Origin of the sequence: Serinicoccus shuyuelongi (assembly GCF_045032955.1) — a bacterium.
Lineage (GTDB): Bacteria > Actinomycetota > Actinomycetes > Actinomycetales > Dermatophilaceae > Ornithinicoccus.
The window spans coordinates 339,407-450,217 of sequence record NZ_JBJFZU010000002.1 but is presented as its reverse complement, the minus strand read 5'-3'; the positions used below and the strand labels follow the sequence as shown (position 1 = coordinate 450,217).

The 110,811-nt window shown below is 71.9% G+C and carries 117 protein-coding genes (2 of these 117 only partly in view); 39 read left to right on the top strand and 78 right to left on the bottom strand.

Features of this window, described 5'->3' with window-relative positions; all coding sequences use genetic code 11:
* Window positions 1–69: the 5' end (the start) of a glucose 1-dehydrogenase gene (locus tag ACI3EY_RS02350; protein WP_405039276.1), read on the bottom strand. 711 nt of this gene lie to the left of the window's left edge; only the first 69 of its 780 coding nucleotides appear in the window; it begins with the start codon at window positions 67–69; its stop codon lies beyond the left edge, outside the window.
* Between the two features lie 141 nt (window positions 70–210).
* Between ACI3EY_RS02350 and ACI3EY_RS02345 the strand changes: the two genes are divergently transcribed.
* Both ACI3EY_RS02345 and ACI3EY_RS02340 read left to right on the top strand, forming a co-directional pair.
* Window positions 211–864 carry a TetR/AcrR family transcriptional regulator gene (locus tag ACI3EY_RS02345; protein WP_405038681.1) on the top strand — a complete coding sequence of 218 codons (654 nt, stop codon included), beginning with the start codon at window positions 211–213 and terminating at the stop codon, window positions 862–864.
* A gap of 441 nt (window positions 865–1,305) precedes the next feature.
* Entirely contained in the window at window positions 1,306–1,854 is a 549-nt protein-coding gene (locus ACI3EY_RS02340) for a GNAT family N-acetyltransferase (RefSeq protein WP_405039275.1), read from the top strand.
* A gap of 1,017 nt (window positions 1,855–2,871) precedes the next feature.
* Here the strand turns inward: ACI3EY_RS02340 and ACI3EY_RS02335 are convergent.
* Window positions 2,872–3,648, bottom strand: coding sequence for an SDR family oxidoreductase (locus tag ACI3EY_RS02335; protein ID WP_405039274.1), 777 nt, complete (start codon window positions 3,646–3,648; stop codon window positions 2,872–2,874).
* A gap of 547 nt (window positions 3,649–4,195) precedes the next feature.
* Here ACI3EY_RS02335 and ACI3EY_RS02330 point away from each other — a divergent pair.
* On the top strand, window positions 4,196–5,263 hold the full coding sequence (locus tag ACI3EY_RS02330; RefSeq protein WP_405039273.1) for an MFS transporter: 1,068 nt from the start codon (window positions 4,196–4,198) through the stop codon (window positions 5,261–5,263).
* Between the two features lie 72 nt (window positions 5,264–5,335).
* Here the strand turns inward: ACI3EY_RS02330 and cysM are convergent, their stop codons facing one another.
* Window positions 5,336–6,250, bottom strand: coding sequence for a cysteine synthase CysM (gene cysM / locus ACI3EY_RS02325; RefSeq protein WP_434056915.1), 915 nt, complete (start codon window positions 6,248–6,250; stop codon window positions 5,336–5,338).
* 65 nt (window positions 6,251–6,315) lie between these two features.
* Entirely contained in the window at window positions 6,316–6,615 is a 300-nt protein-coding gene (locus ACI3EY_RS02320) for a YrhK family protein (protein WP_405039272.1), read from the bottom strand.
* Between the two features lie 318 nt (window positions 6,616–6,933).
* Here ACI3EY_RS02320 and ACI3EY_RS02315 point away from each other — a divergent pair, with 318 nt between their 5' ends.
* On the top strand, window positions 6,934–7,275 hold the full coding sequence (locus tag ACI3EY_RS02315; protein WP_405038675.1) for a DUF6221 family protein: 342 nt from the start codon (window positions 6,934–6,936) through the stop codon (window positions 7,273–7,275).
* Window positions 7,276–7,395: 120 nt separating this feature from the next.
* Window positions 7,396–8,337 carry a cold-shock protein gene (locus tag ACI3EY_RS02310; protein WP_405039271.1) on the top strand — a complete coding sequence of 314 codons (942 nt, stop codon included), beginning with the start codon at window positions 7,396–7,398 and terminating at the stop codon, window positions 8,335–8,337.
* Window positions 8,338–8,367: 30 nt separating this feature from the next.
* Here ACI3EY_RS02310 and ACI3EY_RS02305 read toward each other — a convergent pair whose 3' ends face one another.
* From ACI3EY_RS02305 to ACI3EY_RS02295, 3 genes are all read right to left on the bottom strand, one after another.
* Window positions 8,368–8,880 (bottom strand): metallophosphoesterase family protein, encoded by a 513-nt coding sequence (locus tag ACI3EY_RS02305; protein WP_405039270.1) that lies wholly within the window; start codon window positions 8,878–8,880, stop codon window positions 8,368–8,370.
* Window positions 8,877–9,113 (bottom strand): hypothetical protein, encoded by a 237-nt coding sequence (locus ACI3EY_RS02300; protein ID WP_405038671.1) that lies wholly within the window; start codon window positions 9,111–9,113, stop codon window positions 8,877–8,879. The genes ACI3EY_RS02305 and ACI3EY_RS02300 overlap by 4 nt, the downstream gene beginning before the upstream one ends.
* Before the next feature lie 81 nt (window positions 9,114–9,194).
* Window positions 9,195–9,572, bottom strand: a complete 378-nt coding sequence (locus tag ACI3EY_RS02295) for a hypothetical protein (RefSeq protein WP_405039269.1) — start codon at window positions 9,570–9,572, stop codon at window positions 9,195–9,197.
* 264 nt (window positions 9,573–9,836) lie between these two features.
* On the opposite strand from ACI3EY_RS02295, the gene ACI3EY_RS02290 reads away from it, so the two are divergent.
* Window positions 9,837–10,346, top strand: coding sequence for a putative immunity protein (locus ACI3EY_RS02290; RefSeq protein WP_405039268.1), 510 nt, complete (start codon window positions 9,837–9,839; stop codon window positions 10,344–10,346).
* 25 nt (window positions 10,347–10,371) lie between these two features.
* Here ACI3EY_RS02290 and ACI3EY_RS02285 read toward each other — a convergent pair whose 3' ends face one another.
* The 6 genes from ACI3EY_RS02285 to ACI3EY_RS02260 all read right to left on the bottom strand — a co-directional run bounded on the left by ACI3EY_RS02285 (window position 10,372) and on the right by ACI3EY_RS02260 (window position 15,017).
* The gene (locus tag ACI3EY_RS02285) at window positions 10,372–11,004 is read right to left on the bottom strand and encodes an alpha/beta hydrolase (RefSeq protein WP_405039267.1); all 633 of its coding nucleotides are present in this window, start codon (window positions 11,002–11,004) and stop codon (window positions 10,372–10,374) included.
* A 41-nt stretch (window positions 11,005–11,045) separates the two neighbouring features.
* Complete coding sequence (bla, locus tag ACI3EY_RS02280) at window positions 11,046–11,831, bottom strand: class A beta-lactamase (RefSeq protein WP_405039266.1); 786 nt, start codon at window positions 11,829–11,831, stop codon at window positions 11,046–11,048.
* 401 nt (window positions 11,832–12,232) lie between these two features.
* Entirely contained in the window at window positions 12,233–12,796 is a 564-nt protein-coding gene (locus tag ACI3EY_RS02275; protein ID WP_405039265.1) for a dihydrofolate reductase family protein, read from the bottom strand.
* A 4-nt stretch (window positions 12,797–12,800) separates the two neighbouring features.
* Entirely contained in the window at window positions 12,801–13,157 is a 357-nt protein-coding gene (locus ACI3EY_RS02270) for an iron chaperone (protein WP_405039264.1), read from the bottom strand.
* A 64-nt stretch (window positions 13,158–13,221) separates the two neighbouring features.
* On the bottom strand, window positions 13,222–13,797 hold the full coding sequence (locus ACI3EY_RS02265) for a class I SAM-dependent methyltransferase (RefSeq protein ID WP_405039263.1): 576 nt from the start codon (window positions 13,795–13,797) through the stop codon (window positions 13,222–13,224).
* Between the two features lie 17 nt (window positions 13,798–13,814).
* Window positions 13,815–15,017, bottom strand: coding sequence for a DUF418 domain-containing protein (locus ACI3EY_RS02260; RefSeq protein ID WP_405039262.1), 1,203 nt, complete (start codon window positions 15,015–15,017; stop codon window positions 13,815–13,817).
* Between the two features lie 107 nt (window positions 15,018–15,124).
* Here ACI3EY_RS02260 and ACI3EY_RS02255 point away from each other — a divergent pair, with 107 nt between their 5' ends.
* A complete protein-coding gene (locus ACI3EY_RS02255) occupies window positions 15,125–16,165 on the top strand; it encodes a BUD32 family EKC/KEOPS complex subunit (RefSeq protein ID WP_405039261.1) in 1,041 nt (346 codons plus the stop codon).
* A 25-nt stretch (window positions 16,166–16,190) separates the two neighbouring features.
* On the opposite strand, the gene ACI3EY_RS02250 is transcribed toward ACI3EY_RS02255, so the two are convergent.
* Window positions 16,191–16,709, bottom strand: a complete 519-nt coding sequence (locus tag ACI3EY_RS02250; protein ID WP_405039260.1) for a GNAT family N-acetyltransferase — start codon at window positions 16,707–16,709, stop codon at window positions 16,191–16,193.
* A 115-nt stretch (window positions 16,710–16,824) separates the two neighbouring features.
* On the opposite strand from ACI3EY_RS02250, the gene ACI3EY_RS02245 reads away from it, so the two are divergent.
* The 3 genes from ACI3EY_RS02245 (at window position 16,825) to ACI3EY_RS02235 (ending at window position 18,876) form a co-directional block, all read left to right on the top strand.
* Window positions 16,825–17,556, top strand: a complete 732-nt coding sequence (locus ACI3EY_RS02245; protein WP_405039259.1) for a class I SAM-dependent methyltransferase — start codon at window positions 16,825–16,827, stop codon at window positions 17,554–17,556.
* 115 nt (window positions 17,557–17,671) lie between these two features.
* Window positions 17,672–18,256, top strand: a complete 585-nt coding sequence (locus ACI3EY_RS02240) for a dihydrofolate reductase family protein (RefSeq protein ID WP_405039258.1) — start codon at window positions 17,672–17,674, stop codon at window positions 18,254–18,256.
* Between the two features lie 47 nt (window positions 18,257–18,303).
* A complete protein-coding gene (locus tag ACI3EY_RS02235) occupies window positions 18,304–18,876 on the top strand; it encodes a P-loop nucleotide/nucleoside kinase family protein (RefSeq protein ID WP_405039257.1) in 573 nt (190 codons plus the stop codon).
* Between the two features lie 17 nt (window positions 18,877–18,893).
* Here the strand turns inward: ACI3EY_RS02235 and ACI3EY_RS02230 are convergent, their stop codons facing one another.
* Entirely contained in the window at window positions 18,894–19,328 is a 435-nt protein-coding gene (locus ACI3EY_RS02230; protein ID WP_405039256.1) for a DUF6653 family protein, read from the bottom strand.
* 32 nt (window positions 19,329–19,360) lie between these two features.
* Complete coding sequence (locus ACI3EY_RS02225) at window positions 19,361–19,939, bottom strand: DUF1349 domain-containing protein (RefSeq protein ID WP_405039255.1); 579 nt, start codon at window positions 19,937–19,939, stop codon at window positions 19,361–19,363.
* Between the two features lie 92 nt (window positions 19,940–20,031).
* Here ACI3EY_RS02225 and ACI3EY_RS02220 point away from each other — a divergent pair, with 92 nt between their 5' ends.
* The gene (locus tag ACI3EY_RS02220) at window positions 20,032–20,436 is read left to right on the top strand and encodes a GNAT family N-acetyltransferase (protein WP_405039254.1); all 405 of its coding nucleotides are present in this window, start codon (window positions 20,032–20,034) and stop codon (window positions 20,434–20,436) included.
* Window positions 20,437–20,568: 132 nt separating this feature from the next.
* On the opposite strand, the gene ACI3EY_RS02215 is transcribed toward ACI3EY_RS02220, so the two are convergent.
* The 6 genes from ACI3EY_RS02215 to ACI3EY_RS02190 all read right to left on the bottom strand — a co-directional run bounded on the left by ACI3EY_RS02215 (window position 20,569) and on the right by ACI3EY_RS02190 (window position 23,094).
* A complete protein-coding gene (locus ACI3EY_RS02215) occupies window positions 20,569–20,886 on the bottom strand; it encodes a hypothetical protein (protein ID WP_405039253.1) in 318 nt (105 codons plus the stop codon).
* A gap of 144 nt (window positions 20,887–21,030) precedes the next feature.
* The gene (locus tag ACI3EY_RS02210; RefSeq protein WP_405039252.1) at window positions 21,031–21,555 is read right to left on the bottom strand and encodes a hypothetical protein; all 525 of its coding nucleotides are present in this window, start codon (window positions 21,553–21,555) and stop codon (window positions 21,031–21,033) included.
* 46 nt (window positions 21,556–21,601) lie between these two features.
* Window positions 21,602–21,805 carry a helix-turn-helix transcriptional regulator gene (locus tag ACI3EY_RS02205; RefSeq protein WP_405039251.1) on the bottom strand — a complete coding sequence of 68 codons (204 nt, stop codon included), beginning with the start codon at window positions 21,803–21,805 and terminating at the stop codon, window positions 21,602–21,604.
* On the bottom strand, window positions 21,798–22,199 hold the full coding sequence (locus tag ACI3EY_RS02200; protein WP_405039250.1) for a hypothetical protein: 402 nt from the start codon (window positions 22,197–22,199) through the stop codon (window positions 21,798–21,800). The genes ACI3EY_RS02205 and ACI3EY_RS02200 overlap by 8 nt, the downstream gene beginning before the upstream one ends.
* A gap of 60 nt (window positions 22,200–22,259) precedes the next feature.
* On the bottom strand, window positions 22,260–22,481 hold the full coding sequence (locus ACI3EY_RS02195; RefSeq protein ID WP_405038649.1) for a helix-turn-helix domain-containing protein: 222 nt from the start codon (window positions 22,479–22,481) through the stop codon (window positions 22,260–22,262).
* The gene (locus ACI3EY_RS02190; RefSeq protein ID WP_405039249.1) at window positions 22,468–23,094 is read right to left on the bottom strand and encodes a DUF2975 domain-containing protein; all 627 of its coding nucleotides are present in this window, start codon (window positions 23,092–23,094) and stop codon (window positions 22,468–22,470) included. The genes ACI3EY_RS02195 and ACI3EY_RS02190 overlap by 14 nt, the downstream gene beginning before the upstream one ends.
* Before the next feature lie 114 nt (window positions 23,095–23,208).
* Between ACI3EY_RS02190 and ACI3EY_RS02185 the strand changes: the two genes are divergently transcribed.
* From ACI3EY_RS02185 to ACI3EY_RS02160, 6 genes are all read left to right on the top strand, one after another.
* A complete protein-coding gene (locus ACI3EY_RS02185; protein ID WP_405039248.1) occupies window positions 23,209–24,108 on the top strand; it encodes a macrolide 2'-phosphotransferase in 900 nt (299 codons plus the stop codon).
* Between the two features lie 211 nt (window positions 24,109–24,319).
* A complete protein-coding gene (locus ACI3EY_RS02180) occupies window positions 24,320–25,339 on the top strand; it encodes a cell wall-binding repeat-containing protein (RefSeq protein WP_405039247.1) in 1,020 nt (339 codons plus the stop codon).
* Between the two features lie 198 nt (window positions 25,340–25,537).
* Window positions 25,538–25,945, top strand: coding sequence for a hypothetical protein (locus ACI3EY_RS02175; RefSeq protein WP_405039246.1), 408 nt, complete (start codon window positions 25,538–25,540; stop codon window positions 25,943–25,945).
* A 71-nt stretch (window positions 25,946–26,016) separates the two neighbouring features.
* On the top strand, window positions 26,017–26,298 hold the full coding sequence (locus tag ACI3EY_RS02170; RefSeq protein WP_405038687.1) for a metal-sensitive transcriptional regulator: 282 nt from the start codon (window positions 26,017–26,019) through the stop codon (window positions 26,296–26,298).
* 41 nt (window positions 26,299–26,339) lie between these two features.
* Entirely contained in the window at window positions 26,340–26,558 is a 219-nt protein-coding gene (locus ACI3EY_RS02165) for a heavy-metal-associated domain-containing protein (protein ID WP_405038643.1), read from the top strand.
* Between the two features lie 32 nt (window positions 26,559–26,590).
* On the top strand, window positions 26,591–28,783 hold the full coding sequence (locus tag ACI3EY_RS02160; protein WP_405039245.1) for a heavy metal translocating P-type ATPase: 2,193 nt from the start codon (window positions 26,591–26,593) through the stop codon (window positions 28,781–28,783).
* A gap of 69 nt (window positions 28,784–28,852) precedes the next feature.
* Here the strand turns inward: ACI3EY_RS02160 and ACI3EY_RS02155 are convergent, their stop codons facing one another.
* From ACI3EY_RS02155 to serS, 8 genes are all read right to left on the bottom strand, one after another.
* Entirely contained in the window at window positions 28,853–29,509 is a 657-nt protein-coding gene (locus tag ACI3EY_RS02155; RefSeq protein ID WP_405039244.1) for a VOC family protein, read from the bottom strand.
* A 26-nt stretch (window positions 29,510–29,535) separates the two neighbouring features.
* A complete protein-coding gene (locus ACI3EY_RS02150) occupies window positions 29,536–30,357 on the bottom strand; it encodes a TrmH family RNA methyltransferase (RefSeq protein WP_405039243.1) in 822 nt (273 codons plus the stop codon).
* A 23-nt stretch (window positions 30,358–30,380) separates the two neighbouring features.
* Window positions 30,381–31,220, bottom strand: a complete 840-nt coding sequence (locus tag ACI3EY_RS02145) for an HAD family hydrolase (protein WP_405039242.1) — start codon at window positions 31,218–31,220, stop codon at window positions 30,381–30,383.
* A 49-nt stretch (window positions 31,221–31,269) separates the two neighbouring features.
* Window positions 31,270–32,481, bottom strand: a complete 1,212-nt coding sequence (locus tag ACI3EY_RS02140; RefSeq protein ID WP_405039241.1) for an ABC transporter permease — start codon at window positions 32,479–32,481, stop codon at window positions 31,270–31,272.
* The gene (locus ACI3EY_RS02135; protein WP_405039544.1) at window positions 32,478–33,362 is read right to left on the bottom strand and encodes an ABC transporter ATP-binding protein; all 885 of its coding nucleotides are present in this window, start codon (window positions 33,360–33,362) and stop codon (window positions 32,478–32,480) included. The genes ACI3EY_RS02140 and ACI3EY_RS02135 overlap by 4 nt, the downstream gene beginning before the upstream one ends.
* Before the next feature lie 109 nt (window positions 33,363–33,471).
* Entirely contained in the window at window positions 33,472–34,173 is a 702-nt protein-coding gene (locus ACI3EY_RS02130) for a response regulator (RefSeq protein ID WP_405039240.1), read from the bottom strand.
* Window positions 34,170–35,582, bottom strand: coding sequence for a sensor histidine kinase (locus tag ACI3EY_RS02125; RefSeq protein ID WP_405039239.1), 1,413 nt, complete (start codon window positions 35,580–35,582; stop codon window positions 34,170–34,172). The genes ACI3EY_RS02130 and ACI3EY_RS02125 overlap by 4 nt, the downstream gene beginning before the upstream one ends.
* Window positions 35,579–36,859 (bottom strand): serine--tRNA ligase, encoded by a 1,281-nt coding sequence (gene serS / locus ACI3EY_RS02120; protein WP_405039238.1) that lies wholly within the window; start codon window positions 36,857–36,859, stop codon window positions 35,579–35,581. The genes ACI3EY_RS02125 and serS overlap by 4 nt, the downstream gene beginning before the upstream one ends.
* Window positions 36,860–36,899: 40 nt before the next feature.
* On the opposite strand from serS, the gene ACI3EY_RS02115 reads away from it, so the two are divergent.
* The gene (locus ACI3EY_RS02115) at window positions 36,900–37,913 is read left to right on the top strand and encodes a diacylglycerol/lipid kinase family protein (protein ID WP_405039237.1); all 1,014 of its coding nucleotides are present in this window, start codon (window positions 36,900–36,902) and stop codon (window positions 37,911–37,913) included.
* A 43-nt stretch (window positions 37,914–37,956) separates the two neighbouring features.
* Here ACI3EY_RS02115 and ACI3EY_RS02110 read toward each other — a convergent pair whose 3' ends face one another.
* Window positions 37,957–38,403 (bottom strand): DUF4446 family protein, encoded by a 447-nt coding sequence (locus ACI3EY_RS02110; protein ID WP_405038633.1) that lies wholly within the window; start codon window positions 38,401–38,403, stop codon window positions 37,957–37,959.
* 77 nt (window positions 38,404–38,480) lie between these two features.
* Between ACI3EY_RS02110 and ACI3EY_RS02105 the strand changes: the two genes are divergently transcribed.
* Window positions 38,481–40,664, top strand: coding sequence for a hypothetical protein (locus tag ACI3EY_RS02105; RefSeq protein WP_405039236.1), 2,184 nt, complete (start codon window positions 38,481–38,483; stop codon window positions 40,662–40,664).
* Here ACI3EY_RS02105 and ACI3EY_RS02100 read toward each other — a convergent pair.
* Both ACI3EY_RS02100 and ACI3EY_RS02095 read right to left on the bottom strand, forming a co-directional pair.
* Complete coding sequence (locus ACI3EY_RS02100; RefSeq protein WP_405039235.1) at window positions 40,546–41,499, bottom strand: glycosyltransferase family 2 protein; 954 nt, start codon at window positions 41,497–41,499, stop codon at window positions 40,546–40,548. The genes ACI3EY_RS02105 and ACI3EY_RS02100 overlap by 119 nt on opposite strands.
* A 17-nt stretch (window positions 41,500–41,516) precedes the next feature.
* Window positions 41,517–42,425 (bottom strand): DUF5926 family protein, encoded by a 909-nt coding sequence (locus tag ACI3EY_RS02095; protein ID WP_405038631.1) that lies wholly within the window; start codon window positions 42,423–42,425, stop codon window positions 41,517–41,519.
* Window positions 42,426–42,462: 37 nt separating this feature from the next.
* Between ACI3EY_RS02095 and ACI3EY_RS02090 the strand changes: the two genes are divergently transcribed.
* Window positions 42,463–43,629 carry an enoyl-CoA hydratase/isomerase family protein gene (locus ACI3EY_RS02090; protein WP_405039234.1) on the top strand — a complete coding sequence of 389 codons (1,167 nt, stop codon included), beginning with the start codon at window positions 42,463–42,465 and terminating at the stop codon, window positions 43,627–43,629.
* Between the two features lie 35 nt (window positions 43,630–43,664).
* Window positions 43,665–44,660, top strand: a complete 996-nt coding sequence (gene lgt, locus ACI3EY_RS02085; RefSeq protein ID WP_405039233.1) for a prolipoprotein diacylglyceryl transferase — start codon at window positions 43,665–43,667, stop codon at window positions 44,658–44,660.
* Between the two features lie 83 nt (window positions 44,661–44,743).
* Here lgt and ACI3EY_RS02080 read toward each other — a convergent pair whose 3' ends face one another.
* From ACI3EY_RS02080 to ACI3EY_RS02055, 6 genes are all read right to left on the bottom strand, one after another.
* Window positions 44,744–46,249, bottom strand: a complete 1,506-nt coding sequence (locus ACI3EY_RS02080; protein WP_405039232.1) for a UDP-N-acetylmuramoyl-L-alanyl-D-glutamate--2,6-diaminopimelate ligase — start codon at window positions 46,247–46,249, stop codon at window positions 44,744–44,746.
* 27 nt (window positions 46,250–46,276) lie between these two features.
* Window positions 46,277–48,268, bottom strand: a complete 1,992-nt coding sequence (locus tag ACI3EY_RS02075; protein ID WP_405039231.1) for an alpha-amylase family protein — start codon at window positions 48,266–48,268, stop codon at window positions 46,277–46,279.
* Window positions 48,269–48,394: 126 nt separating this feature from the next.
* Window positions 48,395–49,258, bottom strand: a complete 864-nt coding sequence (locus tag ACI3EY_RS02070) for a carbohydrate ABC transporter permease (protein ID WP_405038626.1) — start codon at window positions 49,256–49,258, stop codon at window positions 48,395–48,397.
* A complete protein-coding gene (locus tag ACI3EY_RS02065; RefSeq protein ID WP_405038625.1) occupies window positions 49,255–50,460 on the bottom strand; it encodes a carbohydrate ABC transporter permease in 1,206 nt (401 codons plus the stop codon). The genes ACI3EY_RS02070 and ACI3EY_RS02065 overlap by 4 nt, the downstream gene beginning before the upstream one ends.
* Complete coding sequence (locus ACI3EY_RS02060) at window positions 50,457–51,839, bottom strand: ABC transporter substrate-binding protein (RefSeq protein WP_405039230.1); 1,383 nt, start codon at window positions 51,837–51,839, stop codon at window positions 50,457–50,459. The genes ACI3EY_RS02065 and ACI3EY_RS02060 overlap by 4 nt, the downstream gene beginning before the upstream one ends.
* 175 nt (window positions 51,840–52,014) lie before the next feature.
* Window positions 52,015–52,530 carry a SprT-like domain-containing protein gene (locus tag ACI3EY_RS02055; RefSeq protein ID WP_405038623.1) on the bottom strand — a complete coding sequence of 172 codons (516 nt, stop codon included), beginning with the start codon at window positions 52,528–52,530 and terminating at the stop codon, window positions 52,015–52,017.
* 54 nt (window positions 52,531–52,584) lie between these two features.
* Between ACI3EY_RS02055 and ACI3EY_RS02050 the strand changes: the two genes are divergently transcribed.
* On the top strand, window positions 52,585–52,971 hold the full coding sequence (locus tag ACI3EY_RS02050; protein ID WP_405038622.1) for a DUF6394 family protein: 387 nt from the start codon (window positions 52,585–52,587) through the stop codon (window positions 52,969–52,971).
* Window positions 52,972–52,984: 13 nt separating this feature from the next.
* Window positions 52,985–54,751: an NAD-binding protein gene (locus ACI3EY_RS02045; RefSeq protein WP_405038621.1), complete on the top strand. Its 1,767-nt coding sequence runs from the start codon at window positions 52,985–52,987 to the stop codon at window positions 54,749–54,751.
* 45 nt (window positions 54,752–54,796) lie between these two features.
* Here the strand turns inward: ACI3EY_RS02045 and ACI3EY_RS02040 are convergent, their stop codons facing one another.
* A complete protein-coding gene (locus tag ACI3EY_RS02040) occupies window positions 54,797–55,309 on the bottom strand; it encodes a hypothetical protein (protein ID WP_405038620.1) in 513 nt (170 codons plus the stop codon).
* Between the two features lie 47 nt (window positions 55,310–55,356).
* Between ACI3EY_RS02040 and ACI3EY_RS02035 the strand changes: the two genes are divergently transcribed.
* A complete protein-coding gene (locus ACI3EY_RS02035; protein WP_405039229.1) occupies window positions 55,357–55,503 on the top strand; it encodes a hypothetical protein in 147 nt (48 codons plus the stop codon).
* Window positions 55,504–55,546: 43 nt separating this feature from the next.
* Window positions 55,547–56,047 (top strand): DUF427 domain-containing protein, encoded by a 501-nt coding sequence (locus tag ACI3EY_RS02030; protein ID WP_405038619.1) that lies wholly within the window; start codon window positions 55,547–55,549, stop codon window positions 56,045–56,047.
* Window positions 56,048–56,060: 13 nt separating this feature from the next.
* On the opposite strand, the gene ACI3EY_RS02025 is transcribed toward ACI3EY_RS02030, so the two are convergent.
* On the bottom strand, window positions 56,061–56,993 hold the full coding sequence (locus ACI3EY_RS02025) for a LysR family transcriptional regulator (RefSeq protein WP_405038618.1): 933 nt from the start codon (window positions 56,991–56,993) through the stop codon (window positions 56,061–56,063).
* A gap of 72 nt (window positions 56,994–57,065) precedes the next feature.
* On the opposite strand from ACI3EY_RS02025, the gene ACI3EY_RS02020 reads away from it, so the two are divergent.
* From ACI3EY_RS02020 to ACI3EY_RS02000, 5 genes are all read left to right on the top strand, one after another.
* On the top strand, window positions 57,066–59,108 hold the full coding sequence (locus tag ACI3EY_RS02020; RefSeq protein WP_405039228.1) for an oxidoreductase: 2,043 nt from the start codon (window positions 57,066–57,068) through the stop codon (window positions 59,106–59,108).
* 34 nt (window positions 59,109–59,142) lie between these two features.
* Complete coding sequence (locus tag ACI3EY_RS02015) at window positions 59,143–60,396, top strand: aromatic ring-hydroxylating oxygenase subunit alpha (protein WP_405039227.1); 1,254 nt, start codon at window positions 59,143–59,145, stop codon at window positions 60,394–60,396.
* On the top strand, window positions 60,393–61,478 hold the full coding sequence (locus tag ACI3EY_RS02010) for an FAD-binding oxidoreductase (RefSeq protein ID WP_405039226.1): 1,086 nt from the start codon (window positions 60,393–60,395) through the stop codon (window positions 61,476–61,478). Before ACI3EY_RS02015 ends, ACI3EY_RS02010 begins: the two co-directional genes overlap by 4 nt.
* Before the next feature lie 187 nt (window positions 61,479–61,665).
* On the top strand, window positions 61,666–62,211 hold the full coding sequence (locus ACI3EY_RS02005) for a hypothetical protein (protein ID WP_405038614.1): 546 nt from the start codon (window positions 61,666–61,668) through the stop codon (window positions 62,209–62,211).
* 224 nt (window positions 62,212–62,435) lie between these two features.
* Window positions 62,436–62,639 carry a cold-shock protein gene (locus ACI3EY_RS02000; RefSeq protein WP_405038613.1) on the top strand — a complete coding sequence of 68 codons (204 nt, stop codon included), beginning with the start codon at window positions 62,436–62,438 and terminating at the stop codon, window positions 62,637–62,639.
* A 181-nt stretch (window positions 62,640–62,820) separates the two neighbouring features.
* Here ACI3EY_RS02000 and ACI3EY_RS01995 read toward each other — a convergent pair whose 3' ends face one another.
* Window positions 62,821–63,192 carry a GntR family transcriptional regulator gene (locus ACI3EY_RS01995; RefSeq protein WP_405038612.1) on the bottom strand — a complete coding sequence of 124 codons (372 nt, stop codon included), beginning with the start codon at window positions 63,190–63,192 and terminating at the stop codon, window positions 62,821–62,823.
* Entirely contained in the window at window positions 63,192–64,124 is a 933-nt protein-coding gene (locus ACI3EY_RS01990; protein ID WP_405039225.1) for a hypothetical protein, read from the bottom strand. Before ACI3EY_RS01990 ends, ACI3EY_RS01995 begins: the two co-directional genes overlap by 1 nt.
* Window positions 64,125–64,235: 111 nt before the next feature.
* Between ACI3EY_RS01990 and ACI3EY_RS01985 the strand changes: the two genes are divergently transcribed.
* Both ACI3EY_RS01985 and ACI3EY_RS01980 read left to right on the top strand, forming a co-directional pair.
* A complete protein-coding gene (locus ACI3EY_RS01985; protein WP_405039224.1) occupies window positions 64,236–64,787 on the top strand; it encodes a GNAT family N-acetyltransferase in 552 nt (183 codons plus the stop codon).
* Window positions 64,788–64,996: 209 nt separating this feature from the next.
* Window positions 64,997–65,455, top strand: a complete 459-nt coding sequence (locus tag ACI3EY_RS01980) for a GNAT family N-acetyltransferase (protein ID WP_405038608.1) — start codon at window positions 64,997–64,999, stop codon at window positions 65,453–65,455.
* Window positions 65,456–65,464: 9 nt separating this feature from the next.
* Here ACI3EY_RS01980 and ACI3EY_RS01975 read toward each other — a convergent pair whose 3' ends face one another.
* The 16 genes from ACI3EY_RS01975 to ACI3EY_RS01900 form a co-directional block, all read right to left on the bottom strand.
* Window positions 65,465–66,952 (bottom strand): potassium/proton antiporter, encoded by a 1,488-nt coding sequence (locus tag ACI3EY_RS01975; RefSeq protein WP_405038607.1) that lies wholly within the window; start codon window positions 66,950–66,952, stop codon window positions 65,465–65,467.
* A gap of 119 nt (window positions 66,953–67,071) precedes the next feature.
* Entirely contained in the window at window positions 67,072–68,280 is a 1,209-nt protein-coding gene (locus tag ACI3EY_RS01970; protein ID WP_405039223.1) for an AAA family ATPase, read from the bottom strand.
* Between the two features lie 114 nt (window positions 68,281–68,394).
* A complete protein-coding gene (locus tag ACI3EY_RS01965) occupies window positions 68,395–68,670 on the bottom strand; it encodes a WXG100 family type VII secretion target (RefSeq protein WP_405038605.1) in 276 nt (91 codons plus the stop codon).
* Between the two features lie 168 nt (window positions 68,671–68,838).
* On the bottom strand, window positions 68,839–73,551 hold the full coding sequence (locus ACI3EY_RS01960; protein WP_405039222.1) for an FtsK/SpoIIIE domain-containing protein: 4,713 nt from the start codon (window positions 73,549–73,551) through the stop codon (window positions 68,839–68,841).
* 4 nt (window positions 73,552–73,555) lie between these two features.
* The gene (locus ACI3EY_RS01955; RefSeq protein ID WP_405039221.1) at window positions 73,556–76,486 is read right to left on the bottom strand and encodes a LysM peptidoglycan-binding domain-containing protein; all 2,931 of its coding nucleotides are present in this window, start codon (window positions 76,484–76,486) and stop codon (window positions 73,556–73,558) included.
* A 32-nt stretch (window positions 76,487–76,518) separates the two neighbouring features.
* The gene (locus ACI3EY_RS01950; protein WP_405038602.1) at window positions 76,519–77,487 is read right to left on the bottom strand and encodes a hypothetical protein; all 969 of its coding nucleotides are present in this window, start codon (window positions 77,485–77,487) and stop codon (window positions 76,519–76,521) included.
* Entirely contained in the window at window positions 77,481–78,281 is an 801-nt protein-coding gene (locus tag ACI3EY_RS01945) for a prolipoprotein diacylglyceryl transferase (RefSeq protein WP_405039220.1), read from the bottom strand. Before ACI3EY_RS01945 ends, ACI3EY_RS01950 begins: the two co-directional genes overlap by 7 nt.
* Entirely contained in the window at window positions 78,247–78,729 is a 483-nt protein-coding gene (locus tag ACI3EY_RS01940; protein ID WP_405038600.1) for a pilus assembly protein TadG-related protein, read from the bottom strand. The genes ACI3EY_RS01945 and ACI3EY_RS01940 overlap by 35 nt, the downstream gene beginning before the upstream one ends.
* On the bottom strand, window positions 78,726–79,151 hold the full coding sequence (locus ACI3EY_RS01935) for a TadE/TadG family type IV pilus assembly protein (RefSeq protein ID WP_405039219.1): 426 nt from the start codon (window positions 79,149–79,151) through the stop codon (window positions 78,726–78,728). The genes ACI3EY_RS01940 and ACI3EY_RS01935 overlap by 4 nt, the downstream gene beginning before the upstream one ends.
* Window positions 79,152–79,261: 110 nt before the next feature.
* On the bottom strand, window positions 79,262–79,687 hold the full coding sequence (locus ACI3EY_RS01930) for a TadE/TadG family type IV pilus assembly protein (protein WP_405038598.1): 426 nt from the start codon (window positions 79,685–79,687) through the stop codon (window positions 79,262–79,264).
* A 38-nt stretch (window positions 79,688–79,725) separates the two neighbouring features.
* Window positions 79,726–79,935 carry a hypothetical protein gene (locus ACI3EY_RS01925; protein WP_405038597.1) on the bottom strand — a complete coding sequence of 70 codons (210 nt, stop codon included), beginning with the start codon at window positions 79,933–79,935 and terminating at the stop codon, window positions 79,726–79,728.
* A gap of 123 nt (window positions 79,936–80,058) precedes the next feature.
* Window positions 80,059–81,003, bottom strand: a complete 945-nt coding sequence (locus tag ACI3EY_RS01920; protein ID WP_405038596.1) for a type II secretion system F family protein — start codon at window positions 81,001–81,003, stop codon at window positions 80,059–80,061.
* Window positions 81,000–81,938 (bottom strand): type II secretion system F family protein, encoded by a 939-nt coding sequence (locus tag ACI3EY_RS01915; RefSeq protein WP_405038685.1) that lies wholly within the window; start codon window positions 81,936–81,938, stop codon window positions 81,000–81,002. The genes ACI3EY_RS01920 and ACI3EY_RS01915 overlap by 4 nt, the downstream gene beginning before the upstream one ends.
* The gene (locus tag ACI3EY_RS01910; protein WP_405038595.1) at window positions 81,938–83,296 is read right to left on the bottom strand and encodes a CpaF family protein; all 1,359 of its coding nucleotides are present in this window, start codon (window positions 83,294–83,296) and stop codon (window positions 81,938–81,940) included. Before ACI3EY_RS01910 ends, ACI3EY_RS01915 begins: the two co-directional genes overlap by 1 nt.
* A complete protein-coding gene (locus tag ACI3EY_RS01905; RefSeq protein ID WP_405039218.1) occupies window positions 83,293–84,210 on the bottom strand; it encodes a hypothetical protein in 918 nt (305 codons plus the stop codon). The genes ACI3EY_RS01910 and ACI3EY_RS01905 overlap by 4 nt, the downstream gene beginning before the upstream one ends.
* Window positions 84,211–84,217: 7 nt before the next feature.
* On the bottom strand, window positions 84,218–84,901 hold the full coding sequence (locus tag ACI3EY_RS01900) for an SAF domain-containing protein (protein ID WP_405038593.1): 684 nt from the start codon (window positions 84,899–84,901) through the stop codon (window positions 84,218–84,220).
* Window positions 84,902–85,043: 142 nt separating this feature from the next.
* On the opposite strand from ACI3EY_RS01900, the gene ACI3EY_RS01895 reads away from it, so the two are divergent.
* The gene (locus tag ACI3EY_RS01895) at window positions 85,044–85,376 is read left to right on the top strand and encodes a rhodanese-like domain-containing protein (RefSeq protein WP_405038592.1); all 333 of its coding nucleotides are present in this window, start codon (window positions 85,044–85,046) and stop codon (window positions 85,374–85,376) included.
* A 101-nt stretch (window positions 85,377–85,477) separates the two neighbouring features.
* Window positions 85,478–86,311, top strand: a complete 834-nt coding sequence (locus tag ACI3EY_RS01890) for an HAD family hydrolase (RefSeq protein WP_405039217.1) — start codon at window positions 85,478–85,480, stop codon at window positions 86,309–86,311.
* A 131-nt stretch (window positions 86,312–86,442) separates the two neighbouring features.
* Here ACI3EY_RS01890 and ACI3EY_RS01885 read toward each other — a convergent pair whose 3' ends face one another.
* Genes ACI3EY_RS01885 through ACI3EY_RS01875 form a run of 3 tightly spaced genes read right to left on the bottom strand, consistent with a single transcriptional unit; the run spans window position 86,443 to window position 90,228 of the window.
* Window positions 86,443–87,303, bottom strand: coding sequence for an Fpg/Nei family DNA glycosylase (locus tag ACI3EY_RS01885; protein ID WP_405038590.1), 861 nt, complete (start codon window positions 87,301–87,303; stop codon window positions 86,443–86,445).
* Complete coding sequence (locus ACI3EY_RS01880; protein WP_405039216.1) at window positions 87,296–88,360, bottom strand: App1 family protein; 1,065 nt, start codon at window positions 88,358–88,360, stop codon at window positions 87,296–87,298. Before ACI3EY_RS01880 ends, ACI3EY_RS01885 begins: the two co-directional genes overlap by 8 nt.
* A gap of 32 nt (window positions 88,361–88,392) precedes the next feature.
* A complete protein-coding gene (locus ACI3EY_RS01875) occupies window positions 88,393–90,228 on the bottom strand; it encodes a peptidoglycan-binding domain-containing protein (RefSeq protein WP_405039215.1) in 1,836 nt (611 codons plus the stop codon).
* A 419-nt stretch (window positions 90,229–90,647) separates the two neighbouring features.
* On the opposite strand from ACI3EY_RS01875, the gene ACI3EY_RS01870 reads away from it, so the two are divergent.
* Both ACI3EY_RS01870 and ACI3EY_RS01865 read left to right on the top strand, forming a co-directional pair.
* Entirely contained in the window at window positions 90,648–93,338 is a 2,691-nt protein-coding gene (locus ACI3EY_RS01870; RefSeq protein WP_405039214.1) for a cell wall-binding repeat-containing protein, read from the top strand.
* A 235-nt stretch (window positions 93,339–93,573) separates the two neighbouring features.
* A complete protein-coding gene (locus ACI3EY_RS01865) occupies window positions 93,574–94,482 on the top strand; it encodes a MerR family transcriptional regulator (RefSeq protein WP_405039213.1) in 909 nt (302 codons plus the stop codon).
* A 44-nt stretch (window positions 94,483–94,526) separates the two neighbouring features.
* On the opposite strand, the gene ACI3EY_RS01860 is transcribed toward ACI3EY_RS01865, so the two are convergent.
* The 13 genes from ACI3EY_RS01860 to ACI3EY_RS01800 all read right to left on the bottom strand — a co-directional run bounded on the left by ACI3EY_RS01860 (window position 94,527) and on the right by ACI3EY_RS01800 (window position 105,657).
* Complete coding sequence (locus tag ACI3EY_RS01860) at window positions 94,527–95,450, bottom strand: ABC transporter substrate-binding protein (RefSeq protein WP_405039212.1); 924 nt, start codon at window positions 95,448–95,450, stop codon at window positions 94,527–94,529.
* A 38-nt stretch (window positions 95,451–95,488) separates the two neighbouring features.
* Complete coding sequence (locus ACI3EY_RS01855) at window positions 95,489–96,178, bottom strand: ABC transporter permease (RefSeq protein ID WP_405039211.1); 690 nt, start codon at window positions 96,176–96,178, stop codon at window positions 95,489–95,491.
* The gene (locus tag ACI3EY_RS01850) at window positions 96,175–96,816 is read right to left on the bottom strand and encodes an ABC transporter permease (protein ID WP_405038584.1); all 642 of its coding nucleotides are present in this window, start codon (window positions 96,814–96,816) and stop codon (window positions 96,175–96,177) included. Before ACI3EY_RS01850 ends, ACI3EY_RS01855 begins: the two co-directional genes overlap by 4 nt.
* A complete protein-coding gene (locus ACI3EY_RS01845) occupies window positions 96,813–97,874 on the bottom strand; it encodes an ABC transporter ATP-binding protein (protein WP_405039543.1) in 1,062 nt (353 codons plus the stop codon). The genes ACI3EY_RS01850 and ACI3EY_RS01845 overlap by 4 nt, the downstream gene beginning before the upstream one ends.
* Before the next feature lie 17 nt (window positions 97,875–97,891).
* Window positions 97,892–98,800, bottom strand: a complete 909-nt coding sequence (locus ACI3EY_RS01840) for an NAD(P)H-binding protein (RefSeq protein WP_405039210.1) — start codon at window positions 98,798–98,800, stop codon at window positions 97,892–97,894.
* Window position 98,801: 1 nt separating this feature from the next.
* Entirely contained in the window at window positions 98,802–99,524 is a 723-nt protein-coding gene (locus tag ACI3EY_RS01835; protein ID WP_405039209.1) for a CPBP family intramembrane glutamic endopeptidase, read from the bottom strand.
* Window positions 99,525–99,587: 63 nt separating this feature from the next.
* The gene (locus ACI3EY_RS01830; RefSeq protein ID WP_405038581.1) at window positions 99,588–100,868 is read right to left on the bottom strand and encodes a class I SAM-dependent methyltransferase; all 1,281 of its coding nucleotides are present in this window, start codon (window positions 100,866–100,868) and stop codon (window positions 99,588–99,590) included.
* On the bottom strand, window positions 100,865–101,620 hold the full coding sequence (locus ACI3EY_RS01825; RefSeq protein WP_405038580.1) for a DUF1365 domain-containing protein: 756 nt from the start codon (window positions 101,618–101,620) through the stop codon (window positions 100,865–100,867). The genes ACI3EY_RS01830 and ACI3EY_RS01825 overlap by 4 nt, the downstream gene beginning before the upstream one ends.
* Window positions 101,617–102,927: an NAD(P)/FAD-dependent oxidoreductase gene (locus ACI3EY_RS01820; RefSeq protein WP_405038579.1), complete on the bottom strand. Its 1,311-nt coding sequence runs from the start codon at window positions 102,925–102,927 to the stop codon at window positions 101,617–101,619. Before ACI3EY_RS01820 ends, ACI3EY_RS01825 begins: the two co-directional genes overlap by 4 nt.
* 94 nt (window positions 102,928–103,021) lie before the next feature.
* A complete protein-coding gene (locus tag ACI3EY_RS01815; RefSeq protein ID WP_405038578.1) occupies window positions 103,022–103,813 on the bottom strand; it encodes a tryptophan-rich sensory protein in 792 nt (263 codons plus the stop codon).
* Window positions 103,810–104,349: a pyridoxamine 5'-phosphate oxidase family protein gene (locus ACI3EY_RS01810; RefSeq protein WP_405038577.1), complete on the bottom strand. Its 540-nt coding sequence runs from the start codon at window positions 104,347–104,349 to the stop codon at window positions 103,810–103,812. Before ACI3EY_RS01810 ends, ACI3EY_RS01815 begins: the two co-directional genes overlap by 4 nt.
* 70 nt (window positions 104,350–104,419) lie before the next feature.
* The gene (locus tag ACI3EY_RS01805) at window positions 104,420–105,118 is read right to left on the bottom strand and encodes an anti-sigma factor (RefSeq protein WP_405038576.1); all 699 of its coding nucleotides are present in this window, start codon (window positions 105,116–105,118) and stop codon (window positions 104,420–104,422) included.
* A complete protein-coding gene (locus ACI3EY_RS01800) occupies window positions 105,115–105,657 on the bottom strand; it encodes an RNA polymerase sigma factor (protein WP_405038575.1) in 543 nt (180 codons plus the stop codon). The genes ACI3EY_RS01805 and ACI3EY_RS01800 overlap by 4 nt, the downstream gene beginning before the upstream one ends.
* Window positions 105,658–105,749: 92 nt before the next feature.
* Between ACI3EY_RS01800 and ACI3EY_RS01795 the strand changes: the two genes are divergently transcribed.
* Window positions 105,750–107,021, top strand: coding sequence for a class I SAM-dependent methyltransferase (locus ACI3EY_RS01795; protein WP_405039208.1), 1,272 nt, complete (start codon window positions 105,750–105,752; stop codon window positions 107,019–107,021).
* Window positions 107,022–107,121: 100 nt separating this feature from the next.
* Here the strand turns inward: ACI3EY_RS01795 and ACI3EY_RS01790 are convergent, their stop codons facing one another.
* Both ACI3EY_RS01790 and ACI3EY_RS01785 read right to left on the bottom strand, forming a co-directional pair.
* Window positions 107,122–107,901 (bottom strand): class F sortase, encoded by a 780-nt coding sequence (locus ACI3EY_RS01790; protein ID WP_405039207.1) that lies wholly within the window; start codon window positions 107,899–107,901, stop codon window positions 107,122–107,124.
* Between the two features lie 26 nt (window positions 107,902–107,927).
* Window positions 107,928–108,743 (bottom strand): DUF4397 domain-containing protein, encoded by an 816-nt coding sequence (locus tag ACI3EY_RS01785; RefSeq protein ID WP_405038572.1) that lies wholly within the window; start codon window positions 108,741–108,743, stop codon window positions 107,928–107,930.
* A gap of 226 nt (window positions 108,744–108,969) precedes the next feature.
* Here ACI3EY_RS01785 and ACI3EY_RS01780 point away from each other — a divergent pair, with 226 nt between their 5' ends.
* Window positions 108,970–109,206 (top strand): hypothetical protein, encoded by a 237-nt coding sequence (locus tag ACI3EY_RS01780; RefSeq protein WP_405038571.1) that lies wholly within the window; start codon window positions 108,970–108,972, stop codon window positions 109,204–109,206.
* Between the two features lie 9 nt (window positions 109,207–109,215).
* The gene (locus ACI3EY_RS01775) at window positions 109,216–110,094 is read left to right on the top strand and encodes an FHA domain-containing protein (protein WP_405038570.1); all 879 of its coding nucleotides are present in this window, start codon (window positions 109,216–109,218) and stop codon (window positions 110,092–110,094) included.
* 232 nt (window positions 110,095–110,326) lie between these two features.
* Here the strand turns inward: ACI3EY_RS01775 and ACI3EY_RS01770 are convergent, their stop codons facing one another.
* Window positions 110,327–110,811, bottom strand: the 3' portion of a protein-coding gene (locus ACI3EY_RS01770; protein WP_405039206.1) for a FadR/GntR family transcriptional regulator. 223 nt of this gene lie beyond the right edge of the window; the window shows 485 of its 708 coding nt (coding positions 224–708); its start codon lies beyond the right edge, outside the window; it ends in the stop codon at window positions 110,327–110,329.

The window sequence follows — 110,811 nt, the reverse complement described above, 5'->3', positions numbered from 1 at the left end:
TACATGGCTCGATCCCTGTCCACCGGTCCCACCAGTCACGAGCACGGTCTGGTTGTCGAAGCGGTTCATCAGATGTTCCTTCGGTAGGGGGTGCCTGACCGCGACCATCGACGATGGTCAGGCCGGTGGTGAGTCGCACGACTCACCACCGGCCTGACACTAGAGCCGCAATAGGAGTGAGTCAAGCCACTCACCTCGTATGCTTGGCGGATGAAGAGCGCCGTACCGACGTACCACCAGCGCGTCGCCCAACAGAAGCGCGCACTGATCGTGACGGCCGCGACCTCGCTGTTTCTCGAGTTGGGCTACGACCGGACGTCGCTGGCGCGGATCGCGGAGCGCTCGGGGGTCTCGCGGGCCACCTTGTTCAAGCAGTTTCCGAGCAAGGCAGCTCTGTTCGACGCCATCGTCACCGAGTCCTGGTCAGCAGCCGGCGAGGAGGATCCTCCGCCGGCAGGCAACGTCGTTGACGGGCTCAGTGCTATCGGTCGCCGCTACGCCGAGCTGTTGAGCCGGCCCCAGATGACCGACCTGTTTCGGATCGTCATCGCCGAGCTGCCGCGGTTCCCGGAGCTGGCCCATGCGCAGTTCTCGCAGGGGAAGATGCCGTACTTCGAGTCTGTACGGAGCTACCTTCTGGCCGAGCACGAGGCGGGAACGGTGCGGGTGGAGGACGTGGACCTCGCGGCCACCCAGTTCCTGGGAATGATCTCCAACTACATCTTTTGGCCGACACTCCTTGTACCGGACTGGGAGGTGAACTCCGAGCGCGTCGCGCAGGTAGTCGAGGAAGCCGTGCGCACCATCACCGCCCGCTACGCCGTGACTGGGAAAGGTCGTCCACCCACGACTGACTCGGCCTGAGCAAGAGAGCTGATGCCTCAGCGAATCCAGTTCGTCGCCACCAGGGGCGTTCGCGGGGCATCCGGGGACCAGACACCCGATCGGCCAGTTGTTGTCAGTGCTCATCACGGTCCCCTCGGTAGGTGGCGGCGAGCCCCTGAGACGCCCTCGGCGAGCATCAGCCGACGGGCCGGCGCTCGGCCGAATACAACAGCGGAATCCACTGCTCCACGCGTCCATCACGCCATCCAGCCCGAAATGCGGATGCTTGACCAGGTCAGCGGCTTGCCAGTCGATCTCGACAAGCTCCGTGTCATCTAGCGCATCGACGCCGAACGGTTCCCTCACGGGACGGGTGTATGACGAACAACTACACACTGTCAGCCGCGCATGGCGACCTGCTGAGCAAGCCTGGCAGCTCGGTGACGCACGGGTCTGCCTGACCTCGTGTTGGATGAACCCATGCACATTCGTCCCTGCACGCAGCACGACCTAGAGGCGTTGCGCTCTCGCTGGCCGACACCCGGGAAGGTGCACGAGGCGCACTACGCTCAACAGGCAGACGGCCGTGTGACGTACCTGGTCGCGTGGCGGGGTGATGATCCGCTGGGATCGGGAGTTGTGCAGTGGGGTGGCTGCACAGGACCAAACGCACAAGAGACATTCCCCGAGGCCGTAGAAATCAATCATCTGCAGGTCCGCAGTGATTATCGCGGGCAGGGAGTCGGCAGTCGCTTGATCAACGCAGCCGAGGAACTCGTAAGACAGGCCGGCAGGCACCAGGTTGGGGTGGGCGTCGCCGAGGACAACCCCGATGCGGAGCGGCTGTACGTCCGCCTCGGCTATTGCAAGACCGGCGTCTTCGATGTCACCGAATACGACTGGGTCACTGGCGAGGGACGGCGGCAGCACGAGGTCGAACGCGACCAACTGCTTCTGAAGGTGGTCGGCGAGCTACGGACACCTGAACAAAATCCGCTCATGCCGCGCCCCATCGAGCCCTGGCAGTGACAAGTCCTTCATCAACCAGGACGGTATCTATCACCACCAGCCACGGAGGCGTCACAGCCGCGACGATAGCTTGGGTTCCGAGTCACCCATGTCGCGCCTACCGATGGCTTGGTCGATCCTCATCCCGTCCCGGGGGAACCATCATCGTGACGTTCCCGCAGTCTTCGCAGCGGTATCCACGCCGGATCTGCAGGTCCATTTCCCCCCGACGTGATCGAAGATGGCCTCATCCCCTTCCAGCACCTGTAGATCCTGTCCTCCGCAGGAACTACACCCATGCCCGCCCCCTTGGCGACCAACACCCGTGACGAACCTCAGCGGTCCCCGGCGCCGATTGTCGTCAAAATGCCCGCGCCGGATCATGGCCAGGTAGGCCACGCTGAACAGCGCACTGCCTCCAATGAGTACCCACCCATAAGTGAACAGGCTCTCACCGCTAGAACTTTTCAGCACCATGCCGACACCGAGCGAGAGCGCAAGCAGATGCGGAATGACGTAACGTAAGCGGGAATCGCCTCGCACGTCTTTGGCTCCTCACACTCACGGCTGCAGATGACGTCAGCGTCATCCTCCCATCTATTCGTCATCCTGCACGGATTAACGACATGGGGTCAGGGATCCGCATGGGCCTCGCGGACACGCGGCGGGTGTCGTCCTCGGGCATCCCGTACTTGGCACCCGAAGTGCAAGTCTTCTACAAGTCTTGATCACCTCGCCCCAAGGACGAACACGACCTCCAGGCTGTTGTCCCGCACCTAGGTCCCGCTCAAGGCACCTGGCTGCACGACGCCATGGCCCGGACATCTCCGTCACACCTCTGGCTGGGACGGTTGGCGTCCTGATCTGCGCTTCCGGGTCGCCTGACTGACGCCTCGTAGATGAGCCTCGGAAACTAGGTGTCACCCTCGTGCGCAGAACACTCCACGGTGAAGGGTTCCACGGTGGGTGCCGCTCCTGTTCGAGTCCAGGCGCATGGTCGGGCCAACAGAATCGATCCGGGAGCCCAGGTGCCGCCGCTCACCCTTGCAGCAGCGACTGCGCCCCGTCGACCCACACCTCGGTGCCGCTGATGTGACCGGCCGCGTCGGAGGCGAGGAAGGACACCAGTTCGGCCACCTGCTGCGCCGATCCTGGGGTCCCCTGGGTGAGCGGGATCTCCCCTTGCGGGAACTCGACCGGGATCTTCACGTCTGCGTTGGCAGACCGAGTGTTGTCGTCGATCTCGGTCTCGATCGCCCCAGGGCAGACGACGTTGAGGCGGATCTTGCGCGGCCCGAGCTCGACGGCCAGCATCTTGGTCAGGGCGACCTGGCCCGCCTTGCTCGCGGCGTATGCCGTGGCGCCTGAGTTGGAGAAGACGCGCGTGCCGTTGACCGACGAGACCACGACCACCGCGCCGCCGCCCTCGGCCAGGTGCGGCACCGCATGCTTGATGGTGAGGAACGTCCCGGTGAGGTTGATGTCGAGCGTGGACCGGAAATCCGCGACCTCGAGGTCCTCGATGCCTGCCCACGTGCCGTTGACCCCGGCGTTGGCGACGACGATGTCGAGCCCGCCGAATCGCTCGACGGTCGCCGAGACCATCCTGCGGGCATCGTCCTCGTCGCTGACGTCACCGGTCACCACCAGGGCCTGGGCGCCGGCGGCCTCGAGGTCGGCCGCGACCTCCTCCAGCTCCTCCCGGGTGCGACTGACCAGGGTGACGTGCGCACCCTGGGCAGCAAGCGTCCGTGCGCTCGCCTCACCGATCCCGGACCCTGCACCTGTCACCAACGCGACCTTGCCCTGCAGCATGGCGTGCTCCTTTCCTACTCCTACTCGATCAACGGCTCGACCCAACCTACGAGGTAGGCCCGCCATCGGCAGGTCGCGTAGCCAGTCCCGAGGCTGATCGCACGAACACCCTGAGTTCCCGCGCCAAAGGCCGACCCGCCGGGCTACCGCGGTCGTCTGCTGAATCGCCGTGGCACAGCGCCGGTCGGTATGTCCGGAGCCGAGATGCGCGTCATCCTTCGCCCCGGGTGCCTTGTGAGCCTTCACGTGATCACCTGCCGTCGTCGCAAGATCGGTGCACGGCTCTGCCGCTGAGCGCCACGTAACTCGCAGACTCGGTATTCGGGTCCCACTTCTTGTGCGGCGGCCCCCACCAGCTGTCGACTGGCACACTGGCCGGGTGGGCACCTCATCCGACGGTGTGGGACCGGTCAGGGACCCAGGATCGTCCGCAACGTCAGGTAACGCCCTTCGGCGCCCTGTGGTCTCGAGATGGCTGTTGTCGAACCTCGCGTCATCCGTGCCCCAGGCAATGGCGCCCATCGCGTTCGGGCTGGCGACGGTGGGTGTGAGCGATCGGATCGACGTCGGCGCTGCGATGATGACAACGATGGTCGGCGCTCAGGTAGTCGCTGCCGTCCCCATAGCCCGGTTCGCCCGCCGCGTCGAGATGTCTCACGGTCGACTGCTGCGGCTTCTGGTGCTGTTCCGCGGTCTGATGCTGGCCGGCCTGATGCTCGCCGTCCTCGCCGACGCGGGTATCCCCTTGCTGCTCGGCATGGCAGCGCTCTCAGGCCTGACCTACGGCACCGTCGCCGGACTGCTCCGCGCCGTCGTCAACGGCATGGTCGAGGCCCGCAGCCTGCCCCGCATGCTCGCCATCCTGGCCACCCTCAACGAACTCATGTTCGTCGCCGGGCCAGTCTTGGCCGCCACCTTGGGTGAGGTCTCGATCGGCACGGCGCTGGGCATCATGGCGCTGGCCGCTGCACTACCGGCCGTGCTGCTGCCACCCATCAGCACCTCGGCTCACGTGGAGCACGCTGTTTCCGGCCGAGGACTCCTACCATCCGCCAAACCCGGCTTCATGCTCTGGCTCGTCGCCGCCGGCGTCGGCACCGCCGCCATCGTCGGGATCGAGATCGGTTCCGTTGCCTTGGCTGTCTCCTACGACTTACCACCAGCCCGTGCCCTGGTCATCGTCATCCCGCTGTGCCTGGCCTCTATCACCGGTGGCCTCATCATCAGCGTCCGAGGACGGCAGCCCCGCATCCGCTCGGTGGTGGCCATGCTCACGCTCACCACCGCCGGGCTAGTGCTGATCGCTCTCGCCCCCTCGCTCACGGTAGCGATCGCCGGGACCGTGCTGGTCGGTCTGTGCGTGGCGCCCCTGGCCACCTTCTACTCACTCATCCTCGACCAACTGCTCCCACCATCACGCCGCGTCGAGGGGTTCGCTCTGCTACGCACCTCCCAGGCACTCGGGATAGTGGCAGTCGGGGCACTCCTCACACTCACCTCACCCTCTATCGCCCTCGGCTCGGCTGCCGGCACGATCCTGCTCGTCATCCTCTGGGTAGCAGCCACCTACCTCCCACCCCAGAGACCGGGCTCCACCGACGTCATCACCACGTGACTGGTCGACCCCGACTGCTCGACGCCGCCCGCACTTGCAGTCATCCGACTGCAAGGCGTAGGCCCTGACGTCTCAGGCGGGGAACACGCCGCTGGAGAGGTAGCGGTCACCGCGGTCGCAGACCACGAAGACGATCGTCGCGCCTTCGACCTCCTCGGCCACCTGCAGGGCAGCCCAGCAGGCACCGGCCGCGGAAATACCGCCGAAGATGCCCTCCTCACGGGCCAGCTTGCGCGCTGTCTCCTCGGCGTCGCTCTGGGTGACCTCGACGGTCCGGTCGACCGCTGAGGGATCGAAGATCGTCGGCACGTACTCCGGTGGCCAGGCGCGGATCCCGGGAATCCTCGATCCCTGCGCCGGCTGCGCGCCGACGATCTCGACACCAGGTTTGTGCGACTTCAGGAACCGCGAGACCCCGGTGATCGTGCCGGTGGTCCCCATCGCGGACACGAAGTGCGTGATCCGCCCCTCGGTCTGGACCCACAGCTCCGGGCCAGTGCCGGTCTCGTGGGCACGGGGGTTGTCCGGGTTGCCGAACTGGTCCAGGACCCGGCCTCTGCCTTCGCGCTCCATCCGCGTCACGACGTCGCGGGCCTCTTCCATCCCGCCCCCTGCCGGGGTCAGAACCAGGTCGGCTCCGTATGCCTTCATCGTCTGGATCCGCTCGATGGAGGCGTCTTCGGGCATCACGATGACCAGTGGGTAGCCGCTGATCGCCGCCGCCATCGCCAACGCGATCCCGGTGTTGCCGGAGGTGGCTTCCAACAGGGTGTCGCCGGGAGAGATCTCACCTCGCTCCTCGGCACCCCGGATCATGCTGATCGCCGGCCGGTCCTTCACCGAGCCAGCCGGGTTGTTCCCCTCCAGCTTGGCGAGCAGCACGTTGCCGCGGCGTTCGTTCTCCGGCCCCGGAAGGCGCTGCAGACGCACCAGCGGAGTGCCACCGATGACGTCCTCCATCGTCGGGTACAGCCCAGGCTCGTCCACCCGCCGGAGTCTACGGCGGCCATCACCGACGAGTCGCAGCCGACTGAGCCCTGACCGGGTCCTGGTCAGAAGTCATACCCGGCGTCGGTGGGCCGGGACGGGGTGACCCGTTGCAGGTGCACCCGGCGCCCGAGCCTGATCGCCGGGCGGACCAGCATCTGCAGGCTGCCGAGCAGGAACAACCAGGTGCCTGCGGTCTCGGTTGAGCTGGAGAAGAAGAGGATGCTGCCGATGACGAACCACAGGCCGATGGCGATGTCGTTGACGATCGAGGCGACCTCGTAGCGCTGGCGGATGACGAGGTGTTCGTCGCCGACGTGCAGGTCCAGAGGTGGGTCGTCGGAGGACGCGTCGGTGCCGGGCATGACGCCAGTCTCGCAGGGCGGTCAGGACGCCGCGATGCCCTGTGAACGGTCCTAGGCTGAACACGTGACCCCATCGATCCGCTTCAGCTCAGTGACCATCGCATGCCCCGACCCGGCGGAGCTGGCGGCGTTCTACGCCCGCGGTTCGCGACGCAGCCCAATGCGGCCCACTGCCTCAGCCTGATCGACGAGGTCGGCTGACACGTCCACACGCAGATCCTGACGCCGGCCGGTTTTCGTCGAGTGCCTTGCATGCCTTCACGTCGAGGAGGCCTGGGCCTGCTGGCGCCGGCGGCAGACTGCTGAGAAGATCTGGGCATGAGCGAGCTGGTGTCGTTCCTGCGGGCACGTCTGGACGAGGACGAGCGGACAGGTCTTGACGCTGTCCGCATCCGCTCGGACGTCTACAAGGAACGGGCTGTCGACCCCGACCACGACGTGGCCGCCTGGGACGACCACCCAGCCGGAGTGGTCATCGTCGGCCCGGAACGGTGGCTGCGTGAGGTCGCGATCAAGAGGGCCATCCTGGCGGCCGCCGTCGAGGATGTCGATGCGCGCGGCGCCGAGAGGGAATGGGCGAACTACACCCTGTCGGAGTTGGCGTCGGTCTACGTCAACCACCCTGACTACCGGCCCGAATGGGCGCCCGACCTGCTGTAACTGGCGTGCTGGCCCACGCCTGCCACGTTGGTCCGGGGTCGGCCGCGCGCTGTGCCCTTGCCGCCCTCACGTCGGGGACAATGGGGATACACCGACCGCACGTTCGACAAGGAGTCAGCCGTGACCGAGGGAACCGTCCGCTGGTTCGATACCGACAGGGGCTTCGGCTTCATCGCCCTCGAGGGGGATGGAGAGGACCTGTTCGTCCATGCGTCCGAGATCATCAGCGATGACGCGATGAAGCTGCTCCGGGAGGGGCAGGTGGTCGAGTTCGAGATCGGCGAGGGGGACCGCGGCCCGCAGGCACGCCACGTCCGGGTCACGGCCGACCAGGCCGCCGATACACCGCTCGGCATGCTCGGCACCGTCTCCTGGTACGAGCCGGCCAAGGGGTACGGCTTCATCACCCCCGACGACGACGGTCCCGAGATCTTCCTGCACAGCTCGGCGATCGTGGGGGGCGGCGTGGTCTCGGACGGGCAGCGGGTGGCGTTCCTCGTCGTCGACGGGGAGAAGGGACCGCAGGCTGACCACCTGCTCCCGCTGGGGGCCGGAGCTGCCCAGCAGGGCGAGGAGTCGGACGGGGCGGACGGCACCGTGTCCTGGTTCGACGTGGACAAGGGCTTCGGGTTCATCACCGACGAGTCGGGAGGGCCGGATGTCTTCGTCCACGTCCGGGCGCTGGCCGATGGGCTCCCTGCGCTGGACGAGGGCGATCGGGTGACGTACGACGTCGTCGAGAGCGAGAGGGGTCCGCAGGCCCGTGACGTGCGCCTGGCTCGCGGCTCCGCACCGCGGGGCGCGCCGGCGGCGTCGACCCGGGCCCGGTCGGGGCAGCGGGAGGCGTCCGACGTCCCGGCGCGTGGCGGTGAGGGAGTGGTCGCGCGCTACGACGCGGACCGCGGGTTCGGCTTCATCACCCCCGACGTGGGCGGCGCGGACCTGTTCGTGCACGTCTCGGTGTTGAGGGACGAGGAGGTGCTGTACCCGGGTGATCGGGTCCGGTACCAGGTGCGTCAGAGCGATCGAGGACCGCAGGCCGACCGCGTCGAGCGTGTCTGAGCCGGTAGGAGTAACGGGCGGGGCCGGTCCTCAGGCGCGTCGCTGGATCGCGTGCAGAGTGACCTCGCTGAGCACGCCGTCGGCGACGGTGCAGGTCAGGTAGGTGCAGTTCGGCTGACGCCGCCGGTCGGTGGGTGAGCCGGGGTTGAGCAGCCGCAGGCCTTCGTGCTCGGTGTCCCAGGGGATGTGGCTGTGCCCGAAGACCAGCACATCCAGGTCGGGGTATGCCGCCCGCATCCGCTCCTCGCGCCGCGCCTTGGCGCCGGTCTCGTGCACGACGCCCCAGCGCATACCCCCGAGCTCCACCCGGGCCACCTCCGGCAGCCGACGGCGCAGCTCCGGCCCGTCGTTGTTACCCCACACCCCGACGAGCCGAGCGGAGCGCTCCTCCAGTGTGTCCAGCAGGTCCGGGGTGACCCAGTCCCCGGCGTGGACGACGACGTCGGCCGTTGCCACCTGCTCCCACACCTGCGCGGGCAGCTCCTTCGCCCGCTGGGGGACGTGCGTGTCGGCCAGGAGAAGCAGCCGCAGGCTCTGGCTCACTCCACCTCGGGGGTGTCGGTGCTGCCCTGGTCGTGGATCTCCGTGGCCATCTGGTCCAGGTCGTCTTCGGCGACCTCCACCTGCGCCTGAGCCATCCCGTCCTCCAGGTCCTTCCGGACCGTCTCGGGCTCGGCGCCTTCGTCCCAGCTCTCCACCCGCTCCACGACGTACTCCGCGGCCTCCTGCCGTGCCTCGGACTCCTCGGACGCTGCGCTGCTCTGCTGCTCGCTCATCACGTCACCGTAGTAACTGCCCGGCCGCGCCGCCTGCCGGACCGGTCGGCGGTCGGCGTGCCTCGCTCCGACCGGGGTGATTCACGAATCTGGAGTGGGGCTGAGCTCACGCGCTTCTGCCTCGCGCGGTTCGGCAACGGCGAGCAGGTCGACCTGCAGCTGCACGACAGAGGGTCCGGCCGGGAAGCCGTGTGGCCGAATGGCACCGTTGTGGGCGTACAGGTCGATGCTGTGCTCCGGTAGACGCCACCACCAGCGAGGTCCGTGGCTTTCGGCGTCGTCGGTGGCCTTCTGGGGTGTGCCATGGAGGTCCGTGAACGTCCGAGCGAGATCAGCGGCCGCTCGCCGCACGTCCTCCCAGTCGTGCTCGTCCCACAGGAACCAGGACACGTCCGCGAACTGGTCACGGTAGGTGCCCCACCCGGTCCGCGCCGTTCCCCATACCGGCATCGAGGCCATGTGCCAGGACCGTGCATCGCCCCGTGCCGGCGACTCGTCTGCCGTGTCTGTCGCGATGCCCATGGATCGCAACCACGGGAGTGCATCGTCGAGGCCTTGGGGCCAGGGCGATCGGACGATGCGGGTGAGCTGGGACGCGACTTCCTGCGGAGACGGCCTCATGACGAGAACCCTAGTGAGACGAGCAGGTGTCCGCATCGGCCGAACGCGCCGGTCTGCCGCGTCGGGCGCCGCGCCGGGCCGGGCCGGTGTCAGGGTGGGTCGGTGATCCTTCCCGAGGTACGTGACCCCCGGCTGATCACGGTCAGGCGCGGCGGCCTCCTCACCGAGGAGGACCACACGCTCTTGGCTCTCTGGGCCGCTGACTGCGCCAGCCATGTGCTGCACCTCTTCGAGCAGCAGGTCCCCGCCGATCACCGCCCCCGCGACGCGATCCTTGCTGCGCGTGCCTGGGCCGCAGGAGACCTCGGCATGATGCAGGCCCGAGCGGTCGGTGGTCATGCCATGGGTGCTGCCAGGGCGTTGAAGGGAACTGCCAGGTTCGCCGCGTATGCCGCTGGACAGGCAGCCTGTGTGGGGCACGTCCCCGAGCACGATCTGGGCGCCGCCGCCTACGCGATCAAGGCCGCGCAGGCTGCACGAACCCACGACCCCGGTGCTCGCCTCGCCGAGCGGGACTGGCAGCGGGCACGGGTCCCCGAGCACCTGTCTGCCCTGATGATCGAGGACCAGGCCCGGCGGAACGACATCTGCTGGTCCGTGTTCGACGACTGACCCAGGCGCACGCGTCGGCCGCCGGTCACGGGATGTTCGCGGGTCCCGACGCCGAGAGGGCCTCCAGCCAGCGGCGAGCGATGCGGCCATCCTCGGCGGTGATGGCGTGCCCGGTGGGAAGTTCGTGATGGGTCACCTGCGCACCGGACCGGCGCAGTTGATGCGCCAGGTGGCGGCCGTCACCCGGGGACCTGCGCTCGTCATGGAGACCGTCGAGGATCAGCACCGGAAGACCCGCGAGCCCTGACCCGGTGTGGTCGACGAACGGCATCAGGGGCCTCAGCAGGACCGCCGCCCGCAGCAGGTCGGGGTGCGTCATCGCCAGCGCCGCAGCCATGATCGCCCCGTTGGAGAAGCCGACCGCCAACGGCCGCTGCGCGAGGTGGTGCGCAGCGCATGTCTGGTGGATCTGCGCCGCGAGCGCCGGCAGGCGGCTCCGGAGGTCATCCTCATCGATCCGCCGGTCGGCGAACCTGCGGAAGAAGCCATACCCCCCGTCCATCACCACCGTGCCGCGCAGACCCATCCTGGTCGCCCCCGGCATGAGGTCGCCGGCAAGCGGCAGAAGGTCCGTCTCGTTGCCGTCCGAACCGTGCAGGAGGATCAGCGGGGGCGCGGCGGCGTCGGTGCCGCCGACGAAGGCGTGAGGCGGCCTCACGGCAGCCACCCCGTCGACGCAGGGCGGATCCCCTTCGTGGTTCATGACCCCAAGACGTCCAAGGCCACCCGGGTGGCCTCGGCGATGAGCGTCGCGTCTGAGTCGGCGTCCTCGTGGCCCTTGTCGCTGAGGACCGCGAGAACGATGGGGGGGCGACCGGGAGGGGTGATGACGGCGATGTCGTTGCGTGTGCCGTACCCGCCGCTGCCGGTCTTGTCCCCGACCGACCAACCCTCCGGCACGCCGGCGCGGATGAGCTCGTCACCGGTCGTGCTGCCCTGCAGCCAGCCGTTGAGCATCTGCCGGTCCGCTGCGTCGAGGGTGTCGTCGACGGCGAAGGCCTGCAGGCTGGCAGCCAGGGCCCGTGGCGTGCTGGTGTCCCGATCATCCCCAGGCACCGCTTCGTTGAGGGCGGTCTCGGTCCGGACCGGGAGGGTCACGTCGTCACCCACCGCTTCAAGGGCGTCGGCCAGGGCCGGGGGCCCACCGAGGTCCTCCAGCAGCAGGTTGGCAGCGGTGTTGTCGCTGAACCGGACGGCTGCGTCGGCGAGCTCCCGACGAGTCATGCCGTCTCCCACACGGTCCTCGGTGATCGGCGAGTACGTCACGAGATCGGACGAGGTGAAGCGGATGACCTCGTCGAGCTCGTCGTCCGTCGTGCTGGCCAGCACCGCACCGGCCAGCAGCGCCTTGACGGTCGAGGCGTAGGCGAACCGTTCGTCAGCGCGGTGCTCCACCCTGCGTCCTGATCCGGTGTCCACGGCGACAACACCCAGGCGGGCATCGAAGGAGGCCTCCAGGTCCGCGAAAGCCGCGGCGTCCGTCACAAGCTCACCCGGGGCCCCGGAGGTCGTCTCGGCACTGGGGCCACCATCCTGCTCGGTAACACTGTCGGAGGTACCAGACGGCTGTGCCGCCGTGGACGGCTCCGGTGCAGCGTCGCTGGTGGGCACGTCTGCTTCGCGCGTAGAGACGTCCGTGTCCCCGGGAGACGCACAGCCTGCACTTCCCAACATCAGGAGCGTGGCGGTGACAGCCGATCCGAGGGTTCTGGACCGTCGTGCGCAGGTGGTCATCGCTCGGACCTTAACAACGGCGAGTCGACAGAAGCCATGCGTGGCTCGGGACACCCTGGCGGAGCCATGACGGGACTGTCGTTCGCCACCCAGAGGCGTCCCGCTTACCCGGTATGCCTGCTGGGCCGTTCGCGCCGTTCCCGGACGAGCGCTCAGCGCCGGGTCTCGTACCTCGTCAGGACGATGCCGCCGGAGAAGGTCCTGGTCTCCACCAGGCTCAGGTCCACCCAGCTGTCCAGGACCGTGAAGAACGGTGTGCCGCCACCCACCAGGACCGGCGCGGTGGCCAGGACGTACTCGTCGATCAGTCCTGCCCGCATGGCAGCCGCGGCGAGCGTGGCGCCGCCGATGTCCATGGGGCCGCCGTCGCCGGCCTTCAGCCGGGCGATCTCGGTGACCGCGTCGCCGGTGACCAGGCGGGTGTTCCCGTCGACCGCGATGGCCGTCGAGGAGAACACCACCTTCGGCATGGCCCGCCACCGCCGGGCGTACTCGATCTGCGCCGGTGTGGCACCAGGCTGCTGGTCGGCCGTGGGCCAGTGGGAGCTCATCGTGTCCCACAGCTTCCGGCCGTACAACGCCAGGTCAGTCGCACTCACCCGGTCCGACCACCACTGGAACAGCTCGTCGCTGGGCACGCTCCAGCCGAGGTCACCCCCCGGCGCGGCGATGTAGCCGTCCAGGCTCACGTTCATGCCGAAGATCAGTCTCCGCACGGCGTCAGGCCCCGATGCCCCTGCGCGCCGTCCACGCCAGCCGTTCGACGAGGTCGTCCGGGATGGGTGTGCGCTCCGAGAAGGTGATGCCGGTCTTCGTCGCCTTCAGGCCGGCCGCAGCAATCTCGTCCGCGTGCTCGGAGAGGGCAGCCGGTAGGAGGTACAGCCCGCACTGCTTGCTGAACGCCGCGTAGCTGGCGACGACGGAGCCGCCGATCCTGAACCCCGGCATGCCGTAGGCCACGATCTCCTCCGCCTCCGGCAGTGCGCCCGCCAGGGTCGCGCGCAGGCGGGTCAACGCGGGCTGGAAGGACTCCGGCGCCGCGGCGATGTAGGCGTCGTGGTCGGCTGGCGTCGTCATGGTCGGCTCCCCTGCCGCTCGTCGGGCTGCTGCTTCATCCTGCCACTGCGGCGGGTGGGCGCGCTCAGACGCGGTATGCCTTCGCCAGGTAGCGCTCGTCGGTGATGTCCTTGCCCCAGTAGTCGGGCCGGCTCAGGGGGATGACCTGCACCTCCGTGGATACCGTGAGCAGGAGTTGCTCGGTCTGCGCCGCCGTCAGGCCGACGTCGGTGGACCAGCGTCCTTCGACCAGCACCGCCGCCCCGCCGGGTTTCAGCAGGTCGAACCAGCGGGCGAGCGCGGCCGCAGGATCCTCCATCGCCCACAGCACGTGACGGCACAGCACCGCGTAGTACTGGCCGGCGTCCAGCGGAGGCGTCACCGCGTCCGCGGTGACGAACCGTGCTTCCGGCACCTTGGTCCGGGCACGCGCGACCATCTCGGGCGAGAAGTCCACGCCGTCGACGGCATACCCCTCGTCCACCAGGAGCCGGGCGAGCGTGCCGGTGCCGCACCCGAGATCAGCCACCCGGGCGGGCGCCGTCGGCAGGACGGACAGCAGCAGGTCTCGCCAGGCCGACCGGACCTCGGGCGACGCCAGGCCGTGGTCGGGCTCGTCGTCGAAGGTCGCTGCCTCCTGGTCCCAGGCATCTCGGTTCATCCGCCCGAGGCTACTGCTCAACGCTCCGCGCGGTAGGTCAGTCTGCGCAGCGCCACCTCGGCCGGCCCCCGCAGCCCGCGCCGCTCCATCACCGCCGCGACGACGACGGTCCCAGCCCAGACGGCCACAGCGACCAGCAGGACCGACCAGCTCGAGAGCTGCGCGCCCAGGCCAAGACCCCACGCGGCCAGCACCGGTCCCCAGACCAGGGACTGGGCGAGGTAGCCGCTCAGGGAGCGTCGTCCGAGCGCCGAGACCCACCGCACGGGGCTCGACGCGGTCAGCGACCGGCCCGAGAGGCGATGAGCGAGGAGCCCGAACGCGGCGGCATACCCCACCCCGGTGAACGTCCCCGCGAAGAAGTGCAGCGACGTCAACGCGGACTCCGAGCCGATGTCGCTGACCCCGACGTGGCGCACCGCCAGCACCGCGCCACTGGCCCAACCGACGCCGATGCCCCAGATCGCCAAGCGGCGCAGCAGGACCAGGTGCCGGCCCGGTTCGTCCAGGATGCGGTGGCGCGCCGCGAGCAGCCCCATCAGGAAGGCCGCCGGAAGGGCGAGGCCGAAGAGTCCGCCCACGAGACCCGTGATCCACACGGGCATCCGTTCCGCCAAGGAGGCCAGGTAGTCCGGCTCCGCGATGCTGAGGCGCTGCTGGTCGGCCGGGACCACGGCGTCCTGGTCCGGCACGAGGCTGGAGAGCGCCACTGTCAGCACCGAGGAGGCGGCGGCCAGCGAGAGCAGGACCGCGGTCCACACCGTGAGGGTGCGGTCGGACCGGGTGAAGAAGAGCGGGACCATCAGCAGGCCGATCAGCCCGTAGACGCCGATGATGTCGCCCTGCCACAGGAGTGCGGCGTGGACCGCCCCGAAGGCGATCATCCACAGGTGGCGTCGCCGCAGCAGGCGCCGCACGGCACCGGGGTCGGCACCCTTGGCGACCTGACGGGCATACATCTGACCGATGCCGTAGGCGAACAGGAAGCCGAACATCGTGTAGACGCGAGCGTCGACGACGACGAGGGTGAAGGCCTGCGCGATCTTGTCGGCGACGTTCCCCTCCGTCGGGTGCACGCCGACGCGTCCGGCGGGGGCCGTGTAGAGGAAGTAGGGGACGTGCGCGATCGCGATGAGCAGCAGCATCATCCCCCGCGCCAGGTCGGGCGCGAGCGCGCGTTCGGTGACGGGGGTCGACCGGGGTGAGGTGCGGGTATGCACGATCCCCTCCTTCGCTTATCGAGCAGTACAGTGTGTCGGAACGTTAACACACTGTACTAGCACGGTGTGCTAAAGGATCGGCGGCGGTTCGAGGGAAGAATGGTCAGATGCTCAGCAGCCGAAGGGTCCGGCACGACGTGGTGTCCGCCTCCCTCGCGGCGCGGGACGACGAGCAGCTGGCTGCGCTCGTGGACGCGGCAGCCACTCGCGGCGTCGGTGCCGGCGTCGGGGTCGGGGGCGGCGCCTCGGTGCTGGACGTCGACGGTATGCCGGTGTTCGCGAAGCGCATCCCGATCACCGAGCGAGAGCTCGCCCACCCGCTCAGCACCGCCGACCTGTTCGACCTGCCGCTGTTCTGCCGGTACGGCCTGCACCGCGTCGCCGTTCCCGGTGTCAGCGCATGGCGCGAGCTGGCCGCGAACCAGATGGTCACCGAGGCAGTGCTGGAGGGAGAGTCGGAGTCGTTCGCGATGCTGCACCACTGGCGGGTGCTCCCGGGGCGATCACCCGTCGCGCCGGAGCACCAGGACATCGATGCGGTCGTCGCCCATCTCAGAGGTGACGTGTCGGTGCGGAACCGCCTGGAGGAGATGGCCAGGGCGACCAGCAGCCTCGTGCTCTTCCTCGAGCACGTCCCCGACCCCCTGCTCGACCGGCTGGACACCACCGAGGAGGGCATCGAAAGGGTGGAGCAGCAGCTCTTCGCGGTGGTGGACGCCCTCCGCCACCGGCAGCTGCTGCACCTGGACGGCCACTTCGCCAACCTGCGAGCCGACGACGACCGGATCTACCTCGTCGACTTCGGCCTGGCCACCTCGCCCCGGTTCGCCCTGTCCGAGGCCGAGTGTGACTTCGTGAAGCGCCACCTCGACCACGACGCCGACTACGCGGCGATGCGGCTGGTCAACTGGCTGGTCACCACCGCCTGCGGGATCCCGAGCCCGACCACCGGCGGCCCCACCGAGCGCAACGCCTACGTCCGTCGCTGCGCGGAGGGCCACATCCCGGCGGGCCTGTCACCGGCGACGGCGAGCATCCTTGCCCGGTACGCCCCCGCTGCGGCCCGGATGAACGACTTCCACTGGCGCCTGGTCGACGGGGACGTCCAGGCGCAGTACCCCGGGCGACCGCATCGTCCACCGGGGTAGGCATGCCGCACCTGCGACGGCCCGCTCAGTCCGTCGCGAGCACACCGAACACGAGTGAGTCACGGCGAGCGCCGCGGACCAGCTGATGCCCCCGCAGCAGGCCCTCGCGACGCAGCCCCGCCTTCTCCAGGACCCGGACGGAGCCGACGTTGTCGGGGCTGCAGGTGGCGGAGATGCGCTCCAGGCGCAGGTGGTCGACACCGAGGCGCAGCAGCCCCCGGGCCACCAGCGTCGCGTAGCCGCGCCCCCAGAACGGCCGGCCCAGGGCATACCCCATCTCGCCGCAACGGTCGGGCACGCTCGTCGTCCACACCGACGCGGTGCCGATCACCTGGCCCTCCCGCAGGACGGCCAGCAGCCACGCACCCTGCTGCGGCACGAGTGCGTCATGCAGGAACCGCCGGGTGTCGTCCATCGTGTTCGGCCCCCAGGTGGTGTGCCGGCATACCTCGGGGTCGGAGGCGAAGGCGTGGACGTCGTCGACGTCGGCCTCCAGGAACTGCCCCAGCTGCACCGGCCCCAGGTCCACGACGACGTCCCTCACCAGGCCAGCCTGCCATCGCCGAGGTCGGATCCGAGCCCGGGCAGCCTCCGACCGGCCCGGCGGGAAGCAGGAAAACCGGTTGGTGACGGCCGATGACGTGCCTAGGGTCGCCGCCATGCGCGTCAACGAGTTCGACCACCCGTTCATCGCCTCGTCCTATGACGAGGTCGAAGGGTCTCGCGAGGACCTGGACCTGTACGTATCCGTCGCCGGTGAGCTGGGAGCGCGCTCCGTCCTCGACATCGGCTGCGGGACAGGGGTCTTGGCGGTGCGCCTCGCCGGGGACGGGTATGCCGTGACCGGGGTCGACCCTGCGGGCGCGATGCTGGAGGTGGCCCGGGACAAGCCCGGCGCCGACACGGTGCGCTGGGTGCACGGCACGGCCCTCGACGTGCCGGTGGCCGCCGAGGACGATCGTGTCGACCTGGCGGTGATGACCGGCAACGTCGCGCAGGTCTTCCTCACCGACAGCGACTGGCTGGCCACCCTGCGTGCCGTGCACACCTGCCTCACTCCCGGCGGGCACCTCGTCTTCGAGACCCGCATCCCGGAGCGTCGCGCCTGGGAGGACTGGGCGCAGTGGGGTGAGTCGACCCGGCAGATCGCCGGCGTGGGCGAGGTGAGGGACTCCTTCGAGGTCGTCGACGTGGACCTGCCCTTCGTCAGCTTCCGGTCCGATAACCGGCTGCCGGACGGCAGCATCGTGACCGCCGAGTCGACCCTGGTCTTCCGGTCGTTGGACGCGATCACGCAGACGCTGGCGGCGGCAGGGTTCGAGTTGGTCGAGGCACGGGACGCGCCGGACCGCCCGGGTCGGGAGTGGGTCGTGATCGCCCGGCGTCTCTGACCAGACGCGTGTGATCGTCGGAGGCGGAGGACCGGTGTCCTGACCGATGAGTTCTTCCGTGACTGCCGGTCTGTCCTGGCGTGAACACGGAATCCCGCGTCCTGGCGAAGCCCCTGTGAGCGCCCTCTACACCTGGGACGTCTTCTCCACCCTCGACGGCTACGGCTCCTTCGTCCCGGGCGCGGACTGGGGCGGCTACTGGAGCAAGCAGGGGCCTGAGCTCCTGGAGCACCGCGCCCAGCAGTTCGCCGTCGACCAGCGGATGGTGTTCGGCGCCACCACGTTCCGGGAGAACGTGCAGATCCTGGGCCTCGGTGTGGATCACGAGGCCATCGACCCGTGGACGGTCGCCATGATGAACCATCCGGCGACGGTGGTGTCGTCCACCCTCGGGGACACTCTGGGCTGGCCGGACGCGACGATCGTGTCCGGGGACGCGGTGAGCATCGTCGCCTCTCTCAAGGAGAAGTCGCCGGTGCCGCTGCGTTCCCAGGCCAGCCTGACGTTGAACTGGGCGCTGATGGCCGCCGGCCTCGTCGACCGCCTGCAGGTGACGGTCTTCCCGGTCATCACCGGTCGGACGGGCACGAGCCCGATCTTCGCCGGACTGGGCGACGTGGACCTGGAGCTGCTCGAGAGCCGGACCTTCGATGGGCGCAGCCACGAGTTCGTGTACCGCCCGACCCCGCGCACGGGCTGAGGTCGTATGCCCGTGCTCGTCGGCGGCTGCCCTGGTTGGATGGAGCGATGCCCGAGGACGCGCGACCGCTCCCGTCACCGCATCGTCCGTGGCTGATGGTCCTGGCCGGTCGGCCGGGGACGGGCAAGACCACGCTGGCGAAAGCCGTCGCCGCCGCGACGGGCGCCTGCTACCTGCGGGTCGATGCCGTCGAGACTGCGCTGTCGCGGGTCCGTGACGACGTGACGGTCGAGGGCTACGTCGTGGTGCACGAGCTCGCCGCCTCCAATCTGATGCTCGGCTCCGACGTCGTCGTGGATGCCGTCAACCCGGTGCCCGAGGCCCGCTCCGGATGGGCTCCCACCGCTGACAGGGCGGACGCCCTTCTCGTGGTCATCGAGACGACCCTGACCGACGAGGAGGAGCACCGTCGCCGGGTCGAGAACCGGACCCCCGACATACCCGACCACCGGGTCCCGACCTGGCACGACGTCCAGCGGGACGGCTGGATCCCCTGGGACGTCGACCGGGACGGACCCCGGACGCTCGTCGATACGGCCCACGCCTCAGCGGCCTTCGACCAGGCCATGGCCCTGGTCCCCGACAGCTCATCGGACGCGCGGGCCGAGGAGAGTCGCTGACCCCGAAGGGATGATCGTCAGGTGGCTCTCCCCTGCGCTTCGCGCGTGAACCGGTCTGCCCACAGCTTCCACTCCCAGAGCGTGAGCGCCGTGAAGACCGCGGTAGCGGTGAGCGCCCCGCCCTTGCGGTGCTGATGGGCGGCGACCATGGCGCCCGCCAGCGACGCACTGGCTGCTGCGCTCAGGGCCAGGACCGTCGGCTCGGACAGGGGGTCTTGCGTCCAGGACTTCTCACCGAGGATGGCCCGGGTCGCGAACGATGACATGTCGCGGGCCGGTGGCGTCATCACCGGGTTGACCATGAACCAGGCCCCGATGGGCAGGTACCACCACCAGCGTCTGGTCCACAGGGGCACCAGCAGCAGCGGTGCGCTCAGGAGCCTTGACCATGCGCTGAGCGGGTGGGCGTGACGCTGGAACAGGCGGGCGTAGGCGTGATCCGCGGTGACCATGGGCTCAGCCTGGCACCCGGGTCGCCTGCGCGTCAGGAGTCGGTGTGCAGTGCGCTGTCGGCGTCTCCGACGCGCCACGAGGTGAAGTGCACCGTGAGGCCGGGCCGGGAAGGTGCGCAGCAGAACGGGCCCGCCTGAACGGTGGCGCCGGCGTCGAGCGGTGCGACCCGGACCAGTCGCCACGCTTCGTCGTCGGCCCGCGCACGCACCGTCAGCGCGTCGCCGCTCCGGCTGGCACGGATGGTGACGAGGCGTCCGGCCCAGTCGGGCACCGGAGCCAGCGACCAGTCGGAGACGTCCCGCGTGACGACGGCGCCGAGACTCTCCGTGCCGTCGCTGAGCTCGACACCGGCCTTGGTCCAGGTGGCGGCGTCGACACGGACGAAGACGCCGGCCTGGTCGAACTGATGGGTGAAGTCGAGACGGAACTGCACCTCCACCGCCGTGCCCTGCTCGAACGGGGCGAGGAGGGCGTGCTCGGTGTCATGGACGAACCCGTAGGACGTCGTGCGCCATGCGTCGCTTCCCTCCCTCGCGGTGACGTGTATGCCGTCGTCCGCCAACGCGACGTGGGCGGGTTCGGTCGTCCACGATCCGGTGGTCCAGTCCATGACGTTCACGGTGGTGCTCCTGTTCGGGATGTGCGGCCAGGTGGAGCGATGCTCGAGGCGGGGCATACCGAGTCGCGTGGTGTCATTCGATCATGGACGACATCGAGTACGGGCTGCGGACAGAGGTCGCGGACGAGGAGATCGATACTCTGCATGCCGCGGCGTTCGGACACGAGACCATCGCGGTTCCGTGGTCGAGGAGGATGCGCGACCACAGCTTGTTCTGGGTCACGGCCCGGCGGCACGGGAATCTGGTCGGCTTCGTGAACGTCATCGGTGACGGAGGTGCACATGCTGTCCTGCTGGACCTGTGTGTGGACCCCGTGTCGCAGGGCCGGGGAATCGGGCAGCGCCTGGTCCGCACGGCCGCCGACGAATCCGCAAGACGCGGCTGCCAGTGGCTGCACGCCGACTACGAATCTCCGCTGAGGACTTTCTACGAGGATCGCTGCGGGCTGCGGCCGTCACCGGCGGGACTGCTCCGCCTGTCGACGTGACGATGTGCGGTACGAGGGGGTGGCACGAACGGCCGGCCTTTCGGAAGACGGCTCAGGCAACCCACCCACAGGTTGGTGCAACTCGGCTCAGGACTGAACCACGCGCCCGGACGCCCGGCTCGGACGACCCCCTCAGCGCCGGTCGAACACCGCCACCGTGGTGGCGACGAAGGCCACGAGCCACAGGGGAAGGAGCAGGAGCACGATCAGGTCAGTTCCCGAGCCTGCCAATGTCGAGCCCGCCAGCTCCAGCTCGGACAACCGCGCGGACGTCGCATGGGTCGCCAGGGCCACGGTGCTGAACACCAGCAACGGTGCTCCCCAGCCGAAGCGCCCCGGGCGGGGCACCGCGCTCAGGGCGAGGGCCAAGGCACCGCCAAGGAAGAGTCCGGCAGCGACGGCCTTCGACCCCGACCACGAGTCCAGCGCGAACCAGACCAAGGCCAGCACGGTGACGACTGCATAGACGTGCCCAGAACGCACCGTTCATTCCTCCCGCCACACGGAAACCGCCACTGTCGGTTCATACCCGACTGCGGTGTACAGAAGCATGGTGTCATTCACCCGCAGCATTCGCGGCGCAGGGCGCGATCGTCAGGAGCGTTCCGGCAGCACGAACGCGAATCGCTGATCCGAGGGATAGACGTATGTGTCGTCGCAGCGATAACCGCGCAACCACACCACGCCGTCGACGACGCGGAGGTAGAAGCCCTTCGGATATTCGTCGTTCTCGCTGAGCGGCTCCGCCGCGACGTGCAGTGCCCCAGCCGGTGCGCGGCCCGCGGACAGGACGGAGTCGGGAGCGTTCGACTGCTCCGTCAGCGCCAGCCTCAGGTACGGCCCCGCCGTCACGGGGCAGAGCTCGAGGCCCTGGGTCCTGGCCGCCGAGAAGACCTGCTCCAGGGACCCGCCCGCCGACAGGCCGAGGTCCTCCACGCTGCGGTCGACGATCCGAAGCGTCGCGGGCACCACCTCGTCGAAGGCCGGGAGCTCGAGCAGCGTCTCGGCGTGCTCGTTGAGCTGGACGCCGTGTTCCCGGAGGGCGGCGACGAGGTCGGACCGCGACAGCCCGCCCACCTGCGCGACGACACCGCCGGTCCCTGCTGCTGCGCTGCTCATGACGGCCAGTGTCCCATCGGTCGTCCATTCCCCACCGCAGCCCGCATCACGCCTTGAGGTCGAAGACCTGCTCGACCTGCCGGTCGAAGAGCTGGGCGATACGCAGGGCGAGCGGCAGGCTCGGGTCGAACTTGCCGGTCTCGATGGCGTTCACGGTCTGTCGGGAGACCCCCAGCTCCTGCGCGAGCTGGCCCTGGCTCCAGCCGTGCTCCGCCCGCAGCTGGCGCACGGTGTTGACGGTCTCAGCCACGCATCCGCCTGAGTGCGACGGCATACCGGAGCCAGAACGCGGTAACGATCGCCGCCAGCAGCAGCACCGCCCAGAGCATCGGCAGCGCGCCGGGCGCGACGGTGAGCGCGAGCATCACCAGGGCGGACAGCAGCAACGCGTCGCCGAACGCGGCGCTGCGAGCGGACACCGCCGCCTGGAACTCGACGCTGTCGGGCGAGTCCTCGTGACGGTTCGCGCGGCGACGACGCGCGGTGATGTTTACCGCCAGCCCCAACGGCGCGATCACCAGCAACGCGCTCGACACCTCGCCGGCTATCCGCGCGGTCCCCTCGCTCACTCCGAGGACAACACTGAAGCTCACGCCGACGAGCATGCAGGTGATTGCGACCGCCCACACCATTCTGGTACTCATCTGTCAAGTGTGCTTGACATACCCAGGGGACGTCAACCACCTCGGAACGCTCAGTGGAGGTCACTGCTCCAGGTCGAGGAGGTCCCCGGGGCGACATCCCAGCGCCTCGCAGACGAGGGTGAGAGTACTGAACCGCACCGCCTTCGCCTTGCCGGTCTTGAGGATGGACAGGTTGGCCATGGTGATCCCGGTGACCCTGGAGAGCTCAGTCATGGTCATCGCACGGGCCGCCAGGAGCTCGCCGAGGCGGCACTCGATCCGATGACCCTCAGACGAGCCCATCCGTCTCCTGACGCAGGCGCGACCCGTGACCGAACGCCGACGCCAGGACCGCCGCGACCACGGCGCCGACCAGCAGTCCCGCGACCGTGTCGAAGGGGACACCGGAGGTATGCACGCCGACCTCACCCCAGGGGCTCGGCGCCGCACTGGCCCACCGGTTCACCTGGGCCGCCGTCGCGACCCACATGCCCGGCACCAGCACCGCAGCCGCTCCACACGCCCACGCCGCGACACGGAGAGCGGCCGCGACCCCGGGCACGAACGGCTCGCCGGCGGACACCTGTCGCGACACCCGCGCCGCTGCCCCCAGCACCGCGGACCATGCGAGGAAGATGGCGACCGTACCGATCCAGGCGGCGAGGCGGGCACCGAGAGGGAGATCTGCAAGGCGGACGGCGTCGGCGACGGACGGGTCGGAGCGCACCGCGTCGATCCCGGCCAAGGTGGACGGAGAGGCGTGGCCGAGCCCTGTCAGGATGACGACGCCGAGAAAGAAGCCCCACGCGAGCGCCATTCCCTGCAGGACGTTCAGGGCCCGGGCGCCGGCGAGAGTGATACCTGCCCCCGTCGTCGCGATCCGCCCGGGGGACGTCGAGGTGTTCTCCAGTGGCATGTGAGTGCGTCCCTTCCGCCGGACGTTATCGACATCGATAAGGATCGACCGACACTAGCAGCGCTGGGCGAAAAGTGCTGGCCGCTGCACGTCGCCTGGTGAGAGCGTGCCGGTATGAGCACCATCGACACCGTCCTGACCCTGGCGGCGGCCCACGGCCTCGAGCTGCGCGCCGAGGGCGCGACCCTGAGCGAGGCGGGGCTGGACTACCGCGTCGTGATGGCCGAGGCCGCTACCGGCGAACGCTGGGTACTGCGCGTCCCTCGTCGCACCGACGTGTCCGAGGGCATGGCGGCGGAGGCCCGGGTCCTGGACCTGGTCGGCCCGGCCCTGGCGTCCGACCGGGTCGCCGTCCCGGACTGGCGGGTGCGTGCACCGGACCTGATCGCCTACCCCGCCCTGCCCGGCGCACCCGGGCTGACGCTGACCCCGGACGGGGAACCCGTCTGGCACATGGACCCGGCCGACCCGGGGTATGCCGAGCGTCTCGGCCGCCTGCTGGCGCGTCTGCACTCCATCACCGCGGACCAGGCAGCGACCGCCGGAGTGGAGGTGCGCACGCCGACGCAGGTCCGCGACTCCTGGGCGTCGGACATCCGGCGCGTCCGTGAGGAGTTCACCGTCGCGACCGCCCTGTCCGAGTCCTGGCAGGCCTGGCTCGACGACGACTCCTGCTGGCCCGAGCGGACGGTGATGACCCACGGGGAGATCTACCCCGCACACGTCCTGCTCGACGAGGACGGCACGATCACCGGGGTCCTGGACTGGACCACCGCCCGGGTCGACGACCCCGCCCGCGACCTGGCCGCACAGTACGGGGCGGCCGGCGAGGACATGCTGCAGGCGAGCATCGATGCCTACGCGCAGGCCGGTGGGCACGTACACCCCGGGCTGGGCGCCCAGGCCCAGCACCTCTGGGACGCCTCACCGATCGGCTATGCGCTGTATGCGCTCACCACGCGGGCGGAGACGGATCTCACCGCGGCGGCCGCAATGGTGAATCCCGGAAACTGAGTCACTCCATCCGTGACCGGATTGATATCAGACAGTGACTCTCGGGGGGACACTGAACGGCCTCTCATTCGCTAATCTCCTCGGTGGGCCGACCGGCCGCATACCTGGATGAAGAATCCCGAGCTGACATCGCAGTCAGCGGGCGAGGAAAGGCCGACGCGTGCGCGTACTACTCCGAAGAGTTGTGTCCGCCCTGTCCATCATGACGGTGGTGACGTTCCCGACCGCGCTCTCCGCCGCGGGCGACGAGGACACGCCGGTCCACGTCGACCGGCTCTCCGGCACCAACCGCTACGAGACCGCAGCGCTCATCAGCGAGCAGTTCCCCGACGGCGTGGACACCGTCTACCTGGCCAACGGCGAGAACTGGGCGCAGGGGGCGGACGCCGTGGTCGCGGGGGCCGCCGCCGGCAGCGGGACGGTCCCCCCGCTCATCACCGACCCGTCGGGCAACCCGGCACCCATGCTGCTGACCCGGGCGACCGGCCTCCCGGGGCCCACGCTGAGAGCGCTCGCCGAGCTCCAGCCCACGAGCGTCATCATCCTGGGTGGCCCCGCGGTCGTCCTCCCTATCGTTGACGAGCAGCTCCTGGCTGCTGACATCGTCCCGATCAGGCTGTTCGGCAAGAACAGGTACGGCACCGCGGCCCTGCTCGCGACCACCTTCGCCCCAGGATTCGAGACGGTCTACATCGCCACCGGGCAGCCGACGATCCCCAAGTACCCACACCCGCCGATGATGCCGGATGCGCTGACCGCCTCAGCTCGTGCTGGCGCGGAAGGAGCTCCGGTGCTGCTGACCAGGCAAGGAAGCCTTCCCGGGGAGACCCGTGCAGCGCTGGAGCTCATGGACCCACCGAGCATCACGATCGTCGGCGGAATCGGATCCGTCTCCGACCAGGTGGCGCACGAACTCAGCCAGTTCGCGCCGGTGACCCGTATCAGCGGAAACACCCGCTACGCCACCGCCGCCGCCCTGTCCGGGTCCGCCCCGCCCGGAGGACCGAGGGCGTACCTGGCCTCCGGTGAGTACTTCGCCGACTCCCTGTCCGTCTCGGCGCTGGCCGCGTCGGAGGGCGCACCGCTCCTGCTATCCCGGTATGCCGATCTCCCCGGCCCCACCGCCCAGGCTCTGACTTCTCTCGACCCCCACGCGGTCCGGCTCATCGGTGGCACCTTCATGCTGGAGGACCAGCTCATCGGCAGGATCCGTGACCTCCTGACCCCGTGACCCCGAAGCTGCGCCGGTGCCTGTCGTCACGCTGGACGGCCCAGACCCGGAGCACCAGGAAGAAGACCCATCCAGCCAAGACAAACCGCCACAACACAATGATCTTGCCCGGCATGGGATTTTCGATGTGCCAGGACGCGCCTTCTCGAGCCATCCGCAGATCCTACTTTTCCCCTTGGCTCGCCTAATCTGAGTAACATGACGCGTTTCGCGATCGACGCCCCGGTGGCCTTGCGGCTCGCCCAGGACGGCGCCACCCTGGGCGCCGAGCACCAGCTGGTCGGGCCCGGCTCCCTGCGGTCGGACCTGCTGTCCCTGCTCTACGGGCAGGTGCGCAGCGGCGAGCTCGAGGAGAGGGCCGCGCTGGAGCTGCTCGACCGAAGCGCCTCCCTCACGATGCGCCTCCTCGCCGACCGGGTCTCTCGCCGGGTGGCCTGGCGCATCGCGACCGAGCTCGGCCTTCCCGACACCCACCTCGCCGAGTACGTCGCGGTTGCCACGCTGCAGGCGGACGTCCTCGTCACCGACGGCAGCGAACTCACCCGGGCCGCCGGGCCCTACGTGCGGGCGACCGGATGGACCGAGCTGGCCACCGTCCTGGCCTGAGGCCCACCCGCCGCGGACCCCGGGGCCTGGTCGGTCGGAATACCCTTGGGGGGTATGCTGTTGGCATGGCTGTGAACGGATACTCCGGATCCAAGGACGACTATCTCAAGCGCCTGCGGCGTGTCGAGGGCCAGGTGCGCGGCATCGCCCGGATGGTCGAGGACGACACCTACTGCATCGACGTGCTGACCCAGGTCAGCGCCGCCACCAAGGCCCTTCAGGCGGTCAGCCTGGGCCTGCTCGAGGACCACATCAGCCACTGCGTGGTCGAGGCCGCCGGCGAGTCCGAGGAGGCCAAGGACGTCAAGGTCCGCGAGGCCTCCCAGGCCATCGCCCGCCTCGTGCGCAGCTGAGCCACCGGCATACCCGCCCCGACCCAGAGGAGAACCCCCACATGCAGACCACCACCATCACCGTCAGCGGAATGACCTGCGGCCACTGCACCTCGGCCGTCACCGAGGAGCTGACCGCGCTGGACGGCGTCGGCCAGGTCCGGATCGACAACCTGGTGAAGGGTGGCGACACCGAGGTCGCCATCGACTCCACCCAGCCCCTCGACCCGGACGCCGTGCGCGCCGCCGTCGAGGAGGCCGGCTACTCGGCCACCCTCTGATCTTCCCGACCACTCGCACGCAAGGAGCGCCGATGAGCACCGGCACCACCGACCAGCACGTCGACCTGGCCATCAGCGGGATGACCTGCGCGTCGTGCTCGGCCAGGATCGAGCGCAAGCTCAACAAGCTGGACGGGGTCAGCGCCAGCGTCAACCTCGCCACCGAGAAGGCCAGCGTCAGCTTCCCCTCCGCCCTGTCCGTGAGCGACATCGTCGCCACCGTGGAGAAGACCGGCTACGGCGCGACCGAGCTGGGCGACCGGCACAGCGGCGGACCGGAGATGACGCACGACGTGGTCGCCGACGACTCGCTGCGCCGCCGGATGACCGTGGCCAGCGTGCTCGCCCTGCTGGTGGTGCTGATCCACATGGTGCCGCCGGTCCGGGACGCCCTGGGGATGGCCGGGCACTGGCTCCAGCTGGTGCTCACCGCGCCCGTCTACTTCTGGGCCGCCTGGCCCTTCCACCGGGCCGCCGCGGTGAACGCCCGGCACGGCGCGTCGACGATGGACACCCTGGTCTCGGTCGGCATCACCGCCGCCTTCGGCTGGTCGGTGGTGGCGCTGCTCACCGGCTTCACCCACGACCTCTACTTCGAGACCGCCGCCGTGGTGACCGCCTTCCTGCTCATCGGCCGCTTCATCGAGGCCCGCGCCAAGAACGAGGGCCGCTCCGCGCTCTCGTCCCTGATGCAGCTCGGCGCCAAGGACGTCGCGGTGCTGCGGCACGAGAGCGCCAGCGGCGCCTGGACCGAGCACCGCCTCCCGGTCAGCGACCTCGAGGTCGGCACCCGCTTCATCGTCCGCCCGGGCGAGAAGGTCGCCACCGACGGTGTCGTGCTCACCGGCCGGTCCACCATCGACGCCTCGATGGTCACCGGCGAGTCGGTGCCGGTCGAGGTCAGACCCCGCGACCAGGTCACCGGGGCCACCCTCAACGGCCACGGCCGCCTCGTGGTGCAGGCCACCCGGGTCGGCAGCGAGACCACCCTGGCCCGGATCACCGAGCTCGTCGAGCAGGCCCAGACCGGCAAGGCCCCCGTGCAGCGGCTGGCCGACCGGGTCTCCGCGGTCTTCGTGCCGACCGTGCTGGTGATCGCCGCGGTGACCATCCTGGCGTGGCTGGTGACCGGGCATACCTTCACCGAGGCGTTGGCGCCGGCGGTGGCGGTGCTCATCATCGCCTGCCCGTGCGCCCTGGGTCTGGCGACCCCGACCGCGCTGCTCACCGGCACCGGCCGCGGCGCCCAGCTCGGCATCCTCATCCGGGGACCGCAGGTGCTGGAGTCCACCCGCCGCGTCGACACCGTCGTGCTCGACAAGACCGGCACCCTGACCACCGGTCGCCCGGTGCTCACCGATGTCGTCACCGCCGGGTCGCTGCCCCCGCACGCCGCGCTCAAGGCGGCGGCCAGCGTCGAGTCGAACAGCGAGCACCCGGTGGGTGACGCGATCGTGGCCGGCGCCCGGGAGCGCGGGGTGGAGCTGGCCCGGACCACGGCCTTCACCAACCTGCCCGGCGAGGGCGTCCGTGCCCTGGTCAACGGCACCGAGGTCACCGTCGGTCGGCCGAACCTCTTCGAGGACGTCCCCGAGGAGCTGCACGAGGCCATGGACGCGAGCACCGGGACCACCGTGCTCGTCGGCTGGGGTGGCGCCGCGCAGGCGGCGATCACCGTCGCCGACACCCCCCGCGAGTCCAGCCGTCGGGCCGTCGCGCGGCTCGTCGAGCTCGGTCTGACCCCGCACCTGCTGACCGGGGACAACCCCCGGGTCGCCGCGGCCGTCGCCGAGCAGGTCGGCATCCACGGCGACCGGGTCCGTGCCGGGGTGCTCCCGCAGGACAAGTACGCGCACGTCCGTGACCTGCAGATGCAGGGCAAGGTCGTCGCGATGGTCGGTGACGGCGTCAACGACGCGGCCGCCCTGGCACAGGCCGACCTGGGTATGGCGATGGGCACCGGCACCGACGTGGCCGCGGAGTCCGCGGACATCGTGCTCATGCGCTCGGACGTGGAGGCCGTCGCCGACGCGATCGGGCTGTCCCGCAAGACCCTGCGGATCATCCAGGAGAACCTGGTGTGGGCGTTCAGCTACAACACGCTGGCGATCCCGCTGGCGGCCTTCGGGCTGCTCACGCCGCTGATCGCGGGCGGTGCGATGGCGGCCTCGTCGGTGCTGGTGGTGCTGAACAGCCTGCGGCTACGGGCATACCGGGCCGACTGAGCAGACACAGGCGACGCCCGGTCGGATTGAGGGCAACCACGGGCGACGCCCGGTCGGGTGGGGGGTCGGTCAGAGGGTGACGACGCCCTTGGACGTCTCGAAGGAGACCTCGCGCAGGCAGGCCTCGTCGTCGTCCTCGATGAAGCCGAACTCGATCGAGCTCTCGAACGAGCCACGGGGCGCGTCGGTGATCCCCAGCCACTCCCGCACCTTCGGGAAGTCGCCGCCGATGGTCAGGCCGGTCAGCCGGGTGCCGGTCTCCGCGAGGCGCGACGGGTGCTGCTCCATCGGGGACTCCCAGCGCAGGAAGAACGGCAGGTTGCCCTGGTCGATGATGTCCTTCACGCCGATCTGGCGCCACTGCAGCTGCACCCCCTCGGGGGTGTGCCGGTTGCCCTCCACGGAGGGTCGGCCGAGCCGCTCCTCGACCACGCTCAGGTCGTCGACGGCCACCACCCAGGCCATCCACCCGCCCCCGCGGGAGGACCGGGCCCGGACCGCCTGACCGAAGGGCGCCTTGTCGGAGGCGGGGTGGTCGAGCACCTCCACCACCTCGACGAACCGGTCGTCGGCCAGCGGGAGGATGACGTTGCGGGTCCCGAAGCGCGGGTGCACCCCGCCGTCGTGGGGGGTGATCTCCAGCTGGTCGGCCAGCCGCGCTGCGGTGGCCTGCAGTCCGTCCGGTCCTGCTGCATAACTCACATGGTCGATCCGCATGGCGCTCATCGTGGCACACCCACGTTTCTGGCCGGTCACTGACCTCCGCCGCGCTGGCGCACCGCCTCGTAGACGATGATCGCGGCCGAGGTGGACACGTTGAGGGAGTTCGCACGCCCGACCATCGGGATGCGCACCCGGTGCTCGGCGCGCTCCAGCACCTCGTCCGTGAGCCCGGTCTTCTCGGTGCCCACGGCGATCGCGACCGGTCCCCGGTAGTCCACCTCGGTGTGCGTCGTGGCGGTGTCGGGGGTCGCCGCCACCACGGGTATGCCGCGGGCCGCCAGTGCGTCCAGGGTGGTGCTCGTGCTGTCGTCGGCCACCGGCACCGAGAAGACCGTGCCCTTGGAGGCACGCACGGTGTTGGGGTTCCCCCAGTCGGTGACCGGGTCCGCGGCCAGCACCGCGTGCACCCCGGCGGCGTCGGCCGTGCGCAGCATGGCGCCGAGGTTGCCGGGCTTCTCCACCCCCTCGCAGAGCAGCACCAGGGCGCCCTCCGGCAGGGTCGGCAGCACGTCCGCGCAGCGCCGGTCCAGCGTCGGGACCACGGCCAGCACCCCGTCCGGCCCCTCCCGGTAGGCCGCCTTCTCGAAGGCCCCGCGCGAGGCCAGCACCACCTCGCTCGCCCGCTCCCGCGCCTGCCCCTGGAGCACGGCGACCAGCTGGTCGGCATCGGCGCCCATCAGCTCTGGGCAGAGCAGCAGCAGCTCGGGGACGACCCCGGAGTCCAGGGCCAGGGCGAGCTCCTCGCGGCCCTCGACGACGGTGCGCCGCTCCTGCTCGCGGGCCCGTCGCCGACGCAGCCCCGCGATCGCCTTGATGCGCGGGTTGGCCGGGGAGGTGATCTGGTCGGGCACGCCCACAGTCTGGCGCACCCCGGTCACACCATCGTGTCGAGCACCTCGCGCAACGCCTCGGCCAGGCCGTCCTCCTCGACCGTCCCGGTGGTGCGGTCCGCGGCCCGGAGCACCTCCGGTGGCGCCTGGCCCATGGCATACCCGACGGCGGCCCAGTGCAGCATCTCCAGGTCGTTGCGCTGGTCACCTACGGCGACCGTCCGGTGCGGCTGCACGCCCAGGGTGCGCCGCACCAGCTCCAGCGCGGAGGCCTTGCTGACCCCCTCGGGGGCCAGGTCCAGCCAGGCGCTGTAGCCCACCGCGTAGGAGACCCCGTGCAGGCCGATCCGCTCGATGAGGGCGGCGAAGTCCTCGGAGGTGAGGGTCGGCTCCCGGAAGGTGACCCGGGTGACCGGCTTGGCGGTGAGCTCCTCGACGGGCACCACGATCTCCTCCCCCCACAGCTCCCCCGCGGGGAACGGGGTGCTGACCTTGAAGCCCACCCCGATCTCCTCGACCGCGACCAGCGCTCCGGGCAGGTGGGTCCGGATCAGCGCCACCGCCGGGGCCGGGTCGAAGGTGACCACGTCGACGAGCTCGAAGCCCTGCCCCTGCCCCGGGGTGGCCGCCACCGTCACCGCACCGTTGGAGCACACCGTCGGCCGGCCCTCGGTGTTGAGCCCGAGCTGCTCCATCACCGGCAGCGTCGAGAGCACCGAGCGGCCGGTCGCGATGACGACGGTGACGTGCGGCAGCGCCTCGAGCGCCTGCACCACCTCCCGCACCGGCTCGGCCAGGTGCCCGTCGTGGTGCACGATCGTGCCGTCGACGTCGAGGGCGACGAGCAGGGGGGAGGCGGTCGGGTCGGCGTCGATGCTGCTCACACCGCGCAGCCTATCCGTGGCCCCGCGAACGGCGCCGACCCCTCGGCCCTCAGTTCTTCATCGTCATCGCCTTGCGCCAGGACAGGCTGCCCGAGGTGTGCAGCAGGGCCCGCTCGTAGAGCCGCGCACCCAGGCCGATGGTCAGCGCGCAGAAGGCCACCACGATCGCCAGCGCCAGCAGCGGCTCCCACACCGGGACCCCGCCCTCCACGAGCCGCATCGGCATGATGATGGTGGAGGCGACCGGCAGGAACGAGAAGACCCGCTGGTAGACGCCGTCCAGGTTGATCCCGGCGATGAACACGATGACCAGGACCATCGTCAGCGGCATGGTCGTGGTCTGCAGGTCCTCGGTGCGCGAGGCGAGCGCACCGGCGGCGGCCCAGACGCAGGCGAGGGCGATGAACCCCAGCAGGAAGAACGGCAGGTACCAGGCGATCGCCCCGGCCAGGCCGGGCAGTGCGACGTCCAGGTCCAGGAAGGTCAGCCCGACCAGGCTCACCGCGGCGATCAGCGCGATCTGCCCGAAGGCGAGCGCGGTGTTGCCGAGCACCTTGCCCAGCAGCAGCTGGCGGACCGGGATCTTGGCGGCCAGGATCTCCACGATCCGCGACTGCTTCTCCTCGACCACGCTGTTGGCGATCTGCATGCCGAACATGATCGCCGCCATGTAGAACAGCGCGGCGAAGGCCAGCCCGATGACGAAGGCGAAGATCGGGTCCCCCCCGCCCTGCGTCTCGGCCAGGTCGGTCACGGTCAGCAGGGTGCCCTGGGTGAGGTCCTCCACGGTGGTGCCGGCGGCCTCCGCGTTGGCCTGCATGCCCTGGGTGCGGACGGTCTCGGTGAGTGCCGCCTCCAGCTCCATCGGGGCGCCTTCGTCGGTGAGCATCTCCCACGACCCGGCCTCCCCGACCAGCGCGGCGTCGGCGTCGCCGTCGAGCACCGCGGTCTCAGCCGCGTCCCGGTCGGCGACGGTGAGCGGGGTGAGCACGGGGGCCTCGGCGCCGCCGGAGCCGCCGAGGCCGGGGACACCGGCCCCGCCCTCGGTCTGCGCCTGCTCCACCACGGTGGCGGCGGTGTCGTCGACCACGGCGACGTCATACTCGCCCGGGCCGTCGTCGCCGCCGAAGAGCGTCGGGAGGAGCATCGCCGCGAGGATGAGCAGCACCGTCAGCACGGTGCCGATGAGGAAGTTCTTGTCGGTCAGCTTCACCCGGATCTCGCGGGCGGCGACCAGGCTCCAGGGACGGGGGGTGCTCATGCGACGGCCACCTCTCGGTAGATCTCGGACAGGGTGGGACGGATGCGGGAGAACTCGCGCACCCCGCCCCGGCTGACGGCGTCGGCGAGCAGCCGTTCCGCCACGTGCTCGTCCTCGGGCTCCAGCAGCACGCTGGGGCCGTCGAGGTCGATGATGCCGATCCCCGGCACGCCCCGGACCCACCCGGTGTCACCCGTCATCGTGAGCCGGTAGCGCAGCGGGGCGTTGGCGCGAAGCTCCTCGGCGGTGCCCTGGGCGACGACCCGGCCCTGGTGCAGCACGACGATGGAGTCGCAGAGCCGGTCCACCAGGTCCAGCTGGTGGGAGCTGAAGAGGACGGGGACGCCGGTGGCGGTGTGCTCGCGCAGCAGGGCGCTCATCTGGTCCACGGCCGCGGGGTCGAGGCCGCTGAACGGCTCGTCGAGGACCAGCATCCGGGGCTCACCCAGCACCGAGGCGATGATCTGGGCGCGCTGCTGGTTGCCCAGCGACAGCGTCTCCACCTTGCTCTTGAGCCGTTCGCCGAGGCCGAAGCGGGTGAGCAGGTCCTGCGACCGGTCCCGCGCCTGCGCCTGGGTCATCCCGTGCAGCTGGCCCAGGTAGGTCAGCTGCGCGAGCACCGGCTGCTTGGGGTAGAGGCCGCGCTCCTCGGGCATGTAGCCGATCCGGACCCGGTCCGCCCGGGTGATCGGCGCACCGTCCCAGAGCACCTGGCCCGAGGTCGGGGCCAGCACCCCCATGACCATCCGCATCGTCGTCGTCTTGCCCGCACCGTTGCCGCCGACGAAGCCCACCATGCGCCCCTGGGGCACCGAGAAGCTCACGCTGTCGACGGCCAGGTGGTCGCCGTAGGCCCGGCTGAGCTCGTCCAGCTCCAGCACGTCGTCCTCCTTGGTCACCGCCGCGACCGGTGGCCGCGCGTCCTACGACGACGCTAGCCAGGAGCAGGGCACCGCGGCATCGGTCGTGCCGCCGATCCTGCCCTCCCCCTCAGGACGGAGGCTCGCCCTCGCAGCCCGGCCGGACCAGGCCGGAGTCGTAGGCCGCGACGACCGCCTGCACCCGGTCCCGGACCCCCAGCTTGGCGAGCACGTTGGACACGTGCGTCTTGACCGTCGCCTCGCTGACGAAGGCCTCGGCCGCGATCTCGGCGTTGGACAGGCCGCGCGACACCATCCGCAGCACCTCCCGCTCCCGGCTGGTGAGCTGGGGCAGCGCGTCGTCGTCCGGCGGCGACGAAGGGCCCGGCGTGCCGCCACCGGCACCGGGCGCCATCCGGGCGATGACCCGCATGGTCACCTCGGGAGCCAGCAGCGCGTGTCCCTCGGCGGCCGCCCGGATCGCGTCCACCAGGTCGTCGGCGTCGGCGTTCTTCAGCAGGAACCCGCTGGCCCCGGCCTCGAGGGCGTCGAAGAGGTAGTCGTCGCGGTCGAAGGTGGTGAGGATGACGACCCGGACATCGGGGTGCTCCGCGACGATCTGCCGGGTGGCCTCGATCCCGTCCAGCACCGGCATCTGGACGTCCATCAGGATGACGTCCGGGCGCAGCTCGCCGACGGCCGCCACCGCCTGCCGTCCGTCGGTGACCTGACCGACGACCTGCAGGTCGGCCTCGGTGGACAGGATCATCGCGAAGCCCTGCAGCAGCAGCGGCTGGTCGTCGACGAGCAGCAGCCGCAGCGGGGCGCTCACCCGGACACCGCCGTGCTCCGGGCGTCCGCCTGCGAGCGACCGGTGCGCCGGGGTCCGCGCCCGTCGATCGGCAGCCAGACCCGCACCCGCCATCCCGCGCCGGCCTGGCGGGGCCCGGCCTCGACGCCGCCACCCAGGTGCTGGGCGCGCTCGCGCATACCCATCAGGCCCAGACCGGTCCCGGAGGTGCCGACCCGGGGCGAGCCGTCGTCCACGATCTCCACCTCGAGCTGCTCAGCGGCCTCGTCCACCCGGACCGTCGCCCGGGCCTGGCGGGCGGTGCTGTGCCGACGCACGTTGGCCAGCCCCTCCTGCACGATCCGGTATGCCGTCAGCTGGACCGGCGGCGCCACCCGCCGCGCGGCGCCCGGGCTCGACTCCACCACGTCGAGGGACACCGCGCAGGTGGGGGTGGTGGCCTGCTCGACCAGGGCCGGCAGCGCGGCCAGCGTGGGTTGCGGCGCCCGGTCGGTGCCCGCACCGCCACGGTTACCGGAGGCGTCGTCGTCGCCCGGTTCGGACCCGGTGCGCAGGGTGCCGAGCAGGTCACGCATCTGACCGACCGCGTCCCGCGACGACTGCTCGATGGCCGTCACCGCGGTGCGAGCCGCCTCGGGGTCCCGGTCCAGCACCCGGCGGGCGGCCGCCGCCTGGACGCCCATCACGGAGACGTGGTGGGCGACCACGTCGTGCAGCTCGCGGGCGATCCGCAGCCGCTCGGCGACCACCGCCTGGTCGGTGAGCTGGGCGGTCTGCGCGTGGATGGTCTCGCTCTGGGCGAGCACCTGGGACTGGCGCAGCGCACCGTTCCAGGCGACCTGGCCCAGCACGATGGCGAAGCCGAAGAAGAGGGCGTTGCTGACCACCGTGAAGAGGATGACCGCGGGCACCGCCGGGACCAGTCCGGCGCCCTCCAGGTCCTCGGCGCCGAGGCTCTCGTAGATCTCCTGGATCCCGGAGCTGAGCGCGAAGCTCCAGGAGAAGAGCAGCACCAGCAGCACCAGGATGGCGGCGATCACGCCCATCAGCACGCGCCGGTTCCGGGCCCAGGCCATCCCCGAGAAGATGAGCAGGAAGTACAGCATCTGCATCGGCAGCTGGGCCATCGTCATCGGCATCACCACCGACAGCACCATCATGTGCACCCCCGCGACCAGGGCGGTGGCCTCCGGGTGGCGGCGCCGGACCGCTACCAGGGCAGCCACCGTGACGATCCCCAGGTACTGCCAGCCGACCCCCGGCCCCGGGTCGGAGAGCATCCCCATCGACCGCGCCAGCTCGTGGCTGACGGCGATGACCAGCAGCGCCAGCAACGCCCAGCGCACGTCCCGGCGCAGCTCCCGGGGGCCGGGCCGAGGACGCTCCCAGTGCTCCTCGACGCCGAACCAGCGCTCCAGGGTGGTCATCATGACGGTGGGCGCAGCACGTCCAGCCCGCCGAGGTAGGGCCGCAGCGCCTCGGGCACCCGTACCGAGCCGTCGGCCTGCTGGTGGTTCTCCAGCAGGGCCACGATCGGGCGGGTGCTGGTGGCGACCGTGCCGTTGAGGGTGGCGACGGCGCGGGTGCTGCTGCCGTGCGGGTCCCGCTCCCGGGTCCCCAGCCGCCGCGCCTGGAAGGTGGTGCAGTTCGACGTGGAGGTCAGCTCGCGGTACCTGCCCTGGGTGGGCACCCACGCCTCGCAGTCGTACTTGCGCGCCGCCGGCCCGCCGAGGTCGCCGGTGGCGACGTCGATCACCTGGTAGGGCAACTCGAGGGCGTCCAGCATCCGGCGCTCGATCCGCAGCAGGTTGGCGTGCTCGGCCTCGGCGTCCTCGACGCGGCAGTAGACGAACATCTCGGTCTTGGTGAACTGGTGCACCCGGAAGATGCCCTTGGTGTCCTTGCCGTAGGACCCGGCCTCGCGCCGATAGCAGGTGGAGGTCGCGGCATACCGCAGCGGGCCGTCGCCCAGGTCGAGGATCTCGTCGGCGTGCAGTCCGGCGAGCGCCACCTCGGAGGTGCCGATGAGGTAGAGGTCGTCGGCCTCCAGCCGGTAGACCTCGTCGGCGTGCTCGTCGAGGAAGCCGGCACCGGCCATCGTCTCGGGGCGGACCAGGTTGGGGACCACGACGGGGACGAAGCCCTCCTCCTGGGCGATCTGCTGGGCCAGGTTCATCAGCGCCATCTCCAGCCGGGCCCCCAGCCCGACCAGGTAGTAGAACCGGGCGCCGGAGACCTTGGCCCCGCGGGTCATGTCGATCGCCCCCAGGTGCTCACCGAGCCACAGGTGGTCCCGCGGCTCGAAGCCCTCCGCCGCGAAGTCCCGGGGGGTGCCGACCGTCTCCAGCACGGTGTAGTCGTCCTCGCCGCCGACCGGGACGCCCTCGGCGACGATGTTGCCGATCCGGCGCATCCCCTGCTCGCAGGCGCTCTCCGCCTCCGCGGCCCGGGCCTGCAGCGCCTTGACCTGCTCGGCCAGTCCCTTGACCTGGGCCAGCAGCGCCTGCTTCTCCTCGCCGGCGGCCTGCGCGACCTGCTTGCCGAAGGCCTTCTGCTCGGCGCGCGCGGTCTCGTACTGCGCCAGGCTCGAGCGGTGCGTCTCGTCGGCGGCCAGCACCTCGTCGACCACGGAGGGGTCCTCCCCCCGGGCCCGCTGGCTGACGCGGACGCGCTCGGGGTCGGCTCGCAGGTCACGGATGTCGATCATGGCGGTCAGCCTACTGTCCGGGCGCGGCTACGCTCGGGCCATGGTCAGCCACTCCCGCCGCGCGGCGGTCATCGTCAACCCCACGAAGTTCGAGGACGTCGAGGCGGTGCGGGAGCGGGTCGAGAAGGTCTGCGTCGAGCACGGCTGGGAGTCCCCGCTGTGGCTGGAGACGACCGCCGAGGACACCGGCGTCGGCCAGACCCGGGAGGCGCTGGCCGCCGGGGTGGACATGATCTGCCCGCTCGGCGGGGACGGCACCGTGCGCACCGTGGGCACCGAGCTGGTCGGCACCGGTATGCCGCTCGGCCTGCTGCCCGGCGGCACCGGCAACCTGCTGGCCCGCAACCTGGAGCTGCCGGTGGACTCCCTGGAGGCGGCGCTGACGGTGGCCCTCACCGGCACCGACACCCCGATCGACAGCTGCCGCCTCGAGCTGGTCCGGCCCACCAGCAGCCAGCTGGCCGAGCGGCTCACCGACGAGGACGACCCGGCCCGCAGCGTGGACTTCGACGACGCCGTCGACGACCGGGGCAGCGAGGACGTCCGCGAGGAGCACCGCTTCCTGGTGATGGCGGGCCTGGGCTTCGACGCCGAGGTGATGGCCTCCGCCCCGGAGAAGCTGAAGGCCCGGGTCGGCTGGCTCGCCTACCTGATGGCCGGGGTGCGCCACCTCAAGGGCCCGCAGTTCACCGTGGACGTCCGGGTCGACGGGAAGCAGCCGTTCCGGCGCCGGGCCCGGTCGGTGATGATCGGCAACGTCGGCAAGCTGCAGGGCGGGATGGAGCTGCTCCCGGATGCGCACGCGGACGACGGCGCCCTGGACGCGGTGCTGCTCTCCCCGGAGGGGATCGTGGGCTGGGCCGCCACCGTCGCCCAGCTGACCACCCGCCGGCGGATCGGCCACCCGCGGGTGGAGCATCTGCACGGCACGCAGGTCACGGTGCTCTCGGACAAGCCGGTCGAGCTCGAGATCGACGGCGACACCCTGGGCTCGGCGATCGCGATCCGGGTGGAGATCGAGCCCGGCGGGCTGATCGTCCGACTGCCCGCCTGAGGGCTCCGGACGGCAGGACCCCGGGCAGCGGGACCTGATCCGCTCAGTCGTCCCGTCCGGTGCGGGCCGCGTCCAGCGCCTGCCGCTCCTCCGGGGTGAGCACGATCTCGGAGTCCCCGCCGACGATGCCCTTGGCGTAGGTGCGGCTCTCACCCCGGGCGTGGATCGAGCTGATCACCATCCCGTCACCGGTGTCGTCGACGACCGCGGCCGAGAAGCTCATCCGACCGCCCATGTCACCGAAAGCGTCGTAGCGGACCACGGCCACGTGCCGGAGGGCCTGGGACAGCTCCCCGCGCAGCGAGGCCAGCGCCGACTCCAGCCCCTCGATCCGGGTCAGCTCCGGGGAGGTAGGGATCCCCGCCTCGACCAGCTGGGCCAGCCGGCGGTCGACCACCCGCAGCCGCCGCCAGGCGATCCCCGCCAGCAGCAGCGCCAGCAGTGCGAGCGCGCCGGTGATCCAGGCGAGCAGCTCGGGGTCGACGTCCACGGGGTCAGGGTATGCGCTCGGCCCAGCACTGCGTGCGACCATGCCTGCAGTGGCCGGACCGGTGGAGGAGGTGAGCCATGCGCGCAGGCTCGACGGCCCCCGGCTCCCCGCTGCCGGTCGCGGCGTGGGCCCTGGTGCTGGCCGTGCTCGGCAGCTGGCTGCTGGCGGCGGTGGCGAGCCTCACCGGTGTCGCACCGGCCTCCTCCCCCGACCCGACACCGCTGTCCGGCAGCGCGACCGCGCTCGCCGACGCCGGTGAGGACGGCGGCGGGACCGGCGCACCGGTGGTGCTGGTCGGCATACCGGGCCTGACCTGGGACCTCGTCGGGGAGGACACCCCCACCCTGCAGCGCCTGGCCGGGACCGGCGGCAGCGCCGCCCTGGTGGCCCGGGGCACCGCGGTGACCACCTGCGCCGACGGTGCCTGGAGCAGCGTGGCGGCCGGGGAACGTGCCGGCGCCATGACCGCGGACTGCCGGAGCAGCACCCCCGCCGGGTCCGGTGAGGACGGTGGAGCCGCGAGCGCCGCCGGGCCGGACCTGTCCCGGCTGAGCACGCTGGCCGAGGAGGGCGGCACCTGCGTGGCGACCTACGGGCTGCGTCCCGGGCTGGTCGGTGGGGCCGCCGAGGCCGTGGAAGAGGGACTGACCGAGTCACCGTCGCTGGACCCCGGCTGCCGGATCCACCTGGTCACCGCCCCCGCCGTGCTGCCCGGGGACCGCTCGGACACGCTGGGCCGGGTCGACGCCGCCCTGGGCGACCTGGCACTACCCCTGGGGAGCACCCTGGTGGTCAGCGGGATGGGGCAGACCAGCGACCTGGCCGCCGCCCAGCTGCTCGTCATCGCCCCCACGCGCAGCGTCGAGACGGCCCCCACGCTGCTCACCTCCTCCTCCACCCGGCAGGCCGGGCTGGTGCAGCTGGTCGACCTCACCCCCACCCTGCTCGACCTGGCCGGGGTGGACCCGCCCGGCACCGGGCTGCCCGGGGGCGCCGTCGCGCACGTCTCCGACCCTGCCGACACCGGACGCCCTCCGTCCGCCGCCTCCCCCGACGAGGCCGCGGCGGGACTGGCCACCGCCGTCACCCTGGCCATGAGCCTCACCCCGTGGGTGCTGGGGGCGCTGGCGGTGCTGCTGGTGCCGCTGCTGGCCACCGGCCTGGCCCTGCGCGGGCACCGGACGGGACGGCGGCTGCTCGCCGGGGTGGCCACCACGATCCTGGCCTTCCCGGTCGCCGGCTTCCTCGCCGGGCTGGTGCCGTGGTGGTCGACCGGGCAGCCGTGGCCGGTGCTGACCGGCCTGGTGCTCGGCACCGCGGTCATCATCGCCGTCGGGGCGCTGGGGCTCTGCCGGTCGTGGCCCTCGCCGTTGGCGGCCCCGGCCGTGGTGTCGGCGGTGACCGCGGTGGTCCTCGGCGTGGACGTCATCTGGTCCGCCCGTCTCGGGCTGGTGTCGGTGCTCGGTCTGCAGCCGGTGACGGCCGGCCGCTTCTACGGCCAGGGCAACGTAGGTTTCGGGATCCTGCTGGGCGCGATGCTGGTCCTGATGGCGGCCTGCGTCTCGTGGCTGGTGGAACGTCGTGCGGCGGCGCTCACCGTCGCCCTGCTCGGCGCCGGCGCCGTGCTGCTCGGGGCTGCCCCGCAGGCGGGCGCCGACTTCGGCAGCGTGCCCGCGCTGGTGGTGGGCACCGGGCTGGTCCTGCTGACCGTGCTGGAGCGACGGTGGACACCGCGCGCGCTGCTGCTGGTCGGCGGCGGGGCGCTGGTGCTGGGCGCCGGGGTGATGACCCTCGACTGGCTGCGCGGCGAGGGCTCACGCACCCACCTGGGCAGCTTCGTGCAGGCCGTCCTGGACGGTGAGGCGCTGGGCATCGTCACCCGCAAGCTGGAGCAGAGCCTCGGGATCCTGGTGAGCTACCCGCTGTCCTGGCTGGCGGTGCTGGCGCTGGTCGGGGTGCTGGTCCTGGTGCTGCGCCGACCCGGGCGGCTCGACGCGCTGTGGGCCGAGCCGGGGATCCCGGCGGTCGCCCCGGCGGCGGTCGTCGCGATGGTCCTCGCCTGGGTGCTCAACGACTCCGGCATCGCCGCGGTGGCGTCGTGCCTGACGATGCTGATCGCCGCCGCCGTGGTGGTGCTGGCGCTCAGTCCTGCGGGGGCTGCTGCGGGGGAGCGGGCGGCTGCTGCGGGCCCTGGCGGCGCTGCCACTCCTGCCGGGCGCGGTCCAGCAGCGGGCGACCGTGCTTCCGGTACTGGTCGTTGACCTGACCGGCGGCCCGTCGGGCCATCGGCACGCCCCGGTCGCGGGCGGTCTGCGCCAGCCGTGCGCCCTGCTCGCGGGCGATCCGCCCGCCCTCGATGCCACCCTCCCGGACCTTCTCCGGGACGCCTGAGCGCTCGGCCAGCGCGAGGGAGACGTCGGCCAGCTGCCGGGCCCGGTGCGCCTGGGCCTGCAGGTCGGTGCCGGTGACCCGGTGCTGCAGGTCGCACGGGACCTCGAGCACCCGCCCGCCTGAGCGCAGCACGTCGACGGTGAGCCCGACCTCGGCGCCCCACCCGCGCGCCAGCGGCATCGCGTCGACCAGGGCGTCGTGCGTGATGCAGCGCTGACCCGACAGCGGCTGGGTCGGCTCCCACCCGGTGAGCCGGCGGATGCCGGAGCCGGCGGTGCGCACCACGATCCCGAAGCCTCCGCCGGGCTGCGGGGGCAGCACGGCGATCGTCATGTCGGCGGTCCCGGCGAGCACCGGGCTGACGACCGGGCCGAGCCGCGCGGCGGAGTCCCCGAGGTCGGCGTCCACGAAGAGCACCGGGGCCCCGGGCATGAGCTCCTGGGCACGGGCGGCTCCGGAGGTCATCGCGGCGGCCTTGCCCCGGTTGCGTCCGTGCCGGACCACCTCGACGCCGCCGACCCACTCGGCCACCTGGGCCGTCTGGTCCTGCGAGCCGTCATCGACGACCACGATGGCGCGCACCGTCGGGACCTGCTGCAACGCGCTGAGCGTGGCCCCGATCCGCGACTCCTCGTCGTTGGCCGGCACCACGGCGACCACGCCCTGCTGCAGCATCCCCTCCACGGGGGGCTCGACCACGCTCATCGGCTCGTCCTCCCCGGTCAGCGGAGGGTGACCTGGCGGGCGACGAGGGCGCTGCGCGCCCGGCGCTGCGCCTCGGTGAGCGGCTCCTCCTGCGCCAGCGCGGCGTCATACCGCTCCTGCAGCGCGGCCAGGGCCTGGCCGTGGTCGGCGGCGGTGCTGTCGGCGGGCACCTCGATCACCGGGACCAGCAGACCGCAGGCGCGGAACGCCCCGATCAGCTCGGTGCCCTCACCCAGGTCCTCCTCGTCGGCGGCCGCCAACCGGGCCAGCGCCTGCAGCGCCGTGTCCTCGTCCTGCGCGAGGATCCAGCGGATGTAGGCGCGACCCGACATCAGGCACCAGAACGCGGAGTCCGAGCCCTCGACCCGGGCCATCGGCACGGCCGTGTCGTTCATCTCCTCCAGCGCGGCCTTCTGCTCCGCGGTGGCGTCCTCGCCCAGCCAGAAGCCGAAGTCGTCGTAGACCTCCACCTCCAGGCGCTGACCCTCGGCGAGCAGGTCCTGCAGCCGCGGGGTGTCCTCGGTCGCGGGGCGCACCGAGTTGACCGAGCTGCCGGCCTCGCTGGCCAGCGCCGTCAGGATGCTCTGCGCGACGTCCCGGGAGGCGTCCCCGCTGGAGGTGCGCGACTGCAGCGCGACCAGCACCTCGCCGCTGTCGCGGTGCACGGCGGGCATGGCCGCCGGCAGCACCGTGACCAGCCGCACCTGCTGCTCTCCCGCCGGGACGTCCAGGCCACCGGCCACGGTGCCCTCGGGCACCACCACCGTGACGTGGGCCGACGCGGCCGGCAGGATCTCGCGCATCCCCACCCACTCGGTCTCGTCGGCGAGGCCCTCGAAGGGGCGCGCGACGAAGGGCGCCCTGCGCGCGCTCGTCCCGGACCGGTCTGCCGCGCTCTGGCGCTTCTTGCGTGATGCCTTACCCATGCGGGCGAGTGTACGTGCGTGGGTAGGGTGGCCGGTCATGAGCGAGCACGCCGACAGCCTGTCCTGGGACGCCGCACCGGGCCACGGCCCCGAGGTGCTCTACGCCACCGACGGTCCGCTGGGCCGGGTCCGGCTGAACCGGCCGCGGGCGATCAACGCGCTGGACCGGGCCAGCATCGACTCTTTGCAGCACCAGCTGCAGGTGTTCGCCGAGGACGGGTCGGTGACCGCGGTCGTGATCGAGGGGGCCGGCGAGCGGGGCCTGTGCGCCGGCGGGGACGTCCGTGCGCTGCGGGAGTCCGTGGTCGGCGGTCGCGCCGAGGAGGCGCAGGACTACTGGGCCGCGGAGTATGCCGTGGACCGCCTGATCGCCGCCTACCCCAAGCCCTACGTCGCCTGGATGGACGGCATCGTCATGGGCGGCGGCGTCGGTGTCTCGGCGCACGGCTCGGTGCGGCTGGTCACCGAACGGACCCAGCTGGCCATGCCGGAGGTGATCATCGGCTTCTTCCCCGACGTGGGCGGACTGTGGTTCCTTTCCCGGGCGCCCGGTGAGGCCGGCACCCACGTCGCGCTGACCGGCGCACCGGTGGGCGGGGCGGACGCCGTGCTGCTGGGGATGGCCGACGCGCTGGTGCCCTCGGGGGCCTACCAGCGGGTGCTGGCGGCGCTGCGCGAGGACCCGGGGGCCGATGCCGCGGCGCTGGCCGCAGTCGCCACCGCTGGCGCCGGCGACGTCGACGGCGACGGCGACGGCGACGGCGACGGCGACGGCGAACCGGGCGACGACGATGTGACCTCGTCAGCGGCCTCGTCGCTGGAGCAGCACCGCCCCTGGATCGACGCCTGCTACGGCGGGGACGACGCCGCCGCCATCGTCGCCCGGCTTCGGCAGCGCCCGGAGCCGGAGGCGCAGGAGGCGGCCTCGACCATCGCCGGACGCTCCCCGCACTCGGTCGCGGTGACCCTGGAGGCCCTGCGCCGGGCGGGGTCGATGAGCGTCGAGCAGGTGCTCGCCCAGGACACGCTGCTGGGGCCCGCCTTCGCCCGGCACCCCGACTTCGCCGAGGGCGTGCGGGCGCAGCTCGTCGACAAGGACCGGCGGCCCCGCTGGCGGCACGGCGACCTCACCCAGGTGACCCGTGCGGAGGTGCTCGCCGCCTTCGGGGAGACTGGTGCTGCAGGGCATACCCCGCAGACCTGACCGCACGAGGTGAGCGACACCATGAACGAAGCGCCATGAACGACGACCGGCCGCTCTACTGGACCGACCTCGGACTCTCCCAGGGGATCGAGCTGGGGCCGTTGACGCTGCGCTACTACGCGCTCGCCTACGTGCTGGGCATCCTGCTCGGCTACTGGCACTTCAACCGGATGGCCAAGGCGCCGGGCAGCCCCATCTCCCCGCGCCAGGTCGACGACCTCATCATCGGCCTGACCTTCGGCATCATCATCGGCGGCCGCCTCGGGTACGCCACCTTCTACAACCCCTCGCTGTGGACCTCGTGGGAGGTCCTGATGCCGTGGCAGGGCGGGATGAGCTTCCACGGCGGGCTGATCGGCGTGCTGGTGGCGATGGCCTGGATCTCGTGGCGGCGCAAGCTCGACCCGCTGCGGGTGACCGACTACATCGCGGTGAACGTGCCGATCGGGATGATGCTCGGGCGGATCGCCAACTTCATCAACGGCGAGCTCTGGGGTCGGCCCAGCGACGTGCCGTGGGCGATGGTCTTCCCCGGGGCCGGCGACGAGCCGCGGCACCCGAGCCAGCTCTACGAGGCGGCGCTGGAGGGGGCGCTGCTCATCCTGGTGCTCTTCTGGCTGTTCTGGCGGACCCGGGCGCGCTGGCGGCCGGGCCTGCTGGCCGGTGTCTTCGCGATCGGCGTCGGCGGTGGCAGGTTCGTCGTGGAGTTCTTCCGGGAGCCGGACGCCCAGCTGACCGAGTTCGCGGAGGCGAGCGGGCTGAACATGGGTCAGTGGCTGACGATCCCGCTGATCCTGGCGGGGCTGGTGCTGGTGGTGCGCGCCCTGCGCCGCCCCGAGACCGACGCCCCGGCGGTCACCGACGACGAGGACGAGGACGAGGACGACGAGAAGGCCGCCGGCGGGAAGGCGTCCGGGAAGGACGGGCCGGGCACCACGACCACCGGTGCGAGCGGGACACCGGGCATCATCGGCACCCCCGGCATCACCGACCTGCGTCCGCCCCCGGGCCCGCCGTCGAGCACCGACTGACGGCACCCGTACGCAGATCCCGTCCTGATGCCCTACCGCAGCAGGACATCAGGACGACGTCTGCGTAGGAGTCGGGCCTCGCCTCAGACGTCCCCGCCGCGGCGGGCGGCCAGGGCCCGGCGCGCCTCCTCGATCTCCTCCCAGGGCACCAGCTCGGTCCCGCGCTCCATCGTCTCCTCGGGCCCCTTGCCGGCCAGCACCACGGTGTCCTGCGCGCCCGCCCTGCGGACGGCATACCGGATCGCCTCGGTGCGGTCCCCGATCGAGACGAAGTTGCTACGGCCCGCCTCCCGGGCGCCGCGTTCCATCTCGTGCAGGATCTCCTGCAGCGGCGTGGTGCGGTGGTCCTCCTCGGTGAGGACGACGTGGTCGGCGTGCCCGGTCGCGACCCTGCCCAACGGCGCCCGCTTGGAGGGGTCGCGAGGTCCGCCGGCCGAGCCGAGCACCACCCACAGCTCCCCCTCGGTGGTGACCCGCACCGTGTCCAGCGCCTTCTCCAGGCTGGGCGGGGTATGCGCGAAGTCGACGATGACCCGCGGCTCACCTTCGCGGCGCTCCACCATCTCCATCCGACCGGCGACCCCGCCGAAGGTCGCGAGCGCCGCCACCAGGTCCGCGAGCGGAACCCCGGTCGCGGCCACCCCGGCCATCGCCGCGAGCGCGTTCGCGACGTTGAAGCGGCCGATCATCGGCAGCCGGGCCGCAGCACTGCCCTCGGGGGTGTGCACGGTGAAGGTGATCTCCGCCGGTCCCTCCTGCACGTCGGTGGCCCGCCACTCGGCCTCGCCACCCTCGGCCGAGTAGGTGGTGCAACCGCGACCCCCCTCGGTGGCCAGAGGCCGCAACTGGTCGACCCACGGGGTGTCGTCGACGTTGAGCACGCTGTGCCGGGCGCGGCGCACCAGCTTGGCCTTGTCGGCGAAGTACTGCTCCATGCTGCCGTGGAAGTCGAGGTGCTCGCCGGTGAGGTTGGTCCAGACCGCGACGTCGTAGTCGACCCCGCGGACCCGGTCCATCGCCAGCGCGTGGCTGGAGGACTCGACGACCGAGTGGGTGGCCCCGGAGGTGAGGATGTCCCGCAGGATCTGCTGCACCTGCGGGGCCTCGGGGGTGGTGAAGTGCGAAGGCGGCTGCAGCAGCACGCCGTCGACCAGCTCGTAGCCGATCGTCGAGAGCAGGCCGGTGGGCCGGCCGCTCTCGCGCAGCAGGTGCAGCGCCAGGCAGGAGGTGGTGGTCTTGCCGTCGGTGCCGGTGACACCGAGCACCGTGAGCTGCTCGCTCGGGGCGCCCAGCACGGCCGCGGCCGCGTCGGCCAGGGCGGCCCGGGCGGCCGGCACCCGCAGGTAGGGCAGCGGCGCGGTGGCGCCCTCGGGCATACCCTCCCCGACGACCGCGACGGCGCCGCGGCGGACCGCCTCGTCGATGAAGCCGTGCCCGTCGAAGCGGGCGCCCCGGACCGCCACGTAGGCGTCCCCGGGGACCACCCAGCCGGCCTGGTGGCTGACCCCGGTCACCTCGACGCCGCGGGCGTCGGTGGGGGCGTGGGTCAGCTCGGCCCCGAGGGCGTCGGCGAGGTCCTGGAGGTGCATGGCGGACAGCCTAGGACGCCCCCGGTCTCAGGGACGCACCAACCAGACGGGCTGGTATGTCGACAGGTAGACGGAGCCGTCGGCGGTCAGGTTGGGCGGGTAGCCGTTGAGCGCGTCGATGGCCTGGTCCACCGCCAGGCCCTGCTCCCGGATCCACCAGGACGGCACCGTGCGCGGCGACTCAGTGACGTTGTACAGGCCCAGCATCGGGCCCACGGGGTGCCGGCGGAGCACCGCGAAGACCCCGGGGTCGGGGGCGGCGACCGGCTTGGCGGGGACGCTGGCGTGCAGGTGCGGCAGCGACGCCCGGACGGCGGACAGGTGGCGCATCCCGGCGAGCACCCGGCCGGTGGGAGTGGTCGGGTCCTCCTGGGCACCGTCCACCCGGGCCCAGTCGAGCCGGGGGCGGTGCGCCCACCGGTTGTCGTCGGCCTGCGCGGCCACCGCGGCCCAGCGCTCGTCGTTGAGGGTGGCCACCTCGTCGCCGGACCAGATGACCGGGATGCCGCCGAAGCCGAAGACGACGGCATAGCCCAGCAGCAGGCGGGCGATCGCATCGTCCACGGCCGCGGTCGCCTCGTCGAAGCCCTCCTGGTCGACCACCTGCTCCAGCAGGTCCAGCGCGCGGCCCAGGCCGGCCAGGCTCGCCGCCGAGCCGGAGATCCGGCGGTCGCCGGTGGCCGGGTTGTGCTGGAAGACCAGACCCTGCGCGGTGGACCCGGCGAAGTCACCCGAGTAGAAGGACGACAGGAAGGTCCGGTGCCCCGCGCCGTCGACCATCACCGAGCGTGCGTCGTCGTCGTCGATCGCCCAGCCGATGTCGTCGTGGCAGCGCAGGTAGGTGATCCAGGCGGTCGTCGACGGGACCGTCGGGAAGCGGCCAAGGGCGTGCGTGGCCAGCCGTGAGTCGCGGCTGGCCAGCATCGACCAGACCTGCACCATGAGGCTGTTGTGGTAGGCGAGGTCGGACACCTTGCCGTGGTGCTTGCCCACGCCCAGGTAGTGGACGACCTCGTTGGGCCCGACGATCGCCTCCGCCTTGAAGGTCAGCGCCGGCGCCGTGATCCGGGCCAGCGAGCGCAGCGCCTGGGTCAGGCGGTGCACCTCCGGCTCGTTCTGGGACTGGGTGCCCATCCGCTTCCAGATGAAGGCGATCGCGTCCAGCCGGAGCACCTCGACGCCCTGGTTCGCAAGGAACAGGATGACGTCGGCCAGCTCGCAGAAGACGTCGGGGTTGTCCCACGCGAGGTCCCACTGGTAGCTGTTGAAGGTCGTCCAGACCCAGCCCTCGAGGTCCTCGTCCCAGGTGAAGTTGCCGGGGGCGAAGTCCGGGAAGACCTCGAGCAGGGTGCGCTCGTAGGAGTCCGAAACGCTGCGGTCGGGGTAGACGTGGAAGTAGCGGCGGTAGCGCTCGTCCCCGTCCCGGGCGGCCTGCGCCCAGGGGTGCTCGCGGGCCACGTGGTTGAGCACCAGGTCCAGGCACAGGCTGATCCCCCGACGGCGCAGGTCCGTGGTGAGCCGGCGCAGGTCCTCCATCGTCCCCAGGTCGGCACGCACGGAGCGGTAGTCCGCGACGGCATACCCGCCGTCGCTGGGCTCGGGACGCGGCTGCAGCAGCGGCATCAGGTGCAGGTAGCGCACCCCCAGCTCGCGCAGGTGGTCTGCGGCGGTGCCGACCCCGGCGAGCGTGCCTTCGGGGGTGAGGCGCTCGGCGTAGGCGGCGTAGCCGATGACGTCGGGGCGCTGGAACCAGTCCGGCTCGAGCGAGCGCCGTTCGTCCAGCTCGTGCAGCTCCTCGTCGCGGTCCCGGTATGCCCTCGCCGCCAGCTCGAGCGCGCGCGCCGCGACCGCGGGCGGGTCGGCATACGGCATCAGGCCGGTGACGAGGTCGTCCCACCAGCGCGCCACCCGGAGCGCGAAGGTGGTGCGGCGGTGCGGTGGGCAGCCGTCCAGGACGGCCTCGACACGGGCCCGGGCGTCCGGTGGGAGCGCCGCGGGCCAGGGAAGTTCGCGGGTCACGGGATCAGCCAACCACAGACGACGCCCGGTGGGGTCGAGAGCAACCATTGGCGACACTCGGTCGGTAAAGGGTGAGACGCCGACGGCGACGCCGCGCAGAGCGCAGCGTCGCCGTCCGCCACGTCGTCAGCCCTTGACGGCGCCGCTCGTCATCCCGCGCACCAGGAAGTTCTGGAGGAGGAAGAAGACGATCATCGGCAGCACCATCGAGATGAAGGCACCGGCGGTCAGCAGCTCGGCGCCCTGACCCTGGGTGCCCAGCAGCTGCTGGAGCTTGACGATCACCGTGGTGTTGTCGTTGGACAGGAACAGCTTGGCCACCAGCAGGTCGTTCCACACCCACAGGAACTGCAGGGTGGCGAAGGCCGCCATCGCCGGCATGGCCATCGGGGCGATCAGCTTCCAGAAGATCTGGAAGTTGCTGCACCCGTCGATGCGCGCCGACTCGACCACGCTGAACGGCAGCGAGGACATGTAGTTGCGCAGCACGTAGATGCACAACGGCATACCGAACCCGGTGTGCAGCAGCCACACCGCCAGGTACTGCCCGGAGATCCCCAGCCCGTTCGGACCGAACAGGTTCAGCAGCGGCTGGAAGGCCACATGGATCGGCACCACCATCACCGCGACGATGATGATGAAGAGCGTCTCCTTGAACCTGAAGGTCATGAACGTGAAGGCGTACGCGGCGAAGGCCGCGAACATGATGGGGATGATCGTCGCGGGGACCGCGACCGCGATCCCGTTGATGAACGCGTTGCCCATGTCCGCCTGCTCGAACACCTGCCGGTAGTTGTCGATGGTCCATGAACTCTGGAAGGGGTTCAGGATCGCCGACCACCATCCGCTGCCGAGCGCGTCGTCGCGGCTGCGGAAGCTGGTGACCAGCAGCCCTACCGTCGGCAGGGTCCACAGCACCGCCAGCCCCAGCATGACCACCATGGAGAAGGGGCTGCGCTGGCGCCCGTCCTTGAGCCGTCCGGCGTTCATCGCATGAGCTCCTGCTTGCGGAAGTCCCTGACCTGGTAGATCAGGATCGGGATCACGGCCACCAGCAGCACCACGATGAGGGCGGTGGCTCGACCGGCGTTGTTGTTGGTGAACATCTCACGGAAGAACATGTTCGCGATGACGTCCGTGTTGTTCCGGCCGTTGGTGAGGACGTAGACGATGTCGAAGACCTTCATCACCAGGATCAGCACCGTGATGAAGACGGTGATGATCGTGCTCCAGATCTGCGGGATGACGACCTGCCAGAAGATCTGCACCTCGCTGGCCCCGTCGATCCTCGCGGCCTCGATGGTGTCCTCGGGGACGCCCTTGATGGCCGAGCTCAGCAGCACCATCGCGAAACCGGTCTGCAGCCAGATCAGGATGACCATGAGCAGGATGCTGTTCAGCCGGGCGGTGTCGATGTCCAGCCAGCTGACCGGGTCCTGACCGAACCAGTTCACCCACATCGCGTTCAGCGCGGCCGTCTGCGGCTGCCCGGGCGGGCTGTAGCCGTAGACGGTGGTCAGCCAGATCGCCGAGGCGGCGACGAAGCTGATGGCCATCGGCATGAAGATGAAGCTCTTGGACCACTTCTCGCTGCTGGCCGAGAGCTTGTCGGCCAGCACCGCGACCACGACGCCGAGGGCGACCGTGATCGCCGGCACGATGGCGATCCACAGCAGGTTGTTGATGATCGCCGACCAGAAGGCCCCGCTGGAGAACAGGGCCTGGAAGTTGGCCCACAGCGGCTCCATGTATGCCGTGCTGTCCCGGTTCGCGAAGCTGTAGTGGATCGTCTGCACGGTCGGGAACAGCAGCATCAGCCCGATCAGGCTGAAGCCCGGCACCAGGAAGGCGTACGGCATGATGCCGTGCTCGAGTTTGCGGGGCAGCGCCTCGATGGCCTGGTTCAGGAACCAGAAGAGGACCGCGGCACCACCCACGCCGGCCACCAGGCCCAGCGCGCCCATCAGGATCTTGCTGTCGAAGAACCAACCCGGGAACCACGCGAACGCCAGGAAGAGGTTGCCGATCAGCCAGACCGTGACGGCGATCCCGAGCACCCCGACGAGCAGCTTGACGGGCTGCAGGCCGGCATCGCTGGGACCTTCCGTCTGCTGGGCGGAGGGTGTCGTGTCGACGTCCGGGGCCGGGGGCACCTCCTCCCCGACCGGGGGTGTGGAGGACGAGGTGCTCACTGGTCCTGACCTTCCTCGTCCGCCGCGGCGTCGTCGGTGACCGGCCAGTTGCTCTCGATCGCCTCGGCCGTCTCCTGGGCGGTCTGGGAACCGTTCTGGAAGTTCACCATGCCGGTCCAGAAGGACCCGGAGCCCACCTCGCGCGGCATCACGTCGGAGCCGTCGTAGCGGAACACGTCGGCCTCGACCGCCATCTGGGCGATGCCCCGGGTGGTCTCGTCCGGGTAGCGCTCGGCGTCGAAGGTGGTGTGCGGGCTCAGCCAGCCGCCCGCCTCCGCCCAGGGGCCGCCGAACTCGGGCGAGGTGAGGAAGCGCATGACCTCGTTGGTGTCGGTGTCGTAGCTGAACGAGGCCGCGAGGTCACCGCCGCCCAGGATGGGCTGCCCGTCGTAGCCGTCCTCGGCCCGCGGGAAGATGAACGTGCCGATCTCCTCGTCCAGGTTCTCCTGGATCTCGGCCGGGAAGAAGCCGGTGGCGAAGTTGCCCTGACGCATCAGGTAGCAGCCGGGCTCGTCGTCGAAGGCCGGGGTCATCGCGTCCGCGAACGGGGTGTTCAGGATGCCGGTCGACCCGCCGAGGACGTTGCCGTCCTTGTTGGCCAGGTCGCCGTAGGCCTCGATCGCCGCGACCACCCGCTCGTCGTCGAACGGGATGCGGTGGAAGATCCAGTCGTCGTAGACGTCCGGGCCGTGCAGCCGGAGCATGTACTCCTCGACCCAGTCGGTGCCCACCCAGCCGGTGGCCTGGTCGGACTGCCAGCCGATGCACCACGGTGGGGTGCCGGTGTCGGCCTCGATCTGCTCGGCCAGGGCGTCCAGCTCCGCCAGGGTCTCCGGCTCGGCGTCCCAGCCGGCCTCCTCGAAGGCCTGCCTGGGGTACCAGACCACCGACTTCACGGCCATCCGCATCGGGGCCGCGTAGACGCGTCCCTCGAAACGAGCGGAGTCCAGGAAGCCCGGCACCAACGAGGAGTTGAGGGCGTCGTAGTCCAGGAATTCGTCGATCGGGATGACCTGACCGTCGGCGGCCATGTTGAAGACGCCGCCGGGCTGCGGGAAGAGCCCGATGTCCGGGGCGTCCCCGGCGTTGACCCGCACCTGGATCGTGTTCGTGAAGTCCTGGTCGGAGACATAGTTCACTGCGATGCCCGACTCCGCGGTGAACTCCTCCAGGGACGCGTTGAACTGGGCCTCCTCGTCACCGCCGAAGGCGCCCAGGATCGTGACCTGGCCGTCGCCCTCCTCGGGTTCACCCAGACCCGCCTGCCCCGCTGACCCACCACTCGCGTCGGGGTTCTGCAGACATCCGGTCAACGTCAGCGCCGCTGCTGCCGTGACCGCCGGTACCGCGACTCGTCGCCACCTCGAGCTAGCCACCATGGGCTCCCTTTCTCGCTGCAGCGCTCGGGGTGCCACCGCCGGGAGGAGGTGCACGCAACTCCGAGCGCAACTAGGTGGAACGTAGTACAGAGCGTGACCCCGGGACAGGTTCTGGCGGTCACGCTTTGGTCACGGAATGGGAGGGGGTGAGCCCCCCCGGGCGATCGGGCCCTCGCTACGCCCGGAGCCGGAGGTACTCCATCGCCGCACGCACCTGCGGGCCCAGCTGCTCGGTGGCCACCGGGGAGCCGTCGTGGCTCCAGCGCAGCACCCGGTCCAGCGTCGGCACCCCGCGGCACCGGGTGCACACCAGCAACCGGGTCGGCCGGCGGTGCCGGTGCACCAGGTGGCCGGCGGCGCACCGGCCCTGCCAGCGGCCGGGGACGACCGGTTGGTCGCCCTGGTAGCACCGGGCGCCGGTGGCGCCGAGCGCGAGCGCGCGGGCACGCCATACCGCGTCGTGGCCGTGCCGCGGCCCGACCAGCGCGTGCGCGATCTCGTGCAGCACGGTCTCGCGCACCTCGGTCTCGTCGTGCGCCAGGGTGATGTGACGGCTCAGCGTGATCCGGCGGTCCCCGTGGTGACAGGCACCGGCCCGGACCTTGGCGCGGTCCCACGCGAAGGTCCAGCCCCGAAGCCCGTGCTCGGCGAGCAGCCCGGTGGCCAGACGCTGCGCGACGACCAGATCCATGGCGCACAGCATAGGAAGCGGCGCCGACAGACCTGCGGCGTTATCGTCGTGGGTGTGAACCTTGAAAAAGTCGTCTTCGGCTTCTTCGTGCTCCTTGCCGCGACGCTCAACTTCGGCTACGTGCTCGGCGACATCTCGGACCCGATGCTGCACAACGTCTACGAGCTGTACGCCGCCGTGGTGGTGAACATCATCGCCACCATCCTGAAGTTCGGGGACCGTACCCAGATCGGAGCGGTGCACCTGGCGACGAGCCTGGTCGCCAGCATCCAGCTCATCGTGGCCACGCTGGTCTGGATCTGGGCGCGGCACGTGGACTCAGGAGGGCTGACCGGGCACCACATGAGCAGCGTGGTCTCGATCGCGGCCGGGGCGCTCTTGGCCAACATCGTCTCGATCGTCCTGCTCGTCGTGGAGACCGTCTCCTACCGCCGCCGCTGACCCCCGCGCCCCCATGGCCAACCTCCTCCAGCTCCTGGCCCGCGGCAAGCCCGCGCGGGCCCGCCCGGACTCGCTGCGCCGGTACCGGGTGGACGTCCCTGCCGACCTGCCGACCACGGACGCGGTCTTCCTGGTGCTGCGGCGGGTCCGGACGCCCTTGGTCGTCATCGTCACCGTCTTCGCGGTGATGACCTTCGGGCTGAGCATGATGCCCGGCACCGAGGAGAACCCGGACCGGCTCACCGTCTTCGACAGCTTCTACGTCATCAGCTACACCGGCCTGACGATCGGCTACGGCGAGGTGCCGCACCCCTTCAGCTATGCCCAGCGGATGTGGGTGACGCTCACCATCTACGCCTGCGTCCTCGCCTGGTCCTACAGCATCGGCGCCCTGCTCAGCCTCTCCCAGGAGACCACGTTCCGGCAGGCGCTCAAGCTGCAGCGGTTCAGCCGCAAGGTCCGCAGCATCCAGCAGCCGTTCGTCCTGGTGGTGGGCTACGGCCAGGCCGGGGAGGCGGTCTGCCGGGCGCTGGAGGACCAGGGCCGTGACTTCGTGATCCTGGACGAGAACCCGGAACGGGTGCAGCAGCTGGCCATGGACGGCTACACCAGCGACCACCCGGGCTTCGCCGCCAGCGGTCGGGACCCGCGGATGCTCGGCCTGGCCGGGCTGGCGCACGACCACTGCGAGGCGGTCCTGGCGCTCACCGACAACGACGAGACCAATCTGTCGGTGGTGATGACGGTCAACCTGCTGCGTCCGGAGCTGATGGTCATCGCCCGGTGCAGCGACCGTGAGCACGCCCAGCAGATGCACGACTTCGCCGCCGACGTGGTGATCAACCCCTTCGACCGGTACGGGGCATACCTGGTGATGGCGCTGCGCCGCCCCTCCGGCTTCCGTCTGGCGTCCTGGCTGATGAGCAAGCGCGGTTCGGTGCTGCCGCACCGGCTGCAGCACCTGACCGAGGGCCAGTGGGTGGTCTGCGCCGACGGCAACTTCGGCTTCGAGGTGACCCGGGACCTGGAGAGCGCCGGGTTGGACGTGATACTGGTCGACCCGGCCGACGGGCGCCCGGACGTCTCCGACGCGGTCGGCTTCATCGCCGGCGCGGAGTCGGACATCGTCAACATGGCCAATGCCGCGCACGCCCGGATCGAGAACGACCAGCTGTTCATCGCGGTCCGGCAGAACTCCGCGATCAACGCGGCGCCGCTGATGGCCTTCGACGCCGACTCGGTCTTCATCCCCACCGAGCTGCTGGCCCGGGAGGCGGTCGCCCGGATCACCTCGCCGAACTACTGGAGCTTCATCGACCACGTGCTGCACGAGGACGACGAGTGGGACAGCCGGGTGATGGACGAGATCGTCTCGGTCGTCGGTGACGAGACGCCGTTGTCCAACCGGCTCGACCTGGACCACAACCTGGCCCCGGCCGCGGTCCGCTGGATGCAGGAGCACGAGCTCACCCTGGGCGACCTGCTGCGCGACCCCGAGGACCGGGACGTCCGGCTCGCGGTCTACCCCGCGGTGCTGGTCCGCGCCGGCCGCCGCACCTTCACCCCGCCGATGGACACGGTGCTGAAGGAGGGGGACACGCTGCTCTTCCTGGGCCGTGAGCTGGACCTGGCGGTGGTGCGTTCCACCGTCTTCCAGGACGCCTCGGTGGAGTACGTCGTGACCGGTCGTGAGGTGGCCACGGCGTGGGTGTTCCGTCAGCTGCAGCGGCTGACGGGCCGCCCCAAGCACCCCGACCTGCCGCCCACCCCGGCACCCTGAGCACGCCCCTTCCCGCTCCCCACCGAGCGTCGCGGATGGTTGCTCTCAGCGGCGCCGGACCTCGACGATGTGACCGACCACCCGGGACACCCAGCCCCGCTCGCGGCGCATCCAGCGGACGGCGACCAGGTTGGTCGGCACGACCACGAACTCCCCGGACGCCACCGCCAGGTCGGTGCCGAAGACGTCGGTGACCACCGACCAGCGCAGGTCGGTATGCCGGTGCAGGTGCTCCCCGACCGCCATCGCGTAGCGCTCCACGATCGCGTCGTGGTCGGTGCCGTCGTCCGCCAGCCACCCGGCGAGCGCCCGGTCCAGCCCGGTGCTGACCGAGGCGAGGTCGTCGACGTCGACGCCGTCCTGCTGGACGGCGGACACGCCGGCGTCGATCCGCGCCTGCTCGGACTCGCCGATCCGGCGCACCTCGGGGGACAGCGGCAGCTCCCCCACCGGGGCGTCCCCGGGGTCGGGCAGGGCCCGGACCCGGCCCTTCTCGGCGGCGTCGTCCTGCACGGTATGCCCGGTCACCCGCTGGCGGAGTCGGTCGAGGAGGCCCATGGACCCTGAGCGTATCCACGTCCGGTCGCTCGCGGTGCTGCTGTGGCATGCGGGGGTCCCGGTCCTGCCCACCGGTGACCCGGGACGGCGTGCTCGCCCGGACCGACAGCAACCACCTCAGCCGCACCCGTGCCCTGCAGCTGGCGGGCCCGTTGGGCGAGCAGCTGGCGGCGGTCCTCCACGACCCGCGGTGACCTCCGGCTTGGGCCAACCGCCGCCTCCCCCTATGGTCGGGGTATGCGCCAGCCCGAGTCCGCCCAGGACTACCCGCGTCCCCCGGCGGTCGACACCGACGGCGGGGAGCGTGTGCTGGTGCGGGTCGGGGGTCGGACGATCGCGGAGACGGTCGCCGCGATCCGGGTCCTGGAGACCACCCACCCGCCGACGTACTACCTGCCGCTGGGGGCCTTCGTCACCGGCGCCCTGCAGCCGGCCCGGGACAACCGGCGCACCACCTGCGAGTTCAAGGGTTCGGCGACCTACTTCGACCTGGTGGTCGACGGCACCCGGCTGAGCCGCGCCGCCTGGACCTACCCCGATCCCACCCCCGCCTTCGAGGCCCTCGCCGACCACGCCGCGGTGATGCCGGCCGTGGTGGACGGCGCGATCCACCCCGACGACGGGTGCTACGTGGACGGCGAGCGGGTGCAGCCCCAGGACGGCGGCTTCTACGGCGGCTGGATCACCTCGCGGGTCACCGGCCCGTTCAAGGGGGCACCGGGCACCGAGGGCTGGTGACCCTCCGCCTCGGTCAGCCCTCCCCCTCGACGTCCCGGCCCGACCGGTCCACCGCGGCCAGCCCGGTCAGTTCCCGCAGCGCGGCGGCGACCAACCGGTGGTCGGCACTGCCCGCCCGGATGCCGGTCCGCACCTGTCGAGCCGGGCTCGGGTCACCCTCCAGGGGCACCCGGACGATGTCGTAGCCCGAGGGCAACCGCGCCAGCCGCGGCACCAGCGCCACCCCCAGCCCGGCGCCCACCAGGGCGGCACCCGAGCCCCACTCCACGATCTCGTGGGCCAGCCGCGGGTTGAAGCCGGCCGCCAGGCACGAGGTCAGCACCATGTCGTGGTTGGGCCTGCCCGGATGATCCATGATCCACGGCTCGTCTGCCGTCTCGGCCAGCGGCACGCTGGTGCGGGCCGCCAGCCGGTGCCCGGCGTGCACCAGCAGGTCCAGCTTGTCGGCCATCAGCGGTCGCTGCTCGAAACGGGGGTCGGCCTCGGCGGGCAGGTCCTGGGTGGTGACCACCACCGCCACGTCCGCACGGCCGGCCAGCAGCAGCTCGAAGCACTCGTAGGGATCGGCCTCGATGAGCCGCACGTCAACGCCCGGGTGGGCGGCCAGCACAGCCGTGGCCACCGAGGGCAGCAGGGAGGCGGCGGCCGTGGAGAAGCCGCACAGGCCGAGGGTCGCCGGCACCCGGTCCGAGGTGTGCAGCAGCTCGGCATACATCCGCTCCCAGTCCGCGCGCAGCTGCTCGGCCTGCTCGACGAGCAGCCGCCCGGCCGGGGTGAGCCGCAGGGTCCGGCCCTGGCGGTGCAGCAGCGTCACCCCCAGCTCCGCGGACAGCGACCGGAGCTGGGCGGAGACCGCGGAGGGGGTGTAGCTCAACGACGCGGCGGCCTGGGTCACGGTGCCGTGCCAGGCCACCATCTGCAGGCTGCGCAACCGAGGGTCGATCATGCACGATGATTGCACGGTCGCGTGCGATTCTCTGCGATTTTCTTCTGTGGTCCCCGGCTCCACACTGAGGACGTGAGCACGCTCGACCCCCTCCTGCAGCCCTTCGACCTCGGTCCGCTCACGCTGCGCAACCGGGTGGTGAGCACCTCCCACGAACCGGCATACACCCACGACGGCATGCCGAAGGACCGCTACCGGCGCTACCACCTGGAGAAGGCCAAGGGCGGGGTGGGCCTGAGCATGATCGGCGGCTCCGCGGTGGTCGCCCCCGACAGCCCTCCGGCGTTCGGCAACATCCTGCTCTACAAGGACGAGGTGGTGCCGTGGTTCCAGCGGCTCGCGGACGACCTGCACGAGCACGACACCGCGGTGATGTGCCAGGTCACCCATCTCGGGCGGCGCAGCAGCAACTTCACCGCGGACTGGCTCCCGCTTGTCTACGCCGGGCACCAGCGCGAGCCCGCGCACCGCTCCTTCCCCAAGCAGGCCGAGCGCTGGGACATCGAGCGGATCATCACCCAGTACGCCGAGGCCGCGCAGCGGTGCCGGGCCGGGGGCCTGGACGGCATCGAGCTGCAGTCCTACGGGCACCTGCTGGACGGCTTCACGTCCCCCGCCACGAACCAGCGGGACGACGAGTTCGGCGGTGACCTGCACGGCCGGATGACCTTCGGGCTGCGGGTCGTGCAGGCGGTCCGCGCCGCGGTCGGCCCCGACTTCGTGGTCGGCATCCGGATGAGCATGGACGAGCAGACCCGGCCCGGGCTCGACCAGGACGAGGCGCTGCTGGCGCTCAAGCACTACCAGGAGGCCGGGGTCGACTTCCTGTCCGTGATCCGGGGCACCATCGACCGGGACGCCACCCTGGCCGAGGTGATCCCCTCGATGGGCACCCCGGCCGCCCCGCAGCTGGAGTTCGCCGGGCAGGTGCGCCGCGCGGTCGACCTGCCGGTGATGCACGCCGGGCGGATCTCCGACGTCGCCACCGCCCGGTATGCCGTCCGCGAGGGCCTGGTGGACCTGGTCGGGCTGACCCGGGCGCAGATGGCCGACCCCTACCTGGTGGCGAAGGTTCGGGCCGGGACCGAGGACCGGATCCGGCCCTGCGTCGGGGCGAACTACTGCCTGGACGCCATCTACGAGTCCGGGGACGCCAAGTGCATCCACAACCCGGCCACCGGGCGGGAGGAAACGCTGCCGCAGGTCGTCGACCTCAGCCCGGACCCGGGCCTGCGGGTGGTGGTCGTCGGGGCCGGCCCGGCCGGGCTGGAGGCGGCGCGGGTGCTCGGGGAGCGCGGTCACCGGGTGACGGTGCTGGAGGCCGCGGACGAGCCCGGCGGCCAGATCCGGCTGGCCGCCTCGGCGCCACGCCGCCGTGACCTGGTCGGGATCGTGGACTGGCGGGTCGCCGAGGCGAGGGTGCTGGGGGTCGAGCTGCGCTACGGGGTCTACGCCGAGGCCGAGGACGTGCTGGCGCTGGACCCGGACGTCGTGGTCGTGGCCACCGGCGGCCTGCCGAACACGACCTTCCTGAGCCAGGGCGCACACCTGGTCAAGGACACCTGGGACGTGATGGACGGCACCGTCCGACCCCGGGGCAGCGTCCTCGTCTACGACGACAACGGCAACGAGAGCGCGATGGGTGCCGCCGAGCTGCTCGCCCCCGTCGTCGCCGGGCTCGAGCTGGTCACCCCGGAGCGCACGCTCGCCGCCGCGGTCGGGAGCATGAACAGCCCGGCATACCTGCGCGCGTTCGCCGAGCACGACGTGCGCACCACCCTGGCCACCCGCCTGGTCGGGGTGAGTGCCGCCCCGGACGGACGGCTGGTGGCCCACCTGGGCAGCGACTACACCCCCACCACCTGGGAGCGCCTGGTCGACACCGTCGTCGTCGAGCACGGGACGCTGCCCAACGACGAGCTCTACCACGCGCTGGTGCCCGGCTCCAGCAACCTGGGTGAGGTCGACCAGCAGGCGCTGCTGGACGGGCGGCCCCAGCAGATCCGTACGCACCCGGAGGGCCGCTACCAGCTCTTCCGGATCGGTGACGCCGTCGCCAGCCGCAACATCCACGCCGCCATCTACGACGCGCTGCGCCTGTGCATGGCGATCTGAGGCGCGCCGCTCCTCACCCCGCAGAGAGGCAGACATGAGCATCGACACCCGGCCCACGGAGGACCTCGGCTCGCTGCTGCGCGAGCGCGTCCCCGGTATGCCGCTGGCGGGCCCCTTCTACACCTCCCCGGAGATCTTCGAGGCGGACCTGGCGACGATCTTCGGGCAGCACTGGTTCTTCGCCGCGACCGAGGCCGAGATCCCCGAGCCCGGCGACTACGTGACCATCACCCTGGGCACCACCTCGGTGATCGTGCTGCGCGACGACGACGAGCAGGTGCGCGCCTTCCACAACGTGTGCCGGCACCGCGGTGCCCGGCTGCTGCCGGAACGTTCCGGCTCGGTGGGCAACCTGGTCTGCGGCTACCACTCCTGGACCTACGGCACCGACGGACGGCTGCTCTTCGCCCCGGGGCAGCCGGCCGGCCTGGATCCCTCCTGCTGGGGGCTGCGGACGGTCCCGCTGCGCAGCATCTCCGGCCTGGTCTTCCTGTGCCTGGCCGCCGAGCCACCGGCGGACCTCGAGGACGTGGCCGCCCGGCTCACGCCCTACCTGGAGAAGCACCGGCTGACCGACGCCAAGGTCGCCGCTCAGGTCGACCTGGTCGAGGACGGCAACTGGAAGCTGGTGATGGAGAACAACCGTGAGTGCTACCACTGCGACGGTCACCCCGAGCTGTCCGCGACCTTCTTCCTGACCTACGGGCTGGCCGAGGACGAGGTGCCGGAGCGGCTGCGCCCCGACCACGAGCGCTACCTCGCCGCGGAGCGGGACCTGCTGGCCACCTGCGCGCGGCTGGACCTGCCGCACACCCGGATCGAGGAGCTGTCCGCCCCGGCCACCGGCTTCCGGGTGCAGCGGGAGCCGCTCGACGGTCGGGGCGAGTCCTTCAGCACCGACGGGGCGGCCCTGTGCCGGCGGCTGCTCGGGCACGTCGACACCACCCGCCTGGGACGGCTGTCGATCCACACCCAGCCGAACGCGTGGTTCCACGTGATGTCCGACCACGCCGTGGTCTTCTCGGTGCTGCCGCTGGCGGCCGACCGGACGCTGGTCCGCACCACCTGGCTGGTGGACCAGGACGCGGTGGAGGGTGTCGACTACGACGTCGACGCGCTGACCCACGTGTGGCGCGAGACCAATGCCCAGGACGGCGCCTTCGTGGCCCGTGCCCAGGAGGGGGTGTCGAGTCCCGCCTACACACCGGGGCCGTACATGCCCAGCGAGTACCAGGTGGACGAGTTCGTCACCTGGTACGTCGCACGGATGTGTGAGGCGACGCCGTGACCGCCGTGCTGGAGCCGGTCACCCGGTCCACGCCCACGCCGCTGCCGGGCGGGGGCGCCGCCTTCGACCTCGAGGTCCGCGTGAAGGCGGTCGTCGCCGTCACCCATGACGTCTCCACCTTCGTGCTGGAACCGCCCGGGCCGCGCGCGTTCTCCTTCGCGCCGGGGCAGTACCTGGTGCTCAGCGTCACGGTCGACGGGCGACGGCTGCAGCGCTGCTACACGATCTCCTCCCCGCCGACCCGTCCGCACCTGCTCACGATCACCGTCAAGCGCACCCCGGGCGGGCCGGTCTCGACCTACCTGCACGACCAGGTCAGGGTCGGCTCCCGGCTGCAGGTCAGCGGACCGTACGGGGACTTCTCGCTGGCCGGCTACCCCAGCGACCGCTACCTGCTGCTGTCCGCGGGCAGCGGCATCACCCCGATGCTGTCGATGACCCGGACGCTGGCGGACCTGGCCGAGAGCGCCGACGTGGCCTTCGTGCACAGCGCCCGCACCCCGGCGGACCTCATCTGCCGGACCGAGCTGGAGGCGCTGGCCGCCGGTGGCCTGACGCTGCGGCTCAGCGCGATCTGCGAGGGCATCGACCCGGGTCAGGTATGGGTGGGGCCACGCGGGCGGCTCGGGGCACCGCTGCTGCAGGCCCTGGTGCCGGACGTGGCGCAGCGCGAGGTCTTCCTCTGCGGGCCCCCGCCCTACATGGCCGCGATGTCCGCCGCGCTGCGGGAGCTGGGGGTGCCGCCGCAACGGTGCCACCTGGAGAGCTTCACCCTCCCCGAGGTCGCCCCGGCCTCCCCGGTCGCGGCGACCGCGGTGGCCACGCGGTCCGTGGAGTTCCGTCGCAGCGGCCGCACGGTGCCCTGCCCCGAGGGGACCACCGTGCTGCAGGCCGCGGTCGCCGCGGGGGTGCCCTTACGCTCGGCCTGCGGCCAGGGCCTCTGCGGCACCTGCAAGTCGGACCTGCTCAGCGGGGACGTCGACATCCGGCACGCGGGGGGTATCCGTCCTCGGGAGATCGCCGCCGGGAAGTTCCTGCCCTGCTGCTCATACCCCTTGGGGGATGTCGTCGTCGACGCCTGAGGAGCATGAGACTCGTCACAGTCAGGGGCTGAGGGGGCGGACGAGGCTGCTGGGCGTCCAGGGGCGTGCCAAACTAGGCAGTTGCCCTGCCGCGGCCACCGCCGTCACCTGGTGATGTGCGTGCCGACGACCGCGCGGGCGACATTTCTGCCCCGAACGGGGCTATCCGTGAGATAGAGGAGCACATATGCGACGCGCACTGACGATCCTGACCGCACTGACCGCCGTGACGGTCCTGGGGGCCTGCAGCGACGACGAGAGCACCGACGACACCGGCAGCAACGTCTCCGAGGAGACCGGCGCCGAGGAGGACATGGAGTCCGACGACGCGATGGAGTCCGAGGACATGGGCGACGCGGCGACCGAGTCCGAGGGCGCCATGGGCGGGGAGTCCATGGGCGACCCGGTCTGCGACGAGTTCTTCGCCGGCCAGGGCACCCCGCTGGCCGAGCGCGCCGACACCCAGCGCGACCTGCTGGGCACCGGTGACGACCTGGACCCCGTGTCCTTCTCCGAGGTGACGCTGCTCTCCGGTCGCATCTCCGACCTGGTGGACTCCGCCGAGGGCGACCAGTCCGCCCTCCTGGAGCGGATCAACGCCCCGTTCCAGGAGGTCAACGACGCGGTCATCGAGGACGACACCCGGCTGGAGGAGTCCATCGAGATCCCGTCGGTCGACGTCGAGGACTCGGCCGCCGCGCAGGACGAGTTCATGGCGGCCTGCGAGGGCTGACCGACCCCGTTCGGGGTGACGAGGGGACCGGCTCCGCCGGTCCCCTCCGCCATGGCTGGGCCGCAAGGGCGAACCCGTGCTAGCGTGGCATTGACTAGCCGTACCAGTGTCCTTCGAGATTGCGCACCCCGGTAGCCCGGAAGCGTCATCCTGAGCACATCTTCGGTAGTCCGGAGGCACCGCAGACGTGGGTCCCGACAGCGATAAAGATTGAGGCAACACCAGTGGCTACTGGCACCGTGAAGTGGTTCAACGCCGAAAAGGGTTTCGGTTTCATCGAGCAGGACGGCGGCGGCGCTGACGTCTTCGTTCACTACTCTGCCATCGAGAGCTCGGGTTACCGTGAGCTCGCGGAGGCGCAGAAGGTGGAGTTCGACGTGACGCAGGGCCCCAAGGGCCCGCAGGCGGAGAAGGTCCGGCCCCTCTGAGCTGACCCACACACCTACAAGAAGCCCCACGCCTTCGGGCGTGGGGCTTCTTGCATGCCCGGGCTGGGAGACGGCTCCCCCTCTCTTCACCGACCGGGCGAGCGTTGTGCAACCACCGGGCGAGCGTTATGCCCCCACCGGGACACCGCCTCCCCCTCCGTCACCCCTCGCCGGTATGCCCTCAGGCCCGCAGCGCCTGCCGCACCAGCATCAGCGCTTCGTGCGGCGGCAGCCCCAGCTCCCGCACGGTCCGGGCATACGTGGCGGCAGCACTCTGTGCGGCAGCCCTACCGGTCGTCGGTGCGGCCCCGACCCTGGCCGCATCGGCGACGTAGGTGCCCGCCCGGCCCCGACCGACGAGCACCCCGGCCGCCTCCAGCTCACGGTAGGCGCGCGCGACCGTGTTGGGGGCGATGCCGAGGTCACCGGCCAGTCGACGGACCGTGGGCAGCCGCTCACCCGGGGCCAGCGACCCCTCGGCGACCTGAGCGGTGACCTGGTCGCGGAGCTGGGCGAAGGGCGGCTCGTCCGCGGACGGATCGACCCGGAGCATCAGGCGCGCCCCGCGCGGGCGGCGGTCCCGACCATCCGTCCGCCCCAGAGCCGGGACCGGGTGTGCTGCATCTCGTTGCCACCCCAGCGCAGCGTCGCTGCCAGGGCACCGAACGCCAGCAGGGGCGGCACGACATACCCGGCGATGAGCAGCCACAGACTCCAGCCGGGCCCGACCTGCCCCTGAGCCTGGGCGGCGACCGAGGCGGCGTCGTCGAGCACGGACCCGCACACGATCAGCGCGAAGACGGCGACCAGCGCGGGCGGGAAGACCACCGACGACAGGGTGCTGGCCCGCACCAGGTCCTGCCAGAAGAGGTCGACCTCGCCCCGGGCCGGTTGCGGTGCCGCCAGCACGGCACGGACCGCCAGCACCGACAGCAGCGACAGGACCGGGATCGCGGCAGCCAGGAGCGGAAGGGGGCTGCGCCAGATGGTGTCGGCGTCGAACCACGGCGACCAGGACAGGGCGAGCGCGGTGAGCAGCACCACCAGGCCGAGCGCGATGAAGAGCGGGACGAGGACGCGCACGAGCGGCGGCAGGTAGTCCGCCAAACTCGGGGAGGTCGCCCTCGCCGTCCGCGGCCCGTCGACCGGCGGCCCGGGACGCAAGATCTCGACCACGGCAAGACCGCCTGCGCCGAAGACGAACATCGCCGACAGCACGAGGTAGCTGCCGGTGGAGTCCTCGCCGCGCCCGGGACCCAGCAGTGCCCACCCGAGCAGGAGCAGCCCGGCCAGGGCGACACCCCCACCGACGCCCCACGCACGGCGCGCCATCCGTGCCTCCAGGGCATCGACCTGGTCGGCGGGGACCGTGGTCCCGGCCTGCCGGGCGAGCCGACGGGTGAGGTGGGAGCGGTATGCCGCACTGAACGGCAGCAGAGCGGCGACCGCCCCGACCAGGGTGAGAACGATGGCGTCGAGCAACATGGTGGGCCTCCTTTGTGTTGCCACAAAGATAGGCCGACCCGCACTTTGTGTCAACACAATCTACGGAGGGGTTCCGGCGCGTCCGGTCTGGCCCGATGACACGATGAGCCGGTGACCGTCCCGACCCTGACCGGCGACCGGGTGACCCTGCGCCCCGTCCGCCCCACCGACCGTGACGAACGCCGGCGCCACGGCTTCCACGCCGAGATCGAACGCGGCTTCGCCTCGCTGCGCGGGTCCGGTCCGATGAGCGGGGCGGAGGCGGACACCTGGTATGCCGCCGCGGTCGCCGCGGGCTCGGACCCCTCCCGGGTCGAGTGGATGATCGAGGCGGACGGGAGACTCGTCGGGGTGGTCCGCCTGCACTCGTTCCGGGAGGTCGACGTCAAGGCGTCCTTCTCCATCGGGCTGCTGCACCCGCGGCTGCTGGGACGAGGACTGGGCAGCGAGGCCACCCGGCTGGCGCTGCGGTATGCCTTCGGCACCCTCGGGCTGCACCGCGTCCAGCTACGGGTGCTCGCGTTCAACGAGGAGGCGATGACGATGTACCGGCGGTGCGGGTTCGTCGAGGAGGGCCGCGAGCGGGACAGCTGCCGGATGGGCGACACGTGGTTCGACGACGTCATCATGGGCATCCTCGAGCACGAGTTCCTCCGCGGCTGAGCCCCTGCGCATACCGGCGCCGGAACCGGGACCGCGAGCCTGGTCGGCTCAGAACCGCCACCGGGCGGCGATGCCGTCCGACCGCTCTCTTCTCGGCCCTGTCCCGGTATGCCTGGAACGACACGACGTCCACCTCGCGTCTGCACCTCGTGCTGCGGGGACAGACCCTCCCGGCCCCTCGCAGTCATCGATGATGGCAGGATCGGCGGATGGCCGTCTTCCGGGCAGTACGGGCTCACGCGGGCATGGTCGCGACCATGCTCGAGGCGTTCAACACCGAGTTCGATACGTGGACGCCTCCCCTGGACGTGCTGGAACGCCGCCTGGCGGCGATGCTCGACCGCGAGGACGTCGTCGTCCTGGTCTCCGGCGACCCGGACTCGCCCCTGGGCTTCGCGCTGATCACGCTGCGTCCCACCGCCTACCACGACGGCCCGTCGGCCGTCCTCGACGAGCTCTACGTCGCGCCTGCCGTGCGGGACCGCGGGCACGGCACCGAGCTGGTCCGGGCGATGTTCGACGCGCTCGGCGTCCGAGGCTGCGGCGAGATCCACATCAACGTGGACGAGGACGACCTCGACGCACGCCGGTTCTACGAGTCGCACGGGTTCCGGAACCATGAGCCCGGCACCGATGAACGCATGCTCTGCTACATCCAGGAGCTCTGAGCCCGGCGGTCAGCCCGGCCCGTCCAGGGTGACCAGCTCCCCCTCGGCAAGTCCCCCCGCCAGGTCCTGCAGGCAGCGCTCGACCGCCCGGTGCTGGGCCGAGGGAGCGAGCACGACCAGACGGTCCCCAGGCTCGAGCACGCTGTGCTGGGAGGGCGTGAAGGTGGTCCCGTCGCGCACCACCATGGAGACCGAGGCCGCGGGGGGCAACCCGAGCTCGAAGATGGTGGCACGGGCGACCAGCTCCTGCGGCAGCCGGTAGCGCAGGAAGCCGGCCTCCGACTCGCCGCTGCCGAGATCCCCGTCCGCGGACGCGCTGTGCTCCACCCTCAGACGGCGCGCGAGCCAAGGCAGCGCAGGCGCCTGCACCAGGGTGAAGACGACGACCAGCACGAACACGATGTCGAAGATCTCGGTGGCCGACTCCAGCCCCGCGCTGATCGGGAGGGTGGCCAGGACGATCGGGACGGCGCCCCGGAGCCCGGCCCAGGAGAGGAAGGCCTGGGACCGCCAGGGCATCCGGAACGGGCTCATCGTCACCAGCACCGAGAGGGGGCGCGCCACCAGCAGCAGGCCGCTACCGACGATGAGCGCCGGCAGCACGGCCTCGAGCAGCCGCCCCGGGCTGGCCAGCAGTCCCAGCAGGACGAACAGCCCGATCTGGGCGAGCCAGGCGAGTGCCTCCGCGAAGCCCCTGGTGTCGTCGGCGTGCGGCAGTCGAGCGTTGCCCAGCCGCACCGCCGCCACATAGACCGCCATGAAGGAGGAGGCGCCGAGCAGCCCGGCAGTGCCGTAGGCCAGCAGCGTCATGGCGATCGTGGCGATCGGGTAGAGGCCCACCGCCGGCAGCACGACCCGGCGCAGCGCCTGGCTGGCGACCCACGCGACCAGCAGACCCACGGCCACCCCGGCCACGAGCTGGAAGAGGATCTGCCCCCCGGTCACGACGACGTTGTTCTGGTCCCACCCGTCGGCCACGAGCAGCGCCACCAGGATCACCACCGGCGCGTCGTTGAAACCGGACTCGGCCTCCAGGGTGGCCCCCAGCCGCGGGGAGACCGGCAGCCGACGCAGCACGCTGAACACGGCGGCCGCGTCCGTCGAGGACACGATCGCCCCCAGCAGCAGTGCGGTCCGGAGGTCGACGTCCAGCAGCAGAAAGGTGATCCCCGAGGTCACCGCGACGCTGACCAGCACCCCGAGGGTGGCCAGCACCAGGGACTGCCCCAGCACCGGACGGATCACGGACCACCGGGTCGTCAACCCACCCTCGGCCAGGATGATGGCCAGCAGGAAGAGGCCGATGGCCTGGCTGAGCTCCGCGTCGTCGAACCGGAGCCCCAGACCAGCCTCGCCGAGCACCAGCCCCAGCCCCAGGTAGATCAGCAGCGTCGGCAGCCCGAGCCGGGTGGACAGGCGCACCGCGGCGACGGCCACCAGCAGGACCAGGCTGCCGACGACGATGGTGAGGTCCAGGTTGTCGACGATCAGGCTCACGGCTCGGCGGCTCCTTGTTCAGGGGTGGCGGCGCCGTCGACGGGCCAGGGGAATGTGGGCAACGTCGGTCGGCGGCACCGTATTCCCCGGGCACCGCACGCGTCACCCCGCGCACCGGGTCAGGTGTGCGCGCGCAGGTACCGTCCGAAGTGCGGGACGGTGAAGGCGATCCGACCCCGTTCGCCCGAGTAGATCAGGCCCTTCTTCAGCAGCGCGTCCCGCGCCGGGGACAGCGACTGAGCCTTACGGTCGAGGTGGGCGGCGATGTCGGCGGTGGCCACCGACTCGATCTCGTCGACGTCCTGACCGGACTCCACCTGGTCGGCGGCGATGTCCGCCATCGCCCGCAGGTACTCCCGCTCACCCGGGGTGGCCCGCTCGTAGCGCGACCCGAAGAACCCGACCGCCAGCTCGGCCTCGGCCTCCGGCCCGGCGACCCGGACGTCCTCGGCACCGATCGGCGAGCTCGGGGCCAGGTCCCAGACTTCCTTGCCGTAGGCCTGGATGAAGTAGGGGTAGCCGCCGGTCGCGGCATACATCACCTCCAGCGCCTCCGCGGACCAGGTGGCGTCCTCGTCCTCGGCCGGCAGCTGCAGCGCGCGGGCCGCTTCCTCCCGGGAGAGCCGATCGATCCGGCTGTAGCGGAAGAGCCGCTCGGAGTAGGACTTGCTCGCGGAGAGCACCGCCGGCAGGTGCGGCAGGCCCGCCCCGACGACGATCACCGGCAGCCCCGCCTGGGACAGCTCGTGGCAGGCCGCGCACAGCGCCGAGACGTCGTCGGGCTGCAGGTCCTGCATCTCGTCGATGAAGATCGCCACCCCCTTGCCCACGTCGGCGGCCAGCCCGCCCACGTCGGAGAGCAGCTCGACCAGGTCGATCTCGATGTCACCGGAGTCGGCCCGCCCGGACACGGCCGGGGCGTCGATACCCGGGTTCCAACGGTCCCGGAGCTTCGCTCCTGGCTGGTCCTTCTGGGCGAACGCCTTGACCACCCCGAGCACGTGGTCCAGGTCCTCACCCCGCGGGTGCCCCAGCTCCCGCACCGCCACGTGCAGCGCCGCCGCCATCGGACGGCGCATCCCCTGCTCCGGACGCGCCTCGTACTTGCCGGTCCCCCACCGGGAGCGGACCGCGGTCGAGCGCAGCGCGTTGAGCAGCACCGTCTTGCCGACCCCGCGCAGCCCGGTCAGCACCATGGACCGCTCGGGGCGACCCCGGGCGATGCGCTCCAGCACCACCCGGAACCTGTCCAGCTGCTCGTCACGGCCGGCGAGCTCGGGCGGGCGCTGGCCCGCGCCGGGGGCGTAGGGGTTACGGATCGGATCCACGATCGGACTGTATGCGGTGATCTAGTGGATCCGGCAGAGACACGCAGACGACAGCAGAGGGCCGGGCCGCGCAGGATGCGCGACCCGGCCCTCGGTGCAGACGGTCGGATGACCTCAGATGCGCTCGGACTCACCGGTCGCGGCAGCAAGGTTGTTGTGCTGCGTCCGGATGTCCTCCTTCGCCTCATTGAGGGCGTCCACCAGCTTCGGCGTCAGCGTGGGCTTGAAGGTGCCCCAGGCGTCCTTGAACTTCTCCGCGTTGGTACCGGTCCAGACGGTGTTGTTCAGCGACTTGTCGATGTCACCGGACACCCGCTCGATGTCCTGAGCGGAGGTGTCGAGCGTCTTGTGCAGGTCTCGCAGAGTTGCGAGTTCACCACCAACGGCCATGATGTTCCCCTTCCGAGGGTCGATTTCGTGGATGGGACCGCACCCCCCTGTACTCACCCTCGGTGGTGCGACCCCTCCTCACACTAGGCAGGCCACAGACACGCTGTCCACCCCACCCGCGGCCTCATGTGGCCAAAAGGGTCGTTTGGCACCATCCTGCCCACACCCTCAGTCGGGCAGGATGACCTGGACCCGCTCCGGCTGCCCGGCGAGCACCAGGTAGCCGCCGCCCGGGGGCATCGACTGCCCGAACACGGACCGGTTGATCCGGGCGCCGAACATGTCCGCGTCCGCGCTGCTCTGCGGGCTGAGCATCAGACCGCTGCCCGACTTCTTGAGCAGGGCCGCCGGACCCCGGTAGTGGCTCTGCATGTCGGCCGGGGTGCCGGCACCGACGAGCATCTTGGGCCGGTCGCGCATCCCCTCGATCGCCTTCACCAACGCCTCGGCCAGCCACCCGTCCGACCCCACCAGCTCGGTGTCGTCGACGAGCACCACCAACGGCTCGTCCCCCGCCACCAGGGCGCTCAGCTGCTCGGTCGTCTCGCTCTGGTCGCTGGTCAGGTCCCACGGCCCGTGCACGCCCGCACGCCCCGCCAACTCACGCAGCGGGCTCTTGCGGGGCGTCACCAGCGCGACCTGCCATCCACCGGCGAGCGCCTCCGTCGCGAGCTGGCGGAGCACCGTGGACCGTCCGCTGCGCCGGGGCCCGGTGACCAGGATGGCCGGGCCGTGGTCGAGCGCGTCCAGGTGACGCAGCCCCAGGGTGTCGCCACCGACCGCGACCGCGAGCGCCGTCTCGGGCACCTGCACGCCCTCGGCCTCGTCCCGGGCGCGCAGCTCGCCCGCCTGCTCGGAGCCGAAGCGCACCGGGAGAACGTCGACGTGGAACGGGCGCCTCGAGCGCGGCAGGTCGGTATGCCGCTGCGTGGCCAGCCGTCCCAGCTCCTGCAGGGCGCGGACCTGGGCGGTGCCGGCCGGGTCCGGGTCCAGCAGCGCGATCTGCGTCTCCCGCAGCCCGTCGGCCCGGAACCCGCGACCCTCGGTCATGTGCTCGGGGACCTTCTTGGCGTGCAGGCCGATGGTGGCGAAGTCGCTCTTGTCCGTCATCCGCAGCATCAGCTTGTCGTCGAGCATGGTGCCCATCCGGCCCATGGTCAGTGACCGGTCACCGGTGAGCACCATCCGCAGGCCGACCGCAGCACCCTCCTGCAGCATCTGCTGGAAGGCCGTCACCAGCCGCCCCCCGTCCAACCCGTCGTAGGCCTGGAAGAAACCCTCCCACCGGTCGAAGAGGACGAGCACGTAGGGCAGCCGTTCCCCCGGCGCCGCGTTGGCCCGTTGCTCGGCGACGTCCGCGAAGCCGGCCTCGGCGAGCAGCTGCTGCCGCTCGCTGATCAGGGTCCGCAGCCGGGACACGAGCCGGTCCATCCTGTCGGTCTGGTCCCGCGAGACCACCGCCCCCACGTGCGGCAGCGACACCAGGGGGAGCAGTGCGTTGTTGCCGCAGTCCACCCCGTAGATGTGCACGTCCTCGGGCGAGAGGTCCCGGGCGACGGCACCGGCCAGCGCCCGCAGCAGGGTGGAGCGCCCGGTGCGGGCCGCGCCCACCACGGCCAGGTGCGCGCCGGTGGCCAGGTCGTAGCTGGCGACGTCGCGGCGCTGCTGGGCCGGCAGGTCGACCACCCCGAGCGGCAGCACCAGCCGGTCCGCGTGCGGGGCGGCGTCGGGGAACTGCTCGAGCACCTGCTCCAGGGTCACCGCGTCGTCCAGCGCCGGCAGCCACGGGCTCGGCGGGGCGACCACACCGGAGGCACCGCTGGCCTGCTGGCAGGCCTCGACGAGGACCGCCAGGTCGGTCAGCGTGCTGGCGTCCTCCTCGGCGGCCGGCGGCCCCGGCGGGGCGACCCCCAGCTCGGCGAAGGGCATACCCCGGACCTCGACCTGGGCCGCGTGCCCCTCACCGCGGGGTCGTCCCCCGACCCGCGAGGACTGGAATGGGATGAGGCTCGAGTGACCGAGCCGGGCATACCCGCGGCCCGGGGTGGACTTGGCGATCTGGGCCGCCTCGCGGGCCTCGATGACGTCCTGGGAGTCGTTGGCGTCGGTCACCCGCAGCGCGATGCGCAGGTTGGTGTTCGACTTGATCTCGGCGCTGACGACACCGGCCGGCCGCTGCGTCGCCAGGATCAGGTGCACCCCCAGCGAACGACCACGGCGGGCGATGTCCACCAGCCCGGTGACGAAGTCGGGCAGCTCGGCCACCAGCGCCGCGAACTCGTCGATCACGATGAGCAGGCGCGGCATCGGGGCGTCGTCCGGCCCCTTCGCCGCCAGGTAGTCCTCGATGTCCTTGGCGTCGGCGTCCGCGAGCTGGTGCTCGCGGCGACGCAGCTCGGCGCCCAGAGACTCCAGCGCCCGCCCGGTGAGGTGGCCGTCCAGGTCGGTGACCATCCCGACGGTGTGCGGCAGCCGGTTGCAGTCCTTGAACGCGGCGCCGCCCTTGTAGTCGACGAGCACGAAGGTCATCTCGTCCGGCCGGTTGTGCACCGCCAGCGAGGCGATGATCGTCTGCAGCAGCTCCGACTTGCCGGAGCCGGTGGTGCCGGCGACCAGGCCGTGCGGGCCGTCCTTGACCATGTCGATGGCGAAGGCGCCCTCGGTGCCCTCGCCGATGACCGCCTGGGTGGTCCGGCCGATGGAGGCCCACCGCTGCTGCACGCCCTCGCTGGTGGGCGGGTCCAGCCGCAGCACGTCCAGCAGCCGGCTGGAGGTGGGGATCGTGGCGGCCGCGTCCTCGGCGGAGACGTCGCGCACCGGCGCGACCGCGCGGGCCACCCGCTCGGCCCAGGCCGGGCTGACCAGGTCGGGGCGGACCCCCTCGATGACCCACTGCTCGGTGACGGTGACCCGCATCAACGGCTCGTCTGCCTGGACCACCGCGCGGCACTCCTCCGGCAGCAGCCGCTCGTCCTCGTCCAGGCACAGGAAGGTGATGCCCACCGAGGGACCCTGCTGCAGCAGCGGCACCATCCCGGGCAGCAGCCGCAGCCGGCGGGAGCCGTCCAGCACCACCAGGATCGGGGGGAAGGACACACCCTTGCTGCCGAACGAGCCCGAGTCGGTGACCGACAGCCGCTGCTCCAGCACGTTGACCAGCTCGCTGATCCGGCGCGCGGTCGTCTCGTCGTCGACCCCTACCTGGGCCAGCTCCGGGTCGCCGTCGTCGGAGCGCAGGTGTGGGAGCCAGCGGGCCCAGTGCCAGTCGGCCTCCCCGTCAGGGGAGGACAGCAGGGTGATGTCCAGGTCGACCGGCGAGTGCAGCACCGCGAGCTGCGCCAGGGTCCACCGCGCCACCGCCCGCCGGGCCGGACCGGCGACGCCGGTCACCCCGGCCTCCAGCAGGCTCACCGTCACCGGCACGTCGGGTGCCGTCCACAGCAGGTCGCCCTCGTGGTCCTCCCGCTCGCGGGACTTGATCGCCACCGAGGAGACCTGGTCCGCGGTGCCGAAGCGGGCCACCAGCCAGTCCGGGTCGCTGCGGCGCCGCTCCCACAGCCGGCGGCGGGGGCCGATCGCGGTCATCAGCACCTCGCCGGGGTCGGCGAAGTCGCGGCGGCGGGCGGCCCGCTCGGCCCCCAGGCCCTCCAGCGCGCTCTGCTGCACCTTCTTCATCCGCACCGTGTACTCGGCGAACTCGTTGCGGTAGCGCTTGCGCTCCTGGGTGCGCCCGGTCACCCAGTTGGACAGCGCCATCAACGGGGTCAGCGCGATGAAGATCAGCGTGTAGAGGCGCCCGGTGATGAGGTACATCGCCAGCCCGGCGACGGCGGGCAGGAAGATGAACGCCCACGGGATCTGCTGGCCCAGGTTGCGCTTGGGCTCCCCGGGCAGCGTGAACTCGGTCTGCCGCGCGGCGGGCAGCAGCCGCGGCGGCCGGTTGAAGTCCAGGGTGGCGCCCTGCGGGCTCAGCGAGAGCGAGGCGTCCGGTGGGGTCGGGATGGTCAGCGCCAGCAGGCACGGACCGATGACCAGGGCCTGGCCGGGCTCCCACTCCTGCCCGGGGCGGACCTCCTCACGATCCAGGTGCAGCAGCGGCGTCGGTGCGTCCGCGCTGATCACCCGGGTGCCCGGGGGCAGCTCGCTGTAGGTGCTCTCCCCCGCCCGGCGCTGCTGGATCTCGGCCTCGGCGTCCAGCACGATCGGCCCCGGCAGGATCCGGCTGCGCCAGACCGGCTGCTGCTGCACCCCGAGCAGCGACTCCTCGGGGTCCACCTCGACGCGCCCGTCCGGGTGCACCCGCAGGGTCAGGCAGACCTCCGGCAGGCCGACCGGCGGCATCACCACCGAGGCGTGCGGGGTGCTGCCCACCACGTGGTCCCCGGTGCTGAGCCGGGCGACCGTTCCGGCGCCGGGGCCGGAGGAGATGCGCACCTCCACCAGCCCCTCGGGCTCGCCCAGCAGGTCCGCGACCGGACGGCCCAGACCGACGATGCTCCCGTGCCGGACCGGGCTCGCGGACAGCGGCAGCGCCGCGTCCAACGCCGTCGACCCGGCATACAGGGTGTCGGCGTCCTGGGCGGTCACCGTGTCCACGGAGCCCAGGGGGTCCGACGCCGCCCCGGTATGCCCCGGTGCCGGTGGTTCGGAGGACCCGCCTCCGCGCACCACCCGCAGGTGCGGCTCCTCCGCGCCGATCGCACTCGCCATCGCGGGGGTGGGGGCCCAGCCGTGCTCGGCGTCCAGGCTGCGCATCCGCCGGGTGAGGGCCAGCGCGAGGTCGCCGACGGTGGCGTCGTCCTCGGTGTCGATGACCAGGTCGTGCGGGGCGGCCGGGCCGCCCCCAGGGCGTGCCGCGATCGCGGTGATCAGCAGCCGCACCGGATCACCCCAGTTCGCGCATGTCCGGGCTCAGGTGCTGGACCAGCGCGGAGGTCTCCGGCTCCAGCGGGTCGGACCCGATCGCCTGCGTCATCTCCCGCACGACCCGGCCGGCACCCTCGGGGTCGGAGCCGCCGAGCAGCCGCAGCAGGTCCCGCCAGAGCGACTGCGCCTGCGGCACCAGGGTGAGCCCGTCGCGGAGCGTGCGCTCGGCCGACCGGACGTCGTCCTGCGAGGCGAAGGCGGAGGCGGCGCGGCGGGCGGCGGCGGTGACGACCAACCGGGCGTCCCGGGCGGCCTGGTGGAAGGCCAGCCAGGTGTAGCGCTGCGCGGGCGTCCCGGAGAAGGCACGGCCACGGGCGGCACCCAGGGCGTCCGCGAGCCGCCGCGGGTCGTCCTCACGGGCCTGGGCGACCGCAGCGAGCTCCAGCCAGTCCACGTGCACCCCGGCCCCGACGCGCCACCGACCGGCGTCGTCCCGGTCCAGCAGCGGGGCCCCGTCGCTGCCGTCCCCGAGCCACTGGATCGCGGAGGCCAGGGTGGCCTCGACCACGTCGTCCTCGACACCGCGCGGCCACAGCGAGACGCGCAGCACCGAGTCGTGGACACCGGCGGGGTGCAGCGCGACCAGCGTGACGAGCTCGGTGAGCAGCTCCTCGCGGGAGGGGTTGACCTGCCCCGGGGCGTGCACCACGACGGGGCCGAGCAGGCCGACGTGGGCCTGGGCCTCGTCCCGCTCCTGCATGGCCGCCGCGGCGGCCAGGTGCTCCCGGCCCTCCTGCGGCAACGTCTGCACCGCGGCACCGGGGCTCAGGACGGCGGCCTGCGCGGTCGCCTCCCCGCCCTGGTTCCCGGCGGCCCGGACCCAGCCGGCCACCAGCTCGAGGTCCTCGTGCCGCAGCCGGCGGGCGGTGCCGGAGAGCCCGAGCACCCCCAGGTCGAGGGCACCGCCGCCGTCGACCGCGAACCGCCAGCGGGCGGCCAGGGTCTGGCCGACGCACACCACGGCCAGACCGGTGCGCCCGCCGGAGAGCAGCGCCGTGATGCGCTGGGCCTCGTCCTGGTCGGGGCTGCCGGACATCACGATGACGTGCGGCTGCAGGTCGCGGCCGGCCCCGGCGACGCGTCCGGCCAGGACACCGTCGACCCCGAGGGAGCGCACCAGCGCCGCCTGGGTGTCCACGTCCCGGCGGGCGGTGGCCAGTGCCTCGTCGAGGGACCGCACCTGGGTGATCCGCCCGGAAGAGACCTCGGCCAGCGCCTCGTCCCCGGCGAAACCGACGAGGGTGACCCGCACCCCGTCGGACCAGGGGTGGGTCACCAGGTCGACGACGCTGGACAGGGCCGCGTCCCGCGCACCCTGCGGGTCACCGCTGATGCTGACCAGGCCGGGGGCGTACTCGAGGTCGACCAGCAGGTCGAAACCGTGGGACATCCCGATGTTGACCAGTGCCGGCCACGGGGCAGGGCCCTCGCAGCTGCGCCCGAGGGCGTCCTCGGCGCGCAGCACCCAGACCCGACCCTCCTCGGTCTCCCGCCACGGGGTGGGCGGCAGGCCGGCGGTGCCGCTGCCGGCCAGGTGCACGATGACCTGCTCGTCGTTGACGTAGACCGCGGACGCGTCGGGCAACGCCTGGCCCTGTGCCCGACGTCCCTCGGCCAGCAGCCTCAGCGCCCGGTCCAGCAGGTCGGCCCGGCCGGTGTCGGCCGCCAGCCGCAGGGCCTGCTCCTGCTGCGTCGGGTCGCCGTACGGGCCGCGGCGCGAGGACAGCGCCAGCGCCAGACCGGCCAGCACCATGCCGCCGCCGAGCGCCAGCTCACCCAGGTCCACCTCGGAACCGGCCGGCGCCTGCTCCGTCAGGCCGCTGGCCGCGGCGGTCCCGCCACCCTGCGCCGCGGACCCGGTCGGCGCCGACTCGGCGACGCCCTGGGCGGCGTCGGCCGCGCTCCGGGCCGCACCGTCGGCCAGTGCGGAGGCCCGCTCGCCCGCGCCCTGCAGGGTGTCCGCGACCACCTCGGTCGGGACCGACGTGGACGGCACGTGGGCACGGACGACGGTGATGTCCGGGCCAGAGGCGTCGGCCGGCATCACCAGCTGCCACCCCGGGCGGATCAGGTCCGCGTCGACCAGGCGGCGCCCGTCGGGCTGCACCCGGTCCTGGTTGAGCTGGTAGAGCTCCTTGTACCGGAACGGGTCACCGGTGGTGCGTTCGGCGATGTCCCACAGGGTGTCGTAGTTGCGGCCCTGCGGTGGCTTCACCTCGTAGAACTTGGTGACCTGGGCCTCCCCCTGCGCCGCAGCCGGGGTCGCCTCGAAGGTCTCGGCCGCCGTCTCCGAGGTGGACGTGCGCTCGCCGCCGGCCGTCCCGAGGGCCGCACCCCCGGCACTGCCCGCCTCGGGGGCCACGCCCACGTCCGCGGTGCTGACCACGGCCGCCTCCGGGGCCGCGGCGGGCCCGGGTGCGTTGCCGGTCATGGTGGCCGAGCCCGCCAGCAGCAGCACACCGGCGATCAGGCGGCGGGCCACCAGCTGGGAGCCGCCGCCGGCAGGCACCAGGCCGGGCAGCCGACCGGCGCGCAGGGCACGCCACTCGGCGATGAGGCAGACCACGAAGTGCGCCCAGACGAGCCAGACCAGCACCGCGACGATGTTGATGAGCGCCTCGGCGGTGACCGGGGCGGTCAGCCACTCGGTCGTCGGCAACGAGCTGGGCAGCGGGTTGCCGACCAGCAGCACCAGCCCCACCGGGATGCCGACCACGAGGACGAGCATGCCGAGCAGTGCCGCCAGGCCCTTGCCCACCGACCGCTCCGCCTCCTGCGCCCGCGGGAGGTGGTCCGCGGCGGTGCGGGGTCGGTAGCCGGGCCCCTTGGCGGGCTTCGCGCCGGACGGCTTCTCCGACGATCCGGACGGACGCCTGGTGGCAGTGCTCATCGTTCTTCCTCCCCGTTCGGGCCGGGCTCGGGTCACGGACGGACCAGAGCCTGCACCTCGTTCACCTGGATCACACCTTCGGAGCTCTTCACGAAGGTGTGGAACTCCTCCCACTCACCGTTGACCCGTGCGTCGATCTGCCACATCACGTGGATCTCACCGCGGTACTGGTCGTCCGGCTGCGTCTGGCTGGCCTGCTCGAAGGCGTGCCAGCAGGCGTCCCGCACCGTGCTCGGGGTGTCGTCCGGGCCGACCTCCACGCCGCCGCCCGAGCACTTCACCGAGGGACCCGGCCGCCCCTCGGGGTAGACGAGCATCTCGGTGATCCGGCCGCGCATCTCCGCACCCGGGACCGCGAGGTCGACGTGCAGGTCGTCCTCGGTCGCGTTGTAGAACGCCACGTCGTCGTTGACCCAGGGCACCGGGCTGGGCGCGGACAGCATCACCGGCTGGGGCACGTTGCCGCGACGGACGAAACGGTCGATGAACTCCACCTGGTTGGGGGTGAGCTCGACCAGCTCCGGGTCGTCGTCCTCGAAGTACCAGATCCCGACGGCGAACTGGATGCCGCCCTCCTCGATCTCGAAGGTCTTCGGGTCGATCCCGGTGAGGCAGCGGTTCCAGTACCAGCCGGCGCCGTCACCGTGCTCCAGACCGATGTCCTTGAGCTCCTCGCCGGTGAGCTTCTCCTGCCAGCACTCCGGGAGGTCGTCGCCGTCCAGCACCTCCTTGATGGTGGGGCCGTCGAAGGCCCTGGCCGACAGGCATACCCCACCGACGGAGTTGGGCGAGGCGATCAGCGAGCAGGCCGAACCGTTGCCCGTCTGGTACGTCTTGATCCGCGTCTTCAGGTCGGGTCCCCACTGGATCGGCTGCCCCGGTCGGGGGTCGTAGTTGACCGCCGCCTGGGCCGGTATGCCGGTCGTCAGGAGCAGGGCAGCAGCACCGGCCGCGGCCGTCAGGGCCGCACGCCAGGTTCGGGTGGTCGCTCTGGTCACCATGTCCGCGCCTCCACGCTGGTGGATGAACAGTCGTATGCCCCGGCATAGATGGCGTCGACGAGCCACGCCCCCTCCTCCGCCGGGTCCTCCACCAGAGAGTACTCGATCGAGGAGACGACCATCCCGGTCATTCCTTCGCCCTCCCCGACGGGGCCGACCGAGAACCCGTCGGTCACCAGGCAGCCCTGGACGGAGGCGGTGCCGTCCTCGAGGTCCTGCACGTCGAGCACCTCGTAGGGCAGCGGACCCGGGTAGGTGCGGCCGAACTCCTCGGCGAAGTTCTCCCGCAGCGTGGGCAGGCTGTCCTCGTTGAGGGTGGCCAGCCACTCGGGCCGCTCCGGGTCGTCGGCGGTGGCCGCCCGGGCCAGCTGCTCGTTGAACCGCATCACCGCCTGCACCCGCGGGTCGTCGGCGAGCCCGCCCGGGTCCATGGCGACCGGCGGCGGCTCCTCGGTGAAGGTCGCCCAGGTGTCGGGATCACCGTCCTCCCCGCCGCCGTCCTCGTCGGCCGACCCCTCGGACTCTTCGTCGTCGTCGCCCGCCCCTTCCGAGTCGGCCGCGGAGTTGTCGGAGTCCTCGTCGGAGCCGGTCGGCTCCGCGGTGGTGGGCTCGACCTCGGCGGTGGAGGGGGCGTCGTCACCGTCGTCGGCGCTGAGGGCCGACGGTGAGCTGCGGGACGCGTCGTCGTCGCCCCCGCAGGCGGCCAGCGTCAGCGCCATGGCCAGGGTCAGGGCGGGGGCGGCTGCCCGCCGCCGGACCTCACGGCTCGGGTGGCTCGATGGGTGCCGGGTCATCCAACTCTCCTTCGACGGGTTCGGCGCGCCCCACTCCCGAGGCGCTCAAGGACCGGATCCCGACCATCCCGAGCAGCGTGGCCGGGATCTCGGTCTCCACCCGGACGACGACGACCAGCGGTCGCGGCCCGTCCGGGGCGGGTTCGATGTCGGTGACGCCGCAGCTGGTCACCTGGCTGCGGCGCAGCACCAGGTCGCAGTACTCCGCGACGTTGGCCCGGGCCTCCGCCGGGTCGAGCGTCACCGGCAGGTCGGGGCGGACCGCCTGGGCGCCCGCCCGGGCGCCCTCCTCGGCGTAGGCCACCGCCTGGCTGCGGGTGTTGAGCTGACGAGAGGCGTCGATGACCAGCCCCGCGATCAGCAGCAGCGCCAGCGCCATCACCGGGATGAGCGGCAGGATCGAGCCGCGCTCCCCCTGCTCCCGGAGCCGGGCCAGCAGGCGGCTCACGGCTGCACCCCGCGCCGCTGGTCGACGACCGAGGCGAAGCTCGAGGAGGGGGAGACCCGGCCCGGGGCGCCGGGCATACCGATGTCCGACAGGGAGTAGCTGCAGCTGGCCTCCACGGTCAGCGTCGAGCCGGGTTCGAACCCGCCGGTGAACTGCACCGACAGGCTCTGCGGGCAGCCCTGCACCGCCTCCGTGTTGTCCCGGAGCACGGAGGTGGCCGCCTGCCGCGCCTCGTCCATCGACCGTGCCTGGGTGGCCACCCGGGCGGCGTCCCGGGTCCCGGCCTCCAGGTGCCCGTTCGCCCAGGCCACCCGCCCGAAGGTCCAGGCGAGGGCGAGCATCAGCAGGATGATCGGCGCGGCGAAGGCGAACTCCAGCGCGATCGACCCGCGCTCACGCGGGACGGGGCGGGTGATCCGCATGCGGTGCTCCTCCTCTCCGACCTCGGGCGCCGGTCGGCGCGAGGGGTATGCCTGCTGCTGGGTGTGCGGTCCGGTGGACAGACCTGGTGGACCGGACGGTGCCGGTGGTCCTAGGGGATACGCTCCGGCTCCAGGAAGCGCTCGACCGAGCCGGAGGCGTCCGCGGAGGCCGTCAGGCTCAGCCCGGGCACGAGCGTGATGACGCGACCCGAGACCGAGACCTCCACCCGTGCCGTACCGTCCCCCTCCTCGGTGTAGCTGCTCTCGGCGCTGGGGTCCACGAGCCCGGCACCGCCGACGCTGGAGGCGAACCGCTCGGTGCGGGCGATCGCGTCCGGGCGGAGCTCGGCATACTGCGCGCGGTCCTCGGCGAGCCGGAGCAGCGAGACCCCCTCGCGGGCGGCGTGCGTGGCGGCCGCCCGCCCGTAGAAGAAGAAGGCGGCCTGCAGGCTGAAGAAGATCAGCGACAGCAGCACCGGTGCGACGATCGCCAGCTCCAGCCCCGCCGAGCCCCGTTCACCTGCCCTGCCCCGCACCCGCCGTGACCGTGTCGGCCACGGGCGGGAGAGGGTCATCAGCAGGTGCCACCCGGGCCGACGTTGCCGCACTCGGTGACCTGGCCGGCTCGGGTCTGGATGACGTTGAAGACGGCTGCCCCGATGAGGGCTGCTGCCACCACGACGACGGCCGCGATCAACGCCCACTCCAGGGCGGAGGCACCGCGGTCCTTGCGCCCCACCAGCTCGCGCCGGACCCGCTGCACGTAGGACTTCGTCGACTTCATGAACACCCCTCTGTCATGGTCATGACCCGGGCCACTGCCCGGGTCGCAACTCAGGATCGTTGCACACCTGTTCCGACGACGCCAATCGTACGGAAGTTCCCGGCCGACCTCGACCCGGGCCCGTCACAGCGCCTGCTCGGACATCAGCGCCGTGAGTGCCGGGTAGGCGAGGTAGACCAGGAAGGCGATGACGAGCAGCATCTGCGCGATGAGCATCGACTGCGACCGCTCCCCCTCGTCCCCCTCGGCCTCGGACAGGGCCTTGCGGCGCATCGTGGTGGCCCGCGCCGACAGCGACTGACGGATCTTGGCGCCGTCGTCGGCGGCCAGCACCAGGGCGCCGGACAGGCTCTCCAGCTCCTCCAGCCCGATGTCCTTGCCGAGCTGGCCGAGCGCCTCCCAGGGGGTCGTCCCGAACAGACGGGCGTTGGCCAGGGTCTGCCGGATCCGCACCACCGACCAGTGGTCGCTGACCGAGGACGCCGCCAGCAGCGCCTCCGGCAGGCCCCGACCGCCGGCCAGGTTCATCGAGACCAGGTCGAGGAAGATCCCGACCGTGCGCCGGAACTCGCGCCGACGCTGCTCGGCCTCCGCGCGCAGCGAGAAGTCCGGCAGGAAGAAGCCGAGGACCGCCAGCAGCAGCCCCAGACCGAGCGGCATCGCCGGGCCGAGGTCCAGCCCGCCGAGCCGGAGGGCCCCCCAGACGAGCGGGCCGATCATCAGCATGATGAGCCCGCTGACCACCTTGGTCGCCAGCATCGCCCCGACCGTCCGGTTCAGGATCGCCAGGTCGGCCCGATGGCGCTGCATCTGCCAGCCGCGCTGGGCCGCCATCACCTCGAACCGGTCGGCCAGCGCGGTCATCGCGGACCGGCCGCGGCCGCTCATCTCGGCGAAGGAGGTGTCGTACTCGGAGAGCGTGTGGGTCTGCATGGAGCGCGACCCCGCGTCGATCCGGGCGACGAGCGTGGCCACCCCCGGGCGGGGCCGCAGCAGCACCCGCACGAAGAGGTAGAGCCCCAGCCCGGCGAGGGCGCCGGAGAGCATCGGCCAGATCATCGCGTTCATCGGCGGCCACGCTCCCGGCCGGGGGTCTGGGCGCCCTCGCGGACGTCGTCCAGCATGCGCTCCATGTCGCGGGCGCGGGCGGTGCGGTTGACGACCAGGAAGCGGCTCAGCTTCTGCGGCTCGGCCAGCCGCCGCATCCACAGCAGCCCGGCGGCGAAGAGGACGGCGACGACCAGCAGCACCAGCTGCCCGCCCAGGCTGCCGTAGGGCTGGACGTAGACCGGGTTGAACACGGCCAGGCCACCCATCACCGAGAGCACGATGACGACGATGATCCGCACCGACCGGCGGATCGAGCGACGACCCGCCGAGATGCGGCGCCGCATGTCGAGCTCCTCACGGGTGGACTGCGCCAGCGCCCCGAGGACGTCCCGGAGCCCGGGCCCGCGGAGCCGGGCGTTCAGCACCAGCGCGGAGCAGATGACGTCGGCGGACGGGTCGTCCAGGTCCTCGGCGAAGTGGATCAACGCCTCGGAGAGCGGCTCCCGGATGCGCAGCCGGTCGACCAGCAGGTTGAGCGAGGAGCGGATCGAGGGACCGGCGTTGACCGCGGTCGCCGGGATCGCCTGCTCCAGCCCGACCGCGCCGGCGATGGTGTCGCGCAGCGACTCGGTCCAGGTGGCCAGCGACTCGAGCTTGTTGATGCCGATCGTCTCGGAGCGCGAGTCACCGGTCAGCTGGTCCCACAGCGAGGCCAGCAGCCCCAGCCCGAGGGCCGCGACCACCCACTGGGTCAGCACCAGGGTGACCAGCCCGACACCGATGCCCACGACCAGGCGACCGCTGAGCCCCTTGAGGCTGACCTGGGAGAACCGGCCCGGGGTGCCGGGGTCGCGCTCGGGGAGCCCGACGACGGCCAGCACCGCCACGTAGAGCCCCAGCCCGACGACGGCACCGGTGAGCATCGGGACCAGCAGGACGTAGAGCTGGCCCATCAGTCCCACCGGTGCATCGGCGTGGGGGTGTAGCCGTAGGGGACGAGGTCGTCGATGCACTCGATCGGCGCCTTGGACCGGGCCACCCCGTCGGGGCCGGCCGCGAAGACCTCGGAGGAGAGCACCCGGCCGTCCATGCCGGTGACCTCCCGGATGGACTGCACCCCACGGGAGAGGCCGCCACCGCTGGAGTGGTCGTTCTTCTTGCGCAGGAAGACGACGAAGTTGATCGACCCCGCGATGAGCATGTGGGTCGCCTCGACCGGGAGGTTCTCCTGCGCCTGCAGGGCATACGTCGCGATGCGGTTGAAGACCTCCATCGAGGAGTTGGCGTGGATCGTCGACAGCGAGCCGTCGTTGCCCTGGCTCATCGCGTTGAGCATGGTCACGATCTCGTCACCGAGGACCTCACCGACGATGACCCGGGAGGGGTTCATGCGCAGGCTCCGCCGCACCAGCTCGGCCATCGCGACCTCGCCGACGCCCTCGGAGTTGGGCAGTCGCTCCTCGAAGGCGACCACGTTGGGGTGCTGGTCCTCGAACTTGTCCAGCCCCAGCTCCAGCGCCCGCTCGACCGTGATCAACCGCTCCTCGGGAGGGATCTCGGCCGCCATCGCGCGCAGCATCGTCGTCTTGCCGGAGTTGGTGGCACCGGCGATCATGATGTTCTTGCGGGCCGAGACCGCCGCCCGCAGGAAGTGCAGCACGTCCTCGCTGAAGGTTCCGGTGGCCATCAGGTCCTCGAGGGTCACCTGACCCAGGCGGGCCCGACGGATGGACAGGCTGGGGCGCTGGCATACCCCCATCACGGCGGAGAGCCGGGAACCGTCCGGCAGCCGCAGGTCGAGCTGGGGGTTGGCCGAGTCGAACGGCCGCGAGGTGAGACCCACGTTGGCCGCCAGGATCTGGATGAGCTCGATCAGCTCCTCGTCGCTGTCCGCGACCGGGGCGGCGAGCTCCTCGTGGCCGTCGGCATACCCGACGAAGACGCGGTCGTAGCCGTTGATGTCGATGTTCTCGACGTCCCGGTCCTCCAGCAGCGGCTGCAGACGCCCCACCCCGAAGAGCGCGGCGTGGATGGCCGCCGCGACCCGCTCCTCCTCCTCGGCGGTCGGCGGGACCCGCCCTTCGCTGATCATCAGCGTGGCGTGGTCCTCGAGCACCTGGACGATGAGCGAGCGGGCGAAGTGCCGCTCGTCCTCGCTGCTCATGGCCGTGCGTCCGGCCACCTCGTCCCGGCGACGCTGCTGGTTCAGCCGGTCCGCCACCTGGGTGCGCAGCGTGCGGACCAGCTGGTTCGTCGCGGCGAGCTCGCTCGGGGTGCTCCCCGCGAGAATCTCGGTCGAGGACATGCTCATCGCAGGCTCCACTTCGTGCGCTTCTTCGTCGAGCGGTCGGCGGGCTCCTCCGACGGCGGCGGCGTCTCGTCCTGGAGGTCCTCGTGGCTGGGGACCTGACCGTTGGCCAGCGCCTTGGCCTCGGCACGGTTGGCCGGCGGGGGCGGGGCCAGACCCGGACCGAGGGCGGCGGTCAGCCGTTGCACCAACGACCGGCCGGAGCGGACCAGCATCGTGCGCTCTGGCCGGCCGACCGGTTCCCCGTGGAACATCCGCTCGGCGCGGGGGTCGTGCGCCACCTGGCCGAGGTCGATGACGTCCGGGGACTCGGCCCGCACCGCGGAGATCGCGGCCGACGCCTCCTCGGGGTGCTGCACGTCCGAGATCGCCAGTACCCCCACCCGGGGGGCGTCCGCCCCCAGCGCCGCGAAGGACTGCCTGAGCACCACCATCCGCTCCCGCAGGTGCATGACGCTGGCCGGGTTCGGCCGGACCACCCCGACCACCAGGTCGCTGCGCTGGGCCAGCGCCAGCTGTCCCGCACGAGGGCTCAGCTGCCCGGCGTCGATGACCACGTCGGTGCCGGGGATCTCCCGGAAGGCGCGGGCCAGGGTCGGCCAGAGCGCTGCGGCGGCGTCCGCCTGCTCCGCCGTCTCCAGCCCGACCAGCACCCGTTGCCCACCCTGGACCACCTGCGAGTGGTCCAGGACGACGCCGGGCGCGAGCCCGTGCCGGGCCAGCGGCAGCAGCGTCAGCAGCCCCGGATGCTGGGTCAGGGACACCCCCGACTCGGCGGGCAGCCGCATCAGCAGGTCCCCACCGGCGCCGTCCGCGTCGACGAGCACCGTCGGGCGCGGCCACACGGCCGCCACCAGCATCGCGGTGCTGGTGGCACCCGGCGCCCCCTTGGCGCTGAAGAAGCTGATCAGGGCCATCCGAGCCTCACTCGCCCCGCCAGTCGACCACCGGGGAGGTGTCCGCGGGCAGCACGGTGAGCGCCGCGGTGCCCGCGGCGCTGGCGGCGATGACCTCGGCCGCGGTGTCGGCGGGCAGCAGCACCGTCACGTGCACCGTGTCCCGGGTGTCGACGGTCGGGGCGACGGCCACCACCCGCGCAGCGCTCACCAGCTCGGTGGCCGGTTCGGCGGCACCCACCGCGCTCTCCGGCGCGGTGGCGAAGACGCTGACGACGTCGTCGACCCGGAAGGCGTCGGAGGGACGTCCCGGGGAGGCGACGACCACACCGACCTTCTGCGCATCGGCGGGGGCCAGCTCGGTCGAGGTGAACATCTGTCCCGAGATCAGCGACCCCTCCGGGATGCTGCTCGTGGCGTAGGACCCGACGAACTCGGACAGCGAGTCCGCGGTGACCACCTGGGTGCCGGAGTCGAAGGCGATCTCGGTGACCGAGAAGTCCTGGTCGGTGACCACCTGCCCCTGCGAGATGGGCTGGTTGGCCACCAGGACCTGGGTGCGGTTGCTGGTGCGGTAGACCAGCAGGGCGCTCCCCAGGGCACCGACGAGCACGAGCAGCAGCGCCAGCAGCGCGAGTGCGGGCCGCTTGTCCCGGGTGCGCGTGGGCAGACGGGAACTCTGCGCGTTTCCACGCGCGGGAGAGGTAGTCATGCGGTCTCTTTCCCCTTCCGGCCACTGCCGGAGATATGAACCAATATCCCAACCGCGGAACACTCTAACCCGCGGACCCGTGCATACCTCACCGTGCGACGCGTGGCCCGCACCACCCCATCCACGGTGCATAGTGGGGACCATGAACGAGACTCCCAGCATCGCCGTCACCGACGTCCCCGACGACGCCGTGGTCCTTGACGTCCGCGAGCCCGACGAGTGGGCCGCCGGGCACGCCCCCGCCGCCGTGCACGTCCCGCTGGGCGACCTTCCGGCGCGCATCGACGAGCTCCCCGAGACCGCCACCACGCTGCCCGTCATCTGCCGCAGCGGCGGCCGCTCGGGCCAGGCCGTGCAGTGGCTGGTGCAGCAGGGCTACGACGTGGTCAACGTCGACGGCGGCATGCGGGCGTGGAGCTCGGCGGACAAGCCGATGGTCGGCGGCACGGACGGTCAGGACGCCACCGTCATCTGAGGACCAGCCGTCCCGTCGGTGACGATGGGTATATATCCAGCTCTCTAGTTTCTTTCGTAGATGTCTGGATACGGTCCTCGACACCGGTATCGTGACCGGTGATGACCTCCACTCCTGACACCGTCCTGGACCACCTTCCGCTCGGCACCCGGGTGGTCGTCCGGCACCGGCTGCCCGAGGACGGCCGCGCCACCGACGCCCTGGGCGCCCTGGTGCGGGTCGAGCGCGACCGGGTGACGGTGGGCACCCGCGCCGGCGAGGTGTCGATCGAGCGGGCGGCCGTGCTGGTGGCCAAGGCGGTGCCGGAGCAGGTATGGCGGTTGGCCTCCTTCCTGCGCCGGGCCGGCGTCGCGGTGCTCGACCTCGACGGGGTGCTGCGCGGCTTCGATGCCGACGGCGGGCGGACCCGCAGCGAGCAGGAGCTGGGGTTGCCCGAGCTGGGCATGGTGGACATCGCCTACGGCCTCCCGGAGGCGCGCGACATGGTCGTCGGCCGATCCACCTACGCCCGCTGGCTGACCGCACTGGAGGCACGGCTGCTGGAGCTGGGGCACCCGCAGGACCAGGTCACCGCGGCGGTGCGCCGCTGGGAGGAGGACCGCGGGACGCCGATCCGGCGCACGACCGCGCTGGTGGACGAGCTGCTGGCCGACGGCATACCCCTGTTCGTGCTGACCAACGGCACCGACCGGGTCCCGGACGAGCTGCACCGGATCGGGCTCGGCCACCTGGCCGAGCGGCTGCTCAACACCCACGACCTGGGCTTCGCCAAGCCCACTCCCGAGGCGTATGCCGTCGCGCATGCCGAGATCGAGCGTCGGCTCGGGCGTCAGGTCGGGGTGGCCGAGGTGCGGTTCACCGACGACCGGGTCGACAACGTCGAGGCCGCGCGGGAGTTCGGCTGGCGCGGGCAGGTCTTCGCGCTGCCCGGTTGAGCGGCAATCCGGCACGCTCGGTGTGGCACGTCGAGACGCTCGGTGTGGCACGTCGGGACGCTCGGTCCGGCAAACCGAGACGCTCGGTCCGGCAATCCAAGACGCTCGGTCCGGCAAACCGAGACGCCCGGTCAGCGGAGGAGGCGGGACATGCGCCGGTCGGCGAGCAGCTTGCCGCCGGTCTGGCAGGTCGGGCAGTACTGCATCGAGGAGTCCGCGAAGGACACCTCGCGCACGGTGTCACCGCAGACCGGGCACGCCTCGCCGGCCCGTCCGTGCACGTTCATCCCGGCCCGCTTGGCGTCCTTGAGCTGGGCGGCCGGCTTCCCGGCGGCGGCCATCACCGCCGCCTCCAGGGTCGTCCGCAGCGCCTCGTAGAGGGTGTGCACCTGCTCCGCCGTCAGCGCGGCCGCGAGCGTGTAGGGCGAGATCCGTGCCGCGTGCAGGATCTCGTCGGAGTAGGCGTTGCCCACGCCGGCCAGGATGCTCTGGTCCCGCAGCACTCCCTTGACCTGCGTCCGCCGCCCCTCCAGCAGCGCCGTCAGCGCGGCCTCGTCGAAGCCGTCGGCGAGCGGGTCCGGACCCAGCGAGGCGATCCCCGCGACCTGGGTCGGGTCGGTGACCACGTAGGCCGCCAGCCCCTTGCGGGTGCCGGCCTCGGTGAGGTCGAAACCGGCGTCGTCGTCCAGGCGCACCCGCAGCGCGATCGGGCTCTTGCCGGGTCGGACCCGGGTCGCCGGCACCTGGTCGTACCAGCGCAGCCAGCCGGCGCGGGCCAGATGGAAGACGAGGTGGGTCCCGTCCACGTCGAGGTCGAGGAACTTGCCGTGCCGGGACACCCGGTCCACCGGTGCCCCGACCAGCGCGTCCGGGGGTGGGTCGAAGGTCTTGAGCACCGCGATCGAACCGAGCTCGACGTCGGTCACCACCCGGCCGGAGACCCGCTCCTGCAGGAAGTCGGCGAGCGCCTGGACCTCCGGCAGCTCAGGCACCGCTGCCCCGCACCGACCGGGCGCGGGCCCGCACCAGGAGCTGGTGCAGGCTGAAGCCGTTCGCGCCCTTGAGCATCGGCACCTGGACGCGCTTGCCCAGCAGCTCGTCGGTGGCCACCGGCAGACCGCTGGAGAGCACCTGCTCGGCGGGCGTCAGCTCTCGCAGGCAGATGGCCTCGACGGCCTCCGGGAACTCCTGCGCGAACTCGCCGTAGATCACCGGGTCGTGCTGACCGTCGTCGCCGACCAGGATCCAGCGCATACCGGGGAAGTCGTGGCGCAGCCGACGCAGCTCCTCCTCCTTGTGCTTCTGCCCGGACCGGAACCATCCGGTGTTGGTGGGGCCCCAGTCGGTGAGCAGCATCGGCCCCACCGGGAAGTCGTGACGGCGCAGGAACCGGGTGATCGCCGGCGCGGTGTTCCAGGCGCCGGTGGACAGGTAGAGGATCGGCATCCCGGGCGACTCGGCCAGCAGGGAGCGGTACATCGCGCCCATCCCGGCCACCGCCTGCCGCACCTGCTCGGAGCGGACGAAGGTGTTCCAGCCCGCGATCAGCATGCGGGGCAGGTGGGTCACCATGACGGTGTCGTCGATGTCGCTGACCAGACCGACCTGGACCGCGGGGTCGACCACCAGCACGGAGACGGTGAGCGTGTCCCCGTTGCCCACCTCGACCAGCGCCTCCTGCCACCCCGGGGGCAGCCCGTGACCGCGGACCTCGATGTCGACGTAGCCGCCCCGGTCGGTGGTCGCCCGCGCCTGAGCCTCGCCCAGCCGCACGGTGACCGGGACGTCGACGGCCGGGGCGGTGAGGAAGAAGCGCCAGCCGCGCTGGGCGATGTCGAGCAGCGAGTCCTCGACGTGGGTCAGCGCCGTCCGGGACTCCTCCGGCTCGTGCGGGGAGAGCAGCACCCGCGCGAAGACGCGGGCCCGGTCCGGCGAGCCGTAACCGGTGTAGCCGAAGACCCGCTCGAACCACCCACGACGCCGCAGCCAGCCGTCGACCCGACGGCGGACGGAGTCCTCGATGAGGGCGGCGATGTGCGGACGCGCCATGGTCTGCACCCTAGCGCTCCGCCGGGGGCGGATCAGCGACTGGCGTCCGCCAAGGACGCGGCATACCGCTCACGCGCCTCCTGCTCCGCGCGCTCCTGCTCCGCCTTCTCCTCGGCCTTCTTCTTCTCGGCCGCGGCCTTCTCCTCCGCCGCCTTCTCCTCGGCGGCCTCCTTCTCGGCCTTCTCGCGCGCCTGCTGCTCCGCCGACCCGGGAGCGCCGTCCAGACGGCCCTCCTCGATGGCGTGCGCCTCCAGCGCGACCCAGGTGGGGCCGTCGACCTCGCCGGTGGGCTCGAGCTCGGCGGCCTCCTGCACGGCCCGCACGGCCTCGACGGTCATCGGCCCGTAGCTGCCGTCGGCCTCCACGCCGAGCAGCTCCTGCACCCGGGAGACGGCACCCCCGGCATACGGGCTGTCCGCCTCGCCCTCGGCGCTGGCCCGGGCGGCCAGCCGGCCGTCCGGGTCCGCCTCGATGTCCAGGCTGCCCTCGGTGAGCTCGATGTCGCGCAGGGTGATCGTCGGGTGCACCGCCCGCTCGAGGTAGAGCCAGGTCAGCGGGGTGACCTCGGCGGGTCCGTCACCGCGGCGCGCCGCCTGCGCGGCCAGGATCGGCTCGCTCTCCTCCCACTCCGCGAGGGCGGCGGCGGTCTTCGGTCCGAAGTCGCCGTCCGGCTCCGCGCCCAGCGCCTCCTGCAGCACGGTCACCGCCTCACCTTGGTCACCCTCGGTGAGCGTGGTCCGCACGTACGGCGTGAAGGCCGTGAGCTGCCACTCCTGCGGCGCCATCGCAAGGGCCGACTCCGGCAGGTCGGCGATCTCGGCGCCCTGGGCCACGGCATACGTGAGGGCGTCCGCGACCCCGGTGGTCGGGATGCCCTGCTCGTCCTGCCAGGCGAGGAGCGCCTCGCGGGTGCTCTCGTCCAGCGTCCCGCTGGTGGGGACACCCAGCACGTCCTGCAGCATCGACACGCCCCCGCCGGACTCGCCGGGACGCACCCGGCCCGTGCCTGCCTGCGGCGCCGCGAGCGAGGAGTCGTCGCAGGCGTCCAGGCGCGGGAAGGTGTGCAGCGAGGCGTACTCGAGGGCCACCGGGTTGCACGGCCCGAGGTCGGGACGGACCACGGCCACCCCGGTCCACCAGGAGGTGCGCATCTGTGCGCCGTCCCAGGTGAAGGAGAAGTGGATGTGGTCGGTGTGCGGGCTGCCGGTGTAGTAGCGCCAGCGGTTGTCCGCCTTCTGGAAGATGAGCTCGTTCCAGATGATGTACTCGATGCCGAAGCGGCGCATCATCTCGCCGTCGTTCTCGGTGAGCCACGCGACGGTGGCGTCCCCGATGCGCCGGTCGTGCGCGTCGTGGGCGTTCAGCGGCCAGTCCAGCCCGCGCCCGTCGTGGTGGTAGCTCATGTAGTCGATGCAGCTGCGCGCACCGCTGTAGGCGGAGCGGCCGTAGTGCTCGGTGAGCAGCAGCGCGAAGGCGGTCACGCCCGGTCGGTCCACCGGGTCGCAGGACACCTGCGGCTGGTAGGAGGTCACGGCGTCGACCTGGGCGGGCAGGTCCTCGTTCACCGGGGGTGCCGGGACCGGGTATGCCGGGTCCTCCGGCAGCTCGGCGAAGCCGGCGTCCCCGGCGGCGGCACCGTTCGTCCCGAACCCGCCACCACCCTCGACCGGCACCGAGCTCATCGAGCTGGGCGGCGGCGCCGGGGCGGGGTCCTCGGCGGGCGGGTCGGCCTGCTGCTCCCCCTGCCCGTCGCCCTCGACGGCCTCGCTCCCCGTGCTCTCCTGCCCCTCGGGCGCCGGCTCGTTGTCCGCCTGCGCCACCGACCCGGTGATCGTCAGCCCCCCGGCCAGCATGGTCGCGATCACCATCCGTGCGCCGTATCCCCCGCGACGCGCGTCCCCACTCCCTGACATCTGCCGTTCCCTGCTTCCGTAGCTCTGCCCCGCGTGCCTGGCTGGCTCTCGCGCATACCGCAGACCGGCCCGGTACCGGGCCACCTCGACGGGCTCTGACCATACGTCGCCGCACCCTCCGCGCGGTAGCCCTGAGGATGAACATTTGCCAACTCGTGACGCCTCGGTCCCACCGTTGCCACACCTGCCCCATGCGTCACATCTGCGGGTGGGCCGCGACAGACGTTCACCTGATCGTGATCTGGGAGCAGGTCTGCGCAGGTGGGAGATGGGTTACGTTCCTAGGACGGGCTCGCCGAGGGCTCGTCGATGCCCGTCCACGAGGAGTAGAACACGTGATGTCCCCCCGTATCAGCGCCGCTTGCCGAGGCCTCGTGGCCGTCGGCGCAGCGGCAGCGCTCGTCAGCGGAGGCGCCCTGGCCGCGTCCTCCGCGCCGGGCGAGCCCGACGCCCCCCGCCCCGCCGCACCCGAGCTGCCCGACCCGGAGACCGTGCACCGGATCGCCGGGGACGACCGCTACAAGACCGCTGCCGAGATCGCCCGTGAGTTCCCGGCCGGCGCCTCGGACACCGTGCTGATCGCCTCCGGCGAGGTGTTCCCGGACGCGCTCAGCGCGCAGATGCCCTCCGGCACCGCCGCCACCCTGGGCGACGAGGGCACCGAGGCCACCCCGGACGTGGACGGCGCGGGCCTGTCGGCCCCGATGCTGCTCACCCGTCAGGACGGCCTGCCGGGCGCCACCCGGATGGCCCTCGGCGAGCTGGCACCCGGCACCATCGTCATCGCCGGCGGCACGGTCGCCGTCTCCGAGGACGTCGAGGACGAGCTCGGTGAGTTCGGCGCCGAGGTGATCCGGATCGGCGGCGGCAACCGCTACGAGACCTCCGCCCAGCTGGCGTCGCTCTTCCCGAGCGAGCTGCCCGTGCTCTACGTCGCCACCGGCACCGACTACCCGGACGCCCTCACCGGTGGCGCCCGCGCCGGCCGCGACGGCGCCCCGGTCCTGCTCACCGACCCCGAGTCGCTGCGCGCCGTGACCGCCACGGCCATCTCCGAGCTGGCACCGCAGTCAGTCGTCGTCCTCGGCGGCTCGGTGGCCGTCTCCGACGAGGTCGTCGACTCGATCACCGAGATCGTCCCGGAGACCACGCGGGTCTTCGGCAAGAACCGGTACGAGACCGCCGTCGCGCTGGCCTCCAGCTACGAGTACGACTCGGTAGCCTACCTGGCCAGCGGGGAGAACTACCCGGACGCGCTGACCGGCGGCTCGCTGGCGGCATACCACGGCAGCCCGCTGCTGCTCAGCCGCACGGGTTCGCTGCCCGGCGCCACCGTGAACGCGCTCGACGACCTCTCCCCGCAGGGCACTGTGCTCTTCGGTGGTGACGCCGCCCTGTCCGAGGAGGGCGTGGAGGCGCCGCTGAACGAGTGGCTGCCGCTGTGGGTGGACGAGATGGTCCTCCAGCTGCTCTCCTTCAACGACTTCCACGGCCACCTCGCGGTGGACGAGGGCGCCACCCTGAGCGAGACCCAGGACCCAGACCAGAACGCGGTCGGCGGTGCGGTCAACCTGGCCACCACCCTCGACGTGCTGCGCACCCGCTCCTTCGACGAGCAGTCGATGACCGTCTCCCCCGGCGACATCATCGGCGGGTCCACCTTCCTCTCCGGCCTGTTCCAGGACGAGCCGACCATCGAGGTGATGGACGAGATCGGGATGGACGTCGCCAGCGTCGGGAACCACGAGTTCGACGAGGGGGTCGACGAGCTGCTGCGCATGCAGGACGGCGGCTGCCACCCCGACAAGGGCTGCTTCGGCGACGAGCCGTACCCCGGTGCCGGCTTCCCGTACCTGGCCGCGAACGTGGTGGACCGGGAGACCGGTGAGCCGATCCTGCCCGCCACCGAGGTGCGCACGGTCAACGGCGTCGAGGTCGGCTTCATCGGGATGACCCTGGAGGGCACCCCTTCCCTGGTCAGCCCCGGTGGCATCTCCGAGGTCGAGTTCCTCGACGAGGTGGAGACCGCCGACCGGTATGCCGCAGAGCTGACCGCCCAGGGCGTGGACACCATCGTGCTGCTCATGCACGACGGTGGTGAGCAGACCGGGACCTACCAGCAGTGCGAGAACCTGACCGGCCCGATCGTCGACCTGGCCGAGCGGATCGACCCCGCGGTCGACGCCATCTACTCCGGTCACACCCACCAGCCGTACGTGTGCAGCATCGACGACCCGAACGGGGACCCGCGCAGCGTCACCGGCGCGGCCCAGTACGGGCACGTGGTCACCGACACCCGGCTCGCGGTCAGCCGCACCACCGGCGACGTGCTGCGCGAGCGGGTGCTCTCCGGCAACAACCTGGTCCTGCAGTCGCTGCCCGACAACGCCGCGGTGGCGGACATCGTGGCCGAGTGGGAGGCCCGCGCCGAGGTCCTCGCCGGCGAGGTCGTCGGCACGGTCGCCGAGGACATCACCGGTGACGCCGGTGGCGACCGCGGTGTCGAGACGCCGATGGCCAACCTGATCGCCGACTCGATCCTGTTCGGCACCGAGGGCGCGGACCAGGGCGACGCCCAGATCTCGTTCATGAACGTCGGTGGCGTCCGCGCCAGCCTGCTGGTCGACCAGATCAGCAACGACGAGGCGCCCGGCGAGGTCACCTACGAGGAGGCATACAACGTGGCCCCCTTCGGGAACCTGCTGGTCTCGGTCGACATGACCGGTGCGCAGGTCAAGGCGGTGCTCGAGCAGCAGTTCGTGCCGGACCGTGGGCGTCCCTACCTGGCGCTCGGCGTCAGCGAGGGCTTCACCTACACCTGGGACGACAGCCAGCCCGAGGGCAGCAAGGTGAGCGGGATGGAGCTGGACGGGGTGCCGCTCGAGATGGACGGGACCTACCGGGTCTCGACGCTCAACTTCCTGGCCGAGGGTGGTGACGACTTCACCGCCTTCACCGAGGGCACCAACCTGGTCGGCGGTCCGGAGGACCTCGCCAACCTGGTGTCCTACCTCGAGGCCAACCCGGACCTGCAGGCCCCCGGGGACCGCGTCGACGGGCTCTGAGGAACGTCGGGTCGCCTGACCCGTAGCACCAGACGAGGGCCGCCATCCCGGGGACGGGGTGGTGGCCCTCGCCGTTGCAGCACAACGCTCGCCCGGTCGCGTGCACAACGCTCGCCCGGTCGCGTGCACAACGCTCGCCCGGTGGTGGCACGACGCGCGCCCGGTCGGGAGAGTGCGCGATAGGCTCATGCGGGCCGTCGGAGCGACTGCCGGTGCCGAGAGGAGGGCGGGCCCCATGGGTGTGCGCTACACGGTGAAGCAGGTCGCCGACCTCACCGGTGTGCCCGCCGCGACACTGCGGGCCTGGGAGCGCCGCTACGGGGTGGTGGCCCCCCAGCGGTCCAGCTCGCGCTACCGCCTCTACGACGACGCCGAGGTCGCCCGGCTCGCCCGGATGGCCGAGCTGGTCCGGGAGGGCACCCCCGCCTCGCTGGCCGCCGAACGGGTGGCCACCCTGGCCACCGAGACCGCGCCGCCACCGGTTCCCGGGCCCCGGCACCCGGTCGCCGCGCCGGCCGGGCAGGCACCGGCCTTCACCGAGCTCGTGCTGGCCGCGCAGCGCTACGACCAGCGGCTGCTCACCACCGTCCTGGACGGTGCGTTCGCCCGCAGCTCCTTCGAGACCACCCTGGAGCAGTGGCTGATGCCCGCCCTCACCGAGCTCGGGTATGCCTGGGAGCGGGGCGACGTCGACATCTCCGGCGAGCATTTCGTCTCGGCGGCGGTGCACCGCCGGCTCTCGGCGGCCTTCGACGCGGCCGGGGCCAACACCGACGCACCGGTGGTGCTGGTCGGGCTCGCCCCCGGGGCGCTGCACCAGCTGGGCGCCCTGGCCTTCGCCGTCTGCCTGCGCCGGCAGGGCATCGACGTCCGCTTCCTCGGGGCCGACGTGCCGCAGCACAGCTGGGTGCACTCGGTGCGCACGCTGCGCCCGGCCGGCGTCATCATCAGCGTCCCGATGAGCTGGGACGCCGACCCGGCGACCCGGCTGGTGCACACGCTGCGGGCAGACCACCCCGAGGTCGTGGTGTGGACCGGGGGGCACGGGATCACCGACCGCGGTCACGAGCTCGCGGTGCCCACGCTGCCTCCCTCGGCCGTCGAGGCCGCCCTGCTGGTGACGCGGGAGCTGCGCGGCCGCTGAGCCGGGTGGCGGTCACCACCCGGCTCAGCGGCCGGGCCGACGTCTCAGAGGCCGTCGACGAACTCCTGGGCGACCGCGGACGGGTCCTCGCCGTCGGTGAGGACCTCCACCATCATGGCGGTGAGGTTCTCGGTGGTCAGCTCCGCGGACACCCCGTTCAGCGCCTCCTCGACCGTGGGGTCGACCGCATCGCCGCGCAGCAGCGGCACGATGTTCTGGGCGGCGAAGAGGGACTCCGGGTCCTCCAGCACGACGAAGCCGTTCTCCTCGACCGCGGGGTCGGTGGTGAAGATGTTGGCGACGTCCACCTGGCCGTTGGCCAGCGACTGCACGGTGAGGTTGGCGCCTGCCGACAGCGACCGGAAGCTCGCGAACTCCAGCCCGTAGACCTCGGCCAGCCCGTCGACCCCGTTGGGCCGGCTCTCGAACTCCGGCGGACCGCCCAGCGTCATCTCGCCGGCGTGCGGCTCCAGGTCCGCGATCGAGGTCAGGCCCAGCTCCTCGGCGGTCTCGCCGGTGACGACCAGGGAGTCCTTGTTCTCCGCGTCGCTGATCTCGAGCACCTGCAGGTCCTCGGGCAGGTTCTCCTCCAGGTCGGCCAGCACGTCCTCGGAGGAGGTCGCGGTGATCTCCGGGTTGAGGTAGGTCGCCAGCCCGCCGGTGTACTCGGGGAGCACGTCCACCGAGCCGTCCTGGATGCCGGCGATGTAGGCCTCACGGCTACCGATGTTGAGCTGGGTGGACACCTCGACGCCGGCGTCCTCCAGGGCGGCAGCGTAGATCTCGGCGAGCAGCTCGTTCTCCGGGAAGTTGGCGGAGCCGACGGTGATGCTGCCGGCCTCCCCGGAGCCGGAGCCGGTCCCGGCGGGCGCGTCGCCCTCGCTGTCCAGCGGGTCCGAGCCGCCGCCGCAGGCGGCCAGGCCGAGGGTGGCGCTCAGGGCGAGGGTGAGCAGAGCGGTACGTCGCATGGGGGTTCCTCCCAGGTGATGGGTGTGGTGGGTGCGGTTCAGTGGTGGCGGGACTCGACGAGCCCGGGGGAGACGACGAGACGTTGGACGCCGGCGAGCACCAGGTCGACCGTCAGCGCCAGCGCGGCGACCGCGATGGCACCCCCGGCCATGACCTCGTACTGCCGGGACGCCTGGCCGTCGATGAGGAAGCGGCCGAGGCCGCCGATCCCGACGACGGCGGCGATGGTGGCGGTGGCCACGATCTGCAGCATCGCGGACCGGACGCCGGAGAGCAGCAGCGGCAGCGCTGCCGGCACCTCCACCTGCCAGAGCACCTGGGCCCCGGTCATCCCGACGCCGTGCGCGGCGTCCCGGGCGGCGGGGTCGACCGCCTCCACACCGGCATACGTGCCGGACAGGATCGGTGGGACCGCCAGCAGCACCAGCACGATCAGGACCGGCAGCTCGTAGGCGAGGTCGCCCTGCAGCCGCGGCAGCAGCAGCATGATCGCCACGAAGAGGACACCGAGGGAGGGGATGGCCCGGAACCCGCCGGCGACGTTGATGGCGACCCAGCGCCCCTTGCCCGTATGCCCGATGTACAGCCCCACCGGGACCGCCACCAGGGCGGCGGCGAGCAGCGCCACCAGGGAGATCCGCAGGTGGGTGACGCTCTGCGCCAGGACGCCGCCCGGGCCGGTCCAGTTCTCCGGGTCGGTGAGCCACTGCCAGGTGAGGTCGATCACCGGGAGGCCTCCGACCGCTGCCAGGGCGTCAGCACCCGGGAGGCGAGCGCGATCAGAGCGTCCAGCGCCAGGGCCAGCACCACGCACGCGCCGATGCCCACCATGATCGGGCCCATCACGTTGCGGTTGAAGCCGTCGGTGAAGAGCTGACCCAGCTGGCTGACCCCGATCAGGGCCGCCACCGAGACGATGGAGACGTTGCTCACCGCCGCCACCCGCAGCCCGGCCGTGATGACCGGGACCGCCAGCGGCAGGTCGACGGCCAGGGTGCGCCGGAGCTCGCCGTAGCCCATGGCGGTGGCCGCCTGGCGGACGGAGCTCGGCACCGAGGCGAGGGCGTCGGCCACGGTCCGGGTGAGCAGCGCCACCGCGTAGATCGTCATCGCGACCAGCACGTTGGTGTCGGAGATGATCGTGGTCCCGAGCAGCAGCGGCAGCATGATGAACAGCGCCAGCGAGGGGATCGTGTAGAGCAGGCCGGTGCCGGCGATCATCGGCGGTGCCAGCCAGCGGTAGCGGGTGGCCAGCCACCCCAGCGGCAGGCTGATCAGCAGCCCGAGCAGCAGCGGCAGCCCGGCCAGGTAGATGTGTCGCAGCAGCAGCTCACCGACGGTGGACCAGGCGACCCCGCCGATCACGTGGCCTCCACGGCGGCGAGCACCTGGTCGGCCCCGACGGTGCCGACCACCCTGCCCTCCTCGACGAGCACCCCGCGGTGCGAGGGGGAGGAGAGCGCGGCGTCCAGCAGCGTGCGGGCACTGTCCGAGGGCCCGGCCAGGGTGCCGAGCCGGTGCAACCGGTCCTCGGTGACGGAGCCGCCGTGGCCGTTCGCCTCGACCCAGCCCAGGGGTCCGTCGGTCTCGTCGACGACCAGCACCCAGCCCGCTCCCGCCTGCACCTGCTCGCCGAGCCGCACGGTGGGCTCGGGGCGGGGCTCGACCCGGGCGTCGGCGAAGCCGAGGGCCCGGTAGCCGCGGTCCTTGCCGACGAAGCTGGCGACGAAGTCGTCGGCCGGGTCGGCGAGGAGCTCGGCGGGGGTCGCCAGCTGGGCCAGCCGGCCGCCCTGGCGCAGCACGGCGACGTGGTCGCCGAGCAGCAGCGCCTCGTCGATGTCGTGGGTGACCAGCACCGCGGTCAGCCCGAGCTCCTGCTGGAGCCGGCGCACCTCGGACTGCAGCTCTCCCCGGACGAGCGGGTCGACCGCGCTGAACGGCTCGTCCATCAGGACCACGTCCGGGTCGCTGGCCAGCGCCCGGGCCACGCCCACCCGCTGCTGCTGGCCGCCGGAGAGCTGGCCGGGGTAGCGGGAGGCCTGGCCCTGCGTGAGCCCGACCTTCTCGATCGCCTCCATCGCCGCGCTGCGGGCACGGGCGGTGTCCCAGCCGATGAGCTTGGGGACGGTCATCACGTTGGCCAGCACGGTGCGGTGCGGGAACAGCCCGGCGTGCTGGATGACGTAGCCGATGGAGCGGCGCAGCTGGGCCGGCTTGCGCGCGGCGATGTCCTCACCCTTGATCAGGATGCGGCCCTCGGTGGGCTCGACCATCCGGTTGATCATCCGCAGGCTGGTGGTCTTGCCGCAGCCCGAGGGACCGACCAGGACGGTGATCCCTCCCTGCGGCACCTCCAGGGACAGGTCGTCGACCGCGACCGTGCCGTCGGCATACCTCTTGGTGACGCTCTCGAAGCGGATCATCGACTCGATCTTAGTGCTCATCCCGGGCTCACCGCCGCCCGTACGGCGTCCCGGTAGGGGGTCGGACCGCCGGGCGGGGCGCCCACCATCTCGTCGAGGTCGCGCTCCCGGCAGATCACCTCGTGGACCAGCGAGCCGACCAGCGGTTTGGCGACCCCGGCGTCCACCGGGGTGACCAGGCCGATCCAGTGGCTGGCCAGCCACGGCGTCAGCACCGGGACGGTGAAGATGACCCGGTGCCCGAGCCCGGTCTCCCGGGCGAAGCTCAGCATCATCTCCTTGTAGGTGAGCACGTCCGGGCCGCCGATGTCGAAGGTCCGGTTCACCTCCGGGGGCAGCTCCGCCGCCGCCACCAGGTAGTACAGGACGTCCTCGATCCCGACCGGCTGGATCTTGTTCTTCAGCCACTTGGGGGCCACCATGATCGGCAGCCGGCGGGTGAGGTGGCGCAGCATCTCGAAGCTGGCCGACCCGTCGCCGATCACGGTGGCCGCCTGCAGCACCGCGGTCGGGACCCCGGAGGCCATCAGCAGCTCGCCCACCTCGACCCGGGAGGCGAGGTGCTTGGACAGCGGGCCCTCGGGGTGCAGCCCGGACAGGTAGACGATCCGGCCCACCCCGGCGTCCTTGGCGGCCGAGCCGAAGTCGGCGGCCAGCCGACGGTCGCGCTCGACGAAGTCGCCGGAGCCGTCCATCGAGTGGATGAGGTAGTAGGCCAGTCCGATGTCGGCCAGGGCCCGGTCCAGGTCGGCGCGCTCGGTGGCGTTCCCCTCGCACACCTCGACCCGGTCCTTCCACTCGGCGGGCAGCTTGTCCGCGGAGCGGGTGAGCACGCGGACGGTATGCCCGGCCTCGAGCAGGCGGGGCACCATCAGTCCGCCGATGTAGCCGGTGGCACCGGTGACGAGAACATGGGTGGTGGACATGTCAGCTCACGATCTGCAGAAGGGGTGGGAGGAGCAGGAGCATGCCGCCGGACCAGGTCACGTGCGTGATGGCCGGTCCCAGGATACCGCCGGTGACCCGGCGTTGCAGGCCGCACACGAGACCGATGACCAGGGCGGCGAAGACGAGCATGAGGACGCCCGAGACGACGGTGGTGAGGGCATACACCCCGGTGGTGGCGAGCACCGTCCACCGTTGCGGGATGGCGGCGTAGAGCGCGCCACGGAAGAAGAGCTCCTCGGCCACCCCGTTGACGGCGGTGATCAGCAGCACCAGCGGCAGCGAGGCGAAGCGGGCGTGGTCGAGCAGCTCGTTCACCGGCCCGGCCAGGCTCGGCACCCGCACCATCAGCAGCGCCCCCGCCAGGAAGATGGCCAGCAGCAGCAGCCCGAGGGCGAACGACTGCACGATCGGGCGGGCGTAGGAGGTCCCGCGCCGGGTGTGCCCGCGGCCCAGGTAGAGCGGCCCGGAGAGCAGGGCACCCACCACCCAGGCGGCGGCCAGCGCGGTGGTGCCCAGGTAGAAGTACGGGTTTCCGGGCTCCAACCGCAGCGACCAGCCGAGCAGCGCCGCCCCCACCAGCAGGGTGAGGACGGTGACGATCCGTCGTCGGCGCAGCACGGCCGGGGGGTCCCGGTGGTCACGGGGGACCGGGGTCACGAGCGCGGCACGCAGAAAGGCGTTGAGCTCGGAGACCGGGTTCACGCTGACCTACTCTGGCGCACCCGGGACCATCCTGCTACCTGAAACGAAGGTTGGACAAGCGGCTCAGCCGGCCGCGACCGGGCCGCGGGCCGGGCGGTTGAGCACGATCTGGCCGACGTCGATCGCCCCGGCGGTGAAGCCGGCCTGGCAGTAGGCGAGGTAGAACTCCCAGATGCGCTGGAACCGCTCGTCGAAGCCCAGCTCGCGCACCTGCCCGCCCGTGACGGCGTCGGCGAAGGCGAGGCGCCACCGGCGCAGCGTCTCCGCGTAGTGCTGCCCGAAGGTGTGCACGTCCCGCACCCGCAGCCCGGTGTGCCGGGTGCAGGTGCGCTCGATCGCGTCCACGCTGGGCAGCACCCCGCCGGGGAAGATGTACTTCTGGATCCAGCCGAACGAGCGCCGGGTGGCCCGGTAGCGCTCGTGAGGCATGGTGATCGCCTGCACCACGGCGCTGCCACCGGGACCCAGCCGGGCGTCCAGGGTCGCGAAGTAGGTGGGCCAGAACTCCTCACCGACCGCCTCGACCATCTCGATCGAGACGATCGCGTCGAACTCGCCCTCGACCTCGCGGTAGTCCTGCAGCCGCACGTCGACCCGGTCCGCCAGCCCGGCCTCGGCCAGTCGTTTCTCGGCCAGCGCGGCCTGTTCCCGGGAGAGGGTGACGGTGACCACGGAGGCCCCGCGCTGCGCCGCACGCAGCGCCAGGGTCCCCCAGCCGGTGCCCACCTCGAGCAGCCGGGTCCCGGTGCCGACCCCGGCCCGGTCCAGGGCGGCGTCCACCTTGCGCAGCTGAGCCTCCTGGAGGTTCTGCCCGGCCAGCGGGCGGCCCTCCTCGAAGAGGGCGCTGGAGTAGGTCATCGACGGGTCGAGGAAGGACGCGAACATCTCGTTGGACAGGTCGTAGTGCGCCTCGATGTTGCGCCGTGCCCCGGTCAACGTGTTGCGCAGCGCCGCCGGCAGCGGGGTGTCGGTGAGCCCGCGCAGCGATCGCAGCGGCTCGGGGACGGCGTCGTCCAGACGTTCGGCGAAGGGGAGCAGCACCTCGGCCAGGTCGTGCCCGGGAGCCGGCGCCCACTCCCCCTCGGTGTAGCCCTCCCCGATCGCCAGCTTGGGGTGGGTGCCGAGCCGGCGGTAGAAGGCGTCCGGCCGGTGCACGACGATCCGGGGCCGGTCGTCGGCAGTCCCTGGACGACCGGCCGGATGGCCGGTGGCCCGACCGTCGACCACCAGGTCCACGTCGACGCGACGGGCCACGGCGTCCAGCACCCGCCGGGCAGCCGCCGCGCGGGCCCGGCCGAGCACGTCGGAGCGGGGGGTCAAGGGTGCGGGTGCGGGCGCGCTCAACGCACGGCCTCCTTCGGGTGGGGGCGTCGGGGCTGCAGCGGCAGCCGTCGCCAGAGGCGGACGCCGTGCAGCCGGATCAGCAGGGTCACCAGCTGCGGCACCGGGCCGTGCCGGAGCACGGCACCGAGGACCGCGCGTCCGGTGGCGGGCCGGGGGACGCCCTCGGTCACCGCGGTCAGCACCCGCTCCCCCTCGCGGTCCAGGCCGACCGAGCAGGCGACCCGGCCGGCGGTGAGGGTGAGCGAGACGGCATACCGCCCGGAGGTGTCGTTGAACGGCGAGACGTAGAACACCTTGTCCACCTGCGCCCGGCCCCGGTCGTCGGGGTCGAGCAGGTAGCCGTGCCGCTCGCCGTAGGTGTTGTGCACCTCGAGCACCACGGCCCGCAGCCGGTCCTGGGGGTCCAGGACCCAGAAGACGGTGAGTGGGTCGAAGACGTAGCCCAGGACCCGGGCGTGCGCGAGCATCAGCACCCGGTCGTGCGGGTCGAGCCGCAGCCCGCGGTGGTCCAGGAAGCGGCCCAGGTCGCCGCGCAGCCCGCCGCCGAGCCGCCCTCCGTCCAGGTGGTCGGCGGACCGGAACCCGCTGACCCAGCTGAGGGGCCACCGGTGCTGCGGCAACGCGTCCACGTCGACCAGCCACTGGTAGGTGCGGTAGCGGAACGCGTGCGCCACCGGGCGGTGCCGGGTGTGCGCGACGCCGCCCACGACCAGCGCGGGCACCGGTGGTGGCTCGAGGGCCGGCCCGCTCACCAGCCGCCCCCGAGGCGACCCGCCGCCTCGGCACCGGAGCGGGCACCGTCCTCGTGGAAGCCCCAGCCCAGGTGCGCCCCGGCGAACGCCAACCGGGGACCGCCCGCCCCGCGCAGCCGGGCGGCGGCCTCGACCGCGGCGTGGGTGAACACCGGATGAGCGTACTGACGGCGCGCGATGACGGAGGAGTCCGCCACCCGCCCCCGCGGGTTGAGGGTGACGACGTACTCGGCACCCACCTCCGGCAGCCGGTGCAGGCGGTTCATCCAGTACGAGACCAGCACCTCGTCGTCGTCCCGGTCGCAGTTGGAGAGCCGGTAGTTCCACGAGGCGCGGGCCCGGCCCCGGTCCGGCAGCACCCCGGCGTCGGTGTGCAGCACCGTGGGGTTCTGCGAGTAGGTGACCGCGGCCAGGTCGGCCGCCTCCTGCGGGCTCGGGTCGGCGAGCAGGCCGGCGGCGACGTCGGCGTGGGTGGCCAGCACGACGGCGTCGACCCGGCGGGTGAGCTCCCCGGCCGGGCCCGAGGTGGTGACCTCGACCCCGTCGGGGTCCCGGACGACCCGGGTCGCGGGGGCCCCCAGCACGACCTCGCCGCCCGCCTCCCGCAGGGCCGCCTCGACCCGCTGCACGTAGGCGCGGGAGCCACCGGCGACGGTGCGCCAGCTGGGCGAGCCCCCGACCGAGAGCATCCCGTGGTGCTGGAGGAAGCGCAGCAGGTGCCGGACCGGGTAGGCGCGGGCGTCCTCGTGGCCGGAGGACCAGACGCAGGAGACCAGCGGCACCGCGTAGTGCCGGACGAAGTAGTCGTCGAAGCCCCCGCGCTCCAGGAAGCCTCCCCAGGTGAGCGCGTCCCCGGTGGTGTCGCCGGCGTCGGCCCGGGCCAGCTCGGCCAGGCCGGCCCGGTGGAAGCGTGGCACCTGGCGCAGCAGGCGACGGTAGCGGCGGTCGAGCAGCCGGGTCGGCTGCGCGAGCAGCCCGCCGACCCCGCGCCCTCCGGCGAACGACAGCCCGCACTCGTCGCAGGTGATCGACATCGACATCTCGGTTGGCCGGGTCGGCACCTCCAGCTCCCCGAAGAGCCGCAGCAGCACCGGGTAGGTGCGGTCGTTGTGCACGATGAAACCGGAGTCGACCTGCAGCGCGGTGCCGTCAGGCGCGGTCACGTCATGAGTGTCGGCGTGCCCACCGAGCCGCTCGTCGGCCTCCAGCAGCGTGACCCGATGGCTGTGCCGGAGCAGGTATGCCGCGACCAGCCCCGCGATCCCGCCACCGACGACGGCTGCGCTCGGACGGTCGTCGCTGCTCATGGGCTCCTCCTTCGGCGGCGCCGGTGGGAGGGTCCCACCGGTGCGTCGGTGCGGAGGGTGTTCGGAGCAGGTGCGGATCCCGGATGGGGCGACCTCAGGTGGCGACGGTGGAACGCGGCGCGCGCAGCGACGCCAGGCCGAGCAGGGCGACCGCGACCGCGGTGGCCGCGGCGGCATACCCGACGAGGTCGGAGCGCGGGTCCCCGCTCAGGCGTCCGGCGGCGACCCAGCCGGTGCCCCAGACGACGGCGGCGACCAGGCCCAGCCGGAAGGCGGTCTGGTCGGTGCGCCGCAGCAGCAGGGCGGCGATGACGACGACCACCGCGAGGACCGCGACGGTGGCCACGGCGGAGCCGGTGGTGGTGGCGGGCACCCCGAGGCCGACCAGCCAGGAGGCGATGTTGGCGCAGGTCGCCACGCAGATCCACCCCAGGTAGAGACCGAAGGTGGCGCTCACCCAGACGTCGGCGGCCCAGCCGGCCCTCGGCAGCCCGGCGGTGCGGCGCAGCAGCAGGCCCAGGGAGAGCACGATGCCGCCCATCACCAGCACCGACAGCCCCACCCAGCCGGCGAAGACGACCAGCAGCCACAGCCCGTTGAGGGCGATGGCGGCGGCGGCCGGGCGCCGGGTCACCCGGGCCCAGGTGGAGTCCGTCGTCCCCGGCAGCCACTGCCACAGGACGTACCCGGCCAGGCCGAGGTAGATCACCGACCAGATGGAGAAGGCCGGGCCCTGCGGCGCGATCAGGGTGGCGCTGTCCGAGAACAGCCCGTCCCCCTGGGAGGCGACGCCGCCACCCCCGACCAGGCCGGTGCCGACCAGGGTGCCGCCGACCCAGAGGACCGCGGCCAGGGTCACCAGCACCCGGTCGCGCAGCGGGTTCACGGCAGGTCCACGACCGTCGGTCCGGAGCCGCCCTCGGAGCTGTCGCCGCGGCCGGTGATGGCCTTGAGGGTGCCGAGCGCGGTGCCGACCAGCGACTCCCCGCCCCAGTAGGTGACGGTGTCGCCGCTGACCTTGAGCACCACGTTGTCGGGGTTCTCCGGCCCACCCTCCATGAAGAGGTCCGCGCCCTTGCTCCAGAGCCGCTCGACCAGCGCCCGGTCGGTCACCAGGCTGGCGTCACCGGCCAGCGAGACCCACGCCTTGGTGGAGGAGTAGGCGACGTTGACCTGCGGGTGGGCACGCACGTCGTCGGCCACCGCGCTGCTGGCCCGGACCAGGAAGAGGACGTCCCCGTCCTCCTCGTGCACCTGGGTGCTCAGCGGGCGGCTGGTGAGCCGTCCGTCGGCGGAGCCGGAGTCGATGGTGGTGAGCATCGCGATGTCCATGTCGGACATGATCCGGTGCGCCTTCGCGACCGCCTCCGGGTCGGAGGTGACGTGCGGCGGGTCGGACGGGCTGCTGTGCTGCTGGGTCATCGGGGCTCCCTCTCGCGGTCGGCAGCCGCGGGTTCCCGGAGGGCGCCCGGACCGGCTGCACAAGGACTGTTCACTCTAGGTCGTCGCCCGGGAGGTGTCCTGCGGAGGCACCCTCCAGCTGGCCGCGCACCAGGCTGTCGCCACCGTGCGTGGGGTCCCCGTCGACCCGTTCCCGGGAGATGTCGACCACCGGGTAGTCGCCGAGGTCCACACCGGCGGGCAGGTCGAACTCGCCCACCTCGTCGGTCAGCACGCCGAGGGTGACCATGCCGCTGACGTCGGGGCGCAGCAGCCAGACCTCGAGGTAGCCGCCGTCGGCGTCCGGGACCGTGTCCAGCTCGACCCGTAGCCGCTGGTGGCCGTCCACGGTGACCACCTCGGCCTCACCCTGCGAGCCGGTCCCGGCCTCCGGCAGCGGCTGAAGCGTCCCGCTGGCGATCAGTTCCCCGGAGCCGGTGTCGTCGTCGCCGAGCAGGGCTGCGCCGGCCCAGGTCAGCAGGGCGCCGACAGCCGCGGCGGCGAGCAACGGCCAGGCGCGCCGGGACGATCCCGCCCTCGAGGGGGGTGGGGTCGCACCGGGGGTCGAGGTGGGCGAAGGGCCCGCGGATGCACGGTCCCTCCCGGGGTCGTCCTCGTCCAGCTCGGTGCGGATACGGTCCCAGACCGAGGGTGCGGGCGCGCTCTCGACCTCGCCGGCCCGCCCCAGCAACCGCGGGGCCCGCGAGTCCTCTCCGCCCTCCGGGCGGGTCGTGCCATGCGGATCGGTCATCGCGCACCTCCGAGGAGTGTTCGGAGCCGAGACAGGGTTCGGTTCGTATGGGTCTTGACGGTGCCCAGCGGCAGCCCCAGCCGTTCGGCGATCTCACGCTGGGTGAGTCCCTCGACGTAGGCGAGCAGGATGATGCCCCGCTGTGGCTCACCGATGCGTTCCAGCTCCTCGTAGATGGTGATCAGGTCGTCGATGTCGGCCTCGGACCAGGAACCGCGGTCGGGCAGGTCCTCCCGGTCCGTGACCACCTCCACGTGCCGGTGCCGGGACCGCAGCAGGTCCGCGATCCGACGTCGGGTGATCCCGACCAGCCAGGCCCCCAGCGGCCCGGACGCGGGGTCGTAGCTCTCCCGGCCGCGCCACGCCGAGACGAACACCTGCTGGGTGACGTCCTCGGCGTCGTGCGGACCGACGGCCCGGCGGGCCAGCCCGTGCACCAGCGACCCCCACCGACGGTATGCCTGCTCCAGCGCCTCCGCGCCACCGTCCACCCAGCCACGGACGATCTGCTCGTCGTCCGGGACGTGGGCTGCCGTCATGGGGACAGCCTAGGTGGAGGCCCGGACGTGGGCTGGCCCGCGGTGGTCGGGCACACGGCGTGCCGACAGGCTGCCTGGGTAGGGTCGGCGCCATGTCGACCCCCGTGGCCCCGCGCCTGAACGACCTGCTGCTGCCGTTGGCCGGCGGCCCGCTGCCCGTGCACCTGGTGGCCTGGGACGGCTCCCGGGCCGGGGCCGACCCGGACTCCGCCCCGACCGTGCACCTGCGTTCGCCGGACGCGCTGCGCCGGCTGCTGTGGTCCCCCGGTGAGCTGGGTGCGGCGCAGGCCTTCGTCACCGGTGAGATCGACGTGGAGGGGGACGTCGGCGACGCGCTGCGACAGGTGCGCGAGGAGCTGGCCTCCCGGCGGCCCTCCGCGGGGGTGGCCGCACGGGCCAGGGCGGTGGCCGGGCTGGGGCTGCTGGTCCGGGAGCTGGGGCTGCTGCGCGGCCGGCCCGCCCTGCCCGCCTCGCAGGCGGTGGTCACCGGACGGCTGCACAGCCTGCTCCGGGACCGCACCGCGATCAGCCACCACTACGACCTGTCCAACGACTTCTACGAGCTCATCCTCGACCGGCAGATGGCCTACTCCTGCGGGTACGTGACCCACGCGGGCGCCGACCTGCTGCGGGGCGCCGAGGACGAGGCCTACACCCTGGAGCAGGCGCAGTTCGACAAGCTGGAGCTGGTCTGCACCAAGCTCGGCCTGCACACCCGGCGTGAGCAGCGCTTCGTTGACGTCGGCTGCGGCTGGGGGTCGCTGACGCTGCACGCCGCACGCGAGCACGGGGCGAAGGTGCTGGCGGTGACCATCAGCCGTGAGCAGCAGGCCTTCGTGCAGGCCCGGGCGCTCGAGCAGGGCGTGGCAGACCGGGTGGAGGTGCGGCTGCAGGACTACCGGGAGGTGCCCGAGTCCGGCTTCGACGCGATCGCCTCGATCGAGATGGGTGAGCACGTCGGGGATCGCAACTACCCGCTGTACGCACGCACCCTGCACCGGCTCGCCGCGCCGGGGGCGCACGTGCTGGTGCAGCAGATGAGCCGGCCCGGCAAGAACCCTGGTGGAGGGCCGTTCATCGAGTCGTTCATCGCGCCCGACATGTCGATGCGCCCGGTCGGGGACACCATCGGGCTGTTGGAGAAGGGCGGCCTGGAGCTGCGCGGGGTGCAGGCGCTGCGCGAGCACTACGCGTGGACGGTCCGCTCGTGGGAGCGGCGGATGGCGGAGCGTCGCGACGAGGTGGTGGCCCTGGTCGGCGAGGAGGTGACCCGGGTCTGGGAGCTCTACCTCGCCGGAGGCGCCTGGACGTTCGAGGTCGGTCGCATGGGTGTGGACCAGCTGCTGCTGCGCCGCCCGGTCTGAGCGTCGATCCGGGAGCGGATGCCCCGCCAGACCTGCTCCCGTGGCGTGGCCTCGACGTGTCCGGCCCGGCGCAGCAGGTCGCGCAGCCGGTCCGCCCGCCTCATAGTGCCGGGGTCGCGGTGAGGACGAGGTTGTCGGTGTAGCGGCCCGTGCTGGCCGACCAGTCCCCGGTGCAGGTGATGAGCTGGAGCCGGGGCGGACCGTCACGGTCGAAGAGGTCATCGACAGGGAGCTCCTTCTTGTCGGTGGTCGTCCGGGCGGTCACCGTGTAGGACAGCTCGGACCCGTCCTCGAGCTCGACGACGACCTCCTCACCCTCCTGGGCCCGGGTCAGCGCGAGGAAGGCCCCGGGCCCCTCACGGTCGTCGACGTGACCGGCCACGACGACCGACCCCGTGTCGTCGGCCGGACGTGCACCGAACTTGTACCAGCCGGCCACGTCGGCGTCCTCGGGGACCTCCATCTGGCCGTCGGGGGCGACGCCGACCGCGTCCAACGGGACGTCCAGACCGAGGGCGGGGACGCGCAGGCGCACCGGTGCGGGAGGTGCCTTCGCAGCGGTCGAGGCCTCCAGTGAGGCGGGGCGGGTGGCCGGCCTGTCCAGGGCTGAGGGGGCCCGCCCTGCGGTGGGCTCGGAGGTCGGGTCCGCGGCGGGCTCGGCGGCCGGATCCGACCCACGGGTGGGCTCTGGTGGCTGGGTCGAGGCGGCGGGGTCGGCGGGAGCGGTGACCGGGACACCCTCTCGGTCGAAGTCGGCGAGCGCCGGGACCGGGTCGCGTAGCAGCCCCCACAGGGCCAGCCCCGCCACGAGGAGGCTGAGCAGGCAGGCCACCGCCGCAGCCGGGCTGAACCGGCTGCGGCGGGGCTGGGTCCGCGTCAAGTCGTCAGGTGACCGGAATGGGGCGGTCAGGCGACCGACGACGAGCGGACCAGGCGGCTGCCGGCGAACACCGCGCCGGCAGCGCCGGCCATCAGGAGCACCACGAGAGCGGTCTCGCCACCCGCCAGGCCACCCTGGCCGGAGGGGACGCCACCCGGGTCGCCGTGCAGCCCGTCGATGGTCTGCACCGCCAGGTCGAGGGTGCCGTCCTCGGCCGAGCCCCAGGCATACACGATCGTGTTGGTGCCCTCGGTGAGGTCCAGGTCGGCCGGGCCGAGCACGACGTCCTCGGTGCCGGCCAGGGTGACGTCGGCGGTCACGGTGCCGGCGTCCAGGTTCAGGACCTCCTCGTTGGGGTTGGTGAGGCCCTCGATGACGGGGCTGCCGCCGGCGCGGACGTCCACGGCGGGGGCGGCGGCTGCGTGCCGCACGGTGAGCCGCGTCTGGCCGGCCTCCAGGGTGGAGGTGTCGTTGACGAAGGCGGACAGCATCGGGGTGCCGTCCTCACCGAGGTGCGCGGCGAGGGTGAGGTTCGCGCCGCCCGGTACCTCGAGGCCCGCGGCGGAGATGGCCGGCTCAGCGCTCTCCGGGTCGTCGCCGTCGGCGTAGACGTCAATGTCGTAGGTGCCGGTCGGGAGCATCATCGGGTCGGTGAGGGTGCCGGGCTCGAAGTCGGGGATCAGCTCCTCGCCGTCGACGTAGACGTCGACGGTCAGACCGGGAACGCCGTGCAGCACGGAGACCGTCGACTCGTGCTCGTCGGCCTGCGCCGGGGCGGCCATCGCGACGGCGCTGGCGCCGGCGAGCAGGGCGACTGCCGTGGTGGAGGTGAACTTCCGCATGGGGTGCTCCTTGTCGGACGGGGCGGACGGGTTCCGCCCTCTACCCCTCACTACGTACGCCGACGCCCGTCCGGATTCAGCGTGTCCACAGTTTGTGCAAAGTCTGTGGAGAACGTGTCCGAATCCAGGCGGAGAATTCCTTGCGGTTGCCGCCTGTCGGGACCCGGCGCATACTCCGAAGAGTCGTGACAAACGTTGGACGACCACCAAGGACGAAGGAGTCAGCATGAGCGAGCACCAGGGACAGATGACCGGCAGCACCGGCGAGACCGTGTCGTGGACCGACCTCGGCAAGGAGATGTGGGACTACCTCACCGGGCACGGCGCCGCGATCAACTACAGCTTCGTGGACATGACCGTCGAGGTCCCCCGTGACACCGGCCCCGAGGCGCCGCGCGCCACCTGGAAGCTGGACGGGACGCTGCGGATCACCACCGAGGACTCCACCCTCGACGCCGGCTGAGGCACGCAGATGGCCCAGCAGATCAGGGTCGAGGCGGACCTGCGCCTGACCATCACACCGCCGGCGGAGGACGGTGCCGCTGCCCCCCTGCAAGCCAGGGTGACGGGCTCGGGGACCCACCTCGAGGTGGACCTCGACCAGCTGGACCGGATCCCGCTGGGCATCTCCTGGCGGGCGGCGACCGACGTCGCCTCGGACGTCGCCACCTTCGCCGCGGACGCCGGGCTGACGATCACGGTCGTCGGGCCGGGCGGGCCAGTCGTCTCCCTCGGAGCGGTGAAGGCCGGCCTGGTGGACCGGACCCTCACCGGGTCCCCGCACATCGCGGTCCGGGACCGGCGGGCGGCGCTGCGACTGCTGCGGGCAGGACGACGCGCGCAGGGACCCGGCCTGGCGGCACTCACCCCGCCGCCGACGCTGTGGCCGCTGGCACCGACGCTGGTCGCGGCCCGTCGACGCCGGGTCCGCACCACGCACGACCCCCTCGGCGGCGGTGACCCCCGGCTGCTCTTCCACCTGCCGCCCGGCCCGGAGCTCGGGGCGCCGCAGCAGACGTTGCACCTGCGCCGCGGCACCACCACGATCGGCTCCGACCCGGAGAGCGACCTGGTCGTCGCCGGCCTGGAACCTCATCACGCCGAGGTCCGCCGCGACCCCGCCACCGACGAGTACCACCTCTTCGCCCTCACCCCGTCGCCCGCCACGGTGGCCGGGGAGCAGGCGGTCGACGGCCTGGTGCTGCGGACCGGCGCGCGCATCGACTGCGGCAGCCAGCGGCTGGTCTACGTGCGCGACGAGTATGCCGACCACGGCCGTCCGTTCGGCGGCCGCCAGGGTGGCGAGTTCAGCCGGCAGCGGCCGCAGCGTCGGCCGCGCTACCGGGACTGACCCGGGGGGCTGTCGCGACGGCATACCTGCCCTGCTTGGGCCACCGCGGTCGGTAGGGGTGGCCAGGGCAGCCCGTAGCCACCGCGGTGAGTTGCGGGTCCCTGAGCACCGCGGTCGGTACGGGTAGCCAGGGCGACACCCAGCCACCGCGGTGGGTATGCCGTGGGAGGGCCGCCTCCTCCGACCGTCGGTTCTCCTGCCGTGGCACGAACGAACGGTCGCGGACGACAGGTCAGGCCAGGAAGCCCCGGAGCAGCGAGTCGGTGCCCTGCAGGTGGTCGAGCATCGCCTGCCGGGCCACCTCAGGCCTACCCGCCAGGACCGCCTCGACGATCGCCTCGTGCTGGCGGGTCGAGTGCGCCAGGTTCGGGCCCAGCAACGGGATCCGGTCGAGCATCCCGTTGACCCGGTCCCGCGCGTCGGCCACCACGGCGGCCAGGCTCGGTGACCCGCTCAGCTCGGCGAGCGCCAGGTGCAGCCGGGCGTCGAAGGGCCGGTACTGCTGCAGGCCGGCGTCGGCGCACTCCCGGGCCGCGGTGGCCAGCAGCGACCTTTCCCCCTCGTCCAGGTCCCGCGCCGCGGCCAGCTCCGCCGCGGCGGGTTCGACGATGCGGCGCAGCGTGAGCAGGTCCTCCACCTCGGCGGCGTCCAGGGCCTTCCCCCGCCTGCTCCCCGGTGCCGGCGGCGACTCCGAGACGTAGGTGCCGCCGTACCTGC

Excerpts from the sequence above, each read along its gene's own strand:
- ACI3EY_RS01780 (WP_405038571.1), top strand. The coding sequence starts at position 108,970 with ATGAGCGAGCACCAGGGACAGATGACCGGCAGCACCGGCGAGACCGTG.
- ACI3EY_RS02185 (WP_405039248.1), top strand. The coding sequence starts at position 23,209 with ATGAGCACCATCGACACCGTCCTGACCCTGGCGGCGGCCCACGGCCTC.
- ACI3EY_RS01935 (WP_405039219.1), bottom strand. The coding sequence starts at position 79,151 with ATGCGGATCACCCGCCCCGTCCCGCGTGAGCGCGGGTCGATCGCGCTG.
- ACI3EY_RS02070 (WP_405038626.1), bottom strand. The coding sequence starts at position 49,258 with ATGAACGCCGGACGGCTCAAGGACGGGCGCCAGCGCAGCCCCTTCTCC.
- lgt (WP_405039233.1), top strand. The coding sequence starts at position 43,665 with ATGAACGACGACCGGCCGCTCTACTGGACCGACCTCGGACTCTCCCAG.
- ACI3EY_RS02175 (WP_405039246.1), top strand. The coding sequence starts at position 25,538 with ATGACGCGTTTCGCGATCGACGCCCCGGTGGCCTTGCGGCTCGCCCAG.
- ACI3EY_RS02335 (WP_405039274.1), bottom strand. The coding sequence starts at position 3,648 with ATGCTGCAGGGCAAGGTCGCGTTGGTGACAGGTGCAGGGTCCGGGATC.
- ACI3EY_RS02060 (WP_405039230.1), bottom strand. The coding sequence starts at position 51,839 with ATGGTGGCTAGCTCGAGGTGGCGACGAGTCGCGGTACCGGCGGTCACG.
- ACI3EY_RS02125 (WP_405039239.1), bottom strand. The coding sequence starts at position 35,582 with ATGATGACCACCCTGGAGCGCTGGTTCGGCGTCGAGGAGCACTGGGAG.
- ACI3EY_RS01990 (WP_405039225.1), bottom strand. The coding sequence starts at position 64,124 with ATGTTGCTCGACGCCATCGTTCTCACCCTGGTCGGGGCGGTCGCCGCT.
- ACI3EY_RS01805 (WP_405038576.1), bottom strand. The coding sequence starts at position 105,118 with ATGACCGATCCGCATGGCACGACCCGCCCGGAGGGCGGAGAGGACTCG.
- ACI3EY_RS02195 (WP_405038649.1), bottom strand. The coding sequence starts at position 22,481 with ATGGGCTCGTCTGAGGGTCATCGGATCGAGTGCCGCCTCGGCGAGCTC.
- ACI3EY_RS02115 (WP_405039237.1), top strand. The coding sequence starts at position 36,900 with ATGGTCAGCCACTCCCGCCGCGCGGCGGTCATCGTCAACCCCACGAAG.
- ACI3EY_RS02025 (WP_405038618.1), bottom strand. The coding sequence starts at position 56,993 with ATGATCGACCCTCGGTTGCGCAGCCTGCAGATGGTGGCCTGGCACGGC.
- ACI3EY_RS02345 (WP_405038681.1), top strand. The coding sequence starts at position 211 with ATGAAGAGCGCCGTACCGACGTACCACCAGCGCGTCGCCCAACAGAAG.
- ACI3EY_RS01905 (WP_405039218.1), bottom strand. The coding sequence starts at position 84,210 with ATGGCCCTGATCAGCTTCTTCAGCGCCAAGGGGGCGCCGGGTGCCACC.
- ACI3EY_RS01820 (WP_405038579.1), bottom strand. The coding sequence starts at position 102,927 with ATGAGCAGCGACGACCGTCCGAGCGCAGCCGTCGTCGGTGGCGGGATC.
- ACI3EY_RS01915 (WP_405038685.1), bottom strand. The coding sequence starts at position 81,938 with ATGGGCCAGCTCTACGTCCTGCTGGTCCCGATGCTCACCGGTGCCGTC.
- ACI3EY_RS01880 (WP_405039216.1), bottom strand. The coding sequence starts at position 88,360 with ATGGCGCGTCCGCACATCGCCGCCCTCATCGAGGACTCCGTCCGCCGT.
- ACI3EY_RS01945 (WP_405039220.1), bottom strand. The coding sequence starts at position 78,281 with ATGACCCGGCACCCATCGAGCCACCCGAGCCGTGAGGTCCGGCGGCGG.
- ACI3EY_RS02045 (WP_405038621.1), top strand. The coding sequence starts at position 52,985 with ATGGCCAACCTCCTCCAGCTCCTGGCCCGCGGCAAGCCCGCGCGGGCC.
- ACI3EY_RS02235 (WP_405039257.1), top strand. The coding sequence starts at position 18,304 with ATGCCCGAGGACGCGCGACCGCTCCCGTCACCGCATCGTCCGTGGCTG.
- ACI3EY_RS01795 (WP_405039208.1), top strand. The coding sequence starts at position 105,750 with ATGTCGACCCCCGTGGCCCCGCGCCTGAACGACCTGCTGCTGCCGTTG.
- ACI3EY_RS02300 (WP_405038671.1), bottom strand. The coding sequence starts at position 9,113 with ATGAGCGAGCAGCAGAGCAGCGCAGCGTCCGAGGAGTCCGAGGCACGG.
- ACI3EY_RS02040 (WP_405038620.1), bottom strand. The coding sequence starts at position 55,309 with ATGGGCCTCCTCGACCGACTCCGCCAGCGGGTGACCGGGCATACCGTG.
- ACI3EY_RS02245 (WP_405039259.1), top strand. The coding sequence starts at position 16,825 with ATGCGCGTCAACGAGTTCGACCACCCGTTCATCGCCTCGTCCTATGAC.
- ACI3EY_RS01900 (WP_405038593.1), bottom strand. The coding sequence starts at position 84,901 with ATGACTACCTCTCCCGCGCGTGGAAACGCGCAGAGTTCCCGTCTGCCC.
- ACI3EY_RS01800 (WP_405038575.1), bottom strand. The coding sequence starts at position 105,657 with ATGACGGCAGCCCACGTCCCGGACGACGAGCAGATCGTCCGTGGCTGG.
- ACI3EY_RS02225 (WP_405039255.1), bottom strand. The coding sequence starts at position 19,939 with ATGGACTGGACCACCGGATCGTGGACGACCGAACCCGCCCACGTCGCG.
- ACI3EY_RS02160 (WP_405039245.1), top strand. The coding sequence starts at position 26,591 with ATGAGCACCGGCACCACCGACCAGCACGTCGACCTGGCCATCAGCGGG.
- ACI3EY_RS02320 (WP_405039272.1), bottom strand. The coding sequence starts at position 6,615 with ATGCCCGGCACCGACGCGTCCTCCGACGACCCACCTCTGGACCTGCAC.
- ACI3EY_RS02155 (WP_405039244.1), bottom strand. The coding sequence starts at position 29,509 with ATGAGCGCCATGCGGATCGACCATGTGAGTTATGCAGCAGGACCGGAC.
- ACI3EY_RS02255 (WP_405039261.1), top strand. The coding sequence starts at position 15,125 with ATGCTCAGCAGCCGAAGGGTCCGGCACGACGTGGTGTCCGCCTCCCTC.
- ACI3EY_RS01965 (WP_405038605.1), bottom strand. The coding sequence starts at position 68,670 with ATGGCCGTTGGTGGTGAACTCGCAACTCTGCGAGACCTGCACAAGACG.
- ACI3EY_RS02105 (WP_405039236.1), top strand. The coding sequence starts at position 38,481 with ATGCGCGCAGGCTCGACGGCCCCCGGCTCCCCGCTGCCGGTCGCGGCG.
- ACI3EY_RS01890 (WP_405039217.1), top strand. The coding sequence starts at position 85,478 with ATGACCTCCACTCCTGACACCGTCCTGGACCACCTTCCGCTCGGCACC.
- ACI3EY_RS02220 (WP_405039254.1), top strand. The coding sequence starts at position 20,032 with ATGGACGACATCGAGTACGGGCTGCGGACAGAGGTCGCGGACGAGGAG.
- ACI3EY_RS01860 (WP_405039212.1), bottom strand. The coding sequence starts at position 95,450 with ATGCGACGTACCGCTCTGCTCACCCTCGCCCTGAGCGCCACCCTCGGC.
- ACI3EY_RS01955 (WP_405039221.1), bottom strand. The coding sequence starts at position 76,486 with ATGAGCACTGCCACCAGGCGTCCGTCCGGATCGTCGGAGAAGCCGTCC.
- ACI3EY_RS02095 (WP_405038631.1), bottom strand. The coding sequence starts at position 42,425 with ATGGGTAAGGCATCACGCAAGAAGCGCCAGAGCGCGGCAGACCGGTCC.
- ACI3EY_RS01785 (WP_405038572.1), bottom strand. The coding sequence starts at position 108,743 with ATGCGGAAGTTCACCTCCACCACGGCAGTCGCCCTGCTCGCCGGCGCC.
- ACI3EY_RS02015 (WP_405039227.1), top strand. The coding sequence starts at position 59,143 with ATGAGCATCGACACCCGGCCCACGGAGGACCTCGGCTCGCTGCTGCGC.
- ACI3EY_RS01775 (WP_405038570.1), top strand. The coding sequence starts at position 109,216 with ATGGCCCAGCAGATCAGGGTCGAGGCGGACCTGCGCCTGACCATCACA.
- ACI3EY_RS01810 (WP_405038577.1), bottom strand. The coding sequence starts at position 104,349 with ATGACCCAGCAGCACAGCAGCCCGTCCGACCCGCCGCACGTCACCTCC.
- ACI3EY_RS01840 (WP_405039210.1), bottom strand. The coding sequence starts at position 98,800 with ATGTCCACCACCCATGTTCTCGTCACCGGTGCCACCGGCTACATCGGC.
- ACI3EY_RS01925 (WP_405038597.1), bottom strand. The coding sequence starts at position 79,935 with ATGAAGTCGACGAAGTCCTACGTGCAGCGGGTCCGGCGCGAGCTGGTG.
- ACI3EY_RS01875 (WP_405039215.1), bottom strand. The coding sequence starts at position 90,228 with ATGGTGATCGCGACCATGCTGGCCGGGGGGCTGACGATCACCGGGTCG.
- ACI3EY_RS02090 (WP_405039234.1), top strand. The coding sequence starts at position 42,463 with ATGAGCGAGCACGCCGACAGCCTGTCCTGGGACGCCGCACCGGGCCAC.
- ACI3EY_RS01980 (WP_405038608.1), top strand. The coding sequence starts at position 64,997 with ATGGCCGTCTTCCGGGCAGTACGGGCTCACGCGGGCATGGTCGCGACC.
- ACI3EY_RS01950 (WP_405038602.1), bottom strand. The coding sequence starts at position 77,487 with ATGGTGACCAGAGCGACCACCCGAACCTGGCGTGCGGCCCTGACGGCC.
- ACI3EY_RS02165 (WP_405038643.1), top strand. The coding sequence starts at position 26,340 with ATGCAGACCACCACCATCACCGTCAGCGGAATGACCTGCGGCCACTGC.
- ACI3EY_RS01865 (WP_405039213.1), top strand. The coding sequence starts at position 93,574 with ATGGGTGTGCGCTACACGGTGAAGCAGGTCGCCGACCTCACCGGTGTG.
- ACI3EY_RS02200 (WP_405039250.1), bottom strand. The coding sequence starts at position 22,199 with ATGAGTACCAGAATGGTGTGGGCGGTCGCAATCACCTGCATGCTCGTC.
- ACI3EY_RS02295 (WP_405039269.1), bottom strand. The coding sequence starts at position 9,572 with ATGGCCTCGATGCCGGTATGGGGAACGGCGCGGACCGGGTGGGGCACC.
- ACI3EY_RS02270 (WP_405039264.1), bottom strand. The coding sequence starts at position 13,157 with ATGACGACGCCAGCCGACCACGACGCCTACATCGCCGCGGCGCCGGAG.
- ACI3EY_RS02030 (WP_405038619.1), top strand. The coding sequence starts at position 55,547 with ATGCGCCAGCCCGAGTCCGCCCAGGACTACCCGCGTCCCCCGGCGGTC.
- ACI3EY_RS02005 (WP_405038614.1), top strand. The coding sequence starts at position 61,666 with ATGCGACGCGCACTGACGATCCTGACCGCACTGACCGCCGTGACGGTC.
- ACI3EY_RS01895 (WP_405038592.1), top strand. The coding sequence starts at position 85,044 with ATGAACGAGACTCCCAGCATCGCCGTCACCGACGTCCCCGACGACGCC.
- ACI3EY_RS01995 (WP_405038612.1), bottom strand. The coding sequence starts at position 63,192 with ATGCTCCGGGTCGATCCGTCCGCGGACGAGCCGCCCTTCGCCCAGCTC.
- ACI3EY_RS01845 (WP_405039543.1), bottom strand. The coding sequence starts at position 97,874 with ATGATCCGCTTCGAGAGCGTCACCAAGAGGTATGCCGACGGCACGGTC.
- ACI3EY_RS01910 (WP_405038595.1), bottom strand. The coding sequence starts at position 83,296 with ATGAGCATGTCCTCGACCGAGATTCTCGCGGGGAGCACCCCGAGCGAG.
- ACI3EY_RS02190 (WP_405039249.1), bottom strand. The coding sequence starts at position 23,094 with ATGCCACTGGAGAACACCTCGACGTCCCCCGGGCGGATCGCGACGACG.
- ACI3EY_RS02055 (WP_405038623.1), bottom strand. The coding sequence starts at position 52,530 with ATGGATCTGGTCGTCGCGCAGCGTCTGGCCACCGGGCTGCTCGCCGAG.
- ACI3EY_RS02080 (WP_405039232.1), bottom strand. The coding sequence starts at position 46,249 with ATGCACCTCCAGGACCTCGCCGACGCCCTCGGGGCCGAGCTGACCCAC.
- ACI3EY_RS02100 (WP_405039235.1), bottom strand. The coding sequence starts at position 41,499 with ATGAGCGTGGTCGAGCCCCCCGTGGAGGGGATGCTGCAGCAGGGCGTG.
- ACI3EY_RS01920 (WP_405038596.1), bottom strand. The coding sequence starts at position 81,003 with ATGAACGCGATGATCTGGCCGATGCTCTCCGGCGCCCTCGCCGGGCTG.
- ACI3EY_RS02265 (WP_405039263.1), bottom strand. The coding sequence starts at position 13,797 with ATGAACCGAGATGCCTGGGACCAGGAGGCAGCGACCTTCGACGACGAG.
- ACI3EY_RS02035 (WP_405039229.1), top strand. The coding sequence starts at position 55,357 with ATGCGGGGGTCCCGGTCCTGCCCACCGGTGACCCGGGACGGCGTGCTC.
- serS (WP_405039238.1), bottom strand. The coding sequence starts at position 36,859 with ATGATCGACATCCGTGACCTGCGAGCCGACCCCGAGCGCGTCCGCGTC.
- ACI3EY_RS02230 (WP_405039256.1), bottom strand. The coding sequence starts at position 19,328 with ATGGTCACCGCGGATCACGCCTACGCCCGCCTGTTCCAGCGTCACGCC.
- ACI3EY_RS02340 (WP_405039275.1), top strand. The coding sequence starts at position 1,306 with ATGCACATTCGTCCCTGCACGCAGCACGACCTAGAGGCGTTGCGCTCT.
- ACI3EY_RS02210 (WP_405039252.1), bottom strand. The coding sequence starts at position 21,555 with ATGAGCAGCGCAGCAGCAGGGACCGGCGGTGTCGTCGCGCAGGTGGGC.
- ACI3EY_RS02315 (WP_405038675.1), top strand. The coding sequence starts at position 6,934 with ATGAGCGAGCTGGTGTCGTTCCTGCGGGCACGTCTGGACGAGGACGAG.
- ACI3EY_RS02140 (WP_405039241.1), bottom strand. The coding sequence starts at position 32,481 with ATGAGCACCCCCCGTCCCTGGAGCCTGGTCGCCGCCCGCGAGATCCGG.